We start from the raw sequence: 113398 nt of genomic DNA on the forward strand, positions 1-113398 counted from the left end.
TCGCGCAACCGCTCGGTGCTCGTGCCGGGGAGCAGGTAGACCACGCGCTGGCTGATCGCGTCGCGCCAGCGGATGGCGGCCTGGCTGTCGCGGGGCACCCGGTGCTCGGCGCGGATCTTGAGCTCGACCTCGGCTCTGCCGTCCCGGACCCTGATCGAGCCGACCTGGCCGACGGGCGCACCGGCGATCTTCACCTTGTCGCCTTCGAGCAGCCCCGTCACGTCGTCGAACACGGCGGTCACCTCGTACGTCTCGCTGAAGTCCAGCCGGGCGATCTGCGAGGCGATGAGAGAGGTGAGGGTCCCGGTGAGAGCGAGGAACGCGACGAGCTGGAGGAGCGCGGAGCGGCGGCCGCGGGTCCGGGCGTCGGAGGAACGTCCTGAGGCCATGTCAGCTTCCTCCCCTGGAGACATCGCCCATGGGGCAGACGCCGAGGAACATCTGGCAGGGGTCGCCGGGCAGCACGATGTTCACCGCGAGCATGCGCTTCTTCTCGCCGATGGGAGCGAAGCCCAGCGCCCGGTAGATCGGCAGCAGGTCGATGATCGTCCGGACGGAGGGGCCCGCGATTCCGAGCTGTCCGCTGATCAGCGAGACGGCCCGTTCGGCGGAGCGCACGCCCTGCGTCAGCCCGCCGTCGTACTTGGTGAAGCCGCTCTCGACGGTGTCGGTGGCCTCCGAGACCCCGAGGGCCAGGTTCTTCACCCGGTCCTGGCCGGAGTTCAGGGTGCTCAGGGTGGCATCGCCGGCGGTGATGACCGTCCCGAGGTCGTCGCCCATCCCGCGCAGCCGCGCCAGCCTGGCGAGGTCCTCGATGAACTTCCGGGCGTCCTTCCGGTGGTCGTGGGCGACCTCCACCAGGGTCTCGGTGTTGTCGACCAGTCCGCGCACATCGGCGCCCTGCCCGGCGAGCGCGGTGCTGAGCGTGTCGAAGATGATCGCGACGTCCGCGGGGTCGACGGCCGCGAGGGCCTTCTCGGCGTCCACGAGAAGGTCGCCGAGGTCTCCGCTCTCGGAGGTGCGGGCGATGTCCCGGCCGTCGGCCAGGTAAGGACCGGTCCCCTCGTGGTCGCCGGGGAGGAGGTTGACGAATTTCGGCCCGAAGACCGACTCGGGCTCCACCGAGGCCGTCGCCGAGTCGGGCACCCGGACACCGGGGTCCAGGCGCAGCGTCAGCTTCGCTCCGCTCGTCCCTGCCAGCTCGATCCTCTCGATCCGGCCGACCGTGACACCGCGCAGCTTGACGGGTGAGCTGGTGTTCAGCCCCTGGCCGGCGGCGCCGACGTGGGCGGACAGCGCGATGCCCTTGTTCTCGAACGGCTTGGTGACCACCAGGTGGACCGAGACGGCCAGGGCGGCGGCGGTGACGGCGGTGATGAGGACCCTGGGTCCTTTCGACAGCTGGTCCAGGTTCATCCGGCGAGCCTCACCGATCCGCCCTGGCCCCAGAACACGTAGGACAGCAGCAGGTTGAGCGTCACGATCGTCACGATCGACATCCGGATCGCGCTCCCGGCCGCCCGGCCGACCCCGACCGGCCCGCCGCTGGCGTAGTAGCCGTGGTAACAGTGGATGGTGATGACCGCGAAGGAGAAGATCGCCACCTTCACGGTGCTGAAGATGAGGTCCTCCATGGGCAGGTACAGGTAGAAGTAGTAGTCGTAGACGCCCGGCGCCAGGCTGAAGAACTGGGTGCTGATGAACCGGGTGGCGAAGAAGCTGGCGAACAGCGCGATGAGGTAGAGCGGCACCAGAGCGACGAGCGCCGCGACGACCCGGGTGCACACCAGGTAGACGAACGAGTTGATGCCCATCACCTCGAGGGCGTCGATCTCCTCGGCGATGCGCATCGCGCCGAGTTCGGCGGTGAAGGCCGAGCCGCACTGGGCGGCCAAGGCCACCGCCGCGATCACGGGGGTGATCTCGCGGACGTTGACGAACGCGCCCACCAGGCCCATGAACGACTCGGCGCCGATGACCTGGAGCCCGGTGTAGACCTGCAGGCCGACCTCCGTGCCCAGGAACAGCGACATGATGAAGATGACGAACACCATGCCGCCGCCGACGACGGTCGCGCCGACGCCGATGACGATGTCGCTGACCTGGAGGGCGACGGTCTTGGCGTACTTGAGCCGCAAGACGATGTCGCGGATCGAGTAGAAGACCACCTTCGCCAGGAACAGCGGCCAGGTGGCCAGGTCCGCCGCCCGGTCGACGGTGCCGGTGGAGAACCTGGTGATGCCGGTTACAGCCTTGCGCGGAAGGTGGATGTACATCAGGCCACCGGGGGGTAGGCGAGGAAGTAGATGGTCGTGATGATGTAGTTGAAGGCGAAGACCAACATGAAGGCCAGGACCGTCGACTGGTTGACCGCCCGGCCGACGCCCACCGGGCTCAGCTCGCAGTTCATGCCCTTGTGGCAGGCGACCAGCGCGGAGATCATGCCGAACAGCCAGGCCTTGAACAGGGTGACGAACAGGTCGGACACCCGCAGCAGCCCCATCGCGCCGTCGACGTAGGCGCCGGGGGTGACGCCTTGGAGCAGGACGTTGAAGACGAATCCGCCGACGGCTCCGGACATGATGACCAGGGAGGCCAGCATGGTGGAGACCACGCTGGCCGCCCACATGCGCGGGGTGACGAGGCGGTGGACGGGGTTGACGCCCATGACCTCCATGGCGGCCAGTTCGTCGCGGATGTTGCGGGCGCCCATGTCGGAGGTGATGGCGGAGCCGCCCGCGCCCGCGATGATGAGCGCGGCGGCGATGGGCGCGACCTCGCGGACCAGCCCGACGATGACCGCGCCGCCGGTGGCGGACTGGGCGCCGAGCTGGCCCGCCAGGTCGCCGACCTGGAGGGCCACGGTGGCGCCCAGCGGCAGCGCCACGAGGATGACGGGCAGAGTGGTGACGCGGGCGAGGAAGACGCACTGCTCGACGAACTCCCAGAACCAGGTCCGGAGGTCCCAGGTGCGGCGCAGTCCCTCGAACCCGATCGCGAACATCTCACCCAGGGACAGCAGCCCCTGGTGAACCCGTGCGGCGGGTTGAAACGTGACCATGACCGGCCCTTTCTCCCGAGGGGTGGGGGAGACAGGAGGAGGAGAGTGGGAGATATTGTATATAATCAACAATATTGCCAGCTCTGGTCACCGTAGCCTGCGTCACATCACGCCAGCAACCCCTTTCACTTACCGAAAAGGGCCTCTTCCCCGAACATGGGCACGAACATGGAGGAGTAGTCGGGTCCCCGGCGCAGGTGGTGGCCGCCGTCCACGTTGATGACCTGGCCGGTGATCCAGGAGGACTCCGGGCCGGCCAGGAAACGCACGGCCTCGGCGATGTCCTCGGGCTCGCCCACCCTGGCCAGCGGCATGCAGGCCATGTAGTCGTCCAGGATCGGGCCGGTGTCGGCGATCCCGGCGACCAGCTCGGTGCGCACGATGCCGGGCCTGATCCCGTTGACCCGGACGCCGAAGCAGCCCAGTTCGTCGGCGGCCAGCTTGACCAGATGGTCCACCGCGGCCTTGGAGACGCCGTAGGCGCCGAACCAGCGGTGGGTGTTGGAGGCGGCGATCGAGGAGATCACCACGATCGAGCCGCCGCCCGCCGCGGCCAGCGCCTGGGAACCATGCTTGATGGTCAGCATCGTGCCGGTGGCGTTGAGCTCCATCGTCGCCCGCCAGGCCTCGACGTCCAGCGAGCCGATCGGACCGATCGAGGTCGATCCGCCCGCGTTCGCCACGATGGCGCGCAGCGGGCCGCGCTCCGCCGCGTGGGCGACGGCCGCCGCGATCTGCTCCTCGTCGGTGATGTCGGCGACGACGTAATCCACGTCCCCGCCCCCGCCGAGCTTCTCGACGGCGTCGCGCAGCCGGTCCTCGCCGCGTCCGCAGATCGTGACGGTCGCGCCGTCGGCCAGGAGCCGGGCCGCCGAGCCCAGGCCGATGCCGCTGCCGCCGCCGGTGACCAGAGCCGACGTTCCCTTGAGTGAGCTCACTTTTTCCTGCCTTCTTCTGATGTGGGTTATCCGGCGTCAGCGTTTCAGGTTTCAGCGGTCGACGGCAGTGGCTCCGCCGTCGACGGTGAGATGGGTGCCGGTGATGAAGGAGGCCTCGTCGCTCAGGAGGAAGCGCACAGCCCCCGCGACCTCCTCGGGACCGCCCATCCGGCCGAACGGGGATTTGGCGGCGAACTCCGCGCGCATCTCCTCGGGGGCGACGGAAAGGAAGGGGGTGTCGATGTATCCGGGGCACACCGCGTTCACCCGGACGCCGTCGAAGGCCAACTGGTGGGCCAGCGCCTTGGTGAGCCCGAGGAGTCCGGCCTTGGAGGCGCAGTAGGAGGGGATGAACATCTGACCGACGAACGCCTCGATGGAGGAGACGCCGACCACCGCGGAGCCGGGGTTGGCGCTCAGGTCGGGAAGCAGCGCCTGCACCAGCAGCGCGTGGGCCCGGAGGTTGACGTTCTGGACCGCATCCCACGTCGCCTCGTCCAGGTCGCCGACGGCGGCGGGGACGGAGACTCCGGCGGCGTGGACGAGCCCGCCGATCGTGCCGAGGGCCTCGCGGCTGCGGGCCACGGCTTCGGGGAAGTCGGCGGCGCGGGTCACGTCCACCCGCATTCCGACGGCGGCCACCGAGGTCTCGGCGGCGATCTCCGCGGCGAGGGCCGCGGGCTCGGCCAGGTCCCACAGGGCGACCGGGCGTCCCGCCGAGGCCAGGGCCCGGGCGCAGGCGGCGCCGATCCCCGACGCCGCCCCGGTCACGATCACGCCGGTCGCGGGGCTGCCAGCTCTGGACTTCATAAAATTCCTTATACTTGATACTTGATGGCATGTCGTCGCTCACATTAGCGTGCGGGGGAGTTCTCTTAGAGAGTTCGAAAACGAGGGGCCTCGGACGGGAGACGTCATGCACGAGCTGAACGGCCGGGTGGCCGTCGTCACCGGCGCGGGAAGCGGCATCGGCCGGGCCCTGGCTCTGCGGCTGGCGGACGAGGGCATGGACCTCGCCCTCGGCGACGTACAGCGGGAGGCCCTGGCGGAGACCGGGGAACTGGCCGGGACGCGCGGCGTCCGGGTCGTCTCCCGGGTCGTGGACGTGGGGGAGGAGCACGAGGTGGAGGCGTTCGCCGAGCAGGTGTACGCCGACCTCGGCGCGGTGCACCTGCTGTGCAACAACGCGGGCGTCTTCATGGGCGGCCGGGTGTGGACCAGGCCTGCGGCCGACTTCGAGTGGGCGCTGCGGGTGAACCTCTGGGGCCTCCTGCACGGCGCGCGGGCGTTCGTGCCCCGCATGCTCGACCAGGGACACGAGGGCCACATCGTCAACACCTGCTCGGTGGCAGGGCTCTTCGTCGGCCCCGGCTCCGCCCCCTACACCGTCTCCAAGTGGGCGGCCTTCGCCGCGACGCTCAGCCTGGCCCAGGAACTCGCCATGCAGAACGCGAAGATCCGGGTCTCGGCGTTGTGTCCCGGCGGGGTGACCACCCGCATCCACGAGTCCGAGCGCGTCAGGCCGGCCGGCCTGCGCAGCGAGCCCGGCGACGACTCGATCTTCATGAACGAGATGATCAGGGCCACGGTGGAGAACGGGATCCCGCCGGAGGAGGTGGCCGGGCAGGTCGTGGACGCCGTCAGGGCCGGCCGGTTCCTGGTCCTCACCCACCCCGCGTACGCTGGGGGGCTCCCCGAGCAGGCCGAGGCCCTCGTCGCGGGAAGACTGCCCGGCATGCCCGACTTCGAATGGCGAGGATGAACGTCCCATGAGCGCACAGGCGTCCGCACCGCGCGGCTTCGACTCTCCGATGGTCCCGCGGATCCTGCGGGTGATGTCCCAGGCCAACGTCTTCGTCTACCGGAAGACCGGCGGCCGGATCGGCGGCAAGTGGCGGATCGGCAGCGCCTTCCCGCGCGGCGTCCCGGTCTGCCTCGTCACGACCACCGGGCGCAAGACGGGGCGTGCGCGCACGCTGCCGCTGCTCTTCCTGCCCGACGGCGACCGCGTCATCCTCGTCGCCTCCCAGGGCGGCCTGCCGAAGAATCCGCTGTGGTACCTCAACATCAAGGCGAACCCCGACGTCCTCGTCCAGGTGGGGCGGAACGAGCGAAGGATGCGCGCCCGGACCGCCTCTCCGCAGGAGCGGGCCGAGCTGTGGCCCAGGCTGGTGGCGATGTACGCCGACTTCGACTCCTACCAGGCCCGCACCGAGCGGGAGATCCCCGTCGTCATCTGCGAGCCCGCACCCGACGGCGCGCGCTGAACGCGACCGCGAGGAGGGGCCCTCGCCGGAGCGGGGCCCTTCTCCTGCGAGGGATCAGCGTAGACGCCAGTCGATTCTCTTGCCGGACTTGAAGACCCGCTGCCCTTCCGACAACTCGTCCTCGTCGATGGCCAGCTGCACCATGGCGTCGCCCGCGGCCATCGCCTGGCGGTAGCCCATCTCGCGGGTGTACCAGATCGAGCGGACGGTCGCCTGCAGCGCCAGCGGCGGCTGCGAGGCCATGGTCTGCGCGACGCGCAGCGCCGTCTCCTGAAGCTCCTCGGCGGGCACGACCTCCTGGACGAGGCCGATCTGGTGGGCCCGCTGCGCGCTCATCCGCTCGTAGGAGCCCATCAGCGACAGGCGCATGATCTCGCCCAGCGGCATGCGCTGCGCCATCATCATCGACTCGTACACCGTGGCCATGCCGTAGGTGGTGTGCGGGTCGAAGAAGGTGGCGTGCTCGGCGGCGATGATGAACTCGACCTCGCCCAGCATGTAGAAGGCGCCGCCGCAGGCCATGCCGTTGACCGCGGCGATGATCGGTTTCCACAGCTTCCCGGAGCTCTTGGGCATCAGCCAGTCGCCCGGTTCGTTCTGGTGCATCGGGGTGCCGCCCCGCCGCCCGATGTCGGGGATGCGGTCGTCTTCGCCGACGGCGGCGGCGACGCGGTCGAGGCCGGTGGAGAACGCCTTGTCGCCGGTGCCCGTCAGCACGATCACCCGGATGTCGTCGTTGTCGCGCAGTTCCCGCCAGCAGGCGTACACCTCCCGCATCATCTGCACGTCGAAGGCGTTGTGCACGTCCGGACGGTGGAGGGTGACCCGGGCGACCGGTCCGAACTCCTCGTACTTCAGGGTCTCGTAGCGGGACATGGTTCCCCTCTCGGGTCGGGTCTCAGATGAGGTCGAGGGTGCCGAGCTCGCGGATCATGGCGCAGGACCTGCGCGCCATGGTGAGGAACATCCGGTCGCCCCGGTCGGTCGGGGTCCCGTAGGCGCAGCCCAGAACGGTGATCAGCGGCCCCTGGACGGCGGCGAACCGGTAGTCGTCGAAGCACTCCTGAAGGCCGTAGTCATCGACCCCGTAGCCCGTCAGCGCCGTGTGGTAGCGCGAGACGAGGTCGCGTTCGCAGGCGGCCCGGTCCTCGGGACGCAGCCCGGTGCCGAGGAAGAAGGACAGGTCGCGGACGGGATGGCCGAGGCTGAGCGTCTGCCAGTCCACGGCGATGACCTCGGAGCCGCCGTCCGGAGGGAAGAGCAGGTTGTCCGGCCGGTAGTCCCCGTGGACGGGGCCGAACCGCTCGGAGCGGGCCAACACCCAGGCCGCGACCCGGTCGGCGGTGTCGCGGAGGGTGCGCGCGTCGGTGTCGGAGAGCCTTCCCGCGAACCGCTCGACGAAGGTCTCGACGGCGGGCGCGAAGATCTCGCCCAGGGACCTCGCGTCCTCCTCGCCGACGGCGCCCAGCCACGGCAGGTCCAGCAAGGTCGGATCACACCACCGGGGACCGTGCAGCCCGGCCAGGTTGACCACGGCCGCGGCGGCCTGGGCGGGAGAGCAGCCGGCGAGCTGGTCGCCCTGCACGGCGGGGGAGGCGTCCTCCAGCAGCAGGGTGAAGGCCGTGCCGTCCTCGGAGATCGCGCCGTGGTGGCAGACCGGGACGCGCGCCTCCACGGTGTGTGCGAGGTCCCGGTAGAACGACACCTCGGTGCGGTAGGCGGGGCTGAGGAAGGCCCGGCTGGCCTCGTCCCGCGCGGGGAGCTTGGCGACGAGGCTGCGCGGCGTGCCGGGCGCGCCGGTGAGCTCCAGCCGGTAGCAGGCTCCGATCTGGCCGGAGCCGACCGGTCGGCACACCACCTGCGAGACCTCGGTGCCCAGCACCTCGCTCAGCCATGGCGCGGTCAGCCCCTCGGGCGTGTCCACCACGCTCACCGGGGACTCCGTCCAGGGTTGAGGTCGGCGCGGGCGCCGAAGTCCGCCGGACGCGCCTTGCGGTAGGCGGCGAGGACCGGCTCCAGCTCGGCGGGGGTGGCGCCGTGCAGGATCACCCCGTCGGCCCCGGCCTTGAACTGGTCGAGCACCCGCTGGGCGCAGCGCTCCGGCGAACCCGTCGCGGACGCCTCCAGCCACTGTGCGGGGATCAGCTCGTTGAGTCGTTCGAACTGCTCGGTCGTGCCGATCGCGTCGAAGGCGCCGGGGAAGCCGGAGACCAGCTCGTCGGCGCGGAACCGGGCCAGGGCGGCGGGGTCCCAGCCGTTCAGCCGGACGAGCAGGTCGCCGTACCCCTGCAGGTAGGTGGCCAGCCGCCCGGTCAGCTTGCGCAGCCGCAGCTCCGGCTCGATGTGGTCGCCGACGGTGGCCAGCACCGACCACACCCGGACCGAGGACGGGTCGCGTCCGGCCCGCTCGGCGCCGCGCCGTACCGCCTCGACCGAACGGGAGAGGGTCTCGTCGGAGAAGAAGGTGTGCAGGACGACCCCGTCGGTGACACGCCCGGCGAACTCCAGGGTGCGTTCGCCCATGGCCGTCAGCATGATCGGGATGTCCTCGTCGAACGAGGGGTCCTGCATCAGGTACGGGAACCTCCCGGCGGGGCCGTCGTGCCCGGCGACGGGCTCGCCCCGCCACAGCGTGCGCAGGATGCCGATGACGTCCTCGAGCTGGGCCTGGGTGACGCGGGGCAGCCCCATCACGTCGAAGAGCATGTCGAAGCCGCGGCCCAGCCCCAGCGCGAACCTGCCCCCGGTCAGCCGGTGCATCGTGGTGGCGAACGTCGCGGTGAGCAGGGGGTGGCGCGTGTTGTGGTTGGTCGCCGCGGTGGCGATGCCCAGCCGTTCGGTGACAGCGCCGGCGGCGCCGGACAGCGTCGCCGCCTCCTTGACGTTGAACCGTTCGGAGAGGAACGCCGCGCCGATTCCGAGGCGTTCGGCGGCGCGCACCTCCTCGAGGAGGTCTCTCGGGTCGTCCGAGTGCCCGGCCAGGCCGTAGCACCCCAGTTCCCACAGGTCTTCCATGGTGGCCTCCGGGTCAGCCGGCGAGCTTGGGGACGGGGGTGAAGCGGACTTTGAGGCTCTCGTAGCCGGACACGAAGTTCGCCGGGCGGTGGGAGGGCTCCGCGTCGTCGACCGGCTCGATGTCGGGCAGACGCTCCAGGAGCCGCTCGAACATCACCTTCAGCTCCAGCCGGGCCAGGCTGTTGCCCAGGCAGAAGTGCGGCCCGTTGCCGAAGGCGAGGTGGTCGTTGGGGGTGCGCGTCACGTCGAACCGGTCGGGGTCGGTGAAGACCTCCTCGTCCCGGTTGGCCGACGGGTAGAGGAGCAGGACCTTGTCCCCCTCCTTGATCGTCTGGCCGCGCAGCTCGAAGTCGCGGGTCGCGGTGCGGTTCATGTTCTTGATGGGGGAGACCCAGCGCAGCATCTCCTCCACTGCCGTCGGGATGAGGCCCGGGTCGTCGAGGAGCAGCCGCCGCTGGCCGGGGTGCAGGCACAGCTGGTACATGCCGCCGGAGATGACGTGCCGGGTGGTCTCGTCGCCGCCGATGAGGATGAGCAGGGACTCCTGGAGGAGGGAGTCGTGGTCCAGGCGGTCGCCGTCGACCTCGGCGTGGACGAGGACGCTCAGCAGGTCGTCCATCGGGCATGTGCGGCGTTCCTCGATGGCCTTGCCCGCGTACTCGTTGAAACCGCCGAAGGCCTCGGCGGCCTTGACCATCAGCTCGGGGTTATCGCCGCCGGTGAGGGCCCTGAGCATGTCGTCGGACCACTCCAGCAGCATTCCGCGGTCCTCGGGACGGAAGCCGAGAGCGTCGCCGATGACGATGAGGGGGAGCATCGCGGCGACGTCGGAGACGAAGTCGCACTCCCCGCGCTCGCAGACCTCGTCGATGATCTCGTCGCAGATCCGGCGCAGGTAGTGCTCCTGGTCGGCGACCCGGCGCGGGGTGAAGCCGCTGCTGATCAGCTTGCGGCGCATCTTGTGCTCGGGATCGTCCATGTCGATCATCATCGGCATCGCGGGGTTGTCCGCGCGGATGCCCTGGGCGCTGGAGAACACCTCGGGGGTGCGGGAGACCAGCCGCAGGTCGGCGTGCTTGGAGATTCCCCAGACCCCGCCGTGCGGATCCCAGTAAACCGGGGCGTTCTGTCGCATCCAGCGGAACTCGTCATGCGGGTTCCGTCCCCAGAATTCTCCGCTGACCAGGTTGATGGCGTCGTTGACGGGCTGCTCGGCCATGGTCCTCCTCAGGAGCCGTCGCGCTGGATCGTCAGCGGCAGCTTCGCCAGGCCGCGGACGTTGCTGGAGTAGTGCCGCTCCACCCCGGTCCCGTCGACGGTGAAGTCGGGGAAGCGCTTGAGCAGCTCCTCGAACGCCACCCGGGTCTCCAGCCGGGCCAGGGAGGCGCCCAGGCACAGGTGCCGGCCGAAGCCGAAGCTGACGTGCCGGTCGATGTCGCGGTGGATGTCGAAGGTCTCGGGGTCGGGGTACTTGCGTTCGTCGTGCACGGCCGAGCCGGTGATGAGGATGACCCGCTGGTCCGCCGGGATCACGGTGCCGCGGACCTCGACTTCCCGGGTGGTCCACCGGCCCTGGTAGTGCGACGGCGGGTCCCAGCGCAGCATCTCCTCGACCGCGTTGGGGATCAGGCCGGGGTCGGCGACGAGCTCGCGGCGCTGGTCGGGGTACCAGGCCAGCGCGATGACGCCGTTGGGGATGAGCTTGGCGACGGTCTCGTGCCCGGCGAAGGCCAGTTCCAGGAACCGGGAGGCCAGTTCGGCGTCGTCGAGGGAGCGCAGGTTGCCCTCCTCGTCCTCCACCTCGGTGTTCATCAGCAAGGTGATGACGTCGTCGCCGGGGTGCTTGCGCCGTTCCTTGACCAGTTCGGCCAGCAACGCCCACAGCTCGGCACTGGCCTCGTAGACGTCCGGCGGGGTGCTCATGTCCTCGTTGCGGGCCGCGACGCGGTCGCTGAGGTGGTGGATGCGCTCGCGCTCGGCGACGGGGATGCCGATGAGCTCGCTGATGACGTCCAGGGGCAGGCGGAAGGAGAACTCCTCCACCAGGTCGAACCTGTCGGCGCCCGAGACCTTGTCCAGCAGGTCGGCGGCGGTGCGGCGGATGAACGGCTCCAGCTCGGCGATCCGGCGGGGGGTGAACAGCCGCGCCACGATCTTGCGGTGGAAGGTGTGCTCCGGCGGGTCCTTGACGATGAGGAACGGTGCGCCCTGGTCGACACCCTCGATGGTGACGCCGTGCGCGCTGGAGAAGACGTCGGTGTCCAGATGGGCGGCGATGACGTCCTCGTAGCGCGAGAGCGCCCAGAACCCGATCTCCTCGTTGTGGTAGACGGGGGCCTCGTCGCGGAGCCTCCTGTAGACGGGGAAGGGGTTGTGGACCGTCTCGCGGTTGAACGGGCTGTACTCGACCATCAGGGCTCCTTGGTGGGCCGGGCGGGGAGGAGGGGCCGGCCTGAGGCGTCCACCACCGGGGACGGGGAGCGCAGGGTGAGGTTCTCCATGCACACTCCGGGCCTGCCTGCTCCGGCGGCGACGACTCCGAGGAGGACGTCCGCCACGTCCTGCGGGCTCATGAACTGCTCCTGGGCGAGACCGCGGGAGATCCAGTCGTTCAGCATCCGGCCGAGCAGGCCGGGCTCGAAGTCGTTGCCGAAGTCGGTGGGGACGGTGGCGCCGATGGTCACGGTCGTGAAGCGCAGCCCGGGGTGCTCGATCCGCCAGCCCTCGATCATGCGCTCCAGCGCCGCCTTGCTGGTGGAGTAGGCGCCGATCCCCGGCCTGGGCTGCCCCACGCTCTCCGAGGAGAGCGCCACCACCATGGCGCTCGGCTCCAGGAGCGGAAGGCAGCGGCGCAGGAGCCTGCCGACGCTCAGCACGTTGGTCTCGAAGATCCGCCGCCAGTCGTCGTCGCCGGTGTCGGAGATCAGCCGCATGGGGGCGGCTCCGATGCAGGAGACGAGCAGGTCGAGGCCGCCGAGCCGGTCGCGGACGGCTTCCGCGAGCAGGTCGCAGTCCTCCTCCCGGGTGAGGTCGGCGGCGACGGGCTCGCCGCCGCCCGCCTCGTCCCGCAGCTTCTCCAGCTGCTCCAGCCGCCGCGCGGCCAGGACGACCCGCGCGCCCGCCTTGACGGCGCCCACGGAGAACGCGCGGCCGATGCCGGCGGACGCGCCGGCGACCAGGATCCTGGCCCCGGACAGGGAGGAGAGATCGGTGTTGGAAAGGTGTGACACGTTCCGCACGTCCCGTCAGCAGGCCTCGGCGATGGTCTTGATCTCCAGGTACTCCTCGAAGCCCGCGACTCCGCTCTCCCTGCCGACACCGCTCTGCTTGTAGCCGCCGAACGGCGCGTCGGCCCCGTAGAAGAGGCCGCCGTTGACCGAGATGGTGCCGGTCCTGACCCGGTTGGCGACCGCGCGGGCCCGCTCCTGCGAGGCGCTGATGACCATGCCGGACAGGCCGTACCTGGAGTTGTTGGCGATCTCGACCGCGTGGTCGTCGCCGTCGTGGGCCAGGACCGCGATGACCGGGCCGAAGATCTCCTCCTGGGCCACCGTCGCGTCGGGGTCGACGTCGGCCAGCACCGTCGGCTCGACGTAGTAGCCGCGGGGGAGGTGCTCGGGCCTGCCGCCGCCGAGCGCGACCCGCGCGCCCTCGGCCACGCCCTTCTCGATGAGGCCCAGCACCCGGTCACGCTGCCGTTCGCTGATGAGCGGGCCCATGAGCGTGCCCGGGTCGGTCGGATCGCCGCAGGGCCAGTCGCGCAGCGTCTCCACCAGCTTTTCGACGCCCTCGTCGTAGCGGCTGCGCGGCAGCACCAGCCGGGTGAGGATGGCGCAGCCCTGCCCGGCGTGCGTGGTGATCTGGAAGGCGGCGTTGCCGACGACGGCGTTCATGTTCGCGTCGTCCAGCGCCAGCAGGGCGGACTTGCCGCCCAGCTCCAGGAAGACCTTCTTGATGTTCTCCGCGCCCGCGCGCATGACCTTGCGGCCGGTGTCCGTCGATCCGGTGAAGGAGACCATGTCGACCCGGGGGTCCTCCGACAGCCGCTGCCCGAGTTCGTGGCTCGAGCCGGCGACGACGTTGAGCACGCCGGGGGGCAGGTCGGTCTCCTGGGCGGCGATGCGGCCCAGGAGGGTGGCGTTCCAGGGGGTGTCGGGGGCGGGCTTGAGCACGACGGTGCAGCCCGCCGCCAGCGCCGGGCCGATCTTGGCGAGGATGATCTGGACGGGGAAGTTCCACGGGGTGATCGCCCCGACCACGCCGATCGGCTCACGGCGCTGGACGCGTCGGGAACGGATGCCGTAGGGGGAGGCGACGCCCAGGTCGGTCTCCCACGCGTAGTTCTCGGCGAGGTCGGCGATCCAGTCCAGGCCTTCGACGGGGGTGTCGAACTGGGCTCCGTGGGTGAGGGTCACCGGGCAGCCGACCTCGGCGACGATCGCGGCCCGCAGTTCGTCGGCGTTCTTGGTCAGCGCCTCGCGAAGTTGGCGCAGGCAGCGCACCCGGAAGGCGTGGTCGGTGGACCAGGACGTCTCGTCGAACGCCCGCCGGGCCGCGGCGATCGCCCGGTCCAGGTCGGCGGCCGTGGCGTCGGCGGTGTGGCCGATCACCTCTTCGGTGGCGGGATCGACGTTGGGGAAGGTCCCCCCGTCCGAGGCGGGGACGAGCTCGCCGTCGATCAGGAGGAGCTGTTCACGTCCGGTGCCCGATGTCATGGAGCCTCCGAGGGGGTGGGCCGCGGACGGGGGCGTCCTCGACCACGCGGATCAGTTTTTGAAAACTTGATGATGTATATTATAGCCAAATTGGGTGCCGGTCGACGCCCCCGGAAGCGGCGGCACCCACCGAGATCCCCACGAGGAGGGCGCGGATGCGCTTCGCGGACAAGGTCGCCATCGTCACCGGCGCGGGCCAGGGCATCGGAGAGACCTACGCCAAGTCCCTCGCCGAAGAGGGGGCGAGAGTCGTCGTCGCCGACCTGAACGAGGAGCAGGCGGTCAGGGTCGCCAAGGAGATCGAGGCCGCGGGAGGCGCCGCGCTGGCCGTCAAGGTCGACGTCTCCGATCCCGGGAGCGCGCTGGCCATGGCCGCCGCGACCGAGGAGGCCTACGGCGGTGTCGACTTCCTGGTCAACAACGCGGCCATCTACGGCGGCATGAAGATCGAGTCCCTGATGAAGGTGGACCTCGGCTACTACGAGAAGTTCATGTCCGTGAACATGAACGGCGCCCTGCACTGCACCCGGGCGGTCTACAAGAGCATGCGCGGGCGCGGGGGAGGCGTGGTGGTCAACCAGTCCTCCACCGCCGCGTGGATGGCGGGCGGCTTCTACTCCATCGCCAAGGCCGCGATCAACAGCCTGACCGTCAACCTCGCCTCCGAACTCGGCTGGATGAACATCCGCGTCAACGCCATCGCCCCCGGCCCGACCGACACCGCCGCCACCCGCTCCGTCGTGGGGGAGATGGTCGACCCGCTGGTGCAAGGCCTGATGATCAAACGCATGGGCACCCCGCAGGACCACGTGGGGTTGCTGCACTTCCTGCTGTCGGACGAGGCCTCCTGGGTGACGGCCCAGATCATCGCCGTCGACGGAGGCCACATCGTCCGGCAGTGAACCGGGCCCGCACGGTGAGAGCCCGTATCGGGGAGCGGTTCCGCTCCTCCGATCCGGGCTCTTCCTCATTTCTCGGACTGTACAGACCCGCCTTCTCCCGGGGAAGACCCGAGGCGAGACCGGAGTCTCACGGCCCGGCGTTCGAGAAGACCGGACGTACCCTCAGCGACCGGAGCCGGGGAATTCGGGGTTCGTCCACGGCACCGAGCCGAGGAGGATGGCGCCATGACGGACATCGTGTACTCCGGGGAATTGACGGTCCTCAGCGACGAGACGCTGCAAGACGTCCTGACGAATTGGGTGCGGGCTCCGCTGTTCCCCTCCGCCCGTTTCCGGCGGGGGGAGCGAGAGCACGAGGGCGAGGACCTTTCGCTCCACCTCCGCCTGGAGGAGAGCCCCGGTACCCTGAGCCGCGAGCAGCGCTGGTCGGGCGCGGTCAGGTATCTCCTGTCGGGCGCCGTCAAGGCCTCTGTGTCCGAGGCCGAGGAACGTCTGCGGGCCCTGGGCGCCGCCTGCTCCGAGGTCGCCATCGTCTGCCGTCTGGAGTACAGGACCCCCGGGGAGACCGACGCCCGTGAGATACCCGTCCCCCGTCCGAAGATCGCCTACTCCGTGCGCATAAGGACGAGGCAAGGCCGCTCTTACTACAGCAACGTCTACGCGTACTCCCTGGAAGAGGCGTACGCACGCCACGGTACGAGCGGTTTCGAGGGCGCCGAGATCGACATCGTCCAAGCCAGGGCCGACGACCTGGAACGGGCCGAGCGGGGCCTGAGCTACCCCTGACGGCCCGGCCGCCGTGGAAGGCGTAGCCGTCCTCTCAGCCGACCTCGATCCTTATTTGGAGCTCGCCGTTCGTGCCACCAAGATGAGGACGTTGGAGATCATGGGTCGTCGAGAGGCCTCGACGTGAACGGGACAGCCCAGGCCGTTGAAACACTACTCCGGGTCGACGGTGTCTACCGCCTGCACGCCGGGCATCGACTTCAACCATTGCCTCACCGCGTCGACCTTCTCCATGCGCTGCTGTTGTGAGTAGGGAGGGCTGCACGTGGAGAACGTCTTGCGTAGCCGTCCCCGAGCCGATGTCCTCTTCGGTCTTCGCGGTGTATCCGAGGGGAGCACCCAGTTCTCAAGCTGCGCGCTGGTTGGTTTGGTAAGGGTTGTCCGCGGTCTCGGTCAGCGTATGGCCGACGAATACGGCGGCCGCGATGAGGTCTCGGCTTGCCATTCGGGTTCGGGCGGCAGGGCCAGCAACTGCTGAAGCCGGTCGCTGTCAGCCGCTCGGCGGGTTCCTTGCGCAGCAACCCGCTGATGACGGGCGCGAGAGGGCCCGAGTGGACGGCGGGAGCGGGCTCCTCGGTGGCGACGGCGACGAGGACCGCCCCAGACTGGGCCCGCTGAACGGTGGCCACACGGACCCCCGGTCGCCGTTCTCGTGCGACTGCGCGGGCGGCTGCTCTTCGACCCAAGCCGACTTGATGCTCAACGAGCGGAGAGGTGGCAGAGGCTTGGTGCAGGCTGGAGATCACCTGTTGGGCCAGAATCTCGATCCACCTCAGCGCAGGGAAAAGGCAAATATTGCCGGTTGTGGACTTTTCGTCGGATCTTGTTCCCCTCGGGTTTGGAAGGAGCGGAAGATTGCGCGGTGTCCATACGGCGTCGGATCGTCATCATTCTGTCGGTGGCGGCCATAGGACTGTCGGTGGCCGGGTTTGGCGCGCTGGTCGTCTACTTGGGCCTGGAAACGGCGGACCAGCTCGGCAGCGTGGTTGGTGCTTTCATGGGAACGGCCGGGCTGGTCGTAGCGGCGGTTGGCCTGTCGCAGGCACAGCGTTCTCAGCGGGAGATCGCCGGTGTCAGGGGCGAACAACTGCTCGGACTGGCTCAGGCGGCGCAGACCGCCTCCGCCATCCCTGTGCGGGTACGGCATGGCCTGCCCGCCGACCTCGCGGACTTCGTCGACCGGGAAGAGGAACTGGCGCGGATAGAAATCCGGACACGGCATACAAGGCCAGGGCCACCCACCATCTGCACGATCAGCGGAATGGCAGGGGTCGGCAAAACCGCGCTCGCGGTGCGGGCCGCACACCGGATCGCGGGTGCCCACCCGGACGGCAGGTATTTTCTCAACCTGCATGCCTATAGCTCGGATCGGCCACCGGTGACAGTGGAACGGGCGCTGGAGGCACTGCTGGGCGCGCTGGGCATCCCGGCTCGGCAGATCCCCGAGACCTTGGAGGAACGGGCTTCGTTGTGGCGCTCGGAGACCTCGGATTCCCGGATCCTGCTTCTTCTCGACAACGCCGCCGACGCCGATCAGGTGCTGGCCCTCCTTCCCTCCGGCCCGAGCGCGGTGATCGTCACAAGCCGCCGCCGCATGGCCGTGGACGGAGGCTGCACCATAATGCTGGGCACTTTCGACGATCGTGACGCCATCAGGCTCCTAACCCGGTCCGTGGACCGGGAACGAGTGGCGGGCGCCGCGAACGAACTGCAGGACATCGCCTCTCGTTGCGGTCACCTGCCTTTGGCCCTACGGCTCGTCGCTAGGCAGTTCGTCCTTCATCCCACCTGGAGCGTCCGAGATCTGCTCGCGGAGCTGACCGCTGACCGATCTGGGCGTGAAATGGTGCTTATGGGGCATGAAGTGCTGATGTCAGCTTTCGACCTCTCATATGAATCGCTAGATCAGGAGCAGAGACGTTTCCTGCGCAGGCTGGTGCTTCACCCCGACCATGACTTCGGAGTTCACGCCGCCGCCGCGCTCGACGGTGCGACGGTCGTCGACGTCACAGAGCGACTGGATGCCCTTGTCGGCCAGAACCTGCTCGAAGAACCCATGTACCGGCGCTACCAGCTGCACGACCTCGTACGCGAGTACGCGAGGCACCGCGCGAGTGAGGACGCACCCGGCGAGGTCGCCGCTGCCAGGAACCGGCTCATCGACTACTACACGGTGATGACGATCCGAGTCGACAGGATCATCAACCTCCTCGGATTCCGGGACATGGAGGGTGCCGTCGATATGAGCCCGGCGGTCCTGCCGTCGTTCTCCGACCATGCGGAGGCCGTTGCATGGTTGGAGAACGAGCGGCCCACCGTGCACGCCTGCGTGGAGCTCGCGGTGAACACCGGCGAAGTAGCGCGCGCCGCACGCCTGGCCCGCGCCATGGCCTATTTCCTGCGTCTCAAGGGATACTGGACCGACGCGGCGGAACTGTGCCACAGGGCGGCGCGATGGTGCGACGAGCTGGGAGACCACGCCTGCGGAGCCGACATGAGGTTTCTCGAGGGCGATATTGCCCGGCTCACCTGTGACCACGAGAAGGCGCTGACGCTCTACCGGCAGGCGTTGAACATCTACAGGGAACTCAACGACGCGCACCACGAGGCGAGAGCTCTGCACTCCATCGGCGATCTAGAACGCATGCAGCTGCGCTATGACGCCGCTATAGGCATCTACGAGCAGGCACTCGCCTCCTACCGGGACGCGGGCAATCGCCTCGCAGAGGCACGCGCCAAGCACAGTATCGCGGACGCGCACCGTCTTGCCGGCCGCGGCCCGGAAGCCATGGACCACTACCAGGCCATCCTCCCGGTCTACCGGGAGTTGGGTGACGCGGTGGGTGAAGCACGCGTGCTGCACGGCATCGCGGACGTCCAGGTCATGTCCGGTCTCGGAGCTCGAACTTTGGAGGATCTGCAAGGGATCCTCCTCACCTACCGTGAGCTGGGAGACCGACTGGGGGAGGCCGACGCGCTATACAGCCTGGGAGCCGTGTACGTCGAGACCGGCCAGGAGCCCGAGGCGCTCTCTCATCTGGAGAACTGTCTGGACGTGTACAGAACGCTCGGAGACAAACGTAAGGAAGCCGACACCGAAAGAGCCCTGGGAGACCTCTCCCTCGCACTCGGCCGACGGGAGGAAGGGGTCCGCCATCTGCGGCGCGCCTTCGCCCTGCTAGAGGATGTCTCATCGCCCCTAGCCGCAGAAGTGCGCTCGCAGATCGACCAAGCTGAAGGACCGTCTTGATCGGGCGCCGTCCAGGCGAGACCCCAGTCGGCCACTCGGCGTCGATCTCTGCTTCTCGGCCGCCGACAGCCCAGCCCGATTCGCCGCCAGGTCGGAAGCTGCCAGCAGCCCCAGCACTTCTTGAGGGCGTCGTCCACGCCGGCGAACGCCTCGTCGAGCGCGACCAGGCGGGGCACGTGCGGGTGCGCCGAATGGTACTGGGGGAGGCCGCCGCGAACAGCGGGAGCGACACCGTCAGGACCTGCTCGCCTCCGACCGGGATCCGCCGTCCTGCCTGAGAGCCTCGGCTATGTCCTCGGGTCGGAGATGGACGATGAAGCGGCGCTTGGCGAACGCGGAGACGCGCATCACCCGCTGGTACAGCTGGTTGTTCGGCGCGTCTACGTGTGCGAACGGCCGCGTTTGCGGTGGCTGAGACACGACTTTCGTAAGCTAACTCAATTCACCTATGCAAATGGTCGCTTTGTTTGGGCCGAGAATCTCACATGAGTATGGTCTCGTCGTCCGACTGACGAGCCAGGACCGGATGCAATCCCTGAACCGCGGAGGCACCCCGATGACTCTGGTTTGAGAGGAGCCGTGCCAGCGCGTCCGCGACCTGGCGGAGTTCACCGCACCCGTTGGTTCCCCCGCCACACCGCGTCCGCCGGTCAGTGCCCTCGAACCGCATGTGACCCGGTTCCCGGCTGAGCCGTCATCGGCCCCCGGCCGGTTCTCGTGCCGGGGGCCGTATGGGTCAGTTCTGGTTCCAGGCGACGAGGTCGGCGGGCTTGTTGGTGATGATGCCGTCGACGCCGGCGGCTTCGAGGGAGGTCCACTGGGTGGGGGAGTCGGAGGTCCAGGCCATGACGGCGATGTCGGCGTTGTGGAGGGCGGTGATGGCGGAGGGGCGGGCGAGGAGGGCGGAGGCGCTGGGGTTGTAGGCGGTCAGGCCGAGGTCGGCGGCGACGGCGGCGGGGTCGGCGTCGAGGGTGCTGCGCAGCAGGCCGAGGGGGAGTTCGGGGGCGAGTTCGCGGACGTACCGCAGGGAGGCGGTGTCGAAGCTCTGGACGAAGACGTGGGGGGTCATCTGCTGGGCGCGGATCACTTCGATGATCTTGGCGACCTGGGCCTTGGTGTGGGAGCCCTTGATCTCCAGCAGGAGCCTGCCGCCGCGGGCGCGCAGGTCGGCGAGCTGCTCGGCGAGGGTCGGCATTCTCTCTCCCGCGTACTGGGGGGAGAACCAGGAGCCGGCGTCCAGGGTCTTGAGGTAGGCGGAGGTGCGGTTGCGGATGGCGCCGGTGCCGTCGGTGGTGCGGTCGACGGTGCTGTCGTGCAGGACGAACGGGACGCCGTCGGAGCTGGGCTGCACGTCGTTCTCGATGAGGTCGGCGCCGGCGCGCAGGGCGAGGTCCTGGGCTGCGAGGGTGTTCTCGGGGGCCGCCGCCGACGCGCCGCGGTGGGCGATGACGGTGACGGGGGCGCCGGAGGAGCGCAGGTGGGCGTTCCGCGGCAGTTCGGTGATCTTGATGTTGTCGAAGGAGACGGTCGCGCCGTTGACGAACAGGGCCTGCCCGCCGTTCGCCGACCGCACGAGGCTGCTGGTGCGCATCACCTCGGTGCCGTCGAAGCTCCAGCGGGCCTGGGTGCCGTGCACCTCGATGGACACCTTGACGTTCCGTCCGGTGCCCGCGGCATAGGGCGCGGCGGCGGTGTCGGTGACGTTCCAGGTGTTGGCGGTGGTGCGCTGGGCGAACTCCAGCCCGTTGGACGCGGTGCTCCCGCTGCGCATGGTCGCGATCCACCAGGGGGTGGCTCCGCTCGCGGGGACGTCCAGGCCGAGGGCCGCCCAACGGCTCGTGCTGACGACGCTGTCGAACCGGACGTCGGCCTCGAACCGGAAGTCGTTCAGCTTGCGCCCGAAGGTGATCTTGTTGTTGGCGCCGTTGGCGGCCGTCCCGACCAGTCGCCCGTTCTGCACCGACCAGGTGCCGTCGACCGCGTTCCAGCCGGACGGCAGGGTTCCGCCGGAGAAGGTCTCGGAGACGATCACGTCGCCGGGTGCGGCCGAGGCCGGAGCCGAGGTGGTGACGGCGGTCAGGGTCCCGCCCGCGAACGCCAGCGCCGCGATTCCTGTCAGGATTTTTCTGAGGTCCATGAGCGCGGACGTTAAATACCAACATAAAACGTCCGAAGGCCTCTGAATGATTGCCGCTGGAATAGCAGGTATTCAACAGGATTTCTGTCGAATAAATGTCCACGGGGTCAATGCCCCGTGAATGTCTTGCTAATTAATATATTTCTTCTTGAAATTATGGTTTTTCTGTTCTCGCTCGGCGAGGGCCTCGAGTTCGGCCACCGCTTTGTCGGTGGCCGTTTCGGCGGCGATCTCGGCGGCCATGCGCTGGGCTTCACGCCGGTGGGAAGGGTCGTTGAGGACGCGGTCGACCGCGCGTGCGATCGTGCGGGGTGGGGCGCTCTTGCTCACGGTGACTCCCGCGCCGGTGCGCTCGACGTGCCGTGCCACCTCGCCCTGGTCGCGTCCCTGTGGGATGCAGACCAGCGGCACGCCGGCGGCCAGGGATTTGACGGCCGTCCCGTGGCCTGCGTGGGTGATCGTCACGGCGGCGTGGCGCAGCACGGCGCTGTGCGGTGCCGCCGCGGTGACCAGGACGTTGCCCGGTGCGCGGATCGTCGCCGGGTCCACCGCGGGGCCGGTCGTCAGCAGAGCGCGCACCGGCAGCGTGCCGAGGGCCTCGGCGATACGTTCAAGCGGCCGGTGCTGGTTCATGAACGACGAGCTCAGGCTGACCAGTACCAGTGGCGCGTCGCCCGACGGCAGTTCCGGCTCCTGTTTCCCGGCCCAGGCGGGGTCGTCGAGTCGTGCTCCGACGTGGTGCACGTGGGCGGGGAAGGGGCGTCTGGGGTGGTCCAGCGCGCGAGGGGAGAGGACGAGGCAGCGGTCGACGCGGTCGAACGCGTCGATGACCGCATCCACCGGCGGGAGGCCGTTCGCGGTGCGGGCGCCGTTGAGCGCCGGCAACCCCTTCGCCCACGGCCTGACGGTCATCCCTGTCAGGAGCCGGTCGCGCAGGCGCCCGAGCGGGCCGGTGGCGGGTTCGAGTCCCAGGCCGAACGGCGGGCCTCCTGGGGTGGGGAGCGGGTAGAGGGTCGTCACGAGTGAGGCGACCGGGACGCCGGCGGCCTCGCCGGCGGTGAGCGCGCCGAGCAGCACATATTCGGTGACCAGCACGTCAGCGGGATGGGCGCGCAGCTCCGCCAGGGTGTCCCGGGCGTAGTCGGCCGCGGGCCCGCAGACGATGCGGTCCCGCAGCCGCGCGAATTCGCCCAGCGGCGTGCGGGCCTCGAAGTCCTTGATGATGTCCTTGGCCGGATCGGAGGTGTCGCCCTGAGGCGCGGTCGTCCAGTCGACCGGCTCCACGCCGGCGGCGGCGACCTCGTCGTGCAGGGACCTGTCGGCCAGCACCCGGACGCCGTGGCCGCGTTCGCGCAGCGCACGGGCGACGGAGAGGGCGGGCGGCACGGCTCCGCCGCCTGCCCACAGCGCGAACAAGAAGTCCTTACTCATTGTTTCCCTTTCGCGGGTCGATCGAGTGCAGCAGGTCGCACATGGCGCGTTCGGCGGCCTGGCGTGACAGCCCGAGGTCTCGCCGCCACAACTTCCACAGGTAGAGGTCCGTGGCGGCGTAGTGCAGGGCCAGCGCGTGCTCGCGGGCGGGGCCCGGGGCCGGAAGGCGGTCGGCGAAGACCTGCTCCAGCCACGCCCGATGCTGGGCGCGCGCGTGGGCGGCGGCGCGGGCGGCCGCCGGGACGCGGTCGATCTGCGCGATCCACAACACGTTGGCGTCGCCGTGTTGTTCGTAGTCCTCGAACAGCACGGCCACGATCGCCTTGACGTCGCCGGTCGGCGCCTGCCGGAAGTCCGCCGTTTGGGACGCCACCAGGTCGGCGGCGGCGTCGGCGAGCCCGTCCTTGCCGCCGAAGTGGTTGACGATGGTCTGCACCGACACGTCCGCCTCATCGGCGATGTCCTGCAGCGTGACCTCGTCGTTCCATCGCCGCATCCACAGCCCGAGCGCGGCCTCCAGGATCCGCGCCCGCGTGGCCTCCACCGCCGCGGCCCGAGCACCCATGCGGTAGGAGCGCTTCCCCGCATTTTCCATGGAGTGGAAACTACATTCAATTGACTGTGGATTCAAGCTAAATTGGGTCGCTCACGCTCGGGCTTCCCGGTACCGACACCTCACCGGTCCGGAAGGAGGGACTGGCGGGCGATGACGACCTGCTGGACCTGGCTGGTGCCCTCGTAGATGCGGAACAGGCGAGCGTCCCGGTAGAAGCGTTCGACCGCGACGCCGCGCATGTATCCGGCGCCGCCGTGGACCTGGACGGCGCGGTCGGCGATGCGGCCGACGGCTTCGCTGGCGAAGTACTTGGCGCAGGAAGGACCCATCCGGGTGTCGGAGCCGTCGTCGAACGCGCGGGAGGCCTCCATCACCAGGGAACGCGCCGCGTACAGGTCGGTCTGGGAGTCGGCGATCAGGCCCTGGATGAGCTGGAACTCCGCGATCGGCCGCCCCGACTGCCTGCGCTCCAGCGCGTAGGAGACCGTCTCGTCCACCAGGCGCTGGGCCATCCCGACGCACAGGGCGGCGATGTGCAGGCGGCCGTGCGCCAGGCAGCGCATCGCCGTGATGTAGCCCTCGCCGCGGCCTTCCGGACCGCCGATCAGAGAGTCCTGCGGCACCCGGACGTTCTCCAGGTGCACCTCCGCCGTCCAGGCGCCGTGCTGGCCCATCTTGCGGTCCTTCGGGCCGACGGTCAGGCCGGGAGTGCCGGCGGGGACGAGGAAGACCGAGATGTCGCGGGACGCCTTCTCCTTCTCCCCGTGCCGGGCGAAGACCATGAAGACATCGGCGACCGGGGCGTTGGTGATGTACCGCTTGCTCCCGGACAGGACGTAGCCGCCGTCGACCTGGCGGGCGGAGGTTTTCAGGCCCGCGGGGTCCGAGCCGGCCTCGTCCTCGGTGAGGGCGAAGGAGGCGGTCCACTCGCCGGACGCCAGCCGGGGCAGGTGCGCCTTCTTCTGCTCCTCGGTGCCGCCTTCCATGAGGACGTGTCCTGCGATGCCGTTGTTGGTGCCGAACAGCGAGCGGAACGCGGGCGTCGTGTAGCCGAGTTCCATGACGAGCCGCGCCTCCTGCGCCATGGACAGGCCGAGCCCGCCGTACTCCTCGGGGACCGCGAAACCGTACAGGCCCATTCGGGTCGCGGCGTCCCGCAGTTCGGCGGGCAGCTCGTCGGTCTCGTCTATCTCGGCTTCACGGGGGACCACCCGCTCCCGCACCAGGATGCGCACCGCGTCGACGATCTCTTTGACGTCGTTGTCGTCCATGTGGCCCGACACCTCATTCTTCTCGGCTCTTGTCGCTGGATGCTGGACGTGTCGCGGGGCTCAGCCGCGGGGCACCTCGCGCCAGGGCCTGCCCTCCCACGGGTCGGGCTCCTTGGGCAGCCCGAGCACCCGCTCGGCGAGGATGTTCTTGTTGACCTCGCTGGTGCCGCCCTCGATGGTGTTGGCGCGGCTGCGGAGCATGCCCCGCACCTCCGGCGGCATGCTCTCGGCGTAGGCGGCGGGGTCCGTGCCGGCGCCCTCCCAGGCGGTGGCGCCCAGGCCGAGCATCCGCGCGGCGGCGGCCTGCATGCGCTGGTTGAGCTCCGATCCGTGGACCTTGCCGATGGAGCTCTCCGGGCCGGGAGGCAGCCCTGCCCTGAGGCCGGCGCGGACGCGCATGTTCGTCCAGCCGCGGATCTGCTCCTCGCACCACAGCCGGACGAGTTCGTGCCTGGTCCCCGCGTCGTCCCAGCCGTAAGGGAGCCCTCGTTCGGCGCGTTCGCGGGCGAGGTTGATCAGGCGGCGGCTGCCCGAGCCGCCGATCCTGTCGACGCCGCCGGAACCGGAGCCGGAGACCATCTGGCGTTCGCCGCTGAGCGTCGCCCGCGCCACGCGCCAGCCGTCGTCGACCTCTCCGATCCGCTGGGAGTCGGGAACGAAGGCGCCGTCGAGGAAGACCTCGTTGAAGTCGATCTCACCGCCGATGTGGGGGAGCGGGCGGACGTCCACGCCGGGCTGGCGCATGTCGATGAGGAAGTAGGTGATGCCCTTGCGCTTGGGGGCGTCGGGGTCGGTGCGGGCCAGCAGCACTCCGAAGTCCGCCAGGTGCGCCCAGGTCGTCCAGACCTTCTGGCCGGTGACGCGCCAGCCGTCGCCGTCGCGTTCGGCCCGGGTGGCCAGCGAGGCCAGGTCGCTGCCGGCGCCGGGCTCGCTGAAGAGCTGGCACCAGACCTCCTCGTTGGCGACGATCTTCGGCAGGAAGCGCAGCCGCTGCTCGTGGGTGCCGTGCGCGAACAGGGCCGCCGCCGTGAGGTTCAGCCCCAGCGGGTTGAGCCTCGGCAGGTGGTAGGGCGCCAGCATCCGTTCCGCGGTCTGCGCGAGCCTCCTCGACCAGCCCAGTCCTCCGTACTCCACCGGCCACTGCGGCACGACCAGCCCGCTGCGGGCGAACGCCGGGTACCACTGGCGGTACTGCTCCGGCGTCCGGACGGTGCGCACCAGGCTGGGCCCGCCCCGCTCGCCCGCCTCCCGCCAGGTCTCGGGCACCTCGCGGGCGATCCACCCGGCGACGGCCGCCCGTACCTCCTCGTCGTCGCGGCACTCGGCCAGGGAGGAAATCTCGCTCATCTCCTACTTCCTCTGTTCTTGAGGGAACGGGGCAGGACGCCGCTTCAGGCCCCGGGCCTCGCTCAGCCCGGTCTCCAGGGCCCGCCAGAGCGCCCGTTTGGTGGCGGCGACGGCTTCGGGGTCGTTGCCCGCGATGTGTTCGGCCAGCCGCTGGGCGGCGGGGCGCAGCTCCTCCGGGGCGACGACCTCGCTCACCCAGCCCAGGCGGAGGGCCTCGGCGGCGGTGACGCGTTCGTGCGCCCCGGTTAGGGCCATACGCGCGACGGGGCCGAAGGACGCCCGGCGGGCCAGGGCGATGGTCTCGAAGGCGCTGACCTGTCCGACCGAGACGTGGGGGTCGAGGAAGGAGGCCTTCTCCGAGGCGATGACGAGGTCGGAGTCGACGACGAAGTGGAGGCCGCCGCCGGCGCAGACGCCGTTGACGGCGGTGACCACGGGTTTGGCGACGCCCAGGTGCCAGGCGGTCAGCTGGAGTTCGGCGCGTTTCGTCCGGCGCGACATCTCGCGGAGCGCGGCGGGATCGCGGTTGAGCTGGACGACGTCCAGGCCCGTCTGGAAGGCCCTGCCCTCGCCGGTGACGACGATCGCGCGCACGTCCGGATCGGCGTCCAGCGCGCGCCAGGCCTCGGGGAGGGCGGCCATCATCTCGGCGTCCATGGCGTTGCCGACCCGGGGGCGGTTGAAGATCAGCCAGCCGACGGGCCCGTGCCGCTCGACCAGCAGGGTCTCGCTCATTCTCGACCGGCCTCCCTGTGCTTCACGCCGTTTCGCGCATAGTTTATATTTGATATCCCTATCATGGGAGAGGGCAGGGCCGTGAGCCGAGGAGACAGAGCTTGACGACTGGGAAGATCACCGACGAAGGGGTGGCGCGGCTGCGCTCCCGCATCGGCGTTCCGCAGCTTTACCCGGCTCCGCCGCACTACCGGCGCCCCGGCGAGGACGCCTTCCGGCACATCGCCTGGGCCTACGGCGACGACAACCCGCTGTGGTCGGACCCGGCCTACGCTGCGGGCACCCGATGGAAGGGCTCCATCGCCCCGCCCGCCCTGGTCGGCGGCGACAGCCTGATCGGCGAGGACACCCTCACCGAGGAGGAACTGGCCCGCCAGCCCGAGCTCAAGGGCGACCCGCTGCGCGGAGTGCACGCCTTCTACGCGGCCAGTGAACGCGAGTGGTGGGCCCCGCTGACCCCCGGCCACCGGGTCTTCCGGCGGACCGCCCTGGTCGGCGTGGTGGACAAGCCCAGCGAGTTCGGCGGCCGGGGCGTCCAGGAGTGGACGGCTCAGGCCTTCCAGGCCGACGACGGCACCCTTCTCGGCGCTCAGTACCGCATGATGTACCGCACCGAGCGGGAGAAGGCCCGCGCCCGCAAGAAGTACGACGACGTCGCCATCGAGCCCTGGACCGAGGAGCGCATCGCCGAACTCGACGCCCAGTACGAGGCGGAGAAGCCGCGGGGTGCCGAGCCGCGCTGGTGGGAGGACGTTGAGGAGGGCCAGAAGATCAGCCCCCTGGTGAAGGGGCCGCTGACCGTCACCGACATGGTCTGCTGGCACGTCGGCATGGGCATGGGCATGTACAACGTGGCCCCGCTGCGGCTGGCCCACCACAACCGCAAACGCGTCCCGCGCTTCTACCACCGCGACGAGTTGGGCGTCCCGGACGCGATGCAGCGCGTGCACTGGGACCCGGCGTTCGCCCGCAAGTCCGGCAACCCCACGACGTTCGACTACGGCCGGATGCGCGAGACCTGGCTGATCCACGCCTGCACCGATTGGATGGGCGACGACGCCTGGCTGTGGCGGCTCCGCGTGGAGTTCCGCAAGTTCAACTACGTCGGCGACGTCCAGTGGGTCGAGGGCGAGGTCGTCCGCAAGTACCTCGCCGAAGGCGACCGCCCCGCCGTGGACCTGGAGCTGCGCACCCGCAATCAGCGCGGCGAGGTCACCTCCCCGGCATCGGCGACCGTGCTGCTGCCCAGCCGGGAACACGGCCCGGTCCACCTGCCCGACCCGCCCGGCTCCGCCACCACCCTGGAGGCGGCGTTCGACGCGACCATCGACCGGTTCGCGCGGGAGCGCTGATGGACGAGAACGAACTGAGGCTGCTGCGCGAGTCCGTCCGCGAGGCGCTCACCGCCCTGTCGCCCTCCTCGGAGGTTCGCGCCCGGATGGCGAGCGAGGACGGCTGGGACCGTGCGACGTGGCTGCGGCTGTGCCGCGAGCTGGGCCTGGCCGGTTTCATGGTGCCCGAGGAGTACGGAGGCGGCGGGTTCTCCGCAGTGGAGCTCGGCGCGGTGTTCGAGGAGGCCGGACGCACCCTGCTGTGCGCTCCGTTGCTGGCCACCGCCGGACTGGCCGTCCCTCTGCTGCTCGCCCTCGGTGACGCCGAGGCGCACAAGCGCTACCTGCCCGGTTTGTGCGACGGCTCCCTCATCGTCACGGTGGCCACGACCGACACCTCCGGCCGTTCGCTGGTCGAAGTCGGTGCGGTGAAGATCGGGCACCGGGACGGTACGCCTGTTCTATCGGGAGCCGTCGGTTTCGTGGTGGACGGCGCGGCGGCCGATGTGGTCCTGGTGCCCGTCCGCACCGAAGAGGGCACGGCCGTCTACGCCGTGGCCGCGGACGCTCCGGGCGTCACCGTGACCCCGCTGACGACCCTCGACCAGACCCGCAGACAGGCCAGGATCTCCTTTCAGGACGCTCCCGCGACCCGGCTGGGTGAGGGCGACGCGACCGGAGCGATGAAGAAAGCCCTCGACATCGCCCGCGCCATGCTCGCCGCCGAACAGGCCGGCGGCGCGGCCGTCTGTCTGGAGATGGCCGTCGAGTACGGCAAGACCCGCGTGCAGTTCGGCCGCCCCATCGGCAGCTTCCAGGCCTTCAAGCAGAAGGCGGCGAGCCTGCTCATCCAGGTCGAGTCAGCACGAAGTGCAGCAGAAGCCGCGGCGCAGGCCGCCGCGGTCGCCCTCGACCCCCACGCCGCGGTCCGGCTGCCGGGACTGCCAGACCTGGCGGTGGTGGCGTCGGTGGCGCGGATCTCCTGCTCGGAGGCCTACGTCGCCGTCGCCGCCGAGAACATCCAGCTCCACGGCGGCATCGGCTTCACCTGGGAGCACGACGCCCACCTCTACTTCAAACGGGCCTGGACCAGCCGGGAACTCCTCGGCCGCCCCGAGGAGCACACCGAACGGCTCGCCGCGCTGCTCACCGAAAGGGGCCTGATGTGAACGGACCGGGGCGCGGCCCCGAGAACGGGGGCCTCGCGGCCTTCCTGCTGGACCACGACGATCCCGCCGACACCCCCGTCCTGCACTGGAAGGACGGTTCGCGCACCCGAGGCGAACTCGTCCAGGCGGTGAAGACACTGGCCGGGCATCTCGGACCGGTGGCCGGACTGCCCGTCGCCTGCCTGGTGGACGACGGGGTGCGCGCGATCACTGCGATGTTCGCGACCTGGCTGGCCGGAGGCGTCTACGTCCCCGTCAACGCCCGGCTCACCGACACCGAAGTGCGCGCCCAACTCCTCGCCCAGCGGCCGGCGCTGGTCGTCGCCGGACCGGAGCAGGCCGGTCGGGTGCCGGAGGGAATCGGCGTGCTGGCGGAGGAGACTCCCGGCCGCTGGACCGCCCTCCGCCCGGCCGCCGAGCCGCAGGAGCGCCGGTTCGGCGAGGACGAGGCGCTGATCATGCGGACGTCCGGCACCACCGGGGACTCCAAGCCCGTCGTGCTGAGCCACAAGGGCGTCCGCGACGGCATCGACACCGTCATCGCCAAGCTGCGCGGCGGCAAGGCGAAGGGCGACGGCCGACCGCCGATGCCCAACCTCATCCCCACCTCGCAGGCGCTGTGGGCGGGCTCCTGGAACGCGCTGTTCTCCTTCCGGCTCGGCGCGCCCGTGGTGCTCTTGGACCGCTTCGACCCGGTCGACTACGCCGAGCTGGTGCGGCGCTTCGAGCTCAGGTCCACGATCCTGGCGCCCGCGATGATGACGATGCTGCTGGAGGACCCCCGGGTGGAGGACCTGGGAAAGCTGAAGTTCGTCCGCTCGGTGACCGCGCCCCTCGTCCCCGACCAGGCACGGCGCTTCCGGGACCGGTTCGGCGTCGGCGTGCTGAACTCCTACGGCCAGACCGAGCTGGGCGGCGAGGTCGTCGGCTGGACCGCCTCGGACACCCGGGAGTTCGGCGAGAGCAAGCTGGGCGCGGTCGGCCGCGCCCATCCGGGCGTCGAGATCCGCGTCCTCGACTCCGAGCACCACGAGCCCCCGCCGGACGAGGTCGGTGAGATCTGGATCCGCTCGCCGTTCGCCAACGAGGCGGATCTTCCCGCCGACCGGGTCGTCGACGGCTTCCTGCGCACCGGAGACCTGGGCCGTCTGGACGCCGACGGCTTCCTGTGGATCGAAGGCCGGGTCTCGGACATGGTCAACCGGGGCGGACTCAAGATCGTCCCGCAGGAGGTGGAGGCCGCGCTGCGCCGCCACCCGGCGGTCGCCGACGCCTGCGTCGCCGGGGTGCCGGACGCCCGCCTGGGCGAGGTGCCCGTGGCCTGGGTGCGGGTCGCCGCAGGGAAGGAGCGGCCGGAAGAGGCGGCCTTGCTCGCCTTCCTCCGCGAGGACCTCGCGGGTTACAAGGTGCCGGTGGCGGTGCGCTTCGTGGCCGACTTCCCCCGCACGGAGATAGGCAAGGTGCTCCGACGCGCACTCGTCGCGAGCCTCGACGGATCCCCCGAAGAATCCAAGGAAACGGAGAGTCGATGAGCTACCAGACCCTGGAGGTCTCCCGCCGGGGCCGCGTCGGCTGGCTGGTGTTCAACCGGCCGGAGGTCCGCAACGCGATGAACAACGCGATGCGGGACGAACTCCGCCGGGCCTGGACGGAGCTGGCGCAGGACCCGGAGGTCCGGGTCATCGTCAACGCCGCCAACGGGAAGTCCTTCCAGACCGGCGCGGACGTGATGGAGCTGGCCACCGACGGCATCGGAATGGAGCGCTACCGCGAGTCGGTGGAGGCATGGGACCTGGGCTTCACCAGCTGGCAGCTCGGCATCGACAAACCGGTCATCGCCGCGGTGAACGGGGTGTGCGCCGGAGGCGGCCTGCACTTCGTGGCCGACGCCGACATCGTCCTGGCCGCCTCGGACGCGTCCTTCACCGACCCGCATGTCTCCGTCGGGCAGGTCAGCGCGATCGAGACCATCGCGCTGATGCGCAAGATGCCCGCCGAGGCCGTCTTCCGGATGGCGCTCGTCGGCAGGTACGAGCGGATGGGCGCGGCGCGGGCGCTGGAACTCGGCCTGGTCAGCGAGGTCGTCGACCCGCCGGAGCGGCTGCACGAGGCAGCGCAGGAACTCGCCGAGAAGATCGCCCGCAACTCGCCCGCCGCCCTCGCGGCGACCAAGCGCGCCCTGTGGGGTGCGCTGGAGCACGGCCTCACCGACGCGTGCCGGGCGGGCGCGGCGGAGCTGACCGGCCTGTGGGGCCACCCGGACCAGGCCGAGGGCCCCGCCGCCTTCGCCGAGAAGCGCGAACCGCGCTGGAAGACCGACTGACCGGACGCGTGAGCTCCTACAGCCCGCCGAACTCCGGCGCACGACGCTCCACGAAGGCCTTCATGCCCTCGCGGAAGTCGGGGCTGCGGGAGCTCAATTCCATCGCGTACGCCTCGTCGCCGAGGTGCCGGCGCAGATCGTGGTCCGGGGCCGAGGCCAGCAGGCTCTTGGTGAGGCCCAGCGCCACGGTCGGACCGGCCGCCAGCCCGGCCGCCAGCGCCTCGGCGGCTTCGGCCACCTCGTCGGAGGGGACGGCCTTGTACGCGATGCCCCACTCGGCGGCCTCGACGCCGTCGAACCTGCGGTCGAGCATGAGCAGCTCGCGGGCCCGTGCCGCGCCCACGACCCGGGGGAGCAGCCAGGTGCTGCCGGAGTCGGGGGTGAAGCCGCGGCGCAGGAACGGGTACCAGAAGACGGCGTCCTCGGCGGCGACGGTGAAGTCCGAGGCCAGCGCGAGCTGGGCCCCGATCCCGACGGCCCAGCCGCGCACCGCGCACACCACGGGCAGCTGGATCTCCAGCAGCAGCGGGATCAGCCGGTTGGCCTGGACGGGCATGCGCCGCTGGATGCTGCCGGTCCGGGGCCGTGCCGCGTCCTCGCCCCGCTTGTTGCGTCCGATGATGTCGAAGCCGCTGCAGAAGTCGTCGCCCGCCCCGGTGAGCAGGATCGCCCGCAGCCCGTCGTCGGTGGAGGCCGCCTCGAGGGTCCTGATCAGCCCTTCCATGGACGTGTCGTCGAGCGCGTTGCGCCGTCCCGGCCGGTTCAGGACGAGCCGGAGCACTCCGGTGTCGTCGGTCTCGACGTCCAGGCCTGGCACCGATGCGTGACGGGTCATGGGCTCTCCTCCAAGACTGTTCGTAGTTTTAATATAATAAATAATTTCTCTCCAGGAGGGCTCCCATGTCCCACGCCGAAGGAACCCGGCTGCTGTCCGGACTGCGCGTGGTCGAGTGCTCGATGCTCGGCCCCGGCGCGGTCTCCACCCCGCTCGCCGACCTCGGCGCCGACGTGATCAAGGTCGAGCCGCCGTCCGGCGACTACATCCGCTCGATGAGCTGGCCCATCATCCAGGGGAACTCGCTCCTGCACCTGCACATCAGCCGCGGAAAGCGCAGTATCGTCCTGGACCTGCGCACCGAGGCGGGCCAGGAGACCTTCCTGGAACTGGTCGCCAAAGCCGACGTCGTCGTCGAGGCGATGCGCCCCGGCGGCCTGGACCGCCGCGGCCTCGGCTACGCCAGGCTCCGCGAGGTCAACCCCGAGGTCGTCATGTTCACCATCTCCGGCTACGGCATGACCGGCCCCTACCGCGACCTGCCCAGCCACGGCATCGCCTACGACGCCTGGGCCGGCACCGTCGCGCCCGTCCCCGGACCCGGCGGCCTGCCCTCGATCCCCGACCACACGTCCATCGGCATCACCGCCGGCCCGCTCTTCGGCACCGCCGCCGTCCTCGCCGCCGTCCTGCGCGCCCGCGAGACCGGCCAGGGCTGCCACCTGGAAGTCGCCCAGTCCGACGCCGCCGCCGCCTTCGACTGGCTGCGCAGCGAGGGCCACCGCGCCTACACCCGCCCCGAGACCGAGGTGACGGGCAACCCCACCGACGGCTTCGAGCGCCGCCCGCCCGGCACCGGAGGAATGGACGAGGGCGTCCGCTACCAGTTCTACGCCTCCAAGGACGGCCACGTCATCTTCATGGCCTCCGAGCGCAAGTTCTGGCGGAACTTCTGTGAGGCCGTCGGCCGCGTGGATCTCTTCGAGGCCGCCCCGGGAGAGGAACTCGCGGACCACGCACGCGGCGATCTGGCGTTGCGCCACGAGCTGGCCGCCGTCTTCGCCACCCGCACCACCGCCGAATGGGTCGAGTTCGGTCTGGCCCATGACGTCCCCCTCGGCCCGGTCAACACCCCCGAGACCATCGCGGCCGACCCCCAGTTCGCCGACCGCATGCCCTGGCAGAGCGCCGACCGCCTCGTCGCCGACCAGCTCCCCTTCCCCGTCCGCGTCGTCGGCGAAGCACCTCCCGCGGCCCCTCGCCCCGCTCCCGCGGCCGGCGAGCACACCGAAGAGATCCTCCGCGACGTTCTCGGCTACGACGACTCCCAGGTGGCCGCCCTCCGCGTCTCCGGCGCCTTCGGCGCCTGACTCTATTGCGGATGCCCGGCCGTCGGCCATTTCGGCAGGAAAATGGTGCCGGCCCGGGTCATCGGATTTGTTCCGGTCGTTTCTGCCGGGAGATTTTCCGGCGGTTCTCCTGGTGTTCTGTGGTTTGGTCTTTGGGTTTTGCTCTCTGATTACCGGGGTGGATGATCGGCTGATCGGCCGATGGGTACCGACAGTTCGTCGAGCGAGTTTCATTGCTCCGAACAGGAATTTCCGGATATCGGACGTGTAATTCGACAAAGCGTCGGGTGCCATGTTCGCGGAATGCCCTTATCCGTGAAAGACGAGAATCACCGACATATCAGGAGAACGAATGCGGGTCTTTCGTCGCGGCGTCACTTCGGCCGCGGCCCTCGGCCTCGTCGTCACACTGACGGGGACCGCGGCTTCCGCCCGTCCCGACGGTGCGGGGGCGCCCCGCGAGGGAGTGTGCGCCGCGCCCAGTGCGGCGAGCCCAGCGGAGATCATCAAGCGGGCGGAGGCCTGCTCCCACGAGCCGGGGCGGCGGAAGGCCGTGCCGACGACCGAGAAGGCCGTCGCGATGGCCGTCAGGAACGCGATCCGCGCCGAGGCGCGGGTCTGCGGACCGCCCTATGTCCTGGGGGATTGGCGGCTGGGTCCCGCGCGTCTCCCGCGCAAGGGGTATTTCGGGTATCTGCTGCGTGGTTACAACCGCTATGGCAAACTTCCGCCCTCGCGTTTCCTGTACCAGTACTGGGACGAGAACAAGACCCCGTCTCCTGACTGGCGGTATCCGCCGGATGACGGATTCGCCCGTCAGCTCCGAGACATCAACAGCCGTCTGGCGCGATACAAGACGACGCTTCGCGTCGGCCAATATCTCGACCGTTTCGGTTCGGAGAACGGCAGGTTCCTCTCACCCGCAGGGGCGTCGTTCGGGTCCCGCGCGCTGCCGCCGAGCAACCTCAACACGCGCGACGACGACCGGGCTCACCTGTGCGGCTACCACCTGTACCGCGTCACCCGGAGCTTCTTCGTAGACGCTGGACCGGCCATACCGGCGTTCCAGCAGCCGGGCAAGGGGCTGCAGTACGTCCTCACACGCTCCTACATCTCCGACCCGACGGCGCCCGACCCGCTCACCACGAAGTGGCTCGCGGACAACGGGTATCTGGAGCGGGTCTACTGACAGGGTGGACCGTCACGACCTTGAGGCGGCGCTGACCCGCGCAGGCCTGCGAGAGTACGAGATCGAGGGCGTGCACGAGCTCGCCCGACGGCCCGGCGACCTCCTCTACCTCAGGAGAGAAGAGGGGAGCTGGGCCGTCGGGCTCCGCGAGCGCGGCGAGTACACCACGATGCGTCGCTTCACCGACGAGGGCGAGGCGTGCCGCTTCTTCTACGACCTCGTCACCTCCTCGGTGCCGCCCCCGCCGCCGGGCGAACACCCGGCCATCGAGGACCCCGGCCTGATCGAGCGGCTGGAGCAGTGGCAGCAGATCGCATGGGAGGAATACCGGAAGGCCCGTCGCGCCGATGGGACGGAAGACGGCGACCCTCCACCACCGACGCGTCGATGAACGAACGCGCACCGCCCATGCGCACTATTGAGCTTTCCGCTCCAGGTCTCCGGATTACTGTGCCCACAAGCGAAAGGGGTCCGGTGACCGAGGTGATTCTGCGGTGAACAGACGCTCCTGGCCGGTGATCATCATTGGTGGAGGGCCGGCGGCCACGCTTCAGGTGCAGCGTTTCCTGGCCGCGGGCGCCGCCCCCGAGGACCTGCTCGTCATCGGTGAGAACTGGGGGGCGCCGGGGATGGCGTTCCTCGGCAGTTCCCGGCTCCAGTCCTACGCGCACGAACTCGAACTGGAGGCCGGGGCGCTGCCGCCGCTCACGAGCCCCGGTTTCGTCCAGCCGACGGGGACCGAGTTCGATCAGTACGCGCAGAGCGTCCTGCGCAGATCGGGCGCCGTTCGCTGCCAAGGGACCGTGACGGACCTGCGCGAGGGGCCCGAGGGGTTCGACGTGTCGGTGCGCGGCTCCGTCGGAGTGCTGGACTTCCGGACGTCCTGCGTGATCCTCGCGACCGGTACCAGGCCCAGGCAGCCGCCGGAGTGGTTGCGGCGGGCGGGGGCGCGGACCTACGACCAGGCCTATGTCGACGTCCAGTCCGGAAGGACGGACGACTACCGGAACCGGCCGGTGTTCGTGGTCGGCAGCGGCAACTCCGCCATGCAGACGGCTTCGCTGCTCGCTTCCGTCAGCGGCTCCGTGACCGTGCTCGCCATCAGGTACCTCGGGATGTACCCGAGCGAGACCCTGGACAGGTTCGCGTGGCGGGCCCCCTCCCAGCTCACCTGTGAACTGGTGGTCAAGAGCAGTCACCGCGAGCGGGTCTGCGACGGCGGCCGGATGTGCGTGCGTTTCCTGGTCTACCGCGGCATCGAGCCGTTCGGGGACCGGATGAGGATCGATATCAGGTCGGCCGACAACGGGCACCAGATAGGCCGCCATTCCCGTCCGTCGCTGCACCCCCACGTTCCCGCGGTCGTCTCCGAGGACGGATGGCGCGAGGAATGGCCGCTGGAGTCCTCGACGGTCGTGTGGGCGACGGGATGCGAACCCGTGTACCCGGATTCCGAGCTGATCCGGTCCCTGCCCAAGGACGAGGACGGCTACCTGTGGACGGACGCCGACGGACAGACCGGCCACTCCGGGCTGTTCGTGACCGGGGCGTGCGCGGGACGCAGGGCCGTGAACGAGATGGTCCCCGCACAGATCGCGGTGCCCTGACGTGGGCGGCGTACAGCTCCTCGCCGATTCGCCTCTCCGCACGCACGCCGGACCGGCCATGGCCGCGCTCGCGGGCTACTGCGTGACGACGGCCGTCTCGGCGACCTGGGTCTCCTTCTCCTTCACGGGGATCAGCGGGCCCGCGCTGACCTTCGTCACGTTCGTCCTGGCCCAGGCCGTCTACACCGCCAGAGCCGGGAGAGGCGTCAAGACGGCGTGGCGGTTCGCGGTGGCGCACCGCGGGCAGGTGCTGCTGCTCAACGTTCTGACACTGGCCAGCTGGCTCTTCATGTTCATGGCGCTGCAGCGCATCGAGGCGTCCGTGGAGTCGGCGGTGTACCAGGGGTCCGTCGCCCTCGTCGGGTTCCTCGTCGCCGGTCTCGTGGCGGGTGAGCGGTTCAGCCTGGCCGTCCGCGTGGGCGCGCTCGCGGCGGGGGCCGCGCTGGTGCTGCTCATCGCCGTGCGCGTCGTGTCGACGGCGGACACTCCGTCGGCGAATCCCTCCGTCGGGACGGGCATCGTCCTCGCGCTCGTGGCAGGGACGACGGGCGGCTTCTACATCTTCTGCTCCTCGCGGCTCCACAGGGATACGGGGGTCTCGGCCAACACGGTCCTTTGTTCGCGCTTCCTGCTCCTCCTGGCGGTGACCGGAGCCTTCAGCGCGCATGAGGTCCTCGGCCTGCTCGCGTCCGACCCGGTGGTGATCGGGCGTCTCCTGGCGCTGTCGGTCGTCTTCGTGGTCCTGCCGACCTTCCTGCTCCAGTACGCGATAGCCCACCTGCCCTCGGTGCGGGTCTCGGCGGCGACACCGCTGGTCCCGGTCATCGCGCTCGGCGCCGAGTACGCGGTCCAGCCCTGGGGGAGCGCCGCCGCGCCGGCCATCGTGGTCGCGGCCTCCGCGGCTCTGATCTTCACCAACACGGCACTGGCGCGCGGTCCGCGCGCGACCACCTGAGAAGGGAACACCCATGCAGGACACCGCGATCGTCGACAAGATCAAGCAGATGGTGGAGGACTCGGGGATCAACGACAACGAGTTCTACCGCACCTTCAAGAAGGAGCCGCTGCCGCTCGAGACGGTGAAGGAGGTGTTCCAGCAGTACTACCTCTACATCCGGACCTTTCCCCAGATCCTGTCGGGGCTGGCCCCCCGGGTGGACGACGAGCTCATCCGGCTGAAGCTCTCCCGCACCGTGGTCTCGGAGCTGGGCGACGGCCGCGGCGACCCCCACTACGTGATGTTCGAGAAGGCGCTCGCGGGGATCGGCGTCGAGCTGGAGGACTACCGGACGGTCGAGCACGAGCCGGAGGCCGAGGCGCTGGTCGCGAGTCTGCGCCGCCTCTTCCTGGAGGAGTCGCCCAACTACGCGATCGGCGCGCACTACGTCATCGAGGAGTTCGGCTTCCCCATGATCGTGAACCTCTACGAGGGGTTCAGGCTCTACAGCGGGTGGGAGCACGAGGACTACAACTACTTCTACCTGCACATCCTCATCGAGGCCAACCACGTCGACTGGATCCAGGAGGCCCTGCTGGCCGCGGCGACGGACGACGCCTCCCGCGAGGAGCTCATCAAGGGCGCGTCCGAGGTGCTCGACGCCCTGAACGCGTTCTGGGCGGGGCTGAACCGCATCGCGACCCGGCAGCCCGTCGGCGCGCTCTGACCGGCCGGGAGGAAGGCGGCTGCCGCCGGTCGGCAGCCGCCGTGTTCGAAGGTGGAGGCCGGTGGCCATGCGCGCCGCGGACGTCATCCAGATCTACCAGTCGATGTCCGCGCTGGCCGGTGAGCTGGGCGCGGTCAACCTCGCCCAGGGCGTTCCCGAGCCGGTCCACGACGCCGAGTGGCGCTCGGCGATCGTCGCGGAATTGCCCGGAGCACATTTCCAGTACACCCAGACCAGGGGCATCCCGGTGCTGCGAGAAACGATCGCCTCGCTCTACCGGTGCGACGCCGAGGGCGTCTTCGTGACCTCGGGGTGCACCGAGTCGCTCGCGGCCGCGCTCCTCGGCCTCGCGGATCTGGGACGTGACGCGGTGGTCTGGCTGGAGCCGTTCTACTCCTACTATCCGGGGTTGGCCCGGATCGCCGGAATGGAGCAGTACGCCGTTCCGGTGGACCTCTCGGGGAAGACGGCACGGCTGGACCACGAACGGCTCCGGGAGGTCCTGGCGCCGCTGGGGGAGCGGGCGGTCCTGCTGCTCAACACCCCGCACAACCCGTCGGGCCTGACCTTGGACGAGGAGTCCTGGCAGGAGGTCATCGGCCTGGCCGAGGCGACGGGCTGCTTCCTGCTCCTCGACGACTCCTACCGGGACTTCCGGTACGGGGCGGCGCCGGCGCCCTATGCGCGGCTCCTCGGCACCGGACGGGCCGCGATCGCCGGCGCGGCCTCGAAGTCCTTCGCCGCGACGGGCATCCGCATCGGCTGGCTCCTCTCCCCGAAGGAGCTCGACCCCTACGCGGAGAGCGCCCACATGCACCTGTCGAACTGCGCCCCGGACCACGTCCAGCGCGCGGCGGCCAGGGTCCTTTCGACGGTCACCCGGGACCGGCTCGACCGCACCGCCGCCCGGTACCGGGAGAAACGCGACCTGCTGCTGGACGCCCTGTCCGCCGCCGGGCTGGACGCCGTGGTCCCGGACGGCGGCCATTTCGTCATGACGCGTCATCCCCGCGACGGCCGGACCGGCACCGACCTGGCACTGGAGCTCGCGCACTCCGCGGGCGTGGTGCCGCTTCCCCTCGACACCTTCTACACCACGGCGCCGGAGCGGCCCCGGCTGAGGTTCTCCTTCGCGGTGAGCGGGGACGACCTGGCCCTGGCCTGCCGCCGCCTGGCCGGACGGGAGCGAACCCGATGAAGACCACCACACTGGGACACAACGATTTCGTTTGCGAGCTCCTCGACGTCGACTGCGGTTCCACGACCCCCGCCGAGAGGGCGCGGATCAAGGAACTGCTGTTCGAGCACCGCGTCCTGGTGATCCGGGGGCAGAGCCTCTCACCGGAGGCCTACCTGGGGTTCATGAAGTCCATGGGTGCCCCCGTCCGTCATGTCCTGCAGGACCTCACCGTGCCGGGCTTCCCGGACGTCCTGAAGATCTCGGATCATGTGCTGCCGGACGGCACCCCGACCGGCGTCCTCGACGGCGGCGCCTACTGGCACAGCGACATGTCCTACCTGCCCGCCCTCGGCATCGCCACGTCGCTCTACGCGGTCCGCGCCTGCGAACGCTCGGGAGGCACCGGCTTCCTCGACCTGACCCGGGGCCTGCGCCTCATCGAAGAGGACGCCGAGCTCCTGCGGCTGCTCGGCTGCCGGAACCCGCGAGACGTCCTCGAAGTCGAGGTCGTGCACAGGTTCGGCAACCGGCACGCGCTGCGCGACGAATCCGCCCCGGACCAGAAGCTGTCGGACCGGCAGCACCGGACCCTGACCGGAAGCCGCCACCGGCTGGTGGAACGGCATCCGGTCACCGGGGCGGCGAGCCTCTTCGCCACCTCGGGAAGCGCCATGGAGATCGCGGGCATCGACGAGGAACGCTCCACCCTGGCCCTGGACCTGCTGGAGAAGACGCTGCTGGCCGCGCTCGAGGTGTACACCCACCGCTACGAACCCGGAGATCTGGTGATCTGGGACAACATGAGCACCCTGCACCAGGGGGTCGGAGTCAGTCCCACCATCGAGGTCGAGGAGAGCCGCCTGCTCCACCGGATCAACGTGAACTACACCGAGGAGAACCGATGAAGACAGGGCTCGTGCTCATCTCCCAGGCGTACCTGGGATTCGCGACCGAGCGGACGCTCGAGCGGGCCGCCTCCCAGGCCCGCCTCTCGATCGTCCTCCACGCGGACGAGGCCCTCCACCCGAAGCTCGCCCCGTACGTCTCCGAGGTCCACCGCCTCACCGGAAGGACGCTCCGCAACCTCCAGCCCGCCTTCGACGTGGACGAGCTGACGGAGGTCGTCGGGTACGAGATCGCCGCGGCGGGCGGCGACCCCGCGCGGGTCGCGCTCCTGTGCCAGCAGGAGGACAACGTGCTGCCCACCGCGCACGTCCGCCGGCGCACGGGGATCGTCGGGGACGGTCCGGAGCTCGTCGAGCGGTTCCGCGACAAGGTGCTCATGAAGCGGGCGCTCGCCGAGCGGATGCCCTGGGCCCTGCCCCGGTACCGGGGCTTCTCGACCGCCCGGGCCGTCGCCGACCCCGAGGGCTACCACAGGGAGCTGACGGCCGAGCTCGGCGCGGACACACTGATCGTCAAGCCGACCGCGGCCGCGGGAAGCCTCAACGTCGCGGTCGTCTCCGACGCCCGCGACCTCGCCGAGGCCGCGGAGCGGATCCGGTCCGACGAGCGCGAGTTCGAGTACGAGGTGGACGAGCTGATCGAAGGGACGATGTACCAGTGCGACTCCTTCGTCCGCGACGGCAGGGTCGTCTTCTCGGGGATCCTCGAACTGGGCTGCTCGAATTTCGACTTCGTGCAGGGCAGGCCGCTGTCGGTCTACCCGGTGACCGACGAGGAGCTCTACCGGCGGCTCTTCGAGTTCAACCAGGACGTGGTCTCCGCACTGGGATTCCGTGACGGCTCCACCCACCACGAGCTCTTCGTCCGCCGCGACGGCGAAGGAGAACTCAGGCTGACGTTCCTGGAGATAGCGGCACGGGTCCCGGGCGGGCTCGGAGTGCCCTTCCACGAGCGCAACAGCGGAATCAACCTGATCGACGCGAACATCCTGCTGACTCTGGGCGACCCGCTGGCCGACACGGTCCGAGGGGAAAGGCGGAACAACGTGGTCTCCGCCCTCCTGCCCGTCGGGCGCGGAAGGATCGTCTCGCTGAACCAGCCGGACATCACGAGCGGCTACTCGATCGACTGGCGGGTCGGCGTGGGCGACGTCGTCGACTCCCGGTCGCTCATCGACAACGCGGGGATCCTGACGTTCGCCAACGACGACCCCGTGGTGCTGCGCGAGGACTTCGAGAAGCTGCAGAGCTACGTGCCGGTCGTCTGCGAGTGACCGCGGGCCGGGACGGCCGCCACGGCCGGCCCGAGCAGGACCGAGGCGAGGGCGAAGAGGCCGCCGAGGGCGAGCCAGCCGACGGTCCCCTGCCCGATGACGCCGACGGTGACGACCGCGGGGCCGATCATGTACTGGGCGCTCGTGCCGAGGCTGAAGGTCGAAAGGTACTCGGCGCGGGAGTCCTCCGGGGCGAGCGTGTAGGAGAGCGACCAGCCCCCGACCGCCTGGAACAGCTCGCCCACGGTCAGCAGGACGACCGCGCCGACCAGGAGCACGACGGCCATGGCGCGGCCGGGCAGGGCCGCGAGGGCGTAGAGCCCGCAACTGGCGGCGAGCGCGGCCCCGGCGCGGCGCAGCGCGCGCAGCCCGCCCTCCACGGACTCGGTGTCGGCGGTGAACCTCACCTGGAGCAGGACCACCAGGACGGTGTTGACGATCAGCAGCGGCCCGGAGACCGACCGCGGCGCGTCGGTGTGCTCGATGGCCCACAGCGGCGTCGCGATGAACAGGACGGACATGTGCAGGGACACGACCCCGTTGAGCGCCGCGACCCTCAGGTAGGCGAGGTCCCGCAGCGAGGCCAGCCTCGTTCCGCTCAGCCTGCCGGGCGCGCCCGCGGGGTCGGCCGCGTCCATGCCCCTGAGCATGAGCGAGGCGAGGACGAACGTCAGGGCGTTGCCCAGGAAGATCGCGATGAACGCCTCACGTGAGCCGACGGCGAGCGCCACGGTCGCCAGGCCGGCGCCTACGGTGTACCCGACGTTGTACATGACCCGGAGCTTGGCCATCAGCCGCACCCGTCGGCCGGGGCCGACGACCCGCTCCACCACGGCCTGGTAGAGCGGGTTGCAGGTCTGGTCGCCCACGGCCAGCAGCGCGGAGATGACGACGAACTCCCACAGGCTGTCGGTGAACGCGTAGGCGCAGAAACCCGCGGCCCGCGTGAGATTCATGATCATCAAGGTGCGGCGGGGGCCGACGCGGTCGGCGATCCAGCCGACTCTGGCCAGGGACAGGAATCCGACGAGACCCGCCAGGGAAAGGCCGAGTCCCACCTGGCCGGTGCCGAGCCCGGCGAATTTGGTGAAGTAAAGGATTCCGCCCGCCAGATACAGGCCGGAGCCGACCGAATCGATCAGGCTGACCGCCTGGAGACGCCATTCGGTACCGCCCGGGGCCTTGATGTGATCATCGGTCTTCACCAGGTCAAGCTAAGTCGCGGCTCTCCCTCGGAGATGCTCAGAAATGAGCATCTTTGTGGAATTCGGCTCTCTACTCTGACGTTCGCCCGAAACCGCGTGAGTATCGAGGGAGCCCGCATGGAAGCGCTGGTCCAGGCACAGGGCGTCGCCAAGACCCTGCTGGAGGACGCGGCCCTCGTCGACCACCAGGCGTGCTTTCCCGTCCGCGGCCTGGAGGCGCTCAGGGAGAGCGAACTCATGGGCCTCCTGGTCCCCGAGCGGTACGGAGGGCTCGGCCTCGGGCTCGCGGAGTTCGCGGCCGTCGCGCGGGAACTGTCGGGGGCCTGCCTGTCCACGGGCCTGATCTGGGCGATGCACCAGCAGCAGGTCACCGCGATTTCGAGCGCCGGCGAGGAGTCCCTGAAGGACCGGCTACTGCCGAGGGTAGCGGCGGGCGGCGTCTATCTGGCCTCGGTCACCTCGGAGCGGGGCAAGGGCGGCCACCTGCTGAGCGCCCGGCAGGCGGTCGTCCAGGACGAGCGCGGGCTCCTGGTGGAGCGGGACGCGCCCGTCGTCACCGGGGTGTCCGCCGCCGACGGTTTCCTGATCACCATGCGCTCGGGGCCGGACGCCCCCGAGTCGTCGGTCAGCCTGGTCTACGTGGACCGCGCCCAGGCGGAGATCGAGATCACGGGGACCTGGGATCCGATGGGAATGAGGGCGACCGACAGCAGGGCGGCCGTGATCCGGGCCGTGGTCCCGTCCGACCAGGTCGTCGGAGGCCCCGGCGGATTCCGGGAGATCGCCCTCCACCCGTTCGTCACGGCGGGGCACATCGGCTGGGCGGCCTGCTGGCTCGGCGCCGCCCACGCTCTGTTCCGCAGGTTCGTCGCCATGCTGAGGTCCCCCAAGCACCGCAAGGGGTTCGCTCTCGGAGAGGACCTGTTCGGGGTGCGCCTGGCCCGGGTGCGGCTGCTCCTCGACACCGTCTCCGCCTACCTGGCGAGGGTCCTGCAGGAGGCCGAGGAACTCGACAGGACGGGCCGTGACCCGGAGGACCCCGCGTTCCAGCTGCACGTCAACGGGCTGAAGGTCATCGCGTCCGAGCAGCTGCACGAGGCGGTGGACCAGCTGATGACCCTCGTCGGCCTGCGCCACGGCTACCTGCGGAACCCGGATTTCCCGCTGGAGCGGGTGTTCCGCGACCTGCGCTCGGCCTCGATGAACTACGCCAACGACCGGCTCCTCGTCGCCAACGGCTGGCTCGCGGCGCTGGACCGCGAAGTCGTCCTCCTCTGACGGGAACCGAGCAGTTCAGGAGATCAGCATGAGCGGTATGACCACGACCGACCGGGCTCTCGAAGTGGTGTTGCGCCAGTTCGGACAGGAACTCAAGCTGGCCGCGGACGATCCGGCGCTCACCCCGGAGGAGCCCCTGGTGTCCGGACGGCTCGGATTCTCCTCCTTCTCCTTCGTCCGGGCGGTCATCGCCATCGAGGACGAGGTGGAGGTCGAGCTCGCCGACGAGGTCTTCGACACCGTGCACAGGTGCGGGACCATAGGCGACGTCATCGGCGTGGTGGCCCGGGCGCTCGGCGGAGGCGAGCGATGAGCGTTCCGGACAGCTGGTACAACCTCCTCGCCGACTTCCCGCTCGAACTCCCGGACGACCTTCCCTCCCCGCACGCCGCGGGAGGGCTGCGGCCGCAGCTGCCGGCCGCGCTGATCCGGCAGGAGATGTCGCGCGCCCGCGAGATCTCGATTCCGGGCGAGGTCATGGACCGCTACCTGCGGTGGAGGCCGACGCCGCTGAGACGGGCGAGCGCGTTGGAGGCCGCCCTCGACACCCCGGCCCGGATCTACTTCAAGTACGAGGGCGACAACCTTTCCGGAAGCCACAAGCTCAACACCGCGATCCCTCAGGCCTTCTACTACGCCAAGGCGGGCGCGAAGCGGTTGTCGACCGGCACCGGCGCCGGACAGTGGGGGACGGCCCTCGCGCTGGCGGGCGGCATGTTCGGGCTGGAGACCGTCGCGTTCATGACCCGCAGCAGTTACGACTCCAAGCCCTACCGCCGGGTCATCATGGAGATGCTCGGCTGCCGGGTCGAGCCGGTGGAGGGCAATCTCGCCGACGCGCTCGCCGCGGCCCTGGGGGAGACCAGGAACGCCGAGGGCACGCGGTTCGCCACCGGCAGCGGCGAAGGCTACTCGCTGCTGCACCAGACGGTGATCGGGCAGGAGGCGGCGAGCCAGCTCTCGGACCTGGGGGAGAGGCCCGACGTGGTCATCGCCTCGCTCGGGGCGGGCAGCAACTTCGGTGGCATCGCCTTTCCGTTCCTCGGCGCCGCGCGCCGCTCCGGCGGCGGAGTGCGGGCCGTCGCGGTGGAGCCCGCCGCCTGCCCCAAACTCACCCGGGGCCGGTACCGCTACGACTTCACCGACGCCTCCCGGGCCACGCCGCTGCAGAAGATGTTCACGCTCGGATCGGGGTTCGCGACCCCGCCGATCCACGCCGGAGGGCTGCGCTACCACGCCACCGCGAAGATCATCAGTGCGCTCCGCGCGGAGGGCGCCATCGAGGCGGCCGCCTACACGCAGAAGGAGGTCTTCGGGAGCGCGGTGGAGTTCGCGCGGCTCGAGGGCGTCCTGCCCGCGCCCGAGGCCGCCCACGCCGTGCACGGCGCGATCCGCGAGGCGATCGCCTGCCGGGAGGAGGGGGTGGGCCGGACCATCCTCTTCTGTCTCAGCGGACACGGCATGTACGACCTGGCCGCCTATGACGAGTTCCAGTCCGGCCGGCTGGACGACGTGGTCCCCTCGGACGAGGAGATCGAACGGTCGCTGGCGCTCCTCCCCGAGGTGGTCGCGTGAGGACCGTCCTGATCGAAGGGTCGGGCAGGGCCCTGGTGCGGGCGCTCGCACGGGAGCACCGGGCCGCCGGAGCGCGCGTCCTGCCGGAGTGGCCGGAGGAAGGGGCCCCGGACGGGCCCGACGAGGTGTGGTTCGTTCCACTCGGTCCCCAGGTGACCGATCCCGGCCGGGTCCTGCGCGAGGACAGAGAGCACATGGAACTCCTGCTCGAACGGTGTGCCGGGCATGGCTCCCGGTTCGTCTACGTCGCTCCCGATCCGGGAGGCGACGGCGTCCGTGAGACCGAGGCCCGCCTGCGTGAGCGCCTCACCCGCGCGGGCGTGGATCTGACGGTCCTGCGGGCGGGGCCGGTGCTGTCCTGCGACGGGCCGCCCGCTGGTCTCGCGCTCCTCGACGACGCGGTGCGCTGGATCTGCTCCTACGTGAGGGAACGGGCCGAGGACCATCTGAAGACCTGGCCGCTCAGGGTGCTCGGGTCGCCCGACGCCGTGTACGAGGTCGCCTGGGCCGACGAGACGGCACGTCGGCTGGTGTCCGCCCAGCAGGGCGACGGAACGGCCCGGGTCCTTCCCCTGCCGACCGTCCTGTCCCTGCTGGGCAAGGCGCTGGACTGCCGGATCGTGCTCACCCGGGATCCCGCGGACCTCACCGCGATCGACCGGTTGCTGGCCTCGCGCCTCGGCGCGTCACTGCCTACGGCCGGGCCTTCCCGGCCCTCCGCGCCCGCCGATGAGGAGCGCCTCTACCGCCATTTCCGCTCTCCGCGAGCGGCACGGCCACCCGCGGAGTCGGTCGCCGATGGAACGCCCGTGGTCATCGTGAACGCGCTGGGCCAGGGGCCGGGCTACTGGTCGAGGCTGCGGTCGCTGCTCGGCCGGCGGCGCCGGACCGTTCTGTTCTCGCCGCGCGGGGCCGGTCTGGAGGAGCACCTGGCCGAGCTGGAGGATTTCCTCGACGCGGAGGGGATCGGTGCCGCGCACCTGGTCGGCTGGTGCACCGGCGCGAAGACCGTCCTCGCCCACCGGGCCCGCCGGCCCGGCTCCGTCCGGTCGATCACGCTGCTCAACCCGGCGTTCCGGCATCCCGGGCGCCCCGCCGAGCTCGACAGCCCTTACGAACAGCGGCTCGACTCGGTGGCCGACCTGCTGGCACGCGACCCCCGCCGCGCGGGACGCGTGCTCAGGATCCTGGCGGGCGGGCTGTTCGAGGAACGCACCGAGGACGATGAGCACAGGGCCGCCGAACGGGTCCTGGCCACCCCGCACCCCGGGCTCGAGCCGGAGCGCAGGCTTCCCTTCGCCGACGAGGACGCCCTCCTCCTCTACGCCGCGCAGCTCAAGGAGTTCTGGACGCATGACGCCCTCGGCCCGTCCGGAGGGACCGAGGCGCCGATGCTGGTGATCGCCGGCACCCTGGACGAGATCGTGACCCTCGGGGGCATCCGGGAGGCGGCCGGAAGCCTTCCCGGCGCGCGGCTCGTCGAGCTGGAGTCCGCGACCCACTACGCCATGTTCGAACGGGCGGAGGAGGTCGCGGCTCTCATCGAAGAGCTGACGACGACGCCTGGAGCGCCTGCCACAGGCGACCGGGAGTGCTGAGGGCCTCGGCGGTGAGCCTGCTGTCGGGGATCTGCACGCCGAACTCGTCCTCGAGGTCCACCACCAGCGAGACCGCGGCCATCGAGTCCAGGCCGTAGTCGCGCAGCGGCGAGTCGGGGCCGAGCCGCACGTCGGCCGGAAGGAATCTGAGGTGTCCTCGCACGATGGCCAGGAACGTCTCGTTCATTCGGGGTCACCCCGCTCTTCAGATGGGCTGGCGTGCCCGGGTGGACAGAAAGGCGCGCAGGTGGGCCTGCCGGAGGACCAGGTAGGAGTCCCGCGAGACGTGGATCAGCCCCTCTTGCTGGAACTGCTTGAGGAACAGGCCGATCCTGGACCGGGTGGTGCCGACCATCTGGGCGAGTTCCTCGTGGGTGAAGCGGTTGGTGATGATGGTGCGGTCGCCGCGCCTGATGCCGAGCCGCTCCGCCAGCATCAGCAGGATCGCCGCGAGCCTCTGCATGCTGTCGACGGTGATGAGCAGCGTGATCGTCTCCTGCTGCTCCTGCAGCCGCTTGACCTGGTAGCAGGACCAGTCGGCGGAGATCTCAGGGCTGGACACGATCTCCATGAACCGGGAGCGGGGGATCCGCTTGAGCAGGACGTCCGTCATGGCCGTCGCCGTCTCCCTGCGGTACGGACCGATCAGGCACGAGTCGCCGAAGATCTCGTCATGTGAATAAATGCCGAGTATGCAGGACTTGCCTCCTTCGGAAAAGGTATGTGCTTTGACCGTTCCATGTTCGATCAAATAGACGTGTGAGTCTTTTTGGCCGAGTGTGTAGATGCAGGACTTCGCGGCTATCTCCCGGGTCTCCGCCTCGCTCCGGAGTCGCTCGCGGAGGAGGAAGGCGAGTCGTGTCGAGACCTCGCGAGCGGAAGCGGGTGCGTGCACAACCCTCACTGTGGTGACTGCCTTTCGGATCGCACTGAAAAGCGGCTCCAGTGGAACTTCCCTGGCAACTCAAGAATCAGGCGACTGGTCATCCGGTGTGGAATCGGCCCTTGGTGCGCCTTGTGTACTAAGGCGTAATGTAATTCTCGAAATTAAGGGAAATGGGCCCGTCATGTTACGCCGTCGTTAAAATAAACACACTGGTCAAGTGTCGGAGAAATCTCTGTTGATAGCGACTTCGGAGAGGGAAACGACGGACCCGGCGTCCAGTACGAGCTCTTTCGGAGCCGGATGGCCGAGAAAAGCGAGCAAACCGGCGGTGAGCCCGTACGCTCCCACGTTGGGCACCGCGACCAGGTCCCCCGGCCGCAGCTCGGGCAGGGTCACCCCCTGGCACCAGGTGTCCAGGGGAGTGCACAGCGGTCCGGCCACGGTGCAGTCGGCGACCTCGCCGCCGCGGTGCTCCACGGGAAGCAGATCGGGGACGATCCGCGGTATCCGTCGCAGCCCGGACATGCCGCCGAGGTGGTTGATACCGGAGTCGAGGACCACGAAGGTGCGGCCTTTGGACTCCTTGACGTCCAGGACGCGGTTGACGAGGCGGCCGCAGCCGCCGGCCAGATACCGTCCGGACTCGAAGGAGACCAGCGGATCGCCGGCCTGCCAGCCGGGTACCGCGTGGTCGAGGACCTTCTCCAGCCTCGGCCGCAGCCCGGTGAAGTCCGGCCGCTCTCCGGACCTGGCGTAGGGCATGCCGAAACCACCGCCCAGATCGAGCTCGGCCAACGGCACGCCGAGGGCGGAGCCGACCAGCCCGGCCAGCCTGAGGCTCGTCTCGAACTGGCGGAAGAGCACCTCGCCGTCCTCGATGTTGGTGCCCATGTACAGGTGCAGGCCGCGCACGACCGCCGCACCGCTGCGCCGGAAGAGCTCGGGCCGGGCCAGGACCCATGAGGCGTCCGCGCCGAACACCGAGGCGGTACCGGTCATGGAGAGCCCCATGCCCGGCACGGGCTCGTCGGCGTTCACCCTGAGCAGGCAGTCGGCCTCCACGCCCGCCCGCGCCGCGTGGGCGCCGATCCGCGCGAGGTCCGTCGGGGAGTCGACGGAGAACCGGCGAACCCCGTTCCCGAACGCCTTCCTGAGGTCTTCGGGGCTCTTGCCAGGACCGGTCATCAGGACACGGTCGGCGGGGAAACCGGCGGCGAGGGCCGCTCCGACCTCTCCCGCCGAGGCGATCTCGGCGTGGCAGCCGGCCTCGGCGAGGACCGACGCCACATGCGGGTGCGGGTTGGCCTTGACCGAGAAGTAGATCCGGCTGGGATCGGGGAGGGCCGAGCGCAGATCGGAGTGGGCCCTGCGCAGGTCGTCGCGGTCGTACACGTAGAGCGGAGTCCCGTGTTCCCGGGCGAGGCGGGCGAGGTCCATCAGGCCTCCCCTCCCAGCGCGGCGACCGCCCGGCGGTCCAGCTTGCCGTTGGCGCCCAGCGGCAGCTCGGGAACCACCCGGCACCGCCGGGGGACCTTGAAGTCCTCGAGCCGGGAGGACAGCTCCCGGAGGACCTCGTCGGCGGAGAGGTCCGCGCTCACCACCAGGACGGAACCCGCGCCGTCCCGGGGCGGCAGCACCGCGGCCTGCCGCACTCCGGCGACGTCCAGCGCCGCGGCCTCCACCTCGGTGGCGCTCACCCGGAAGCCGTTCTCCTTGTACAGGTCGTCGTCGCGTCCCACGAAGTACAGGTGTCCGTCCTCGTCGAGACGGCATTTGTCGCCGGTGAACAGCAGCGGCTGGCCGAACGCGTCGCGGCGGAACCTCCGCGCGGTCAGCTCGGGGGCGTTCCAGTACCCCGCCATCACGTGGCCGCCCCGGACGACCAGCTCCCCGGTCTCGCCGACCGGCACGGGCTCGCCCCGGTCGTCCAGGATCAGGACCTCGGTGCCGCGAAGAGGGCGGCCCATGGTGCCCGGCCGGGAGACGTCGGCGTCGGGCTCGCTGATCGAGACCCGCTTGCACTCGGTCAGCCCGAACATCGAGACCACGCCGAGTCCCGGCATGGCGTCCCGGAGCCGCTGCGCCACCCCGCCGGAGAGAGCGGCCCCGGAACTCGTGATCATCCGCAGGCCCTCGGGAGCCCGCCGCCCACGCCGGATGAGGGTCAGGAGCGTGCCCGCCAGCGACGGCACCAGCGGCAGGACCGTCGGGCTCTCCTCCTCGAGCCTGCGCAGCAGCGCGGGACCGGCGTCCTCGGGAGTGGCGAGGATCAGCTCCGCTCCGCCGAGGCAGCTCAGGAAGACCTGGTAGAGGCCGTAGTCGAAGGAGAGCGGCAAGCACGAGAAGATCACGTCGTCGTCCCGGTAGCGGAGCCGGTCCTGGATCGCGTCGGCCGCGAAGAGCACCTGGGCGTGCGTCGAGACCACGGCCTTGGGCTCCGACGTGCTGCCCGAGGTGTAGATGAGGCCGACCGGGTCGATCGAGGGGAACTCGACGGCCGCGAGTTCCTCGGCCGCCGGTCCCTCCGCCTCGGCGGGCAGTTTCTCGAGCCGTTCCCAGGGCAGTCCCGCCCGCGGCCCGTCCCGCGCGGTGAGCAGGAGCTTCGGGGTGCAGTCGGCGACGACCCGCTCGAACCGGGCTTCCGGCAGGCGGTCGCTGACGACCGCGTACAGGGCGCCGAGACGGGAGACGGCGAACACCGCGGCCACCGTCTCGGGCGCGTGGGGGGCGTCGATCAGGACGCGGTCGCCCCGGCCGACCCCCAGGGCGCGCAGCCTCTCCGCGATGGCGAGGCTGCGCCGGCCGAGCTCGCCGTAGGACCAGGAGACGCCCGCGGACCGGAGCGCCGGGCGTTCGGGGGAGCGCAGGACCCGGACGTCGAGCATGTCGTGCACATGAAGATGGGGCGCGCTTTCGATCACGACGGGACGATAAGATCACGAGCCGCCCGCCTACCGCTCAAGAGTGCGCATCGCTCAAAACAGTGCATCCTCCCGGAGGGGCCGCAGGGTACCGTCCCGGCCCGTGACCGCACTCGCAGCCCGGTCCGCCCGGGAACTCGTCCTCGCCGGCGTCGGCGGCGACGCGCACTCGGTGGGCCTGATCACGCTGGCCAGGAGCCTGGCCGGGGCCGGATACCGCGTCCGCTACCTGGCGACGCAGAACGCCCTGGCCGAGCTGTGCTCCGGAGCCGTGGGCGCCGACGCCGTGCTCGTGTCGAACATGGACGGGCACGCCCGCTACTACCTGGCGGACCTTCCCCATTTCCAGGACCTGTACGGGGTGGCCGGGCTGCCGTGGTTCCTCGGCGGGAACCCGATGATCACCGCGGACGAGGAGGGCGTCGAGGAGCTGCGCCGGCTCGGCTTCCGCAGGGTGTTCCCCGGCTACGTCGATCCGGCCGAGGTCGTGGCGATGCTGGACGCCGAGCTGGCGGCGGGCCCCGGCGGCGGGCCGGGAGAGCTGACCCGTCCGGCCCGCCGCGGCGGTGGTGCCGGCGTGCCCCGCGCCGACCCGCTGGCGGAGCGGCAGCTCGTGCTGAGCCGATGGGCCACGGGCGCCGAGGCCGCGGACCTCGACGGCAACGCCAGGTCCCTGCTGGGCTCGACCTGGCTGAGCGACGTGCAGGCGCAGGCCGCCGCCGAAGGGCGCGTCCTGATCCACCCGCGCACGGGCGTGGCCGGGGTCGGCGAGCAGCTCGAGCTCTTCCACGGGCTCCGGGAAGCCGGGGCCGACGTGCTGTCGTTGCAGATCGACTCCCTGACCCGCAACAACGCCTACGAGGAGGCCGAGGCGGCGATCAAGGAGTGGTCCGCCCGGGGGGAGGGCGGAGGGCTGAACGGCTACCCCGCCGTGAACCACGGCGTGGTGGCCCTCCGCGGCTTCTCCGGAGAGCTCGAGGGCACGCCGCTGCAGGTGCGGCACTCGACCAGGGACCCCCGGCTGCTCGCGGAGATCTCCTTCGCCGGCGGCGTGGCCGCGTTCGAGGGCGGGCCCATCACCTACAACCTGCCCTACTACCGGGACTACGACCCGCGCGAGGCGCTGAGCCGGTGGAGGTACGTCGACGCGCTGGCCGGGACCTACCGGGAAAGGTTCGGGATCGTCATCGACCGCGAGTTCTTCGGGGTGCTGACCGCGAGCCTCGTCCCGCCCTGCCTCGCGCTCGCCGCCGACGTCCTCGAGGCCCTGCTCGCGGCCGCGGAGGGCGTGCGGTCGGTCTCCCTGGGCTATGCCGAGCAGGGGAACCGGGTCCAGGACGTGGCGGCGGTCCGGGCGCTGCGCCGCACGGCTGAGAGGTACCTTGCCGAGCACTTCGGCGAGGAGGTCGCAGTACACACGGTTTTTCACCAGTACATGGGTGCCTTCCCCCTGTCGGAGGAGAAGTCCCGTGAGCTGATCGAAGGGTCGGCCGTCACCGCGCTCCTCAGCGGCGCGACGCGGCTGATGCTGAAGACCCATGTCGAGGCGGTGCGCATCCCGACCCTTGACGACAACATCGCGAGTCTTCGGCTGGTCGAGCGGGCCCTGGCCGGCCCGGCGGGTCAGGAGCCGTCCTGGGACGCGGTCGCGGCCGAGGAGGAGCTGATCGTCAGGGAGACCGTCGCGATCGTGGACGCCGTACTCGCCGCGGGAGGCGGCCGGGTCGCGGAGGGGGTCGTCCGCGCCGTCGAGGACGGCCTGCTGGACATCCCGTTCTCGCCCAGCCTGTGGAACAGGGGGCAGGCACTTTGCGCGCGCGACGAGAACGGCGCGGTCCGCTTCGCCGACGCGGGCCGCATCCCGTTGCCGCCAGATGTGCTCGCACACCACCGCTCCCTCGTCGAGGCGAGAAGGCGCCGCGGCCGGCGGAGCGTGGAGGAGCTGGTCCTCGAGGACGTGCTGAGCGTCGCCCGCGGGCGGTTCGACACCTGGCCGCTGGGCTGAGGCGTCGCGTCCCTCGTCGCGGGGTCTCGGGGGACGGCGGCCACCCGTCGGCGCCGTGCGGCGTCGGCCGCGACCTCTAGGCGGGGTCGCCCTGGACGACCAGGCTCTGCTCGGCCTCGGCCGCGCGCTCCAGGCACTCGGCGTGGTCCGCGCCGGTGACCACCGCGACCGCCAGGCGGGACAGAAAGCCCCTGGGCGGCAGCCGGAGGACCTCACCCGGCTTGGCGAGCACCGCGAAGCGGTCCAGGCCCGGCACCGGAGGCAGCTCGACCGAGCGCACCCGGATGTCCTCTTTCGGGTAGAACAGGCGGACGGCGGCCGCGCCGGCCGTGGGCTCCGCCGCCGCGGTTCCCGGAACGGCGGCTCCCAGCGCCACGTCCGCCGCCGCGCCGGCCGCGTCGACGCCCAGCGCCAGTCGGCCGAGGTAGGGGATGAGGTCACCGCCGAGCCTGGCGTTGATCTCCACGATCCGGGGTCCGGAAGAGGTGAGGCGCACCTCGGTGTGGGTGGTCATCGAGTCCAGCCCGAGCGCCGCGTGGGCCTTCTTCACCAGGGCGACCGCGTCGTCCAGGCCGGGGGCCGGGCGGGCGGGGACGATGTGCCCGGTCTCCTCGAAGTACGGGGGGAACCCGATCATCTTCTCCGCGACCACCAGTACCCGGGTCTCGCCCCCGGTGGTGACCGCGTCGACGCTGTACTCGGGGCCGTCGAGGAACTCCTCGACCAGGACGCCCGGGTGGGCCACGGCGGACAGGCCGGTCCGCGCCCCCAGGACCGCGTCGAAGACGCGGCGGAGGGCGTCGGGAGAGTCGACGCGGACGACGCCGATGCTGCCCGAGAGCGCGCGTGGTTTCAGCACGACCGGATAGCCGATCCGTTCCGCCGTCACGAGCGCGGTCTCCAAGTCGTCCGCGGTTGCGAACCCGACGGGGGACAGCCCGGTCTCGGCCAAGGCCCGGCGCATGGCGCTCTTGTCCTTGCACAGTGCCACGGCCCGGGCGCCCGGCCCCGGCAGCCCGAGCTCCTGCGCGGCTCGCGCGGTGCTCTCGACCAGCCGCTCGTCATAGGTGATCATCCCGCGGGGCGAGAGCTTCCCGGCCTCCGAGACGAGGTGCTCCGGCGACTCGAGGTCGACGGACGCGTGCGCCGTCACATAGGGCTTCTCCCACGTCGGCCGCCGGTAGGCGAACAGGGCGAGCGGGGCCCGCTCGCTCATGGCGGCGAGCGCGTACTCCCGGAGCGTCCGGTCCCCGCTGCCGACGACGATCAACGGTCCCTCGTTCATGGTCGGCACCATAACCGGCCCCCACACGCGCGGCCTGCGCATTATTGAGCACCGGCCGGGCGGCGGGGCCGACCGGCTCCCTCTCACCCCGGCCGCCCGTCGTCTCAGGCGGTGACGTCGTTCCAGTGGTCCCAGACGATGTCGACATGGGTATAGGCCGCGTCGAAGGTGAGGACGAAGCCCTCCCGGCGCCAGACGGTCGTGCCGAGGCCGTCCCCGCGTCCGGCAGGTCAGTCCGCCACGCGGGCCGTGGCGGTCATCGCGGTCTGGCCGTCGTTGCGGACCAGCTTCAGGTCGTACACGTTCTTCTCCGCGGACGGGGCGCCGACGATGGTGAAGGGGAGGCCGACGAAGAGAGGAGCGGTCGCGCGGAAGGAGAACTCGGTGAGCTCGCGGCCGGTGCGGGCGCGCACGGACTCGGCGAGGGTCATCGCGGACAGGGGGCCGTGGACGACGAGGGCGGGGTAGCCCTCCTCCGCGGTGGCGTAGGCGTGGTCGTAGTGGATGCGGTGGGAGTTGAAGGTGACGGCGGAGAAGCGGAACAGGTCGACGGGGGTGCGCAGGAGGTCCTCGGCCCAGCCGTTCTCCGGCGCGGGTTCGCGGTGGGTGCCCTGCGGGGCCGGGACGGGGGCGCCCTGGGCCCGGTAGACCAGGTCTTGTTCCTCGATCAGGAGTGTCCGCCCGTCGTGGGTGAGGCGGTGTTCGACCGTGACGACCAGGAGGTCGCCGGAGCGGGCCTGTTTGCGGTCGGCGCGCAGGACGGAGGAGACACGGGTGGGCCGGGTGCCCAGTCGCAGGTCGCCGAGGACGCGGACGCGGCCGCCCGCCCACATGCGGCGGGGGAGGCCCTCGGTGGGGCCGCCCGGGGGGATCTCGGGGTGGCCGTCGGGGCCCAGCGCGCGGGTGGGGGCGGTAGGGGTGCCGAAGGCCCAGTGCCACAGGACGGGGAGGGAACCGCCGTCCTGGAGTTCCGAGCGGTTGTCGAGCACGGCCGCGACCTTGCGGGCGTGGTCGGTGTGGAGCGGGAGCTCGGTGACCTCCGGGATGCCGAAATCAGCCGGTTCGAGGTCCATCGTGTCGTGCTCCTTCAGGTGCCGAGGCGGGCGCGCAGGTCGTTCTTCAGGACCTTGCCGGCCGCGTTCACCGGCAGTGCGTCCACTACGTGCACCTGGCGGGGCACCTTGTAGTTGGCCATGTTCTGCCGGGCCCAGGCGATCAGCTCGTCCGCGTCCAGGGTGGCACCCCGCCTCGCGACGACGAACGCCGCCCCCACCTCGCCCATGCGTTCGTCGGGGACGCCGACGACGGCGCTCTGCGCGACGGACGGGTGGGAGTCCAGGAGCTTCTCGATCTCGGCGGGGTAGGCGTTGAAGCCGCCGACGATGAACATGTCCTTGATGCGGTCGGTGATGCGGATCCGGCCGTTCTCGTCGATCACGCCGATGTCGCCGGTACGGAGTCGGCCGTCGGCGTCGACGGTGGAGGCCGTCTCCTCCTCCTCGCCGAAGTAGCCCTTCATCACGGTGTAGCCGCGCACCAGGATCTCGCCTTCGACGCCTGCGGGAGTGGGCAGGCCCTTGGCGTCGACGGTGACGACCTCCAAGCCGGGCAGGGGGCGGCCGGCCGTGGAGGCGATGATCTCCGGCGGGTCGTCGTAGCGGCACATGGAGACGATCGCGCAGGATTCGGTGAGGCCGTAGCCGGTGACGATGTGGGAGAAGCCGAGCTCCTCCTTGATGCGCCGGAGGATCGCGGGCGGGACGTTCGCCGCGCCCGTCACGGCCAGCCGCAACCCGGAGACGCCGTCCGAGCTGAAGTCGGGGTGCTCCAGCATCGTCTGGTACAGCGTCGGAGTGCCGGGCAGGACCGTCACCCGCTCTTCGCGCACCACCTTCAAGACGTGCGGGACGTCCAGGGTGCGCTCCGGCAGTATCGTCGCGCCGACGATGAGCGAGGCCAGCCAGCCGGCCTTGTAGCCGAACCCGTGGAAGAACGGGTTCACGACGAGGTAGCGGTCGCCTTCCCGCAGCCCTACGACCGCGGCCCACACCGCGTAGGCGCGCAGCGTCTGGGCGTGGGTGCACATAGCGCCCTTGGGATTGCCGGTCGTACCCGAGGTGAACAGCATGTCTGACAGGTCGTCGGGGCTGATCTCGGCGGCCCGTGCGTGCACTCGCTCCGCGGTGACGGACGATCCGGAAGCCACGAAATCGTCCCAGGAGGTGTGCCGACCGGCCCGTCCGGAGAGAACGACGACCTTCTCCAGGTCGGGCAGCGCCGCGTAGGGGCGGCCGTCTCCCGTGCCGCCGATGGCGTCCTCGAGCGAGGCGGGGTAGTCGCGTCCGAGGAACTCGTCGATGACGCACAGGATCCTGGCCCGGCTCTTGCTCAGGATGAAGGCGGCCTCCTTGCCCTGGAACCGGGTGTTGAGCGGCACGAGCACGCCTCCTGCGCGCTGGAGGCCGAGCGCGGCGACGATCCAGCGGGCGGTGTTGGGCGACCAGACCGCCACCCGGTCGCCCCGTTCCAGTCCAGCCGCGAGGAAAGCGGCGGCGGCCTCGGCCACGGCGGCGTCGAGCCCGGCGTAGGTGATCCGGACGTCGCCGTCGACGATCGCCTCGGCGTCGCCGAGGCGGGCCGCGGCTTCGGTGAGCAGGCCACCGGTGGTGCCCCAGCGCAGGTCTCCGCGCGGGTCGACGAAGTCGTCCTGGTCTGCCGTGGGGGTGGTGGTCACCTTGTTCCTCCGGGAAACGGGGCCGCGAGGGCGGAGTGGGGGGAGACACGGAGCGGTATGTTCAATAACATATACATTCTGCAATGGGGGCATGGTGCGTTCAAGGCCGTCGCCCCGACCGTAATGACGTCAGCCCAGGGAGGCGGGATCGTGGCCCGATTGCTCGAGGACAAGATCGCCATCGTGACGGGAGCCGCGCACGGCATCGGCCGCGGGCACGCACTGGAACTGGCGAAGCACGGGGCCAAGGTGGTCGTCGCCGACCTCGGCACCAGCGTGCAGGGCGAGGGCAGAGGCGACGACGCGGACGAGGTCGTCGAGCTGATCGCCAAGCGCGGCGGCACCGCCATCGCGGACTTCGCGGACGTCGCAGATACCGAGCAGGCGAAGGCGCTGGTCGAGCGGACCGTCACGGAGTTCGGACGGATCGACATCGTGGTGAACAACGCGGGCATAGCTCGCGACAAGGTCATCTGGAACATGACGCCGGAGGACTTCGACGCCGTCATGCGCGTCCACGTGCGCGGCACCTGGCTGATGACGCACCTGGCCTCACGGCACTGGCGGTCCCGTTACCAGGCCGGGGAGCGTTTCACCGGGCGGGTGATCAACACGACCTCGGGCGCGGGCCTGGCCGGCAACTTCGGCCAGTCGAACTACGCGACGGCCAAGGCCGCGATCGTCGGGCTGACCCTCACCACCAGCCTGGAGCTGGCCCGGTTCGGCGTCACCGTCAACGCCGTCGGACCCGGCGGCATGACCCGGCTGACCGCCACCATGGGCAAGGACCTCAAGGCGTTCGAGCCCGACGAGCTCGCCGAGGACGAGTACCACCCGATGGACCCGGCGGGCAGCTCCCCACTGGTCGCCTGGCTCGCCAGCGACGAGGCCCAGCACGTCAGCGGCCAGGTCCTCCGCGCCATCCACGACAAGATCTACCTGATGGGCGGCTGGACCGAGGACGCCGTGATCTCCAGCGACGAGAAGAAATGGCATGCCACCACGCTCGGGGCGCGTCTGGCCACCGACGTCTTCCGCACCCGGGCACCCGGGCTGCGCTGACCGGCCGACCGTCGAAGGAGAACAAGTGGAGTTGCAGGACACTCCCGAGCCGGCGGCCTTCCGCGCGGAGGCCCGCGCCTGGTTGGGCGAGCACGCGCCCGCCTTCTCGGGCAGGGTGAAGCACCGGCTGCACTTCGAGTCCGCCGAGTCCGCCTCCGCCTACGAAGAGGCCGAACGCGCCAGCCTGGAGGCCGCCAAGGACTGGCAGGCCACGCTGCGGGCCGGGGGCTGGGCGGCGATCTCCTGGCCCGAGGCGTTCGGCGGGCGGGGCGGGACCCCCGGTCAGGAAGCCGTCTTCGCCGAGGAGTGCGAACGGTTCGACGTCTCCGTCGGGCCGCTGATGATCGGCCTGAAGATGGTCGGGCCGACGCTGATGCGGCACGGCACCCGAGCGCAGTGCGCCGAGCACCTGCCGCCGCTGCTGAACGGAGAGCGCGTCTGGTGCCAGCTCTACAGCGAGCCCTGCGCCGGCTCGGACCTGGCGGCTTTGCGTACACGGGCTGTGCTCGATGAAACCACCGGCGACTGGATCGTCACCGGCCAGAAGGTGTGGACGTCGTCGGCGCGGGTCGCCGACTGGGCGATCCTGCTGGCCCGCACCAACGTCGACGTGCCCAAGCACCAGGGCATCACCTACTTCCTCGTCGACATGCGCACCCCCGGCATCGAGGTGCGGCCGCTGCGCCAGATGAACGGCTCCTACCACTTCAACGAGGTGTTCCTCGACGAGGTGAGGGTTCCGGCGGGCAACGTCGTCGGCGAGGTCGACGCGGGCTGGAAGGTCGTGCACACCACGCTCGCCGCCGAACGCGCCATGATCGGTGGAGGCGGCGGCGAACGGGCGAGGGCTCTGGTGGAACTCGCCCGCGCCTGCGACCGGATCGACGACCCGGTGATCCGGCAGCGCATCGCCGAGGTCTACACCCTGGACGAGATCCTGCGCTTCCTGGGCCTGCGCATGCGAGCCGCGATCACCAGGGGAACGCCCCCGGGACCCGAGGGCTCGATCATGAAGCTGCTGGTCGCCAGGCGCGCCCACCTCGCGGGCGAGGCGGCCCTGGCCATCGAGGGCGCCCGCGGCCTGCTCGTCGGAGAGGACACCCCCGGCGGAGGCGCCGGACAGCAGCAGCTGCTCAGCGCGCAGGGCCTGCGGATCGGCGGAGGCACCGACTTCATCCAGCTCAACGCCATCGCCGAACGCATCCTCGGCCTTCCCCGGCAGCGGCACCCCGACAAGGATGTGCCGTTCAGGATGACGACCGCCCAGCGAGACGGGAGCTGACGATGCCCCTTTCCCCCGACCAGCCCATCATCGACACGATGATCGGATTCCCGATGCGGGACCCGAAGGCGACCTACGGGTTCATCACGAAGCAGACCAAGGACGCCGAGTCCGGGAAGCTGAAGATGCCCGCGGGCTACATGTTCAAGGACGTGCCCGACCAGGCCGAGGAGCAGGAGCAGATCGATCCGGTCGCCGTGACGCTCGGCCAGATGGACGCCCACGGCATCTCCGTCGGCCTCGTCGGCGTCCGCGGCGAGGACGGCAAACGGGCGGTCACCGAATTCCCCGACCGGTTCGCCGGCTGCCTCTCGGTGGACCCGAACAAGGGCATGGACGCCATCCGGGAGATCGTCTCGGCGCATTCCGAACTCGGCATCAAGGCCGTCGACGTCTTCCCCGCCGGAACGAACCCCCAGGTCGCCATCAACGATAAGAAGATGTATCCCGTCTACGCCAAATGCGTGGAGCTCGGCCTTCCCATCTTCGTCTGCGCCGGAATCCCCGGTCCGCGGGTCCCTTTCGAGCCGCAGAAGGTCGAATACATCGACGAGGTGATGTTCGACTTCCCGGAACTGGTGATGGTCACCCGCCACGGCTGTGAACCCTGGGTCGACCTGGCCGTGAAACTCATGCTCAGGTGGCCCAACCTGTACTACTCCACCAGCGCCTTCGCGCCGAAGTACTACCCCCGGGAGATCATCGACTACGCCAACTCCCGGGGCGCGGAAAAGGTCATCTACGCCGGTTACTACCCGATGGGCCTGACCCTCGACCGCATCATGAAGGAACTGCCGAACGTCCCCCTCAAGGACGACGTGCGGCCGAAGTTCCTCCACGACAACGCCAAGCGCGTCCTGAATCTCGAATGACAGGGATCTGTTTCTCCCACCCCCGGAGGATCTCGTGACCGACACCGTCCCGGGCCGTTCGGCCTCTTCCGTCACCCTGCGCTGGACCGCCGACCAGTCGTTGAGCGAGGACATGCGGAGCCTGCTGTGCGGCCCGGGCGGCCCGTTCGAGCGGGTCACCGAAGAAGTCCTCGGTTCTCCCGTCGAGGTCTTCGTCCAGCGCGCCCCGCACCTTCCGGCCGTGCTCGCCGGGGCGGCCGAACGCAACCCCGGCACCGGGTACTGCGTCTTCGACGGCCCCGAACCCGAGACCCTCACCTACGGCGAGGCGCTCTCCCTGGCCGCCGCCTACGCCGAGGTCCTGGCCGGCACGTACGGCATCGGCAAGGGGGATCGGGTCGCGGTCGCCGCGCCCAACGGCAAGGAGTACCTCCTGACGTTCTGGGCGACGCTCTCGCTCGGCGCCGTCATGGTCGGCCTCAACGGCTGGTGGGCCCCCGCCGAACTCGACCACGGCATCACCCTGACCGAACCCAAGGCGGTCTTCGGCCTCGGCCGCCCGCTGGAACGCCTGGGGCGGACGGAGTTCGCCGCGAAGGGCGGCCTCCCCGTCTCGCTGCGGGACCTGCACGAGGCCGCGCTCTCCGTCCACGATCCGGGACGAGGCCTGCCGGACGTCGCGATCGCCGAGGACGACCCGGCCGCCATCCTGTTCACCAGCGGGACCACGAGCCTGCCCAAGGGCGCGACGCTCTCACACCGCAACTTCGTGCATTTCGGTCTGTTCGGCGGCCTCGGCGGCGCCGTCGTGGTCGTGAACGGCGGCGGTAGGTACCGTCAGATCCCGCCGGACGTGCAGCGGACGTCGATCTGCTCCAACCCGTTCTTCCACGTCTCCGGGGTGGGCCCCGCCCTGGTCATAGCGCCGTCGTTCGGCTCCAGGCTGGTCTTCCCCGAGCCGGGACGCTGGGACGCCGAACGCGCCCTGAAACTGACCGACAAGTACGAACTCACCCAGTGGCACGGCGTCCCGACGCACTTCTGGCGCATGCTCACCCACCCCGACTTCGAGAAATACAGCACCGAGCAGGTCGCCGTCATCGGCAGCGGCGGCTCGACCTTCGCCCCCGAACTGCTGCGCCTGTTCGAGGAGAAGATGCCCGGCGTCCAGATCACCAACGGCTACGGCATGACCGAGACGACCGGCGGCGGCACCTTCCTCAACGGCCCCGAGATGGACGGCCACCCCGCGTCCGTCGGAGCCCCCGCCCCCACCATGGAGATCCAGGTCCGAGACTCCGAGGGCGACCCTTTGGGCGAGAACGAGGTCGGCGAGGTCACCATCCGCGGCGCCGGTGTCTTCCTCGGCTACTGGAACAATCCCGAGGCCACCGCCAAGGCCTTCGCCGAGGACCGCTGGTACCGCACCGGCGACTACGGCCGCATCGTCGACGGCGTCCTCTACCTCGAGAGCCGCATGCGCGACCTCATCATCCGAGGCGGCGAGAACATCTACCCCATCGAGATCGAATACCGCCTCGTCGAACACTCCTCGGTCGCCGACGCCGCCGTCATCGGTGTCCCCGACCAGGTCCTCGGCCAGCAGGTCAAGGCCTTCGTCGTCCTCGAGCCCGGCGCCGAGCCCCCCTCCGAGGAGGAGCTCTGCTCCTGGGTCGCCGAGAAACTCGCCGCCTTCAAGGTCCCCGCCTTCGTCGAGTTCCGCGACGCCCTCCCCTACAACGAGACCGGCAAGGTCCTCAAACGCCGTCTCGAGGAGGACGAGCCGCCCACCTGACCCTCGCGGCAACGAAAGAATTTTTCGGGCATGATGGGCCGGTGCGTGAAGAGTCGACGTTGCGGCTGCAGGGCTCCTGGGGGCACGCCGAACCGCCCGATCCCACGAAGGTCGAGGCCGCGCTCGCGCCGTTCGGCGTGGAGCTGGCCGGGGCGGTGGAGGCAGGGCCGGGCGAGCTTCGGATTCCGTTGCTGATCCCCATGACGGTGGATCACCTGGACGTCGCCGACGCGGTGGTGGACGCGCTGGAGCTGCCGTCACCGCGGATCCGCTTCGAACACGGGTCCGGCGTCCGGGGGATTGCGGGGTCCGGCTACCACTGCTCCTGCGGCGGGGTGGACGGCGACCACGTCGACGGGTGCCCGGGGGCGGACGCGTGAGCTGGAAGCCGCCCATGCCGCTGGGCTACGTGGAGAGCATCCAGGCCGTCGGCGGGTTCGCGGCCCCGCTCCTGGCCGGCGGCAGTTTCACGATGGCGGTGCTGGCCCTGCAATCGTCCGCGTCGCCGTCCGCGGCGGTCAGCCGATGGCCCGACGCCGCACTGGCGCTGTTCGTCGCCGCGGGGCTGATGCAGATCGGCACCGTCCAGGCGACGGCGTGGACGCGGCGGTACATGTGCACGCCGGGCGACCTGCTCCAGTGGTTCCCCGGCGAGCAGACGGACGGCGAGCCGAGCCCGTTCCTGCGCGGCATGCAGGAGAGCCACATGCGGCAGGCGCACCGCTGGGCGAACATCGCGCGGGGCTTCTACCACGCGGGGGTCCTCGCCCTGCTCACCGGTCTGCTGGTCGCCTGTGTGCCGCCGGGCGCGCTCAGCGGCCCGCGCTGGGCGGTCCTCGCGGTGTGCGGCGCGGGAGTGGCGGGTGAGCTCGCCTGGCTGGTCAGGGCGGTCTTCCTCGAGCGGAGACTGCGCCGGGACGCGTGGTCCGATCTGGCGATCCTGCTCGCGGTGCTCACGGCGATGATCGTTCCAGGCGTCTGGGACGGCTGGCCCGCACGCCTCTGGAGCGCCGCCGCGCTGGTGCTCTGCCTGCTGCCCGTCGCGCTGCGCAGATCCGTCACCCCCGCCGTCAGCCTCCTGGCCGGAGCGGTCGGCCTGCTGCTCCAAGCCCCCCGGCCCGTCGTCGCGGCGGTGCTGGCGCCCGCCCTGGTGCTCGCGCTCTTCGCGCTCACCGACCTCCTCCGCCGCCAGCGTGCCTTGGGCACCTGACCACCAGGGAGTGAACGATGGACCTCCGGTCTTTGCAGAAGCTCATGGACGCCGTCGACCGGGTCCACGAGTCCGGGGACCTGAACCACGTCGTCGAGGACGGGTTCACGGAGATCCTCACCCAGGCCTTGCGCGACTGGGACGGCGAGGACACCGAGCAGGGCCTTGTGCTGGGCGTCTTCTGCTTCTACCGCTACCTCGTGACGAAGGAGCGGACCGACATGCTGCTCGCCGTCATGACGCTCACGCCCTGCCTTCTGTACGACGACATGGCGCTGCCGCCCGACATGCTTCCCTTCCTCGCCGACTACTCCGTCTGCGAGGCGGAGGAGCTGCGCCGGGAAGCCCGTGATTCGCCGGATCCGGCACTGGCCGAGCGGGCGGTGTCCGCCTGGAGGCGGATCGTCTCCGCCACCCCGGAGGACCACCCCCGGTACACGGACCGTCAGCGTTCCTTCATCAGAGCGTTCCGGCTGCTCTTCGCCCGGCGAGGGGACACCGCCGAACTCGACCGTGCCGTGGCCGACGCACAGCGGGAACTGGCCCGGCAAGGCCATCCGGATCGGCTCGTCACCCTGTGGAAGCTCCACGAGGCCTTCGAGGAACGCTACGAGGCCACCGGGAACAAGGCCGACCACGAAGCCGCGCTGGCGTGCGCCGAGGAGATGGCGGCCTGGGCCGTCAACGGTGATGCCACGGGCGCCCAGCTGGCGTTCCTGTACGGAGAGAAGCTCTACCGGAGGTTCCTCCGGGACCCCGGCGCCTCGGATCTGCGCAAGGCCATCGCCTTGGTGAACCAGGCGTCGCAGGTTCCCTGTCCCGAACAGCCGGCCCGGCTGCTCGTCCTCGCCCAGGCCCTGCGGATCGAGTCCGCCGCGGCAAGGGATCCCCGGCTCCTGGACGCGGCGATCGGGCTCCTCGAGCAGGCGAACGGGCTGGTCCGGCGGGATCACGAGGACTACCCGCGGATCCAGTCCACTCTGGCCGGGCTCTACTTCCTGCGCTGGGGCAAGAGCGGGTCCGACGATCTCGACCGGGCGCAGGCGGCCGTCACGGAGGCCGCCATGTGCCTTCCGAGAGACGCCTCCCTGAGCCACCTCTCGTCGGCGATCTGGTTCGCCCGATACGAGCACACGGGCGATGGCGAGTTCCTCTACAACGCCTTGGTGACCGGTGAGCGCGCCGCGAGGAGACGTGCGGGCGACGCGGACGTCCTGTCGCATCTCAGCCGGGTCCAGGCGAGCTGGTACGCGCGGACGGGATCCGTGGGCGACCTGGACCGCGCGATCGCGAACGGCCATGCCGCCGTCGACCTGCTCGCACCCGACGACCCGCGCAGACCCGCTCATCTCTCGGAGCTGGCGTTCACCCACTTCAGGCGTTTCAGCTCCCGCGGCGAGCCGGAGGCCCTGCCCAGGGCGATCGACCTGTGGCGCGAGGCCGCCGCCCTGGCACCCGATGACCACGTCCGGGCGGCGAACCTCGCCTACGGACTGCGGCACGGCTACGAGGCGACGCACGACGCCGGCCGGCTGGACGAGGCGATCATCGAGGGAGAGCGCGCGCTGAAGCTCGCCCCCGCGGGCGGCCCCGCCCGGCCGAAGATCCTGCTGGCCCTCGGTGCCGCCCTCCGGTTGCGCGCCGGGCGCACCGGGGACGCCGGAGACCTCCGGCGTGCCGCGGACGCCGTCGACGAGGCGCTCGGCCGTCCCGGGCTCGCCCCTGTGACCGAGATGGCGCTCAGGCTGGAACAAGCCGAGCTCGCCTCCGCGGCCGGCGCCCCGGCGGAGGCGTTGCGGGCCTTCGAGGCGGCCGTCGGGCTGCTCCCCGGGATCGCGCTGCGCAGCCGCCACCACGAGGACCGCGAGTTCGAGCTGGCCGTCCACAGTGGCCTGGGCGCCAAGGCCGCCGCCACCGCGGTGGCGGCCGGTCGTCCCGATCGTGCACTCGAGCTGCTGGAACAAGCACGAGGCGTTCTCGCCGACACCCTGCGCGGCGCCTCCGCGCCGGCCGCGTCCGACCTGTGCCGCGCCGCCGCCCGCGGCCCCGTCGTCACGGTCAGCGCGACGGAGACGAGCGGGCTGGCCCTGCTCGTCACGCCACGGGGCGTCCACGCCGTCCCGCTGCCCGACCTGACCACCGCCGAGGCCATGACCAGGCACAAGGACCTCAAGGCGGCCCTCGGCCTCGTCCAGGACCCCGCGACGGACGGGACACGGCGGGCACGGGCGTGTGACGACATCCAGGAGGTCCTGGCCTGGCTCTGGCGCGTCATAGTCGGCCCGGTACTGGACGCGCTGGGCGCGATCGGCTGGACCGGCGACCGGCTGTGGTGGTGTCCGGCGGGTGTGCTCGCGCTGCTCCCTCTGCACGCGGCGGGAGACGGGAACGGCTCGGCCATGGAGCGAGTCGTGTCCTCCTATGTCCCGACCGTCCGGGCGCTGGGCGCCGTACTCCCGGGCACCGCGCCGCGCGGGGGAGCGCTGGCCGTCGCGATGAGCAGGACCCCGGGCCAGGCCCCGCTGCCGAACGCGGCGTCCGAGGCGCACAGCCTCAGAAGCCTGCTCGGCGCGACGGTCCTGCGCAACGAGCAGGCGACCCGCGACGCCGTCCTCTCCGCCCTGCCCGGCAACCGGATCGTGCACTTCGCCTGCCACGCGGACGCCGACACGCACGACCCCACCCGCGGCCGCCTGCTCCTTCACGACCGGCCGCTCACCCCGCGCGAGATCCTCCCTCTCCGGCTGGACGCGGACCTGGCCTACCTCTCGGCCTGCGCCACCAGCGACGTCCTCTCCATCACCGCCGATGAGGCCCTGCACATCACGGCGGCCTTCCACCTGGCCGGCTTCCGCCACGTGATCGGCACGCTCTGGCCCATCGACGACGAGGCGGCCGCCGGCATCACCCATGCCTTCTACACCCGTATCGCGGCCCAAGGCCCCGACCAGGCCCCGCGTGCCCTCCACGCGGCCGTTCTCGAACTCCGCCATGCGCATCCGGACAGACCGGAGCTCTGGGCGTCCCACCTCCACGTCGGCCCTTGACCAGCGGGGGCTGACCGGGATGCCCCCGGCTCGGATGTCGGCCCGCAGCCCTGAGGCACAGCTCGTCGCGGTGGCATCCGTACCGGACGGCGTCGCCCGCTCAGCCTCGGCCGAAGGGGGAGACGGCCTCCTGGGCTTCGAACAGCTCGTCGCCGTGCTCGGCGATCCACCGGGCCAACGCGGTCATGGGGCCGTCCACGAGACTCCGCCCGAGATCGGTGAGCCGGTAGTCGACCCGGGGCGGCGCCTGCGCGTACCCGCGCCGCTCCACGAGCCCGTTCGCGACCAGCCGTCGCAGCGCCTCGGTGAGCACCTTGTCGCTCATCCCCCCGATCGCCGAACGCAGCTCGTGCCTGCGGCGCTGGCCCTGCTGGAGTGCGGCCAGCACGACGGGGTCCCAGGTGTGCGCGAACAGCTCCGCCGCAGCCCGCAACCGGCAGTCCGCTATCAGCTCGTGACATTCGCTCACAGGCACCATGCTCGCACCCCGCCGCGTACCGATCGGTGCGTATCGCCCTGTCTACCGTGCTCCCATGAACATCGGAATCCTGGGAACCGGGAATCTGGCCGAGGGCCTCGGCGCCGCCTGGACGCGCGCCGGACACGAAGTGGTGATCGCGGGACGGTCGCCCGACAAGGCGAAGGAACTCGCCGACCGCCTGGGCGGGGGTGTGCACGCCGCCACACCCCGCGAAGCCGTCACCGGACGGGACGCGGTCCTGCTCGCCGTGACCTGGACGGGCGCCGCGGACATCCTGCACAGTGCCGGAGCGTCCGAGGGCCTGCTCGAAGGGACGCCGCTCATCGATCCCACGAACGCCGTGGAGCACGGCGTGGGCGTCCTGCTGACGGGGACCGACTCGATGGCCGAGCGGATCGCCGCACTCGCCCCCGGCGCGCACGTCGTCAAGGCCTTCCACCTTTTCCCCTCCACGCAATGGACGAATTCCCACGCCCCGGATCAGCCCCCGGTGACCGTCGCGATGTGCGGCGATGACCCGGCCGCGCTGAAGACCGTCGGCGACCTGGTCCGCGACCTCGGCGGCGTCCCCGCGGTGCTGGGCCCCCTGACCCGCGCCCGCCAACTGGAGGAGGTGGCGGGTTTCGTCATCGGCCTGGTCTTCTCCGGCGTCGACCCGAACTCCGCGTTCCCTCGAGTCGAATGACGCCACGGCCGTGAGCGGAATGCGGTCGTCGTGCCCCCCCCGACGGACAGACCGTCGATTCCGGCGCCGCTGCCGATGATCTGGTAGCGTCGTCATGCACGCGACCGACCCGAGGAGGTGAGACCCATTACCGCTGTATCAGGCTGGGTGCTCTCCTCCCTCACGGCTGCGCGGTCCATCTGACGTAGGTGGCCCTGGGAGCGCCCGCAGGCATCCCGAAAGGCAACGAACCTATGCGCTTCACTTCGGAGACGACCTCGAACGGCGTCTCGGAACAGCTCTTCGTCATCGACGACATCCCGGGCGTGCTCTGGTCGCCCGTCGGCGCCACCGGCGGCCGTCCTCTGGTGCTGCTGGGCCATGGCGGCGGCCAGCACAAGAAGGCCCCCGGTCTCGTGGCACGGGCCCACCACTACGTGAGTTCCCGCGGCTTCGCCGTGGCGGCCCTCGACGCGCCCGGACACGGCGACCGCCCGAGAACCGAGCAGGACGAACGGTTCGTCGCGGGCATCAGGGAAAGGGCGGCGGGCAAGCCGGTCGGCTCTCTCATCGCCGACTACAACGCCTCACTGGCAGAGCGTGCCGTTCCCGAGTGGCGCGCGGCCCTGGACTCCCTCCAAGAGCTCGACCACATCGGCACGGGCGGACCGATGGGTTTCTGGGGCGTGTCGATGGGCAGCGCGATCGGCGTGCCGCTCGCCGCCGCCGAACCGAGGATCGCCGCCGCCGTCTTCGGCCTCACGGGCCGCGAAGCCCTGGCCGAAGCGGCGGCCCGGGTCACCATCCCGGTCCAGTTCCTGCTGCAGTGGGACGACGAGCTGGTGCCGCGCGACTCCGGTCTCGCGCTCTTCGACGCCTTCGCCTCCCGCGAGAAGACGCTCCACGCCAACCCCGGCGGCCACGTGGGCGTACCCGCGTTCGAGCTGGAGAGCTCACAACACTTCTTCGCCCGCCACCTCCTCCAATCCGACGCTTCCGACACGGCGGGGTGACCGCCGACCTCCGGCTGGAGGAGGAATCCGGCCTCGTCTGAGAGCAAGGCGCGGGTGGACCTGTGCAAGATGGGCCCACCCGCGGGGGCTCTACCAGCGGCTCGTCCGGTCTCGACGGGATGGGCTCGGGGCGCGACCCCGGACGAGCGGGAGGAACACTTCGTCCACGATCTCGGTCAGTGCCGTGTCGGAGACCGAGGGGGTTCCCCGGAGCGTGTACTCGCCGCGCAGCAGGGTGACCGGCAGCGAGGCCACGCGTGGGTGGACGGCTTCTGGCGGTGCCTCGCCCCGCGCCACCGCGCGGCTGAGCAGGGTCAGCCAGGCCGTGTCCATGGCGCTGCCGCCGGCCTGCTCGCGCAGCAGGCCGAGGAGCCGCGGATCGTCGCCTGCGGCGGCGAGGAGTTCCCTCAGAACGGCGCCCTGCGGCGAGGACCAGGTCGCGTTCGCCTGCCGGAGCAGTGCCAGCGCGTCGCCGCGCAGGGTGCCTGTGTCCGGTACCGCGATCCGCGCCTCGGCCAGGTGGCGGTACGCGGCGACGCCGAGCGCCGCGCGGTGCGGCCAGCGGCGGTAGATCGTGTTCTTGTTGGTGGCGGCGCGCCGGGCGACCTTGTCCATGGTCATTCCCGCGTAGCCCGATTCCCGCAGCTCCTCCGCCGCGGCCTGGAGGATCGCCTGCTCCAGCGCCGGACCCCGTCGCCGCAGGGGAGTCTCCCCACCGCGCCGAACGCCTTCCTCGGCGGATGCCATGCCGTGCCCCTCACCCTCGGGAGTCCGCGAACTCCGACCGCCGCCCAGGGTACGCCCCGTACACCTGTACACCTTGAATCCAGGCTGACCCCATGCCATTTAGAGTACGTTGAGTACCTCATTGGCGATGGTCCACTCCGCCGCGACCCTGCTGGGAGGTCCTGATGCGCGCCTACGGTCTCACCTACGACACCGGCTTCCCGACCGCCGGAACCACCACCCACGAGCCCTACGACCCGGACGTGGTGCGCCGCGAGATGAAGGTCATCCGCGACGAGCTGTACTGCGACGCGGTCCGCGTCACAGGAGGGAACCCGGACCGCCTCGAGACGGCCGCACGCCACGCGGCCGACGTCGGCCTGGAGGTCTGGTACTGCCCGTTCACCAACGGCCTCACCCGGGACGAGCTACTGGCGTTCCTCTCGGACAGCGCCGAACGCGCCGAGCGTCTGCGCGGGAACGGAGCCGAGGTCGTCTTCCTCACCGGCTCCGAGATCAGCCTCTTCACCCACGGTTTCCTCCCTGGAGACAGCATCGAGGAACGGCTGGCGGTGCTGGCCGATCCCGAGCGCATGCGCGCCGCGCTTCCTCTGCTGCCCTCCCGCGTCAACGCCTTCCTGGCACAGGCGGTCTCCGCCGTACGCGCCCGCTTCGACGGCCCGGTCAGCTATGCCTCCCTGCCTTTCGAAGGTGTTGACTGGTCGGTGTTCGACATGGTCGCCACCGACGCCGGCTACCGCGACGCCACGACCCCGCCCGACTTCGGCGAACGCCTGCGAGAACAGACCTCGCAGGCCAAACCGTTCGCCGTCACCGAGTTCGGCTGCGTCACCCACCGCGGAGCCGCCGCCCTGGGCGGACGCGGCGACTCCATCATCGAATGGGACGAACACGCTCGCCCCGTCCGCCTGACCACCTCCGTCATCCGAGACGAGCAGGAACAGGCCACCTACATACGCGAACTCCTCGGCCTTTACGACGAAGCGGGCGTGGACACGGCCTTCGTCAACACCTTCGCCCGCCGCGACCTGCCCACCTCCGCCATCCCCGAGCGCGACTTCGACACCGCCAGCTTCGGCATCGTCAAAACCCTGGAGCCCGGCGACACGGGAACGACCCACCCGGGCCTGCCCTGGGAGCCCAAAGCCGCCTTCCACGCCCTGGCCGACTACGGACGTGCGAGGGCGGCCATCCGCAATGGGGAAAGCGGTGGGCTTCGGTGATGACACGCTTGGTGGTGAGGCCGCGCCGCCCCTGATCGCACGGCGGGGCGGCGCGTCCACGCGAGGTCTACCAGCGGCTCGGTTTCCGGTAGGTGAGGCCGAGCTTTTCGGCGCCGTTCCTGGTGCCGCCGATCATCTCCGCGAAGGACTTCGGATCGTTGGTCCGCAACGATTCGACGACCTCCACGGCCACATCCTGCGGAGCCCGATCCCCTACGTCGATCACGAGACCGAACTGGACCGAGGGATCCTCGAAGGAGTCCGTGCGTGCCGGGTGGCGGAACGTCAGGCGCGCGATGTCGAAGTCCACCGGCCAGGCCGTGCACCAGCCGGGGGCGCAGTCCCACCGGCCCAGGACGTCGGGCTCGGCGCGGAGCCGTTCGACCAGCAGCCGGGCCACGGTCCTGGCGGGCCACTCCCAGCCGTGGTCCCGCTCGGCCCGGGCGACCTCCCGGTCGTAGGCCGCCGCGTCGAACCGGACCTCCTGCGGCGGGCCGCCCGGTGCCGAGGAACGCCAGTCCCGCCAGACCACCTCCGCACCCTCACGGACGATCGTGACGTACAGGCCGCCGCAGCATCCCTCGGTGCAGTACGCCTCGGCGAGCCTGATCTCCTTCGGCTCGCTCGTGGCCCTGAGCCGCCCGCTGTAGATCAGGTCCTCGGGGCTCTCGGCGGGTCCCTTGTCGAACGCGGCCACCACGACCGGCATCCCGTCGATCACGACCCTGGCCTCCACCTGGGAAAAGCCGACGGGACGCGGATCGGGCACCACGACCCGGACGGCGAACCTCTCGGCGAAGACACCGCTCCTGCCCCTCTCTTCGAGGACCCATGCGGCTCGTCTGGCCTCGACGGGGTCACTGGAACGAGCGCTGCGGTCCAGCACCGCGGTCCACGTTCGGGAGACCAGGACATTCCCGATCAGTTCGACGAGCTCCTGACGGAGCGTGCCCGCCACCAAGGCGGCCGGTCCCGTGCGCAGGTCCTCGGCGACCGAGACCAGAAGAGCGGACCGCTCCAGCGTCGCCGGTCGCCGGTCCGCGAGATCGACCCAGCGCCGATAGACGGTCAACGCGTCCAGGTACTCGCTGATCTCGGACCGGTAGTTACGGGTACAGTTCATAGCGATCAGCAGATTCCCGACCTGGTCCCAGAGCGCGTCGTCCACGTCCGCCCGGTCGAGCAGCCGGGCCAGATCGCAGAGCTCGGCGATCCGCCGCGCGAGTTCGCTGGAGAGCAGTTCTCTCGGCGTCGACAGCACCCAGGCACGGACGACCGGGTCCGTATGCCAGGCCAACGCCTCCACCGCGGCGATCCGTGCGGGGACCTCTGACCGTTCGGCGAGCCAGAGGAGGTCGCGCGCCGCGGTCGGAATCCGCGCCAACGCCTTCACCACGGGCCGGGCGGCGAAGGGCAGCAGCCCGATCATCCTGATCGACGGGACGTCGCGTTGTTCGGCGTTGCCGCAGAGCAGCCCCAACCCGACGAGAACGGCTCGCCGGTCGGTCCCGTTCGCGATGAGCCACCGGGCCGCCTCGAGGAGCCGTCGCGGAGGTTCGGGCGTGAGGTCCTGGAGGACACGTTCCGCGTCCTCGGCTTTGAACGGCAGCCGACTGCACCTGTCGTGCAGATCCTGAGCCGACGACGTCCGCCCGTCGAGGAACTCCTGCAGTACGCCCGCCAAGGCGGACCTGCGTTCTGAAACCGGGACATACGGCCGGTTGCCGCAGTCGGGAAGGGAAAGGCCTTCATCGGGAAGCGGGCCATCAGGGTTCAGCCGATGCAGCCGCCGCGCGTGTTCGAGCAGAGGGACGGGGGAATCGAGCGCACCGCGCTCGTCTTCCACACTCACCGGCCTCGGTAAGCCTCGATTCTCTTCATCATGCGGAAAGAGTACATGCTTTCGCGATCTGAGGGAGATCGGTCCTTGAGGAATTAGGAGAAGGCGGTGTCCTCCATCAGGGCCTTCGCCGAGGATCGCCGGTGCCGCCTTGTCACGCTCCGCAAGGAGGGTCGTAGGGCAGGTCGGGGATGTACTGCGACCATTCCGTTCGGGTGATCGCCATGCCGGATGCGCTGCAGACGTACTTTTTCGCGGTCTCCACGTCCATGCTCCACAACTGCGCTGTGGCATCACCGGACGCGCTGCCGAGTACTTTTCCGTCCGGGCTGAACTCGGTGTCGCTCACCCATTCCGGGCTGATGAGGGTGGCCCAGAGTTCCGGCTGGGCGGGGTTCGAGATCTTCCAGATCCGCACGGTTGAGTCCGCGGATCCCGTGGCGAGGGTCCGGCCGTCGGGACTGAACGCCACCCCGTCGACAGAATCGGAGTGTCCGCGCAGAATTGAGATGCGTTTGGTGTGGCTTGGGTGGGAAACGTCCCACAGCTGTGCGGTCCCATCGTTGGCTGAGGTGGCCAGCAAAGCTCCATCCGGGCTGAACCGAACATCGGAGACAGAGTTGGTATGACCCTTGAGAACGGCCGGAGGCGTAGGCCGCGCGGGATCGGACACATCCCAGAGAGCCACGGTGGAGGCTCCCGACCCGACGGCCACGATCCGGCCATCCGGGCTGAACGCGGCCGCGTTGGCCCAGTTGTCGGGGACGCCGAGCATGGACAGCCGCTTGGGCCGACGGGGCTGGGATACATCCCACACCAGGGTCGCTCCGTCGCGCCCGGTGGTCACGACCACACGGCCGCCGGGGCTGAACGCCGCCGAATGCACGATATTGATGTGTCCCTTGAGTTGCGCCAGAGGCACCGGACGCGTAGGTGTCGACACATCCCACAACCGCCCGGTCTGGTCACCTGACACCGTGACGACGATGCGGTCGTCCGGACCGAACACCACTCCTCGGACGGAGTCGGAGTGGCCCTTCATCGTGGACAGCGCTTTGGCACGCGCCGGATCGGAGAGGTCCCAGAGCTTGACGGTCCTGTCGGATGACGCGGTGGCCAGAAGACTCCCATGATGAGAGATCGCCGTATCCAGGACGGCGTCGGTGTGCCCGGCGAGGTTGGCCCGGACGGAGACACGGGCGGGATCAGAGATGTTCCACATTCGTGCGGTGCCGTCGGCGGACGAGGTCGCCAGGACGCGTGCGTTCGGGCTGAACGCCACTCCGGTCACCGTATTGGTGAAACCGGTCAAGGTCGTCAGTTGCCGCGGGCGTGCCGGATCGGCGATGTCCCACAGCCGTGCGGTCCGATCCGTGGAGGCACTCGCCAGGGTACGGCCGTTCGGGCTGAAGGCGACGTCGTAGATGAAGTCCTCGTGGCCCCTGGCCGTGCCGAGATACCTGGCCCGGGTCGGATGGGACACCTCCCACAGGCGCAGCGTCGCGTCAGCGGACGCGGTGGCCAGGAGACGGCCGTTCGGGGCGAACGCCACGCTGATCACACCGTCCTGGTGCCCCTTCAACGTGGCGACGTTCTTGGGATTCCGGGGATCGGACAGGTTCACGAGCCGGGCCACTCCGTTGTAGGAGGCGATCGCGATCATCCGGCCGTCCGGGCTGAAGGCCACCTTGGGAAGGCCGTCGTCGTGGCGGACGATGCCGACCTGCTGAGGGGCGCGAACATCGGAGATGTCCCACAGCCGTACGGTGCGGTCGTGGGAGGCGGTGGCCAGCGTATTGCCGTCCGGGCTGAACACCACCGACTTGACATCGCTGGTGTGGCCCCTGAGCGTGGCCAGTTCCCGAGGCCGGCTCAGATCGGACACGTCCCAGAGCCGGGCCGTGGTGTCCACCGCCGAGGTCGCCAGGAGACGTCCATCAGGACTGAACGCCGCCGACACCACGCTCGCCGTGTGTCCTCTGGCGACGCCGGCGCTCCGAGGGCGGGCAGGATCGGACACGTCCCAGAGCCGGGCCGTGGTGTCGCTGGCGACAGTGGCCAGGGCACGGCCGTCGGAGCGGTAGGTGATCCAGTCGAGGGCGCCGGAATGCCCGAGCAGCCGCGCTCCCACGGGATGGGTGAGGTTGGCCAGCAACGCTCCGCGGGCCTCCGGCGTGGGAGCGATCCGGTAGGCGCTCAGGCTCAGCTGGGCGGCCAGCGAGGAGTCGTCCACCCGCGTCGCGGCCTCGGCGGCCTGGCGGGAGAGGGCCTCGTTGCGCTGCTGGGTGACCTTCTTGTTCTGCAGCAGGGCGAACACACCGGTCACGGCGGCGACCAGGAACAGTGCCGTCAGCGTCGCGATCACCTGGTGCGCCCGCCGGGCGCGGCGGCGGCTCCGGCGCACGGAGGCGGCGAGGAACCCGCGTTCGGTGGGCGTCAGGGCGGCCTTCTGCGGACCGCTCTCCAGGGACTGCGCCGCGGCCAAGCGGCTGTCGGCGTAGAGATAGGCGTCGTCCTCGCCGTGGTGGCGCCAGGCGGCGGCGTCCTCGGCGAGCTGCTGGCGCACCAGCAGGGAGGAGCGGTCGGCCTCGATCCAGGAGCGCAGCCGCGGCCAGCCCCGGATCAGGGCCTCGTGGGTGATCTCTATGGTGTCCTGCTGCTGGGTGAGCAGCCGTTCCCGGGTGAAGGCATCGATCACCGCCATGGCCGTCCGCCGGTCGACGCCGCTCTCCAGCATCTCGACCCGGGACAGGCGCCGTCGGGTGTCCTCGGTTCCGTCGCCGATCGTGACCAGGCGCAGGAACAACAGCCGGGCCATGTCCTTCTCGGCGTCGTCGAGACCGGTGAAGACCCGTTCGGCGGTGGTGGCGATGGCGCGCTCGATGCCGCCGGTGCTCTGGTAGCCCTGCACGGTGAGGGTGCTGCCGTGTCGTTGCTGCCAGCTGCGTTGCAGCGCGTAGGCCAGCAGGGGGAGCCGTCCGGCCTCGTAACCGGCGGCCTTGCCCTCACCGGTGGCGCTCGCGGTTCCGAGGTCGCGGAGGAGTATCTCGGTGAGCCCTTCCTCGATGTCCAGCCCGACGGCCTGGGCCGGGTAGACGATCGCCTCGCGCAGCTGCTCCTGCGACATGCCCGTGACGACCAAGGGGTCCTGCAGGGCGGGGCGGAGCTGCGGGTAGTCGGTGCAGGCGGCGTAGAAGTCCGCCCTGATCCCTATCACGACCAGGGCCAGGGGACTCCGCCGGGCAAAAGCGCCGGTCGGCGCCTCGGCCAGCCGGATGAGGAGATCGATGAAGGCCCGTCGCTGCGCGTCGTCGGGGCACAGGGTGAACAGTTCCTCGAACTGGTCCACCACGATCACCAGGAGTCTTTCGGCGTCGGTCCCGTCGGCCGTCGCCAATACCCGGTCGAGCATCTCCACGCACCGGGGCGGGTCGGCGGCCAGCAGGTCGGCGACCTGCGACGGGGAGGCGTCGGTGGGCTCGGCGAGCAACGGGGCCAACCGGTCGGCCAGCGCCCGCAGGGGAGCGGCGGCGGGGGTGAACACCACCTGGGGCCAGCGGGCCGAACCGGGCAGGAGGCCCTGTTCGAGGCCGGGCAGGAGGCCGGCGCGCAGCACGGAGGACTTCCCGGCCCCGGACGGGCCGATGACCATCTGCAGGCCGCCGGTGCGCAGACGACGGCCGAGGTCGTCGATCAGGTCGGCGACCAGCTCGTCCCTGCCGAAGAACCAGTGGGCCTGTTCACGGCCGAACGCGGTGAGACCGGGATAGGGGCACTCGTCCACCACAGTGCCCGCCACGGCACGACGTCGCTCACGGAGTCCGTCGCGGTAGTGGATGTGCTGGTCGCGGCCTGCCTGGTAGACGCGTGCCTCATCAGAGGCGTGAGCCTCAAGACGCCAGGTCCGGCCCTCTTCGCCCTGCGAGGGAGCGTCGCCGGGCGGTCCGTCGCGATGCTGTTCTGACGGATCCATAGATCCATCACTCCTTGGCCTTGCTGCGAAGTGTCCCGGAGAATGTCCAGGATCTTGTTACTGGCCGGTGATGTGTTGATCGCGACCGGCCTGGAAGATCCTGCTCTGGTCACTCGACTTCGCCCGCATCGTGGTGGAGGTGACCCGGGCGGGCTCGGCCGCCCGCAGCGCGGGGACGAGTTCCTCGTCCAGAATGCGCTTCAGCTCTTTTGCCAGGGAAGGGTCCTCGCGCAGCAGTCGTTCCAGCCACGCCTGCCAGGAAAGGACCAAGTCCTGCTCGGCCTCCGAGTCGCCGCTTTGACGGGCATCCAAAACATCCTCGTGCAAATGATCCAGGCTCTTTTCGGCGGCCTCGGGCCGATCGGGATGGGCTCGGTGCCACAGTTCGGTCATCGCGGCGCGGACCTGCTGCCAGGCGTCGGTGGCCATGGCCGAGACCAAGGCCACCGACGCCTGCAATATCAGTGCTTCCATGCTCCGTCCCCCTTGCGTCACCGAGCCGGGACCACGGTGCCCCGCCTCCCGTCAGAAGCGGCGCGGATCGCGAGCGTTCATGGGAAACGCCTTTCCCTCAGTGTCACGGCGCCGACGGCGTTTTCACAGAAAAGCAAATCTAAGAACCTATAAGAAGGCCAAAAGTCGTGCCGGAGTCGAGTGGGCGGCCCGAGGCACGGTGGAAATGTTGAATCTTCTCTCAGGACTCCGAACCCCGTCGAACACTCCGCGGCAGGGCGGAGGACGGTCTTCAGCCCTTGAGGAGTTCGGAGAAGGCGGCGTCTTCGCGGGCCCGGGCGGCGAGGACGGCGTCGCGGTGGGCCTCGGTGATGACGCGCTTGGTGGCGAGGAGGGAGGGGAGGGGCTTGGTGGCGAGTTCGCGGGCGAGTTCCAGGGTTTCCGCCAGGACCTTTTCGCGGGGGCAGGTGCGCAGGGCCAGGCCGGCTTCCACGGCTTCCTCCGCGGTGAGGGGGTGGCCCCACAGCAGCACCAGGTTGGCTTTCTGGGGACCCAGGTAGCGGGGGAGAAGGTAGCTGCTGGCGGCTTCGGGCGCCACGCCCATGGTGGTGAAGGGGGCGCTGAGTTTGGCGCCTTCGGCGATGAGGACGAGGTCGCAGTGGGGGAGGATCGTCAGGCCCAGGCCTATGCCGGGGCCGTTCACCGCCGCCAGGAGGGGTTTGGGGAAGTTCACCACCGCGTCCATGAGGATCTGGAAACCCTTGCCGGTGTCGGGGGTGGCGTCGCCCGAGGCCACGGCCTGGGCGATGGCTGCCATCTCCTTGAGGTCGGTGCCGGCGGAGAAGACCTTGCCCTCGCCGGTGAGGACGACGACCGAGACGCCGTCGTCTGCGGCGGCGGCGTCCAGGGCCGCCGCGGTGGCGCGGTAGAGCTCCTCGCTGAAGGAGTTGGCGGCCTCCGGGCGGCGGAAGGTCAGGGTGCGGACCTTGTCCTCGTCGTGTACTCCGAGCACCATGTCGTCAGGCTCCTGTCAGCTGGGCGTCGAGACGGCGGACCAGCGAGTCGCGGTGATGATCGCTGTCGCCGAAGAGCAATTGTGAGCTCTTCGCCCTGCGGAAGTACAGATGCGCGGGATGTTCCCAGGTGACGCCTATGCCGCCGAAGAGCTGGATGGCCTCGGTGGCCACGCGCATGGCGGCGTCGGTGCAGCAGGATTTGGCCAGGGACGCCGCCAGGGGTAGCTCGGGGGAGTCCGCGGCGGCTGACCACAGGGCGTGGTGGGCGGCGGCGCGGGCCGACTCGACCTCCACGTACATGTGCGCGCAGGCGTGCTGGACGGCCTGGAACGCGCCGATCGGCCGGCCGAACTGGACGCGGTCCTTCACGTGGACGACGACCATCTCCAGGAGGTGCTGGGCGACCCCGACGGACTCCGCGGCGAGGACGGCGGAAGCGTGGTCCAGTGCCCGGGAGAGGACTCGGGTTGCCGCGTCGGCGGGGCCGACGGGGTGCGCCGGGGTTCCGGCGAACTCCAGGCGGGCGAGTTTGCGGGTGGGGTCGAGGGCACGTGACGGGGTTCGGGTGAGGCCCGCCGCGTCCCCGCTGACGGCGTAGAGGCCGACGCCCTCATCTCCGCGTGCTGTGACGAGGATGAGGTCGGCGTGGGCGCCGTCGAGCACAAGGTCCTTCGCGCCGTCGAGCAGCCACCGGCCGTCGGAGCGGCGCACCCTGGTGAGTTCGGCGGGCGCGTCCCAGGGGCGCCCCGGTTCGCTGAACGCGACCGTCGCGACGGTGACGCCGCAGGCGATGCCCGGCAGCAGTTCGCGGGAGCAGCCAGGGTCGTCGGCGGCGAGGATCGCCCGGGTCGCCAGCACGCACGTCGACAGGAACGGTGCGCCGAACAACGCCCGTCCCATCTCCTCGGCGACGATTCCGACCTCCAACGCCCCCGCGCCCGCCCCGCCGAGGTCCTCGGGGACCGCGAGCCCCTGCAGGCCGAGCTGGTCGCTCATCTTCGTCCACACCGCGGCGTCGTATCCGCTCGGCGTCTCCATGAGCCGGCGGACCTCCTCCTCGGGGGAGACGTCGCGCAGGAACGCCCGGACGACGCCGCGCAGCTCCTCCTGCTCGTCGCTGAAGGTCATGTCCATGTGCGTCTTCCTCGGAAGGTCAGTTCTGCTTGAGCAGCGGTGAGCGGGTGTTGGACGGCCACTGCGGGCGGTGGTAGCCGCGGAAGTGCAGGTTCCCGTCGCGCAGCTCGCGGATCGTCAGGAAGTCGCCCTTGTAGCCGCGGTGGTCGTACTCGGCGAAGGTGATGTAGCAGCCGGGACCGCCGTTGGTGCAGGGCATCCACTTGATCTTCTCCAGGCCGAGCTTCACCTCCTTGGGGGTGGCGATGCGGGCTCCTGCGATGCCGTGGATCGCGGCGCGGGCGCTGTCGTAGGACAGGGCGACGACGACGTTGCGGCTGGTGCGTCCGAAGCGGGCTTCGAACCGCTCCATCATCGCCTCGTAGTTGGGGTTGGCGCCGTCCTCGCCGAGCTGGTCGACGCCGTGCCACCCTTCGAGACCTTCGGCCCACGCGTTGGAGTTGGAGTAGAACATGAACGCCGTGCCCATGAAGCGGGGCGGATCCCAGTCCAGGGCCTTGAAGGCCTTGGCGAAGTGGAAGGTGGAGTAGCCGTAGCCCATGTAGACGATGCTCTGGGCGCCCTGGTCGCGCATGGTCTCCAGGTGCCGCTGGAAGCCGCGCGGGTTCGGGCCGAGGCAGACCTCCTTGATGATCTCCAGGTCGTACCGGCGCGCGTAGTCGCGGAAGAAGTCGGAGTACAGGTCGCCCGAGGAGCCCTGCTCCCAGAAGAAGCCGACCTTCTCGTAGCCGTTGCGGAAGCACCAGTCGGCGGCCATCGCGCCCTCGGTGGGGATGTCGCCGTTGGCGACGGTGAAGCAGTACTCGCCGGCGAACCGGGTGGTGCCGGTCCAGCCGATGCACGCCACCCCGGTGGCGTTGACCTTGTCGCAGAGGTTCACGGAGTTGTCGGAGATGAACGGCCCGATCACCACGACGCAGCCCGCGTCGACGAGCTTCTGGTATCCGTGGTGGACTTTCAGGTAGTTCTCGCGCGGCAGGCCTCGTGCGTCCACGGTGATGATCTCCACGGGCCGGTCGTAGACGCCTTCGTTCAGCGCGTCCTCGATCGCCAGGATGATGGGGTCGATGGTGTCGGACAGCAGCTGCCCGAGGTCCATGTCGATGAGCAGGCCGATCTTGACGGGTTCGAACGGGTCGCCCTGGCCGACCACGCCGCGGGTGGGCGGGTAGACGACGATCGACTCGACGGCCTTCTCGCCGATGCGCCCGCTGCCCTGGTACCACAGCTCGTTCTCATGCGCGCCGGTCTCGGTGTCCGTGCCCGACCGCACCGTGGCCGCGGCACGGTCCTCCCGGGCGATCCCGTGGTCCACCGGGGCGGGGAACAGGCGCTCTGCGTAGCGCGGGGCATCCTGGTCGGACATCGGGACCTCCTTCGAGCCGCCGGGGGCGGCGGATCACTGGGACACGCGATCCCAACTTATATATAAAATCTATTTTACGACAAGCAGGGGCGGACGAAGATCCGCCGTGAACCGGAAAGGCATGACCCATGGACACGCAGGGCGGAAAGGCACGGAACGACGTGGCGGACGAGCTGGAGATCCGCAACGTCCTGGCCAGGATCGCGCAGGGCTCCGACGCCGGCGACCTAGCCGAGTACGGCGAGCTGTTCACCGAGGACGCCCGATGGGAGATGCCCGGCGTCCCGGTGAAGAACAGCCGCGAGGAGATCGTCGCCTCCGGAGCCGCCCGCCGTGCCGAGGGCGTCACCGGCCCCGGCTCCCGAAGCCGCCACCTCATCAGCACCGTCGCGGTCTCCGTCCAGGGGGACAGGGCGGTCGCGGAGTCCTACTGGCAGTTCTTCACCGACACCACGACCACCCCGACCCTGCGCTCCATGGGCGCCTACCGCGACGCCTTCCGCCGCACCGAACACGGCTGGAAGCTCGCCGAACGCCTCATCACCCCGGGCTGACCGTCACATGTGGCGGCCGCCGGTGACCTCCAGGACGGTGCCGGTCATATAGCTCGACAGGTCGCTGGCCAGGAACAGGGCGACCCTGCCGACCTCCTCGGGTTCGGCGGCCCGGCCCATCGGGACGCCGGCCAGCTTCTCGGCCCAGATGTCCGGGCGCAGCGCCTCGGTCATCGCGGTGCGCACCAGGCCCGGCTGGATCGCGTTGACGCGCACGCCCAGGTGCGCCAGCTCCTTGGCCCCGGCCTTGGTCATGCCGACGATCCCGGCCTTGGCCGCGCTGTAGTTCGTCTGGCCCACCAGGCCGACCTTGCCGGAGATCGACGAGATGTTCACGATCGAGCCGCCGCCCTGCTCGCGCATCTTCAGCGAGGCGTACTTCATGCCCAGCCAGGTGCCGAACAGGTGCACGTCCATGACCTGGCGGAACTGCTCGGCCGTCATCTTCCGCAGGGTCGCGTCCCGGGTGATCCCCGCGTTGTTCACCAGGACGTCCACCGAGCCGAACTCGGTGGCGCAGGCCTGCACCATCGCCTCGACGTCGTCCTCGTGCGTGACGTCGCAGCGGACGGCCAGCGCCGTGGCACCCGACGCGGCCAGTTCCTTGACGGCCTCCGCCGCCGCCTTCTCGTCGATGTCGGCGACGACCAGGCGCGCTCCCGCCCCGGCGAAGACCTTGGCGATGGCCAGGCCGATGCCCTGGGCCGCGCCGGTGATGATCGCGGAACGTCCTTCCAGCAGGTCCATCCGGCCTTCCTTTCCCTCGAACGGTCCGTGTGGGCGCGGGGTCAATCCGCGAGGCGCTCGAAGACGGCGGTGAGGCCCTGGCCGCCGCCGATGCACATGGTCTCCAGGCCGTAGCGGCCCTGCCTTCGGTCGAGTTCGCGCAGCAGGGTGGCCAGGATCCGCCCGCCGGTCGCGCCGACCGGATGGCCGAGGGAGATGCCCGAGCCGTGCACGTTGGTGCGCTCCCAGTCGGCGTCGCCGAACTCCCACTCCTTGGCGCAGGCCAGCACCTGGGCGGCGAACGCCTCGTTGAGCTCGATCAGGTCGATGTCGGAGAGCTTCAGCCCGGCCCGCTCCAGCGCCAGCGCGGTGGAGGGCACCGGTCCGATGCCCATCGTCCGGGGCGGCACCCCGGCGACGGCCCAGGAGACCAGCCGGGCCAGCGGGCGGAGCCCGAGGCGTTCGGCGTTCTCCCGATGGGTGACGACGCACGCCGACGCGCCGTCGTTCTGGCCGCTGGCGTTGCCGGCCGTCACCGTGGCCTGCGGGTCCCGGCTGCCCAGGACGGGCTTCAGCCGCGCGAGCGCCTCCAGCGAGATGTCCGGGCGGGGGTGCTCGTCGGCGTCGACCGTCACCTCGCCCTTGCGGGTCTTCACGGTGACGGGGACGATCTCCTGGGCGAACACGCCGGCCTGCTGGGCGGCGACGGCGCGCCGGTGCGAGCGCAGCGCCAGCTCGTCCTGCTCCTGACGGGGGATCCCGTACTCGGCGCGCAGGTTCTCCGCGGTCTCGAGCATGCCGCCGGGCACCGGGTGGAACCTCCCGCCCGCCGTGACACGGCCCCGTGCGAGCCCGTCGTGCAGTTCCAGCGCCGGGCCGCGCACGCCCCAGCGCATGTCGGTGGTGTAGAAGGCGGCGGAGCTCATGCTCTCCGCGCCGCCCGCCACGATCAGTTCACTCACGCCGGTCTGCACCTGCATGGCGGCGTTGAGGACCGCCTGCAGGCCCGAGCCGCAGCGCCGGTCGAGCTGAAGGCCGGTGACGGACACGTCCAGGCCTGCGTCCAGCGCGGCGACCCGGCCGATCGCGGGGGCGTCGGAGTTGGGGTAGCACTGGCCGAGGAACACCTCGTCGATGTCGGCGGAGGTCAGGCCGGTGCGGTCGATCAGGCCGCGCAGCACCGCGGCGGCGAGGTCGACGGCGGGGACGTCCTTGAACGATCCGCCGTAACGGCCCACGGAGGTGCGTACGGGCTCACAGATGACGGCTTCGCGCATGTCGTCGTCTCCTTCGAGGGCTTCAGAGGACGTAACGCAACAGCATGGAGGCGACGCACGCGGGTTTGGAAGCCCCTTCGACCTCCCAAGTGAAGCGGAGCCTGACGAGCAGCCCGCCGCTCGCGTCCTCCACGTCCTCGATTTCGGCGCCGACCCGGACCTTGGAGTCGACGGGCACGGGGGAGGGGAACCGGATGCGGTCGTAGCCGTAGTTGACGCCCATCTTCATGCCCTCGATCCGGTAGATCTCCCGGACGAGCCTCGGGCCGAGGGACAGGGTCAGCAGGCCGTGGGCGATGGTGCGTCCGTAGGGGCCCTGGGCGGCCCGCTCGGCGTCCACGTGGATCCACTGGTCGTCGCCGGTCAGTTCGGCGAAGGTGTCGATGTCCTTCTGCGTGACCGTGCGGTATCCGCTGTAGCCGAGGTGATGGCCGACGGCCGCCCGGATCTCGTCGACACCGTTGAGCACCCGCATGGCGCCTCCTCTAATCAATATTTAAGATACTGTATCAAAATAGATTCTTCTTGAGATCACGAGAGCCGGAGGACCGGATGGACGCAGCGAAGAAAGTGGCAGTGATCGTCGGCGGCGGCTCCGGGATGGGCAGGGCCACCGCGGAACTGCTCGCGGCGCAGGGGGCCGCGGTCGCGATCGTGGACCTCCCGAACGGCCGGGGCCCCGAGGCGGCCGCCGCCCTGGACGCGACCTTCCACCCCTGCGACGTCACCGACGAGGAAGGCACCGAGGCCGCCATCGACGCGGTCCTCGAAGCCCACGGCGCCCTCCACATCGCCGTCAACACCGCCGGCGGCGGCACCAGCAAACGCACCATCGGAAGGAACGGCCCGCTCCCGCTCGCGGAGTTCCGCCGGATCATCGAGCTCAACCTCATCGCCACGTTCAACCTCAACCGCCTCCAGGCCTGGCACATGAGCAAGAACGAGCCCGACGCGAACGGCGAGCGCGGCGTCATCATCAACACCGCCTCGATCGCCGCGTTCGAGGGTCAGATCGGCCAGGTCTCCTACACCGCCGCCAAGGCGGGCATCGCCGGCATGAGCCTGACCATGGCCCGCGACCTGGGCAGCCTGGGCATCCGCGTCATGGCCATAGCCCCCAGCCTCTTCGCCACCGGTCTCCTGGAGGGCGCCCCCGAGGAGATCGTCGCCGAGCTCACCAAGGACGCGGCCTTCCCCCGCCGCCCCGGACAGCCCGTCGAGTTCGCCTGGCTCGCCGAGTCCATCATCAAGAACCCCATGCTCAACGGCCAGACCATCCGCCTCGACGGCGGCCAGCGCTTCGCCCCCAAGTGAGGTGGGGCCGGTTCCCCGTGGCAAGTCCACTCCGCCCGGCTCTCCGGGCCGGCAACGAGAAGGAGCTCTGATGAGTGAAGCGGTGATCGTCGCCGTGGCCAGGACGCCGATCGCACGGTCCCACAAGGGATCGCTGGTGGACGTGGACGCGTTCCGGCTGGCGCGGACCGCGGTGACCGCGGCGATCGGGCGGTCCGGGGTGCCGGCGGAGGACTTCGACGACCTGGTGCTCGCCGAGTCGCTGCAGGGCGGCGGCGTCATCGGGCGTTATGTGGCGGTGGAGGCGGGGTTGGAGCACCTTCCCGGCCTCGCCGACAACCGGCACTGCGCGGCCGGGCTGAGCGCGGTGCAGATCGCGGCCGGTTCCATCATGGCGGGCATGGACAAAGTGGTCGTGGCGGGAGGGACCGAGAGCCTGAGCTCGATGCCGTGGACGCTCAAGTCCATCCCGGCCTCGGCGCGCGACCACCAGAGGTGGATGTCGCCGAGCCACCCGGCCACCCCGCAGGCCCCGCCGTGGGACATGCCGCTGACGGTGGGGGAGAACACCGCGCGGCTGGCCGGGGTGAGCAGGGAGCAGGCCGACGCCTGGGCGGTGAGCTCCCATCTGCGGGCGGCGGCGTCCGTCGCCGAGGGCCGGTTCGCCGACGAGATCGTGCCGGTCACGCTGCCGGACGGCTCTCTCTTCACCACCGACGAGCACCCGCGCGCCGACACCACGCAGGAGCGGCTGGCCGGGCTTCCGGTGCTGCACCCCGAACTGGACGGGGCGGTCGTCACGGCGGGCAACTCCGCCGGGCTCAACGACGCCGCCGCGGCGCTCGTGGTCGTCTCCGGCGACTACGCCCGCGCGCACGGGCTCAGCCCGCTGGCACGGATCGTCTCGTGGGGGTCGGTGGGCGTCGCGCCCGAGCGCACCGGCCTCGCGCCCACACTGGCGGTGCCCAAGGCGGTGGAACGGGGCGGGTTGAAGCTCTCCGACATCGACCTGTTCGAGATCAACGAGGCGTTCGCGACCGTCGCCGTGGCGTGCAGCCGCGAACTCGGCCTCGACCATGACATCGTCAATGTGAACGGCAGCGGCTGCGGCCTGGGCCATCCGATCGCCGCGACCGGCGCCCGCATGGTCGTCACGATGATCGGCGAACTGCGCCGCCGGGGCGCCGCCCTGGGCTGCGTCTCCATGTGCGCGGGCGGCGGAATGGGCTCCGCCCTGGTCCTGGAAGCCCTCTGAGCGGACGAGGTGAGAGGCGGACCGGCGGGCTCAGTGCTCCGCCGGGTCCGCCTCGTCGGCGGCCCGGCCGGTGAACAGGCCGCGGCTCTTGAACAGGTCGGCGACCAGGTCGCCCTGGCGCTGGAGCATGTCGGCGTAGGCCGAGGCCGCGGCCTTGCCGTCACCGGCGGCGATCGCCTCCAGGACTGTCCTGCTGCCCGCGCGCTCCACCTCGACGGCACCGGGCACGAGGGCGAAGAAGTTGCCGGGCACGATGCCGACCATGGCCCGCAGCACCGCCCGCAGCCGGGGCGAGCTGGCCGTCTTCATGATGAGCCCGTCGAACTCGCGGTTCAGGCGCGCCACCACCGCGGGGTCGTCCTCGCCGTCGAGCCGGTCGCACACCGCGCCGAGCCGGTCGGCCGTCTCGGGGGTGCGGCGCTCGGCGGCACGCTGCGCGGCGAAACCGTAGACGAGGCCGTAGAGCGCGTAGTGGTCGCGTACGGCGGCCTCGTCCAGGGAGCCGATGAACGCCCCCCGGTGCGGCCGGATGGTCACCCAGCCCTCCCGCTCCAACGAGAGCAGCGCCTCGCGCACCGGGATCCGGCTGACGCCCAGCGTGCGGGCGATCTCGTCCTGGGGGACGCGGTCGCCCTGGCGGAGCCGCCCGTCGAAGATGAGCCTGCGGATGTAGAGCGCGGCCTGCTCTCCGCTGCTGCGGCGGACCATGGCCTCCCCAGGGGGAGGCAGGGAGGCGCCGGTGGCGGCCGCTGCGTCTGCGGACACGGAAACCCCTTAATCATCTGAAGTATGCGTTGTTCTGGTGAGGGTCAGTCGTCCTTCACCCGGCGCTTCGCCAGGCCGCGCCGGATCGCGCGGACGGTCTCGCTGAACTCCGGCTGCTCGACGGACCACTCCTGCGCGGCGAGTTCCAGCTTCGCCGCTTCTTCGGGGGAGGCCAGGGAGAGGCTCTCCAGCAGTGTCCGCTTCGTACGGCGCACCAGCGGTGCGGAACGTCCGGCGGCCCGCCGGGCCAGGGCCAGCGCGGTCGGCTTCAGTTCGTCCTCCGGCACGCAGCGCCAGGCCAGGCCCTTGGCCGCGGCCTCCTCTCCGGTGAGGAGGTCCCCGCACAGGACGAGCGCCGCCGCGCCCTGCGCGCCCACCCGCTCCGCCAGCCGCCACAGGTGGCCGCCGCCGGGATGGATGCCGACGTCCAGGAACCGGGGGTCGAACCGGGCGTCGGGTGAGGCGACGATGACGTCGCAGGCCAGGGGAAGGTTGACGCCCGCCCCGATGGCGGGGCCGGCGACCGCCGCGATGGTGGGCACGGGGGCCGAGGCGAGGCGTTCCATGCCCGCGTACATCTCCGAGAGCGGCACCGTCCGGTCGAGCAGCCCGTCGAGGGAGCCGCCGGCGCAGAAGACAGGAGGCTCGGCGGTGAGCACCAGTGCCCGCGCACCGCCCTCCAGAGCGGTGTCCACCGCCCGCGCCAGATCGTCGCTCACCTTCTTGGACAGGGCGTTGCGGTGGCGCGGATCGTCCAGCACCAGCACGCCCACCCCGTCGTCGACGGTGACGCGCACCAGGGTCTCCGGAGATCCGCTCATGATCTCTCCTTACTCGACATCAAGATGCTATTTTATACATAATCAAATCGCTTTGCTGGGGTGATCGATGCAGCCGCTGGCCGGAGTCCTCGTCGTCGCGGTGGAGCAGGCCGTCGCGGCCCCCGTCTGCACACGCCACCTGGGCGACCTCGGGGCCAGGGTCATCAAGGTGGAGAACCGCGGCGGCGGCGACTTCGCCCGCGGCTACGACGACGTCGTGCACGGCATGGCCGCGCACTTCGTGTGGGCCAACCGCAACAAGGAGTCCCTCGCCCTCGACCTCAAGCGGCCCGAGGGCCGGGAGATCCTGGCCAGACTGCTGGCGAAGGCCGACGTCCTGGTGCAGAACCTCGCCCCCGGCGCCGCCGCGAGGCTCGGGCTGGACTCCGCCGAACTGCGGGAACGCCACCCGAGGCTGATCACCGTGGACATCTCCGGCTACGGCCGCGGCGGTCCGTACGCCCTCGCCCGCGCCTACGACCTGCTCGTCCAGGCCGAGGCCGGCTCCTGCGCCATCACCGGAACCCCGGAGGACCCCGCCAAGCCGGGCATCCCGATCGCCGACATCGGCGCCGGCATGTACGCGCTGACGAGCGTCCTCACCGCCCTGTACGTCCGCGAGCGCACAGGGAAGGGCGCTTCGGTCTCGGTCGGCCTCTTCGACGCGGTCGCCGAATGGATGGGCTTCGCGCTCAACCAGGCCCGCTACGGCGGTTTCGACGTGCGGCCCAACGGGCTGAGCTCCCCGATGGTCTCCCCGTACGGCGCCTACCCGACCGCCGACGGCCAGACCCTGGTCCTGGGCACCACCAACGACCGCGAGTGGCAGCGCCTGGCCGCCCGGGTCCTGGGCCGTCCCGACCTCGCGGAGGACCCCCGCTACGCCACGAACAGCGACCGGGTGGCCCGCCGCGCCGAACTCGACGAGGTCATCACGTCCTGGGCCTCGGGCGTCACGCTCGCCGAGGCGCGCTGTCTCGCCGAGGAGGCGGGCCTCGGGCACGCCAGGCTCAACACGCCCACCGAGGTGGTGGCGCACCCGCAGTTGTCGGAGCGGAACCGCTGGCGTGAGGTCGACAGCCCGGAGGGCCCGGTGACCGTGCTGCTGCCGCCCCCCGAATGCGACGACTGGGACTGGCGGCTGGACGCGGTCCCCGCTCTGGGCGAGCACTCCGAGCCGATCCTGCGCGAACTGGGCTACGGCTCGGACGAGCTGGAGCGCCTGCGAGTGGAGGGCGTCATCGGGGAAAAGGCCTGAGTCCGGCCCTGGTGACGCCCGCCACCCGCTGCTATCTTCCGATTGAAGAGAACTTTTAAAGAGTTCTCTCTAAACCCGCTCCGTCACGGGAGGACGACATGTCCCGGTTCCCCTTCCCGATCCCCAACGGCTGGTTCGCCGTGGCCCGGTCCGACGAGGTCGCGGCCGGGAAAGTGATCCCGGCCCACTACTTCGGCCGCGACCTGGCCGTCTTCCGCACCGTCGACGGCGAGGCCCGCGTGGTCGACGCCTACTGCGTGCACCTGGGCGCCAACCTCGCCAAGGGAGGCCGGGTCGCCGGACAACTCCTGGAGTGCCCCTTCCACGCCTGGCGCTACGACGGCGTCTCCGGCCGCTGCGTGGAGGTGCCCTACACCGACGCCGAGCCGTCGCCCAAGGCCCGCGTCCGCGCCTACCCCGTGGTCGAGCGCTTCGGCCTGATCTTCGCCTGGCACCAGCTCGGCGGCGCCGCCCCCTACATCCCGATGCCGGAGATGGAGGAGTTCGACGACGAGGACTGGTCCGAGCCGGTCTTCCACGAGTTCCACTTCGCCACCTGCTGTCAGGAGATGGCCGAGAACAACGCCGACTACGTGCACTTCAAGTACGTGCACGGCATGGAGTCGGTGCCCAGCGGCGAGGTCGAGTACGACGGCTTCGTCAAGACCGTCACCGAGCGGCAGGAGTTCAAGAACAAGGAGGGCAAGGTCTACCCGCTGGACTTCGTCCGCAAGTCCTATGGCCTGGGCCTGGGCGCGCTGCGGCTGAAGGGCGTCATGTCCTTCGTCTCCTCGGTGTCCCCGGTGGACGAGGAGAACGTGCACATCCGCTGGGTGTTCACCTTCCCCAGGTCCATGCAGAAGTTCTCCGAGCGGATGATCAACACCTTCGTGGAGGCGATCGCCGAGGACGTGCCGATCTGGGAGAACAAGGTCTACGTCGAGAAACCGCTGCTGATCAAGGGCGACGGGCCGATCATCGAGTTCCGGCACTGGGCCGGGCAGTTCTATGGTGAGGAGGTTCCGGAGCGTCCCTGGACGCCCAACCGCGTCAAACGACTGGAAGGCACCGGTGTCTGAACGAGCGGAGAGCGGGCGCGGTGGCCGCGGCGCCGGGACCAGGCAGCGGATCCTCGACGCCGCGGAGCGGCTCATGGCCGAGCGGGGCATCGAGGGGGTGTCCCTCAACGAGATCAACAGCGCCGCCGGCCAGCGCAGCACCGCCTCGCTGCACTACCACTTCGGGGGCAGGGACGGCCTGGTCCAGGCGATCATGCAGCGGCACGGGCCGTGGCTGCGGGCCCGGCACGAGGAGCTGTACGCCGGGTTGGTGGGGGACGGGCGCCAGGAGGACGTCCGGGCGCTGACCGAGGTGATCGTCCTGCCGCTCGCCGAGTACCTGGCGCTGGGGCCCAGTCCCCGCGCCGCGATCCGGATCTGGGCGTCGGCGCTGAACCGGCCGCGGCTGACCGTCGAAGAGGTCCAGTACCTGGTCGATCCGGCCCTGACCGGGGCGTCGCGGCGGCTCATCGCGCTGATGAGCGCGGTGATGCCCCGCGAACTGGCCGTCGAGCGGCTCTTCCTGGCCTCGCAGTCGGTCCTGCACGTCCTGGCGGACCGGGCCGCGCTGGAGGACGCCCCGGACAATCGGCGCAGTCTGCTGCCGCTGCCGCTGATGACGGCGAACCTCGTGGACATGACCGTGGCCGCGCTGACGGCCCCGGTCGGCGCGGAGACCGCGCGGATCGCGGCGGCGCTCTTCGATCCGGCGTCCGCCTGACGTCGTCTTCCCCGGGCTCGCCCGGAAGGTTTTTGTCGCATACTCTGTATATAGAATCCAATATCAAGGAGGGTCTCGTGACGGAGCAGGTCATCCGTCCGGACGTGCTCGAGGACCGTCTGGCCAAGATCCCCCGGCTCGTCGACGTGGACGCCCACGTCGTCGAGCCGCCGAACCTGTGGAGCTCCAGGCTCCCCGCCCGGCTCCGTGACAGCGGGCCCCGCATCGTCCACGCCCCGGCCGGCGACGTGAAGCTCGTCGACGGCAGGTACGTGGAGACGCCCGGCACCGAAGGCCCCGACGTGGCCTGGTGGAACTACGAAGGCGTCATGACCCAGATCAAGAGGTACATCGCCGCCGCGGGCGTGCCCGCCGACGAGGTCACCAACGAAGGCATCACCTACGACGACATGCGGCCCGGCTGCTGGATCCCCTCCGAGCGCCTGGCGGACATGGACCTCAACGGAGTCGAAGCCCAGATGTGCTTCCCCAACTACCCGCGCTTCTGCGGCCAGATCTTCCTGTGGGGCAAGGACCGCGAGCTGGCGAGGCTCTCGGTCGAGGCCTACAACGACTGGATGGTCGAGGAGTGGTGCGGCTCCGGCGGCGGCAGGCTCATCCCGCTGTGCGTCGTCCCGCTGTGGGACGTGGACCTGGCCGTCGCCGAGGTCCGCCGCAACGCCGCCCGGGGCGTGCGCGCCGTGGCCTTCAGTGAACTGCCCGCCTACCTGGGCCTGCCCAGCCTCCACTCGCGCTACTGGGATCCGTTCTTCGCCGCCTGCGCCGAGACCGGGACCGTCCTGTCGATGCACATCGGCTCGGGCACCAGGACCCCGCAGACCTCCCCGGACGCCCCGGGCGCGGTCGGCGCGACGATCATCTTCGGCAACAGCGTCGCCAGCATGACCGACTTCCTGTTCTCCGGCGTGCTGCACCGATTCCCCGACCTGAAGCTGCTGTACGCCGAGGCCCAGATCGGCTGGATCCCCTACCTGCTGGAGCGGATCGACGACGTCTGGGAGACGCACCGCGGCTGGGCCAGGGGCCAGGAGAACTGCCCCGAGCCGCCGTCGACCTACTACTACCGGCAGATCACCAGTTGCTTCTTCAAGGACGCGGTCGGCGTCGAACTGCTGGACAAGGTGGGTCTGGACAACGTCACGTTCGAGACCGACTACCCGCACCAGGACGGGACCTGGCCGCGTTCGCGGGAGGAGGCGGCCCTGCAGTACGGGCACCTGGACCAGCGGTCCATCAACAAGATCGCCCGGGGGAACGCCATCCGGCTGCTCGGGCTCGACCTGCCCGAGGAGTGAGAGGTCACAGCCGTGGCGGGTCCGGAGTGATCGGCTCCGGGCCCGCCAGACTGATATCTTATGTTTGAGACGGGTGACAGGGGGTCACCCCCTGAACCGGGGACGTGAACGAGATGGTGCGCCGTCAGGAAGCGGTAACGGCCGAGGCCCTGCCCGGGCACGAGGGGCCGGGAGCGCTGCCCGGCGGGAACCTGGCCCGGATGAGCAGCGGGGAACAGGTCCGGCTCTACGTCCGCAAGCTGATCTTCGACGGGGTGCTCAAGCAGGGCCAGCGGGTCCCGCAGGACGCCATCGCCCAGGCTCTCGGCGTCTCCCGCATCCCGGTCCGCGAGGCCCTCATCGCGCTGGAGCGCGAGGGCTGGACCACGATCATCCCGCACCGCGGCGCCTTCGTGAACGCGCTCGACGAGCTGTCGGTCCGCGACCACTACGAGCTGTACGGGCTGTTCTACGGGTTCGGCGTCCGCCGCGCGGTCGAGCGCAGGGGCCCCGAGCTCGCCAAGCCGCTGAAGGCCCTGCAGCAGCAGATCGCCGCGGCCGAGGACCCCGAGACCCTGCACCGGCTCACCCTGGACTTCCACCGCACGGTGATCGACGCCGCCCAGTCGCCCCGGCTGCGCACCATGCTGCGCCAGATGACCGACATCGTGCCCGGTAACTTCTTCGCGCTGGTCCCCGGCACGGACGTGGTCGAGCGGGAGGGCGTGGCCGCCATCGTCACCGCGATCGAACGCGGCTACCCCGAGCTGGCCGAGCGCGAGTACGCCACCATGCTGCGCCGGCAGGGCGACCTCGTGGTCGAGCTGTTCCGCGGCCGCGGCATGTTCGACGACGAGGACTCAGGCGAGAAGGCCGCCTCCGCCGGGTGACCTGTGAGCGGGGCCACCCGGCGTGCCCCGGTCAGGCGGTGGCCTGCTCGGCGAGCTTGCCCATCTCGATGCCGACGGACTTGGTGAACCGGCCCTTGTCGCGGGAGCGGATGCTCACGTCGTGGTCGCCGGCCTCGGCGCGCAGCGCGCCGACGGTGGCCGTCTGTCTGGTGCGGCCGTTCACGAACGGGTCGAAGGAGTACCAGCGCATCGCGTTCTCATAGGTGATCTTGTTGAGTTCGTCGGCGGGTACGCCTGCGGCGACCGCGGCGAGTTCCTCGGGGGCGTGGGGCCAGGAGGAGTCCGAGTGCGGGTAGTCGCATTCCCAGGCGATGTTGTCGATGCCGATCATGTGCCGCAGCTGGACGCCGACGGGGTCGGAGATGAAGCAGGTCAGGAAGTGCTCGCGGAAGACCTCGCTGGGGAGCCTGTCGCCGAAGTCCTGGCCGGTCCACAGGTGGTGCATGTCGTAGGTGCGGTCGATGCGGTCCAGGAAGTAGGGGATCCAGCCGGTGCCGCCCTCGGACAGCGCGAAGCGGATGTCCGGGAAGGTCTTCAGCACCCGTGACCACAGCAGGTCGGCGGCGGCCTGGCAGATGTTCATCGGCTGCAGGGTGATCATGACGTCGATCGGGGCGTCGGGGGCGGTCACCGACAGCCGGCCGGAGGAGCCGAGGTGGATGGAGACGACGACGCCCTCGTCGGAGACGGCCTTCCACAGCGGGTCCCAGTAGGCGTTGTGGAAACTGGGGTAGCCCAGGGTGGCGGGGTTCTCGGTGAAGGTCAGCGAGCGGCAGCCCTTCTTGGCGACCCGCCGCACCTCGCGGGCGCATTCCTCGGCGTCCCACAGGACGGGCAGCGCCATCGGGATGATGCGGCCGGGGTAGGTGCCGGCCCATTCGTCGATGTGCCAGTCGTTGTAGGCGCGCAGCACCGCGAGGGCGAGTTCCTTGTCCTCGGCCGCGGCGAAGAGCCTGCCGCTGAAGCCGGGGAAGGACGGGAAGTTCATCGAGGCGAGGATGCCGCCGGCGTTCATGTCCTTGATGCGCTCGTGGATGTCGTAGGTGCCGGGCCGGATCTCGTCGAAGGCGGTCGGCTCGATGCCGTACTCCTCCTTGGGGCGCCCGGCGACCGCGTTGAGCCCGATGTTGGGGATGGTCGACCCGTTGAACGTCCAGACGTCCGAGCCGTCCCTCTTCGTGATGACCTTGGGGGCGCTGTCCTTGTACTTGGCCGGGATGTGGCCGTCGAAGAGGTTCGGCGGCTCCACCACGTGGTCGTCCACGCTGATCATGATCAGGTCTTCGGCGTTCACGGTGCTCCTCGGGGCAGGGAGGGAGGGGCGATCGAGCTCTGAACCCTTGTCTCAAAAAAGTGAACCGTAGTTCAGTCGAGAGGACAAGGGGTATGAGCGGCCTTGTCTCAAAAAGTAGATTAGATAATATATTCAGGCCACCTACCCTGAAGGAGGGCGGAATGTCCGACTGGGTGAACGTCGAGCAGAGCACCCTGCTCGAACTGCTGGACCGCCGCCTCGACCGGGACCCGGACGGACCGTTCCTGGACTGCTGCGGCACCCCCTACACCGCGGCGGAGATGGACCGGGAGGCCAACCGGGTCGCCAACGCGCTCGCCTCACTGGGCGTCCGGCACGGCTCCACGGTCGCCACCATGCTGGAGAACGGCCCCGCCGCCGTGGTGTCCTGGTTCGCCATCCACAAGCTCGGCGCGATCTCCGTTCCGGTGAACACCGCGCTCAAGGGCCCGATGCTGCGCCACCAGCTGTCCGACGCGACGGCCTCCGTCGTCATCGTCTCCGGCGACCTGGCAGAGCGCCCGCTGGAACTGCTCGGCTCCCTCGAGACCGTGGAGCACGTGGTCGTCGTGGGAGGACGGGACGCGGTGGCCGAGACCGGAGGGCGCTGGTCCCTGCACGCGTGGGAGGACCTGCTGGGGGCCGACGACTCCCGTCCGGACGTCACGGTCCGCCCCTCGGACCTGGGCACCATCGTCTACACCGGCGGCACCACCGGCCCGTCCAAGGGCTGCGCGCTCAGCCACAACTACCACCTGTCCATCGCCGGGCAGATCATCTCCTCCTGGGGCCGCACCCCCGAGGACGTCGTGTGGAGCCCGCTGCCCCTCTTCCACTTCAACGCCATCTCGTGCATGCTCACCGGCACGATGATCAGCGGAGGCCGGGCCGCGCTCTCCCGCAGGTTCTCCGTCTCGGGGTTCTGGCCGGAGATCAACCGCACCGGCGCCACCATCGCCTCGCTGCTGGGCTCGCTGGCCGTCCTCGTCGCCAAGGCCGCCGACCACCCGGAGGCGAAAAGGCCCGGCACGACGGGCGGCCGCGGGGCCAACACCACGCTGCGGCTGCTGACCGGCGCGCCCATGCCCCCGGAGATCGACGAGATCTACCGCGAGAGGTTCGGGATCACCACGTTCAGCAACGCCTACGGCACCACCGAGGCCTCGCTGATCTCTTGGCTGCCGCCGGGCGAGCCGGGTAAGCCGGGTTCGGCGGGCATCGTCAACTCCGACGGGTTCATCGTCAAGATCTTCGACGACGACGACCACGAGATGCCCGCGGGAGAGGCGGGCGAGATCGTCTGCCGGCCCCGGATGCCGCACGTGATGTTCGAGGGCTACTGGCAGCGCCCCGAGGCCACCGTCGAGGCCTGGCGCAACCTGTGGTTCCACACCGGCGACATCGGCAGGGTCGACGAGGACGGCTACCTGTTCTTCGTCGACCGCAAGGCCGACTACATGCGCCGCCGGGGGGAGAACATCTCCAGCTGGGAACTGGAGAAGGTGTTCCACGAACACCCCGGTGTCAAGGACGTGTGCGTGCACGCGGTGGCGAGCGAGGTCAGTGAGGACGACGTCAAGGCGACCGTCGTCCTCAAGGACGGCGTCGCCCTCACCGAGGAGGCGTTGTGCCGCTGGTCGATCGACCGGCTGCCCTACTACGCGGTGCCCCGCTACTTCGAGTTCCGCGCCGGGCTGCCGATGAGCCAGACCGGGCGCACCACCAAGAACCTGCTCAAGGACGAGGGCGTCACCCCCGCCACCTGGGACCGCGAAGCCGCCGGCGTGACCTTCGAGCGCCGCTGATGGGAGCCGGAACGATGAACCCCGAACCGACGGGCCTCAAAGGCGACGACCTGGGCACCCCCTACCTGCGCTTCGAACGCGAGGGGCCGCTGGCCTGGTGCGTGGTGGACCGTCCCGACGCGCGCAACGCGCTGACCAGCGCCATGTACTTCGGCGTCCGGCGCGCGGTCGACCTGCTCAACAAGGACCCCGGGCTCGCCGCGCTGATCATCACCGGGACCGGCGACATGTTCATGCCCGGCGGTGAACTGCGCGGCAGAGAGCCGGACCGCTGGCTGGACTTCCCCGATCTGCTGGGCATCGACTCCACCCCCTTCGAGGCGATCAGGCGCTCCCCGAAACCGGTCGTCTCCGCGGTGAACGGCGTCGCGCAGGGCGGCGGCCTGCTCATCGCGATGCTCTCGGACGTCGCGGTGGCGGGGGAGAGCGTCACGGTGCGGGCTCCGGAGCTGTTCCGCGGCATCGCCGACACCGGGTACGCGGCCTACCTGCCCGCCCAGATCGGCATCGCCCGCGCCAGGGACATGCTGCTCACCGGCAGGGTGGTGACCGCCAGGGAGGCCGAGGAGTGGGGCATGTTCACCCGGGTCGTGCCCGACGACCAAGTGCGCGCCGTGGCCGAAGAGGTCGCGGTCCAGATCGCCAGGACCGCGCCGCAGGCCAGGCTGCACATCAAGCGGATCATCAACGACAACTACGACCGCGTCGACCGCATGACGTTCGACGCGCTGCTCTACAACGAGGAGATGAGGGAGGGCGGAAAGGCCTTCGCCGAGCGGCGCGACCCGTCCTGGGTGCCCCCGGAGTTCCGCACCGGCGGCAGGCTCTGAGACGACCGGCCTCAGGGCTCTGCGGTCACGAAGGCGGCCTCGACCGTCTCCAGCAGCGTCGACAGGGGGAGGGGACCGGTCTGCGGCTCCTCCCGCGTCAGCTCGCTGGCCTGGAAGGCGCTGACCAGCCCGGAGAACATCCGTGCCAGCAGGTGCGGGTCGCCGTCCTTGAGCAGTCCTTCCCGCTGGCCGCGCCGGAACAGGTCGGCCTGCATCTCCTGGGCCCGCCGGAAATTGGCGAGGATCTCGGCGTCGGAGGGGGCCCCGGTCAGCGCGGAGGCGATGGCGCCGCTGCGCAGCACCAGCCGTCCGTACTCCGGATGGCGGCGGAAGAACTCCACCTGCCACTCGGCCAGCTCCAGCAGCTGCCGGTGCGGCGGCCGGGGGGAGGAGACGACCTCCTTCATACCGGACATGAACACCACGGCCCGGCGCAGGAAGATCTCCCGGTACAGCTCGTCCTTGCCGCTGAAGAAGCCGTAGACCGCGCCGACGGAGTACTCGGCGAGCTCGGCGATCTCCCGCAGGGACGCCTCGTGGAACCCCTTGCGCGCGAAGACCTCCTCGGCCACTTCCAGGATCTGGTCGCGGCCGAGCTCGCGGCGGCGTTCCCGGCGCTGCTCCCGCAGGCTTCGCTCGCTCATCGAAGTGCGATCCCCCTTTTCACGGCAGGAAACATCGTATAGGCCTGGTACCTCCCGGCCCCGACCCGCGCGACCGCCCTCGCAGAAGGAGCACCCATGGATTCCGCCCCGTCCCCGAACGATCTCGTCCATCCCGTGCTGGAGGGGAGAAAGGACGTGTCGGCGGAGCTGGCCGACGCCGTGCGCCGGCTGATCGGGCTGACCACCGCCACCACCGCCCCCGCCGACGTCACTTCGGCCGCAGTGCGGGATCTGAACGCGATCGCGGACGTCCTGGAGAGCCATGTCCCCGACATTCCGCTGCCCAACACGGTGGTGCACCAGCCGGAGCCCGAAGGGCTGCCCGATCTGGCCGAGCGGATGCCGTTCGACGTGGTGATCGGCAGGCACAATCCGCTGGCGCTCCCGATGGAGATCGCCCTCGAGCCGCCGAAGGCCGTGATGAGGGGCGCGTTCACCCGGCCCTACGAGGGGCCTCCCGGCTGTGTGCACGGAGCGATGATCGCCGCGGCGTTCGACACCCTCCTCGCCGCCGCCAACGTCGTCGAGGGCCTGGCCGGGCCGACGGCCCGGCTGGAGATCCGGTACCGGCGGCCGACCCTGCTGAACACGCCCAGCGTGCTGGAGGGGTGGGTGGAGCACCGCGAGGAGCGCTCGGTGCGCACGGTCGGCCGGCTGACGCAGAACGGTCGCGTCACCGCGGAGGCGGTGGGCGAGTTCGCGCTGCTCGACCGGGAGCAGATCGCGCGGATGGCGGCTCGGGTGTCGGCCGGAAAGGCCGGCTGAGCGGCGGCGCTCAGAAGATCACCTTCCCGGCGCGCAGCTCGGCCAGCTCGGCCGGGCCGAGTCCCAGCTCGCGCTCCAGGACCGGGTCGGTGTGCTCGCCCAGCCACGGCGGGCGCCCGTCCCGGGCCGGGGCCGCGTCGCTCAGCCGGACGGGGTTGCCGGGGATGAGGACGGGCTGCTCCACCCCGTCGGTGCGGGGGAGTTCCACCAGCATGTTCCTGGCCCGGACATGGGGGTCGGCGACGACCTCGGCGTCGCTGAGGCACGGGCCCGCGGCGATGCCCGCCCTGCCCAGCAGGTCGCAGGCCTCGACCTTGCCGAGACCGGCGGCCCAGCCTTCGACGGCGGGGCGCAGGACGGTCTCCAGGTGCTCGACCCAGCCCTGCCGGGTGGCCAGGCGCGGGTCGTCCTTCCACTCGGGACGGCCGATCAGGTCGGCGAGCTCGGCGAAGTGCCGCTCGCGGGCGACCTGGAGCACGAACCAGCCGTCCTTGGCGCGGAAGCCGTGCATGATGAGCGGTCCGACGTCGCCGTTGCGCAGGCCCATGGACCAGAAGTTGGTGACGATGTCGGTCATCGCGATCATCGTGTCGAACATGGCGATGTCGACGTACTGGCCGCGGCCGGTGGCCTCGCGCTGGCGCAGCGCGGCGAGGATGCCGATGGCGGCGAAGAGGGCGGCGCCGATGTCGCCGAGCGCGCCGACGGGGGAGACGCGGGGCGGCTCGTCGCCGGTGCGCTTCATCTCGTAGACGCCGGACATGGCCTCGACGATGGGAGCGAAGGCGGGCCAGTCCTGGTAGGGGGTGGGCACGGTGTTGCCGAAGCCGGAGACCGAGACATAGATGCCCGCCGGGTGGACGGCCGCGAGGTCGGAGTAGCCGAGGCCGAGGCGCGCCATCGCGCCCGCCTTGGAGTTCTCGGCGATGACGTCGAACCTCGGGGCCATCTCCAGGACGAGTTCCCGGCCGCGCGGGTTCTTGAGGTCGACGCAGACGCTGCTCTTGCCGAGGTTGTTGCGCAGGAAGGTGGCGCCGACGCGTCTGCCTTCGGGGTCGGTCATCGCCGGCAGCGAGCCGCGCCCGGAGTCGCCGGCCGGGGGTTCGATCTTGACGACCTCGGCGCCCAGCCGGGCCAGCAGCTGGGTCGCATACGGGAGCGCCTGCATCTGTTCCAGCGCCAGGACGCGGATGCCGTCCAGGGGCCGGGTTTCACCCTGAGTCATAGGAGGAGTCTAATTGCAGATTAGATCTTTTATGCAATCTACGAGTAGGGTGCCGGTATGCGCGGAATCCTGTCCTGGGGCGGCTACCTGCCCCACCGGAGACTCGACCGTCAGGCCATCAAGGCGGTGGCGGGCACAGGAGGAGGCCGGGGCACCCGGACCGTCGCCTCCTATGACGAGGATGCGATCACCCTCGGCGTCGCGGCGGCCCGGTCCGCCCTGCACGGTGCCCCGGCCGAGCCGAGGACCCTCTGGTTCGCCACCACCGAACCCCCTTACCTCGACCGCACGAACGCCACGACCCTCCACGCGGCTTTGCGCCTGGGCAGGGACGTGCCCGCCTACGACGCCGTCGGCTCCGTCCGTTCCGCTCTCGGCGCGCTGCGTGCCGCCTGCGACGCCACCGGCCCGGTGCTCATGGTCGCCGCGGACCTGCGCGGCGGACTGCCCGGCGGGCCCGACGAGGCGGCCGGAGGCGACGGCGCGGCGGCCCTGCTCGTCGGCTCCGACTCCGACGGTCCGGTCGTCGCCGAGCTCCTCGGCCGCGCCTCGGTGACGGAGGAGTTCCTCGACCGCTGGCGGGTGCCCGGCGAGGTGGCCTCCCGGCTGTGGGAGGAGCGCTTCGGCGAGACCCACTACACCGCGCTCGGTGCCGAGGCGCTGAAACTCGCCCTCGGCGAGGCCGGGATCGACGCCGCAGACGTGGACACCCTCATCGTCGCGGGTCTGCACGGCCGGGCGGCCAAGGCTGTCGCGGGCCGCTCGGGCGTCCCGGCCGAACACGTGGCCGACCGGCTGGACGGCACCGTCGGCAACGTCGGAGCCGCCCAGCCCGCACTGCTGCTGGCCGCCGCGCTCGAAGCCGACCCCGCCGAAGGACGCGTCGTCGTCCTGCTGTCCCTGTCCGACGGCGCGGACGCCTTCGTCCTCCGCACCACCGCCGCGCTGGCGGAGCACCGGGTGGAACGCCCGGTGAAGACTCAGATCGCCTCCGGTGCGCCGGTCGCCTACGGCACCTATCTCGCCTGGCGCGGGCTGCTGCCGGTCGAGCCGCCGCGCAGGCCCGAACCCGCCCGCCCGTCTTCCTCCGCGGCCAACCGCAACCGGGACTGGAAGTTCGGCTTCGTCGGCTCTCGGGGCAAAGAGGGCATGGTGCGCATGCCTCCGTCCCCGTTGGACGAGAAGGCCGCACCGATGGCCGCGACGGCGGGCACGATCGTCACCTTCACCGTCGATCGGCTGGCCTATTCGCCGAGCCCGCCGGTGGTGTTCGCGGTCGTCGACTTCGACGGCGGCGGGCGGCTGCCCATCGAGCTCACCGATGTGGACGAGGACGAAGTCGAGATCGGAGGGCGGGTGGAGCCGACCTTCCGCAGGCTGTTCACCTCCGACGGGATCCACAACTACTTCTGGAAGGCCCGGCCGCTGCGCGGCTCCGCGCCTGTACCGGAGAAGGAGGGCTGAGATGGGCTCGCACGGCATCAAGGACCGGGTGGCCATCGTCGGCATGGGCTGCACCCGCTTCACCGAGCACTGGGACAAGGGCGTCGACGAACTGCTGCTGGCGTCCACCGGAGAGGCGTTCGCCTCGGCCGGGATCGACAAGGAGCAGATCGACGCCTACTGGCTGGGCACCGCCCAGTCGGGCATGAGCGGCCTGACGCTCTCCAAGCCGCTGCGGCTGAAGGACAAGCCCGTCACCCGCGTGGAGAACTACTGCGCGACCGGCTCGGAGGCGCTGCGTCAAGCCGCCTACGCGGTGGCCAGCGGGGCCTACGACGTGACGATGGCCGTCGGCGTGGAGAAGGTGAAGGATTCCGGCTACCAGGGGCTCAACGCCTTCCCCATCCCGAACGACGGCACCCAGCGCACGCTGACGGCCGCGGCGATGTTCTCGATGGTCGCCCCCGCCTATGCCCGCCGTTACGGGGTCGATCCCGGCGAGATGCGGACGGTCCTGGCCCGCATCGCCTCCAAGAACCACGCCAACGGGGCCCGCAACCCCCGCGCGCAGTTCCGCAAGGAGATGTCCGTCGAGAAACTGTGCTCGATGCCGGCGGTGGCCGGGGGACTGTCGGTCTTCGACTGCGCGGGCGTGGCCGACGGCTCGGCGGCGGCGGTCGTCGTCCGCGCCGAGGACGCCCACCGGTACACGGACAAGCCGCTGTTCATCAAGGCCCTGTCGTTCGTGGTGGGAGACGGCTCGGGTCTGATGGATCCCGCCTACGATTACACGACCTTCCCGGAAGTCGCCGCCTCCGCCCGGGACGCCTATGCCCAGGCCGGTGTCACCTCACCCGCCGAGGAACTGGCGATGGCCGAGGTGCATGACTGCTTCACCCCGACCGAGCTGGTGCTCCTGGAGGACCTGGGGCTGGCCGAGCGCGGCACGGCCTGGAAGCGGATCCTGGACGGGGCGTTCGACCTGGACGGCGAGCTGCCGGTCAACCCGGACGGCGGACTCAAGTCATTCGGGCACCCGGTGGGGGCGTCCGGGCTGCGCATGATGTTCGAGGCATGGCTGCAACTGCGCGGTGAGGCTCCGGATGACCGTCGCATCTCCACCTACGGTTCCCGCTCCCTGGCGCTGACCCACAACCTGGGCGGCTACCCGGGGGAGATGGTGAGCTTCGTGTCGATCCTCGGCACGGACTGAGACGGGTATGGGCGGCGGCGCAGGTGAGGGATCGCCGCCGCCCGTACTCCCGGCGCGATGCCAGGGTGCCTCTCCGGGCGGGACCTGGTCAGTCCGTCCAGTCGGTGCGGTCGTCTCGGGAGGGCTGGCGGCCGGTGCGGAACGGCGACAGCGGGGCGTCGACGAGGAGGAGCCGCTCCCGTTCGCGGATGAGATCGGAGGCTTTGGAGGGCAGGATGCCCTCGCCGTGGATCTGGTCCTTCTCCGCCGCTCCCCATTTCTCCCAGGTGGGGATGCTCCACAACAGCAGGCACTCGTCGAGGTTGTGCATCGCCGTGGCGAAGGCGCCGGCCAGCTTCCAGCCGGTACGGTCCTCGGCGGCCTCGGCTCCCTCCATCACGGCGTCGAGGAAGCGCCACGCCGAGCCGGGCTCCACCCTGACGAGCTCGTGGGCGTAGACCTCGCCGCCGGCCCCGGCCGCGCACAGCTGCTCGATGGTGAGGGTCTCCGGGTGCGGGACGACGATCCGGTCGAATCCGCCCGAGCGCAGGTCGGCGGCGGCGGCCCACCACTTCTCCAGCGCGGGGTCCTGCAGGATCCTGTTGCCGAACTCCAGCCGGAAGGACGAGGCGAGCCCGTCGAAGCCGTCCTCCTCCCACATGTTCACCGTCTGGGGCCAGGGACCGGTGCTGCCGACGACGCCCCACACGCCGTAGCAGAGCTGGTGCCGCTGCTCCTGGGCGATCGGGCTCCAGTTGGCCGTCATGTGGTGCATGTAGCGGGCGCGGTTCTGCTTGGTGATGTGGATGAACTCGTGGATGTAGACCTTGTCGTTCACGCGCTCCCCAGACTTCCCGGATCGATGATGTTTTATATAATTTATACTTACCTACCCAGGGAAGGCGGCACCCCATGGCGACGCAGGCGGCACAGGCCGAAGGACCACCGGAACCCGAACTCCTGTGGGAGGCCGGAGAGGACGGCGTCGCGAAGCTGACGCTCAACCGGCCCCGCGCGGGCAACGCCATCACCGGGTCCCAACGCGAGGAGCTCATCGCCCGGCTGGCCGGGGCGAGCGCGGACCCCCGGGTACGGGCGGTCGTGCTCACCGGCGCGGGGAGCCGCCACTTCTGCACCGGAGCCGACCTCGCCGCCTCGGTCGCGCCCGCCGAGCCCCCGCCGCCGGACCTGCCCGACCGTCCGGCCGGTTCGGTGGCGAGGGCCGTCGCGGGCGGCGCGCAGCGGCTGGTCTCGGCGGTCCTCGACTGCGAGAAGCCCGTCATCGCGGCGGTGAACGGCACGGCGGCCGGCATCGGCTGCCATCTCGCCTACGCCTGCGACCTGGTGCTGGCCGCCGACAACGCCAAGTTCATCGAGGTCTTCGTGCGGCGCGGCCTGGTCGTCGACGGGGGAGGGGCCTACCTCCTCACCCGGCTCGTCGGCCCGCAGCGCGCCAAGGAACTCGTCTTCTTCGGCGACGACCTGCCCGCCGCCGACGCCGAGCGCATCGGCCTGGTCAATCGTGTCGTCCCCGCCGGCGAGCTGGCCGAGACCGCCGCGGCGTGGGCGTCCCGTCTCGCGGCCGGGCCCACCGTCGCGCTCGGCCTGGGCAAACGCCTGATCAACCGGGCGCTGGACGGCGACCGCGCCACAGTCCTGGCCGAGGAGGCCATGGCCGCCGAGATCAACATGACCAGCGAGGACGGGCAGGAGGGCCTGCGCGCCTTCCTGGAGCGCCGCTCCCCCCGGTTCCGCGGCTGGTGACGGTCTCCGCCCCTCAATAGATTGTCGGCATCGCGCATGCCCCTGCACAGGAGCTCCTCTTGGATCTGCGTCTGACCCCCTCGGAGGTCGCCTTCCGGGACCGTCTGCGGTCCTGGCTGGCCGACGTCCTGCCCGCCCTCCCCGGCAAGCCCGACCGCGACGACTGGCCCGCTCGCCGCGTCTATGACACCGCCTGGCAGAAGACGCTGTTCGACGCCGGATACGCGGGCGTGGACTGGCCCGCCGAACACGGCGGCCTCGGCGCCAGCCCCACCGAGCAGCTGATCTTCCTGGAGGAGACGGCCCGGGCCCGCGCCCCTTATGTCGGGGCGAACTTCGTCGGCCTCCTGCACGCGGGCCCCACCCTGATCGTGGAGGGCACGGAGGAGCAGCGCGCCCGGCACCTGCCGCGCATCCTGCGCGGAGAGGAGGTGTGGTGCCAGGGCTTCTCCGAGCCCGACGCGGGCTCGGACCTGGCGTCCCTGCGCACGACGGCCGTCCGCGACGGCGACCACTATGTCGTCAACGGCCGCAAGGTGTGGACATCGCACGCCGAGGTCGCCGACCACTGCGAACTCCTCGTCCGCACCGACCCGGACGCCCCCAAGCACAAGGGCATCACCTGGCTGATCCTGCCGATGGACACCCCCGGCGTGCAGGTCCGGCCGCTGCGCACCGTGGTGGGCAGCAGCGAGTTCAGCGAGCTGATCCTGGACGACGTGCGCGTGCCCGTCGCCAACCGGGTCGGCGCGGAGAACGACGGCTGGCGGGTCGCCATGGTCACCTTCTCCTTCGAGCGCGGCACCGCCTTCATCTCGGATGTGATCGAGTCCCGCAACCTGCTGGAGGAGACCGTCGCCATCGCCAGGAAGACGCCCGCACCCGGCGGCGGCACCCTGTGGGACGACGCCGCGCTGCGCCGCGACGTCGGAAGGCTGGCCGCCGAGGTCGGCGGGCTGTGGTCGCTGATCCGCAAGAACGTCTCCGAAGCCCAGGCCGGCATGATCCCCGTCCAGGGCGCGTCGGTGTTCAAACTGAAGTTCACCGAGAGCCGCCAGCGCATCGGCGATCTGGCCTCGCACGTGCTGGGCCGGGCCGCGCTGGCGATGAGCGGCCTGCCGGGCGCCCACATGGTGGAGGACCGCGTCAACACCCTGTCCTTCACCATCGCGGCGGGCACCTCCCAGATCCAGAAGAACATCCTCGCCGAGCGGGTGCTCGGCCTGCCCAAGGAGCCCCGGTGGACCTGACGCTCAACACCGACCAGAAGGACCTGCGGGCGGCGCTGCGGGAGTATCTGGCCGACGCCTGGAGCCCCGAGCGGCTGCGCGCCGCCTCCGACGGGGTTCCCTTCGACCGTCAGGCGTGGAAGGCCCTGGCCGAGATGGGCGTCTTCTCGGTGACACTGCCCGAGGAGCGGGGCGGCATGGGCCTGGGCCTGGCCGACGCCGTCATCCTCTTCGAGGAGCTCGGCCGCGCCCTGGTGCCCGGACCGCTGACCGGCACCCTCCTGGCCGCCGGGCCGGTGCCCGGGGCCGCCGAGGGAGACGCCGCCGTCACGCTGCTCGACACCGGTGCCGCCTTGGGAGAAGGCACCGCGTACGTGATCGAACACCCTCAGGCCGCCACCCATCTGGTGGCCATCGACGACGACGGCCTGTTCCTGCTGCCGGTTCCGCAGGACGAGCTCGCCGCGCTGCCGCTGGACCCGCTCACACCCGTCGCGCGGGTGTCCGTCCGACCGCAGGACGGCGAGCGTATCGGCACCGCCGAGGACGCGGCCCGCTGGCGCTCGCTGGGCGCGGTGCTCACCGCCTCCCTCCAGGTCGGCGTCGCCCAGGGCGCGCTCGACCTGGCCGTCCGGTACGCCAAGGAGCGCGTGCAGTTCGACCGGGTGATCGGTTCCTTCCAGGCGGTCAAGCACCTGCTCGCCGAGTCCCTCGTCAGGACCGACCTGGCCCGTGCCGCCGTGCTCGTGGCGGCGCTGGTGGCCGACGACCCCCAGGCCGGCGATCTCGGGGAGGCCGCCTCGACCGCCAAGCTGCTGGCCGACGAGGCGGCGGCGGGCAGCGGCCGCACCGGCGTCCAGGTGCACGGCGGCATGGGCTTCACCTGGGAGGTCCTCGCCCACCTCTACCTCAAGCGCGCCTGGGTCCAGGAGACGGTCTTCGGCACTGCGGGGGACCACGCCGAACTCCTCGCCGCGGCCTTCTGAGACGCTGGCCCCATCCTTAGGAGGAGTGCATGAAACGTCTGGCACGCACCGAGGGCCTCACCGAGGTCCAGCAGGAGATCCTCGCCGCGGTGGCGGAGTTCGCCGAGAAGGAGATCCTGCCCGTCGCGACCGAGCTGGAGCACGGCGACACCTACCCGGCGGAGATCGTCGAGGGGCTCAAGAAGCTCGGGGTGTTCGGGTTGATGATCCCAGAGGAGTACGGGGGGCTGGGCGAGTCCCTCCTGACGTACGCCTTGGCGGTCGAGGAGCTGGCCCGCGGCTGGATGAGCGTCTCGGGCGTCATCAACACCCACTTCATCGTCGCTCACATGGTGATGAAGCACGGCACCGAGGAGCAGAAGGCGAACCTGCTGCCGCGCATGGCCGCCGGTGAGCTGCGGGGCGCGTTCTCGATGTCGGAGCCGGACTGCGGCTCGGACGTCTCGGCGATCAAGACCAAGGCGATCCGCGACGGCGATGACTACGTCGTCAACGGCCAGAAGTACTGGTTGACCAACGGCGGCACGTCCAGCCTGGTCGCGGTGCTGTGCGTCACCGACGAGGGCTCGGACTCGGTCTACAAGAACATGACGACGTTCCTCATCGAGAAGACCCCCGGCTTCGGCGAGGTCGCCCCCGGACTGACGATCCCCGGCAAGATCGAGAAGATGGGCTACAAGGGCGTCGACACCACCGAGATGCTCTTCGACGGCTTCCGCATCGGCGCCGAGCACGTGCTGGGCGGCGTCCCCGGCAGGGGCTTCGCCCAGATGATGGACGGCGTCGAGGTCGGCCGCGTCAACGTCGCCGCCCGCTCCTGCGGTATGGCCCGCCGCGCCTTCGAACTCGCCATCGCCTACGCCCAGCAGCGCGAGACGTTCGGCAAGCCCATCGCCCAGCACCAGGCCGTCCAGTTCCGCCTTGCCGAGATGGCCACCAAGGTCGAGGCCGCCCACCAGATGATGGTCATGGCCGCCCGCCGCAAGGACTCCGGCGAACGCAACGACCTCGAGGCCGGCATGGCCAAATACCTGGCCGGGGAGTACTGCAAGGAGGTCGTCGAGGACTCCTTCCGCATCCACGGCGGCTACGGCTACTCCAAGGAGACCGAGATCGAACGCCTCTACCGTGAGGCTCCGATGCTCCTGATCGGCGAGGGCACCGCCGACATCCAAAAGATGATCATCGGCCGCCGCCTCCTGGAGGACTACCGGATCTGACATCCCGAACCGACGAGGCGACCCCCGGCCTGCGGAAGGCGGGGGTCGCGCGGAAGAGGCGGTCGGGGATCAGTTCCTCCACTGCTCGGCGGGGGCCACGCCCGGGAGCGGCTTGCCGATGAGGGCGAGGGGGAGGAAGAAGCAGATCTGGCCGATCGCCATGATGAGCGTGGCGAGTGCCTTGTCGTCGTAGTGCTCGGACGCCTGGGCGTACAGCTCGTCGGGGACGCGTTCGCCGTGCGGGGCGGGGGTGAGGACGGCCTCCACCAGGGTCAGAGCGGCCCGCTCGGCGCCGGTGAAGTACGGCGCGTCACGCCAGGACGCCACGGCGGTGATGCGCTCCTCGGTCTCTCCGGCCTTGCGCAGGTTGCCGGTGTGCAGGACGGTCAGGTAGGTGCTCGCGGCGATCTGCCCGGCGCGCAGCTGCACCAGGCTGATGGTGGTCTGCGGGATCGAGCCGTTCCCGGTGGCCTTGAACAGGGCTCCGGCGACCTCCCCCAGTTCGGGGACGAGCACGGCGGGGTTGGGCAGCCGGGACTGAAGGGTCTTCTGAGCGGTCATGGTGAGGTCTTCCTTTCGTGGTTCCGGATGGCGTTTCACTGGTATGACGGGTCGTGCGGGACGGATGTGACCGCTTCCCGCGAGCGATTCACGGGCGCTTGACCGGCGTCCGTGAGGAGGAACGCGGCAAGGAGCGCGGCCAGGTAGAACGCGGCGGCGCCGAGCAGGCCGGTGGTGTAGCCGCTGGTGAGGGCGTCCCGCAGCGCCGTGCCCGCGGGTCGGCCGGCGGTGGTGGTGGCGGCGACGGTGGCCAGGGCCGCCAGGCCCAGCGCGCCGCCGATCTGCTGGCTGGTGTTGATGAGCCCGGAGGCGACGCCCGAGTCCTCGGGAGCGACTCCCTGCACGCCGCCGATCGTCGCCGCGACGAAGCCGATGCCCAGGCCGACGCCCGCGACCAGCTGGGCCGGGAGCAGGGCGAACAGGGCGTTCTGGTCGGGGGTGAGCAGGCTGAACCAGACCATCGCCGCCGCGGCCACCGCCATGCCGGTCGCGAGGACGTTCCGGGAGGAGGTGCGGGCCTGCAGGGCGGGACCGGCCAGTCCGGAGCCGAGACCGATGCCGATCGCGAACGGCAGGTACGCCAGGCCCGTGATCATGGGTGAGTAGTGCTCGACCGACTGCATGTAGAGGGTGAGGAAGTAGAAGGTGGCCAGCTGGCCCGCGCCCATGAGCAGCATGACCAGGTTGGCGCCGAGCCTGCCGCGGTCGGCCAGGACGCCGGTCGGCAACATCGGGTCGCTGACGCCGCGCTGGATGGCGGCGAAGACGGCGGCCAGCACGAGAGCGGCCGCGCCGAAGGCGAGGGTGAGGCCGTCGCCGAGCCCGTCGGACCCGGCCCGGTTGATCGCGTAGACCAGGGAGCCGAGGGCGAGGGTGACGGTGACCGCGCCGGGCAGGTCGACGCCGCCGCGTCTGCGGGTACCGGGGACGAGGACGAGCGTGCCCGCGAGCGCCAGAAGGGCGAAGGGGATGTTGACGAACATGATCCACCGCCAGCCCAGGTACTCGGTGAGCGCGCCGCCCAGGAGCAGGCCGACGACCGAGCCGAGACCGCCCATCGCGCCGTACACGCCGAGCGCCTTGTTGCGGGCGGGCCCGGCGGGGAAGGTGTCGGCGAGCAGGGACAGCGCGGCAGGGGCGACGATCGCGCCGCCCACGCCCTGGAGCACACGCGCGGCGATCAGCATGCCGCCGTTCTGCGCCGCGCCGCCCAGCAGGGAGGCGAGCAGGAACACCACCAGCCCGATCCGGAACAGCCTGCGGCGGCCGAACACGTCGCCGACGCGGCCCCCGGCCAGCAGCATCCCGCCGAACGCCAGCGCGTAGGAGGTGAGCACCCAGTCCAGGTCGGCTTCGGCGATGCCCAGGCTGGAACCTATGACGGGCAGCCCGACGGTCACGATGGTGCCGTCCATGACGAGCAGCAGTTGCGCGGCGGCGATGACCAGCAGCGCCAGGCCGCTTTTCTCGCCGCTTCGGGTGTGCGAGGTCATCCGGGCCTCCTCAGGCGTCCGTGGCGGCGCGGTGGACGGAGGCGGCCAGCCGGTCGTGCTCGGGATACGACCAGTTGAAGGAGAAGCGGCGGCGGGTGTAGCCGAATGGGACGTCGTTCTCTTTCATCGTCTGCTGCTCCGATCATCGTTCGGTCGATGTGTTCGGAGGCATGACGCATGGATTTCGAGGAGTGTGACCGGATCCGTGGGTCACATCGCGGGAGTTCCGTTCGTCATGGGTGTGGAGACCTACCAAAGGATTGATCATGGACGAACGTGATTTCCTGGCCCGGCGGTTCGAAGAACACCGCACGCGTTTGAAGGCGGTGGCCTACCGGATGCTCGGCTCTCTGGCCGAGGCCGACGACGTGGTTCAGGAGGCGTGGCTGAGGCTCGCGCGCTCGGAGGCCGATGAGATCGACAACCTCGGCGGCTGGCTGACGACGGTCGTCGGGCGGGTCTGCCTGGACATGTTGCGCTCCCGCCGGTCGCGGGGCGAGGAACCGCTGGAGTCCCGCCTGCCGGACCCGATCGTCGTGGAGGAGGGCTCCGATCCCGAGCGGCAGGCGCTGATCGCCGACTCGGTGGGTCTCGCGCTGCTGGTGGTGCTGGAGGCGTTGAACCCGGCGGAGCGGCTCGCCTTCGTCCTGCACGACATGTTCGGCATGTCGTTCGAGGAGATCGCGCCGATCGTCGACCGAACCCCGGCCGCGGCGAGGAAGCTCGCCAGCCGGGCCCGGCGGCGGGTGCGGGGCGAGGCCCCCGAGCCGGAGCCGGATCCGGTCGCGCAGCGGCGCGTCGTCGACGCCTTCCTCGCCGCGGCGCGCGGCGGCGACTTCGCTGCGTTGGTGGCGGTCCTCGACCCCGACGTGGTGCTGCGCGCCGACGGCGGAAAGGCGCTGCCCGGCGGCATGAAGGTCCTGCGCGGCGTCGAGGCGGTGGCCGGGCAGGCCGCCACCTTCCAGCGCATGGCGACGCTCTCGACCGTCCGGCCCGCGCTGGTCAACGGGACGGCAGGGCTGGTCAACACCATCGATGGCGAACTCTTCTCGATCATGAGCTTCACCGTCGCCGGCGAGCGGATCACCGCGATCGACATCCTGTCCGACCCCGAACGGCTGGCCCGCCTCGACCTTGCGGACCTGTCGCCCTGACCGCTCACGTCCGCCGGGGAACGCCGCTCACGATCCGGGCCGCCTCTTCGCGCAGCCGGGTGACATCCACCTTGAAGGTGGCGTTCACCGGCAGGTCCCCGACGAACACCACCTCGTCGGGCACCTTGTAGTCGGCGATGCGGTCACGGCACCAGGACCTCAGGTCCTCGGCCGTGACCGCTTCGGGTTTCCGGAGTACGACGAAGGCGACGCCGACCTCGCCGATGACGGGGGCGGGGGTGCCGACGACGGCCACGCGGGCGACCTCCGGATGAGCGGCCAGCGCCGCTTCGACCTCGGAGGGGTGGACGTTGTAACCACCGCGCAGGTAGGCGTCGTCGGTGCGGCCCACGATCGTCAGATTGCCTTCGGCGTCCAGGGAACCCAGGTCACTGGAGGCGAGCCAGCCGTCCGGTCCGATCGTCTCGGCGGTGCGTTCGGGGTCGTCCCAGTAGCCGCGCATCGCCGCCCGCGAGCGCAGGTGGACCCGGCCGACGGCTCCGGCGGGCAGCGCCTCGCCGAGCGGGGAGCGGATCTGCACCTCCGCGCCGCCCAGGGGGCGGCCCACGGTGGCCGCGACGACTTCGGCGGGGTCGTCCACGCTGGTGCCGAACGCCAGGGGGACCTCGGTGCTGGCGTACCTGACGACGACCTGGCAGCCGATCCGCTCGCGCAGCCGCGTGACGAGGGCGGGCGGCACCCGGCTCGCCCCGGTCGCGATCAGGCGCAGCGACGACAAGTCCGCCTTGTCGAGCTCGTCCAGCATGACGAGTTTCTCCCATTGGGTCGGCACGCCCTGGCCGAGCGTCACCCGTTCCCGTTCGAGTACCTCCAGCATGTGCTCCGCGCTCCAGACGGGCGGGGTGAGGACCAGCGCGGAGCGGTGCGCGACCTGCTCGTAGACGCGGGTGACGTAACCGGAGTGCGCGAACGGCACCGGCATGAGCTTACGGTCGTAGGGAGCGCTCAGCGGGCCGAGGTTGCCGCCGATGAACCGCAGGGCGCCGTGGTCGAACCAGGCGCCCTTGGGCAGCCCCGTGGTGCCGGTCGTCCAGACGATCACGGCGGGGTCGCCGGTCCCGGCGGTGAACGCCCCGGCGAGCGAGGGCGTGTCCCGGGGGAGGGACTCGCGGACGTCCACCACGACGCCGGCCGGGACGCGTCCGGGAGTGTCGGTGACGGTCAGGACGGGCCGGGACCGGCCCAGGATGTGCGCGACCTCGGTGGGGCCGAGGCGGGGGTTGACGGCCGAGACGACCGCGCCCAGCCGTAGCACCGCCAGGTACCAGACGGCGAACGCCCGGCCGGAGGGCAGCAGCAGCGTCACGATGTCCGAGGGCCGCACGCCCCGTTCGGTCAGCAGGCTCGCGGCGGCCGCGGACTCCCGCCACCAGCCGCCGTAGGTGAGCACGTCGCCGTCCTGGACGAGCGAGGGCAGGTGGGGTTCGGTGTCCAGGACGGCCTCGAAGAGCGCACCGAGAGGCGCTCCGGCCGCGTGCGGCCCCGGGGTGGACGGATCGGGAAGGGGTGCGTTCATCGGCGGTCCCTGGGGAGAGGGGGAGGACTCGGCGGGGTGTGCCGAGCCGGCACGGGAGGGCCCGGGCCGGGGGACCGCGACGCGTCAGTCGTTCGAGGCCGCCGCCAGAAGGACCGAGATCTCGGCCCAGTCCTCGCCGCGGCGCACCGCGATGCCGGCCAGGACGGTGTGGATCTGCTCGGTGAAGGGCATCGGCTCCAGCGCGCCGGGGGTGGCCGCGAGCAGCTCCAGGTGAGGGAGGTCCCGGTCGCCGCGCGCCACGACCCGGCGCAGCTCCGGCTCGAACGGCAGGTCCCGTTCGCGCAGCCAGGTGATCGCCGCGCCCAGGGCGCACTCCGAGACCAGGTCGTAGGCCCGCTGCGCCTCGCCGGGCGTGAAGCCCTGCCGGAGGCACACGCCGAGCGCGGTGTTCACCGGCTCGGCCATCACCTCGAAGCCGATCGCCCCGTTGACGTACTGGGCGAACAGGCCGGGGTCGCGGACGAACGCCTCCTTGATGTACAGGGCCCATTCCTGGAACCAGACGGCCCAGTGCTGGCCGCCGTCCACGGGCAGGGTCAGCCGGGTCACCGACTGCTCGGCCGCCAGTCGCAGCAGGTCGTCCCGTCCCCGCACGTAGTGGTAGAGGCTGGGCACGCTCACCCCGAGCCGCTCGGCGACCCGCCGCAGGGTGAGGTCGCTCAGCGGGATCTCGCCCGCCGCGCGGGCGATCGCCGCGCGGTCGATCTTCGGCGGGCGGCCGGGGCCCCTGCCCGCGCGGGCGGTCCTCGCCGGGGGGTTGTTGCTCTCGCTCACGACGCTCCTGACGGCGGCGCGGTGTCCGGTACCGCCGCGCCTTCTCAGGAAAGGATCCCACGGGCCGGTCACCTTCTTCCCGGAGTTTTTGGAAGGTAGTTTAAAAATTGCATCCGGGAGCGGTCCGGTCAAGGGCCCGGGGCCGGGCGGCGCGTTTCCCGGCCCCGGACGTCTCACCCGAACCCGGGCTGGAGTTCCGAGCTCACAAGCCACATCGCGAAGTACTGGGCCGCGCCCCCGTAGGCGTGGCCCAGGGCCACCTTCGCGCCCTCCACCTGGTGCTCCCCGGCGGTTCCGCGCACCTGGCGGGCCGCCTCCAGGCAGCGCACCAGCCCCGACGCCCCGATCGGATTGGACGAGAGCACCCCGCCGGAGGGGTTGACCGGGAAAGAGCCGCCCAGTTCCGTCGCCCCGCTGTCGGTCAGCTTCCATCCCTCTCCGGGGGCGGCCAGCAGATGCCCTTCCAGCCACATCGGCTCGTACCAGGAGAACGGCACGTACAGCTCGGCGCAGTCGATCTGCCGGAGCGGGTCGGTGACGCCTGCCCGGCGGTAGAGCGCCTCGGCGCACTCCACCCCGGCCCGGGGACGCACCGGGTCCCTGCCGGGGAAGGAGGCGTACTCGCTGCGCTTGGCGTGCGCGATCACCCAGGCGGGCTCGGCGGGGCCCTTGCGCGCCAGATCCTCCGAGGCGAGCACGACGGCCGCCGCGCCATCGGAGGACGGGCAGGACTCCAGGAAGTGCAGCGGCTCCCAGAGCATCGGCGACTGCTTGACCTTCTCCACGGAGATGTCGGGGATGCGCAGGTGAGCGTGCGGGTTGCGCAGCGCGTTCTTCCGGTCCTTGACCGCCACCTGCCAGCCGATGTGCTCAGGAGCCCCGGAGCGCCTGATGTAACTGCGGATCCACGGCGCGAAGGTGCCGCCCGCGCCCTGCCCGCCGGACTTGCCGCCCGACAGCGCCCAGGTGGCGTTGCCCTCGGACTGCTTCTCGTAGCAGACGACCAGGACCCGGTCGTAGCGTCCGGACTCGACCATCGTCACGCCGCTGATGGCGGTGGCCGCGCCGACCGAGCCGGCGGTGTGGACCCGGTGGATCGGCTTGCCGACCGCGCCCAGCGCGTCGGCCAGCGACAGCTCCGGCATCATGACGCCTTCGAGCAGGTCGGGCGCCTTGCCGATGACGATGGCGTCGATGTCGGCGAAGGTCAGCCCGGCGTCGGAGAGGGCTTCCAGAGCGGCCCAGCGCACCAGACCCTCCAGGCTCACCTCCAGACGCCGCCGGTAGTCGGTCTGGCCGATGCCGACCACGGCGCAGGGACGGGCCATCAGCGGTCTCCTTCCAGGACGGCGACGAGGTTCTGCTGGAGGCACGGCCCGCTGGAGGCGTGCGCCAGCCCCCGCCGGGCCTCTCCGGCGGCGATGCGCCGCGCCACCTCCACGACCCGGGCCAGGCCGGTGGCCATGACGGGGTTGCCGGCGAGCGGTCCACCGGAGGGGTTGACGGACGTCGTCTCGTCCAGCCCGAGCGCGGCGCGCAGGATCGTCTCCTCGGGGCTGTGCACGACCATCAGCTCGGCGACGTCGATCGGGCCGTCGTGGGCGCCCGCGCCCTTGGCCGCCAGTTCGGTGGACGGGGAGGCGGTGAGGTCCCGCAGGCCCAGGTGGTGGGACTCGATCCGGTGG

At 70.5% G+C, this 113398-nt stretch carries 103 protein-coding genes (2 of these 103 running past the window's edge); 51 read left to right on the forward strand and 52 right to left on the reverse strand.

Annotation, left to right across the window (positions count from 1 at the left end):
- From ABGB12_RS10055 to ABGB12_RS10080, 6 genes are all read right to left on the reverse strand, one after another.
- Positions 1–389: the beginning of an MlaD family protein gene (locus tag ABGB12_RS10055; protein ID WP_347676270.1), read on the reverse strand. It extends 679 nt beyond the left edge of the window; the window shows 389 of its 1068 coding nt (coding positions 1–389); the start codon lies at positions 387–389; its stop codon lies off the left edge, out of view.
- A 1-nt stretch (position 390) separates the two neighbouring features.
- On the reverse strand, positions 391–1416 hold the full coding sequence (locus ABGB12_RS10060) for an MlaD family protein (RefSeq protein WP_347676272.1): 1026 nt from the start codon (positions 1414–1416) through the stop codon (positions 391–393).
- Positions 1413–2276: an ABC transporter permease gene (locus tag ABGB12_RS10065; protein WP_347676274.1), complete on the reverse strand. Its 864-nt coding sequence runs from the start codon at positions 2274–2276 to the stop codon at positions 1413–1415. The genes ABGB12_RS10060 and ABGB12_RS10065 overlap by 4 nt, the downstream gene beginning before the upstream one ends.
- Positions 2276–3061, reverse strand: a complete 786-nt coding sequence (locus ABGB12_RS10070; RefSeq protein ID WP_347676276.1) for an ABC transporter permease — start codon at positions 3059–3061, stop codon at positions 2276–2278. The genes ABGB12_RS10065 and ABGB12_RS10070 overlap by 1 nt, the downstream gene beginning before the upstream one ends.
- Positions 3062–3186: 125 nt before the next feature.
- On the reverse strand, positions 3187–3999 hold the full coding sequence (locus tag ABGB12_RS10075) for an SDR family oxidoreductase (RefSeq protein WP_347676278.1): 813 nt from the start codon (positions 3997–3999) through the stop codon (positions 3187–3189).
- Between the two features lie 51 nt (positions 4000–4050).
- Complete coding sequence (locus ABGB12_RS10080) at positions 4051–4809, reverse strand: SDR family oxidoreductase (RefSeq protein WP_347676280.1); 759 nt, start codon at positions 4807–4809, stop codon at positions 4051–4053.
- 106 nt (positions 4810–4915) lie between these two features.
- On the opposite strand from ABGB12_RS10080, the gene ABGB12_RS10085 reads away from it, so the two are divergent.
- Together ABGB12_RS10085 and ABGB12_RS10090 are read left to right on the forward strand one after the other, a co-directional pair.
- On the forward strand, positions 4916–5761 hold the full coding sequence (locus ABGB12_RS10085) for an SDR family NAD(P)-dependent oxidoreductase (RefSeq protein ID WP_347676282.1): 846 nt from the start codon (positions 4916–4918) through the stop codon (positions 5759–5761).
- Between the two features lie 7 nt (positions 5762–5768).
- The gene (locus ABGB12_RS10090; RefSeq protein WP_347676284.1) at positions 5769–6266 is read left to right on the forward strand and encodes a nitroreductase family deazaflavin-dependent oxidoreductase; all 498 of its coding nucleotides are present in this window, start codon (positions 5769–5771) and stop codon (positions 6264–6266) included.
- A 54-nt stretch (positions 6267–6320) separates the two neighbouring features.
- Here ABGB12_RS10090 and ABGB12_RS10095 read toward each other — a convergent pair whose 3' ends face one another.
- From ABGB12_RS10095 to ABGB12_RS10125, 7 genes are read right to left on the reverse strand one after another with little or no spacing between them, the layout of a single operon-like run.
- Positions 6321–7142 (reverse strand): enoyl-CoA hydratase/isomerase family protein, encoded by an 822-nt coding sequence (locus tag ABGB12_RS10095; protein ID WP_347676286.1) that lies wholly within the window; start codon positions 7140–7142, stop codon positions 6321–6323.
- Between the two features lie 22 nt (positions 7143–7164).
- Positions 7165–8199, reverse strand: a complete 1035-nt coding sequence (locus tag ABGB12_RS10100) for an aminoglycoside phosphotransferase family protein (protein WP_347676288.1) — start codon at positions 8197–8199, stop codon at positions 7165–7167.
- The gene (locus tag ABGB12_RS10105) at positions 8196–9281 is read right to left on the reverse strand and encodes a TIGR03857 family LLM class F420-dependent oxidoreductase (protein ID WP_347676290.1); all 1086 of its coding nucleotides are present in this window, start codon (positions 9279–9281) and stop codon (positions 8196–8198) included. The genes ABGB12_RS10100 and ABGB12_RS10105 overlap by 4 nt, the downstream gene beginning before the upstream one ends.
- Before the next feature lie 13 nt (positions 9282–9294).
- Positions 9295–10500, reverse strand: coding sequence for a cytochrome P450 (locus ABGB12_RS10110; protein ID WP_347676292.1), 1206 nt, complete (start codon positions 10498–10500; stop codon positions 9295–9297).
- Between the two features lie 8 nt (positions 10501–10508).
- The gene (locus tag ABGB12_RS10115) at positions 10509–11693 is read right to left on the reverse strand and encodes a cytochrome P450 (RefSeq protein WP_347676294.1); all 1185 of its coding nucleotides are present in this window, start codon (positions 11691–11693) and stop codon (positions 10509–10511) included.
- Positions 11693–12511 (reverse strand): SDR family oxidoreductase, encoded by an 819-nt coding sequence (locus ABGB12_RS10120; protein ID WP_347676296.1) that lies wholly within the window; start codon positions 12509–12511, stop codon positions 11693–11695. Before ABGB12_RS10120 ends, ABGB12_RS10115 begins: the two co-directional genes overlap by 1 nt.
- Before the next feature lie 15 nt (positions 12512–12526).
- Entirely contained in the window at positions 12527–13996 is a 1470-nt protein-coding gene (locus ABGB12_RS10125) for an aldehyde dehydrogenase (protein ID WP_347676298.1), read from the reverse strand.
- A 155-nt stretch (positions 13997–14151) separates the two neighbouring features.
- On the opposite strand from ABGB12_RS10125, the gene ABGB12_RS10130 reads away from it, so the two are divergent.
- The 3 genes from ABGB12_RS10130 to ABGB12_RS10140 all read left to right on the forward strand — a co-directional run bounded on the left by ABGB12_RS10130 (position 14152) and on the right by ABGB12_RS10140 (position 18934).
- Positions 14152–14898, forward strand: coding sequence for an SDR family oxidoreductase (locus tag ABGB12_RS10130; protein ID WP_347676300.1), 747 nt, complete (start codon positions 14152–14154; stop codon positions 14896–14898).
- 225 nt (positions 14899–15123) lie between these two features.
- A complete protein-coding gene (locus ABGB12_RS10135) occupies positions 15124–15684 on the forward strand; it encodes a hypothetical protein (protein ID WP_347676302.1) in 561 nt (186 codons plus the stop codon).
- Between the two features lie 862 nt (positions 15685–16546).
- Entirely contained in the window at positions 16547–18934 is a 2388-nt protein-coding gene (locus ABGB12_RS10140; protein WP_347676304.1) for a tetratricopeptide repeat protein, read from the forward strand.
- A 234-nt stretch (positions 18935–19168) separates the two neighbouring features.
- Here ABGB12_RS10140 and ABGB12_RS10145 read toward each other — a convergent pair whose 3' ends face one another.
- From ABGB12_RS10145 to ABGB12_RS10175, 7 genes are all read right to left on the reverse strand, one after another.
- Positions 19169–19354, reverse strand: a complete 186-nt coding sequence (locus ABGB12_RS10145; RefSeq protein ID WP_347676306.1) for a DUF2397 family protein — start codon at positions 19352–19354, stop codon at positions 19169–19171.
- Between the two features lie 316 nt (positions 19355–19670).
- On the reverse strand, positions 19671–21071 hold the full coding sequence (locus ABGB12_RS10150) for a glycerophosphodiester phosphodiesterase family protein (protein ID WP_347676308.1): 1401 nt from the start codon (positions 21069–21071) through the stop codon (positions 19671–19673).
- 129 nt (positions 21072–21200) lie between these two features.
- Positions 21201–22502: a glycosyltransferase gene (locus ABGB12_RS10155; protein WP_347676310.1), complete on the reverse strand. Its 1302-nt coding sequence runs from the start codon at positions 22500–22502 to the stop codon at positions 21201–21203.
- Positions 22495–23097, reverse strand: coding sequence for a TetR/AcrR family transcriptional regulator (locus tag ABGB12_RS10160; RefSeq protein ID WP_347676312.1), 603 nt, complete (start codon positions 23095–23097; stop codon positions 22495–22497). Before ABGB12_RS10160 ends, ABGB12_RS10155 begins: the two co-directional genes overlap by 8 nt.
- Positions 23098–23177: 80 nt before the next feature.
- Entirely contained in the window at positions 23178–24329 is a 1152-nt protein-coding gene (locus ABGB12_RS10165; protein WP_347676314.1) for an acyl-CoA dehydrogenase family protein, read from the reverse strand.
- Between the two features lie 60 nt (positions 24330–24389).
- Positions 24390–25676, reverse strand: a complete 1287-nt coding sequence (locus tag ABGB12_RS10170) for an acyl-CoA dehydrogenase family protein (RefSeq protein ID WP_347676316.1) — start codon at positions 25674–25676, stop codon at positions 24390–24392.
- 3 nt (positions 25677–25679) lie between these two features.
- Entirely contained in the window at positions 25680–26411 is a 732-nt protein-coding gene (locus ABGB12_RS10175; protein WP_347676318.1) for an enoyl-CoA hydratase/isomerase family protein, read from the reverse strand.
- A gap of 101 nt (positions 26412–26512) precedes the next feature.
- Between ABGB12_RS10175 and ABGB12_RS10180 the strand changes: the two genes are divergently transcribed.
- Genes ABGB12_RS10180 through ABGB12_RS10195 form a run of 4 tightly spaced genes read left to right on the forward strand, consistent with a single transcriptional unit; the run spans position 26513 to position 31234 of the window.
- On the forward strand, positions 26513–27763 hold the full coding sequence (locus tag ABGB12_RS10180; RefSeq protein ID WP_347676320.1) for a MaoC family dehydratase N-terminal domain-containing protein: 1251 nt from the start codon (positions 26513–26515) through the stop codon (positions 27761–27763).
- A complete protein-coding gene (locus tag ABGB12_RS10185; protein ID WP_347676322.1) occupies positions 27763–28911 on the forward strand; it encodes an acyl-CoA dehydrogenase family protein in 1149 nt (382 codons plus the stop codon). The genes ABGB12_RS10180 and ABGB12_RS10185 overlap by 1 nt, the downstream gene beginning before the upstream one ends.
- On the forward strand, positions 28908–30443 hold the full coding sequence (locus ABGB12_RS10190) for a class I adenylate-forming enzyme family protein (protein ID WP_347676324.1): 1536 nt from the start codon (positions 28908–28910) through the stop codon (positions 30441–30443). The genes ABGB12_RS10185 and ABGB12_RS10190 overlap by 4 nt, the downstream gene beginning before the upstream one ends.
- A complete protein-coding gene (locus tag ABGB12_RS10195) occupies positions 30440–31234 on the forward strand; it encodes an enoyl-CoA hydratase/isomerase family protein (RefSeq protein WP_347676326.1) in 795 nt (264 codons plus the stop codon). Before ABGB12_RS10190 ends, ABGB12_RS10195 begins: the two co-directional genes overlap by 4 nt.
- A gap of 16 nt (positions 31235–31250) precedes the next feature.
- Here the strand turns inward: ABGB12_RS10195 and ABGB12_RS10200 are convergent, their stop codons facing one another.
- Positions 31251–32069 (reverse strand): enoyl-CoA hydratase-related protein, encoded by an 819-nt coding sequence (locus tag ABGB12_RS10200; protein ID WP_347676328.1) that lies wholly within the window; start codon positions 32067–32069, stop codon positions 31251–31253.
- A gap of 65 nt (positions 32070–32134) precedes the next feature.
- Between ABGB12_RS10200 and ABGB12_RS10205 the strand changes: the two genes are divergently transcribed.
- From ABGB12_RS10205 to ABGB12_RS10245, 9 genes are all read left to right on the forward strand, one after another.
- Positions 32135–33379: a CoA transferase gene (locus tag ABGB12_RS10205; protein ID WP_347676330.1), complete on the forward strand. Its 1245-nt coding sequence runs from the start codon at positions 32135–32137 to the stop codon at positions 33377–33379.
- Between the two features lie 331 nt (positions 33380–33710).
- Entirely contained in the window at positions 33711–34547 is an 837-nt protein-coding gene (locus ABGB12_RS10210; RefSeq protein WP_347676332.1) for a TNT domain-containing protein, read from the forward strand.
- A gap of 4 nt (positions 34548–34551) precedes the next feature.
- A complete protein-coding gene (locus ABGB12_RS10215; protein ID WP_347676334.1) occupies positions 34552–34938 on the forward strand; it encodes a hypothetical protein in 387 nt (128 codons plus the stop codon).
- Positions 34939–35041: 103 nt separating this feature from the next.
- Complete coding sequence (locus tag ABGB12_RS10220; RefSeq protein ID WP_347676336.1) at positions 35042–36154, forward strand: FAD-dependent oxidoreductase; 1113 nt, start codon at positions 35042–35044, stop codon at positions 36152–36154.
- Between the two features lies 1 nt (position 36155).
- Positions 36156–37109, forward strand: coding sequence for a hypothetical protein (locus ABGB12_RS10225; RefSeq protein WP_347676338.1), 954 nt, complete (start codon positions 36156–36158; stop codon positions 37107–37109).
- A gap of 13 nt (positions 37110–37122) precedes the next feature.
- Positions 37123–37818 (forward strand): iron-containing redox enzyme family protein, encoded by a 696-nt coding sequence (locus ABGB12_RS10230; protein WP_347676340.1) that lies wholly within the window; start codon positions 37123–37125, stop codon positions 37816–37818.
- Between the two features lie 67 nt (positions 37819–37885).
- Positions 37886–39016, forward strand: coding sequence for a pyridoxal phosphate-dependent aminotransferase (locus tag ABGB12_RS10235; protein WP_347677695.1), 1131 nt, complete (start codon positions 37886–37888; stop codon positions 39014–39016).
- Positions 39013–39903 carry a TauD/TfdA family dioxygenase gene (locus tag ABGB12_RS10240; protein ID WP_347676342.1) on the forward strand — a complete coding sequence of 297 codons (891 nt, stop codon included), beginning with the start codon at positions 39013–39015 and terminating at the stop codon, positions 39901–39903. The genes ABGB12_RS10235 and ABGB12_RS10240 overlap by 4 nt, the downstream gene beginning before the upstream one ends.
- The gene (locus tag ABGB12_RS10245; protein ID WP_347676343.1) at positions 39900–41177 is read left to right on the forward strand and encodes an ATP-grasp domain-containing protein; all 1278 of its coding nucleotides are present in this window, start codon (positions 39900–39902) and stop codon (positions 41175–41177) included. The genes ABGB12_RS10240 and ABGB12_RS10245 overlap by 4 nt, the downstream gene beginning before the upstream one ends.
- Here the strand turns inward: ABGB12_RS10245 and ABGB12_RS10250 are convergent.
- Positions 41153–42382 (reverse strand): MFS transporter, encoded by a 1230-nt coding sequence (locus ABGB12_RS10250; RefSeq protein ID WP_347676345.1) that lies wholly within the window; start codon positions 42380–42382, stop codon positions 41153–41155. The two genes, ABGB12_RS10245 and ABGB12_RS10250, sit on opposite strands and share 25 nt — an antisense overlap.
- Positions 42383–42499: 117 nt before the next feature.
- Between ABGB12_RS10250 and ABGB12_RS10255 the strand changes: the two genes are divergently transcribed.
- The 4 genes from ABGB12_RS10255 to ABGB12_RS10270 are packed head-to-tail and all read left to right on the forward strand — an operon-like array spanning position 42500 to position 46833.
- Positions 42500–43660, forward strand: a complete 1161-nt coding sequence (locus tag ABGB12_RS10255; RefSeq protein ID WP_347676347.1) for an acyl-CoA dehydrogenase family protein — start codon at positions 42500–42502, stop codon at positions 43658–43660.
- A 28-nt stretch (positions 43661–43688) separates the two neighbouring features.
- Positions 43689–43973, forward strand: coding sequence for an acyl carrier protein (locus ABGB12_RS10260; RefSeq protein ID WP_347676349.1), 285 nt, complete (start codon positions 43689–43691; stop codon positions 43971–43973).
- Complete coding sequence (locus ABGB12_RS10265; protein ID WP_347676351.1) at positions 43970–45235, forward strand: TrpB-like pyridoxal phosphate-dependent enzyme; 1266 nt, start codon at positions 43970–43972, stop codon at positions 45233–45235. The genes ABGB12_RS10260 and ABGB12_RS10265 overlap by 4 nt, the downstream gene beginning before the upstream one ends.
- Positions 45232–46833, forward strand: a complete 1602-nt coding sequence (locus ABGB12_RS10270) for an alpha/beta hydrolase (protein WP_347676353.1) — start codon at positions 45232–45234, stop codon at positions 46831–46833. The genes ABGB12_RS10265 and ABGB12_RS10270 overlap by 4 nt, the downstream gene beginning before the upstream one ends.
- Here the strand turns inward: ABGB12_RS10270 and ABGB12_RS10275 are convergent.
- The 4 genes from ABGB12_RS10275 to ABGB12_RS10290 all read right to left on the reverse strand — a co-directional run bounded on the left by ABGB12_RS10275 (position 46775) and on the right by ABGB12_RS10290 (position 50640).
- Positions 46775–47020: an acyl carrier protein gene (locus tag ABGB12_RS10275; RefSeq protein ID WP_347676355.1), complete on the reverse strand. Its 246-nt coding sequence runs from the start codon at positions 47018–47020 to the stop codon at positions 46775–46777. The two genes, ABGB12_RS10270 and ABGB12_RS10275, sit on opposite strands and share 59 nt — an antisense overlap.
- 18 nt (positions 47021–47038) lie before the next feature.
- The gene (locus tag ABGB12_RS10280) at positions 47039–47737 is read right to left on the reverse strand and encodes a Crp/Fnr family transcriptional regulator (RefSeq protein ID WP_347676357.1); all 699 of its coding nucleotides are present in this window, start codon (positions 47735–47737) and stop codon (positions 47039–47041) included.
- Positions 47738–47932: 195 nt separating this feature from the next.
- A complete protein-coding gene (locus tag ABGB12_RS10285; protein WP_347676359.1) occupies positions 47933–49156 on the reverse strand; it encodes a type III PLP-dependent enzyme in 1224 nt (407 codons plus the stop codon).
- On the reverse strand, positions 49156–50640 hold the full coding sequence (locus tag ABGB12_RS10290; RefSeq protein ID WP_347676361.1) for a class I adenylate-forming enzyme family protein: 1485 nt from the start codon (positions 50638–50640) through the stop codon (positions 49156–49158). The genes ABGB12_RS10285 and ABGB12_RS10290 overlap by 1 nt, the downstream gene beginning before the upstream one ends.
- A 103-nt stretch (positions 50641–50743) precedes the next feature.
- Here ABGB12_RS10290 and ABGB12_RS10295 point away from each other — a divergent pair, with 103 nt between their 5' ends.
- Positions 50744–52645: a methylaspartate mutase subunit E gene (locus ABGB12_RS10295; protein WP_347676363.1), complete on the forward strand. Its 1902-nt coding sequence runs from the start codon at positions 50744–50746 to the stop codon at positions 52643–52645.
- Positions 52646–52721: 76 nt separating this feature from the next.
- Here ABGB12_RS10295 and ABGB12_RS10300 read toward each other — a convergent pair whose 3' ends face one another.
- The 3 genes from ABGB12_RS10300 to ABGB12_RS10310 all read right to left on the reverse strand — a co-directional run bounded on the left by ABGB12_RS10300 (position 52722) and on the right by ABGB12_RS10310 (position 56664).
- The gene (locus ABGB12_RS10300) at positions 52722–53930 is read right to left on the reverse strand and encodes an ATP-grasp domain-containing protein (RefSeq protein WP_347676365.1); all 1209 of its coding nucleotides are present in this window, start codon (positions 53928–53930) and stop codon (positions 52722–52724) included.
- A gap of 230 nt (positions 53931–54160) precedes the next feature.
- Positions 54161–55003 (reverse strand): hypothetical protein, encoded by an 843-nt coding sequence (locus ABGB12_RS10305; RefSeq protein WP_347676367.1) that lies wholly within the window; start codon positions 55001–55003, stop codon positions 54161–54163.
- Between the two features lie 14 nt (positions 55004–55017).
- Positions 55018–56664: a FadD3 family acyl-CoA ligase gene (locus ABGB12_RS10310; protein ID WP_347676369.1), complete on the reverse strand. Its 1647-nt coding sequence runs from the start codon at positions 56662–56664 to the stop codon at positions 55018–55020.
- Positions 56665–56814: 150 nt separating this feature from the next.
- On the opposite strand from ABGB12_RS10310, the gene ABGB12_RS10315 reads away from it, so the two are divergent.
- The 7 genes from ABGB12_RS10315 to ABGB12_RS10345 are packed head-to-tail and all read left to right on the forward strand — an operon-like array spanning position 56815 to position 65911.
- Entirely contained in the window at positions 56815–57726 is a 912-nt protein-coding gene (locus ABGB12_RS10315; RefSeq protein ID WP_347676371.1) for an SDR family NAD(P)-dependent oxidoreductase, read from the forward strand.
- 25 nt (positions 57727–57751) lie between these two features.
- The gene (locus tag ABGB12_RS10320) at positions 57752–59008 is read left to right on the forward strand and encodes an acyl-CoA dehydrogenase family protein (protein ID WP_347676373.1); all 1257 of its coding nucleotides are present in this window, start codon (positions 57752–57754) and stop codon (positions 59006–59008) included.
- A 2-nt stretch (positions 59009–59010) separates the two neighbouring features.
- Positions 59011–59880 (forward strand): amidohydrolase family protein, encoded by an 870-nt coding sequence (locus tag ABGB12_RS10325; protein WP_347676375.1) that lies wholly within the window; start codon positions 59011–59013, stop codon positions 59878–59880.
- 34 nt (positions 59881–59914) lie between these two features.
- Positions 59915–61654, forward strand: coding sequence for a class I adenylate-forming enzyme family protein (locus ABGB12_RS10330; RefSeq protein ID WP_347676377.1), 1740 nt, complete (start codon positions 59915–59917; stop codon positions 61652–61654).
- A gap of 41 nt (positions 61655–61695) precedes the next feature.
- A complete protein-coding gene (locus ABGB12_RS10335; protein ID WP_347676379.1) occupies positions 61696–62034 on the forward strand; it encodes a hypothetical protein in 339 nt (112 codons plus the stop codon).
- Complete coding sequence (locus ABGB12_RS10340; protein ID WP_347676380.1) at positions 62031–62864, forward strand: hypothetical protein; 834 nt, start codon at positions 62031–62033, stop codon at positions 62862–62864. The genes ABGB12_RS10335 and ABGB12_RS10340 overlap by 4 nt, the downstream gene beginning before the upstream one ends.
- 17 nt (positions 62865–62881) lie before the next feature.
- Positions 62882–65911, forward strand: coding sequence for a CHAT domain-containing protein (locus ABGB12_RS10345; RefSeq protein ID WP_347676382.1), 3030 nt, complete (start codon positions 62882–62884; stop codon positions 65909–65911).
- Positions 65912–66011: 100 nt separating this feature from the next.
- On the opposite strand, the gene ABGB12_RS10350 is transcribed toward ABGB12_RS10345, so the two are convergent.
- Complete coding sequence (locus ABGB12_RS10350; RefSeq protein ID WP_347676384.1) at positions 66012–66380, reverse strand: helix-turn-helix domain-containing protein; 369 nt, start codon at positions 66378–66380, stop codon at positions 66012–66014.
- A gap of 64 nt (positions 66381–66444) precedes the next feature.
- Here ABGB12_RS10350 and ABGB12_RS10355 point away from each other — a divergent pair, with 64 nt between their 5' ends.
- Together ABGB12_RS10355 and ABGB12_RS10360 are read left to right on the forward strand one after the other, a co-directional pair.
- On the forward strand, positions 66445–67077 hold the full coding sequence (locus ABGB12_RS10355; RefSeq protein WP_347676386.1) for an NAD(P)-binding domain-containing protein: 633 nt from the start codon (positions 66445–66447) through the stop codon (positions 67075–67077).
- 233 nt (positions 67078–67310) lie between these two features.
- On the forward strand, positions 67311–68069 hold the full coding sequence (locus ABGB12_RS10360) for an alpha/beta hydrolase (protein ID WP_347676388.1): 759 nt from the start codon (positions 67311–67313) through the stop codon (positions 68067–68069).
- 90 nt (positions 68070–68159) lie between these two features.
- Here ABGB12_RS10360 and ABGB12_RS10365 read toward each other — a convergent pair whose 3' ends face one another.
- Entirely contained in the window at positions 68160–68816 is a 657-nt protein-coding gene (locus tag ABGB12_RS10365; RefSeq protein ID WP_347676389.1) for a TetR/AcrR family transcriptional regulator, read from the reverse strand.
- 164 nt (positions 68817–68980) lie between these two features.
- Here ABGB12_RS10365 and ABGB12_RS10370 point away from each other — a divergent pair, with 164 nt between their 5' ends.
- Positions 68981–70039 carry a hypothetical protein gene (locus tag ABGB12_RS10370; protein ID WP_347676390.1) on the forward strand — a complete coding sequence of 353 codons (1059 nt, stop codon included), beginning with the start codon at positions 68981–68983 and terminating at the stop codon, positions 70037–70039.
- Positions 70040–70106: 67 nt separating this feature from the next.
- On the opposite strand, the gene ABGB12_RS10375 is transcribed toward ABGB12_RS10370, so the two are convergent.
- The 6 genes from ABGB12_RS10375 to ABGB12_RS10400 form a co-directional block, all read right to left on the reverse strand.
- Positions 70107–71723: a hypothetical protein gene (locus ABGB12_RS10375; protein ID WP_347676391.1), complete on the reverse strand. Its 1617-nt coding sequence runs from the start codon at positions 71721–71723 to the stop codon at positions 70107–70109.
- Positions 71724–72033: 310 nt separating this feature from the next.
- A complete protein-coding gene (locus ABGB12_RS10380; RefSeq protein ID WP_347676392.1) occupies positions 72034–75852 on the reverse strand; it encodes an AAA family ATPase in 3819 nt (1272 codons plus the stop codon).
- Between the two features lie 57 nt (positions 75853–75909).
- Positions 75910–76326: a hypothetical protein gene (locus ABGB12_RS10385; RefSeq protein WP_347676393.1), complete on the reverse strand. Its 417-nt coding sequence runs from the start codon at positions 76324–76326 to the stop codon at positions 75910–75912.
- Between the two features lie 271 nt (positions 76327–76597).
- Positions 76598–77320 carry an enoyl-CoA hydratase-related protein gene (locus tag ABGB12_RS10390; RefSeq protein WP_347676394.1) on the reverse strand — a complete coding sequence of 241 codons (723 nt, stop codon included), beginning with the start codon at positions 77318–77320 and terminating at the stop codon, positions 76598–76600.
- A gap of 4 nt (positions 77321–77324) precedes the next feature.
- Entirely contained in the window at positions 77325–78455 is a 1131-nt protein-coding gene (locus ABGB12_RS10395) for an acyl-CoA dehydrogenase family protein (protein WP_347676395.1), read from the reverse strand.
- 19 nt (positions 78456–78474) lie between these two features.
- Entirely contained in the window at positions 78475–79821 is a 1347-nt protein-coding gene (locus ABGB12_RS10400; RefSeq protein ID WP_347676396.1) for an ABC transporter substrate-binding protein, read from the reverse strand.
- A gap of 128 nt (positions 79822–79949) precedes the next feature.
- Here ABGB12_RS10400 and ABGB12_RS10405 point away from each other — a divergent pair, with 128 nt between their 5' ends.
- A complete protein-coding gene (locus ABGB12_RS10405; RefSeq protein WP_347676398.1) occupies positions 79950–80375 on the forward strand; it encodes a nuclear transport factor 2 family protein in 426 nt (141 codons plus the stop codon).
- A 3-nt stretch (positions 80376–80378) separates the two neighbouring features.
- Here the strand turns inward: ABGB12_RS10405 and fabG are convergent, their stop codons facing one another.
- Genes fabG through ABGB12_RS10420 form a run of 3 tightly spaced genes read right to left on the reverse strand, consistent with a single transcriptional unit; the run spans position 80379 to position 82853 of the window.
- Positions 80379–81122: a 3-oxoacyl-ACP reductase FabG gene (gene fabG / locus ABGB12_RS10410; protein ID WP_347676400.1), complete on the reverse strand. Its 744-nt coding sequence runs from the start codon at positions 81120–81122 to the stop codon at positions 80379–80381.
- 41 nt (positions 81123–81163) lie between these two features.
- Positions 81164–82378: an acetyl-CoA C-acetyltransferase gene (locus tag ABGB12_RS10415; protein WP_347676402.1), complete on the reverse strand. Its 1215-nt coding sequence runs from the start codon at positions 82376–82378 to the stop codon at positions 81164–81166.
- A gap of 22 nt (positions 82379–82400) precedes the next feature.
- Positions 82401–82853 carry a MaoC family dehydratase gene (locus tag ABGB12_RS10420; protein ID WP_347676404.1) on the reverse strand — a complete coding sequence of 151 codons (453 nt, stop codon included), beginning with the start codon at positions 82851–82853 and terminating at the stop codon, positions 82401–82403.
- 77 nt (positions 82854–82930) lie between these two features.
- Here ABGB12_RS10420 and ABGB12_RS10425 point away from each other — a divergent pair, with 77 nt between their 5' ends.
- Complete coding sequence (locus tag ABGB12_RS10425) at positions 82931–83692, forward strand: SDR family NAD(P)-dependent oxidoreductase (protein WP_347676406.1); 762 nt, start codon at positions 82931–82933, stop codon at positions 83690–83692.
- A 70-nt stretch (positions 83693–83762) separates the two neighbouring features.
- Complete coding sequence (locus tag ABGB12_RS10430; protein ID WP_347676408.1) at positions 83763–84926, forward strand: thiolase family protein; 1164 nt, start codon at positions 83763–83765, stop codon at positions 84924–84926.
- 30 nt (positions 84927–84956) lie between these two features.
- Here the strand turns inward: ABGB12_RS10430 and ABGB12_RS10435 are convergent, their stop codons facing one another.
- On the reverse strand, positions 84957–85691 hold the full coding sequence (locus ABGB12_RS10435; RefSeq protein ID WP_347676410.1) for a GntR family transcriptional regulator: 735 nt from the start codon (positions 85689–85691) through the stop codon (positions 84957–84959).
- 44 nt (positions 85692–85735) lie between these two features.
- A complete protein-coding gene (locus tag ABGB12_RS10440) occupies positions 85736–86512 on the reverse strand; it encodes an enoyl-CoA hydratase-related protein (protein ID WP_347676412.1) in 777 nt (258 codons plus the stop codon).
- Positions 86513–86579: 67 nt separating this feature from the next.
- Between ABGB12_RS10440 and ABGB12_RS10445 the strand changes: the two genes are divergently transcribed.
- The 5 genes from ABGB12_RS10445 to ABGB12_RS10465 all read left to right on the forward strand — a co-directional run bounded on the left by ABGB12_RS10445 (position 86580) and on the right by ABGB12_RS10465 (position 91734).
- On the forward strand, positions 86580–87770 hold the full coding sequence (locus ABGB12_RS10445) for a CaiB/BaiF CoA-transferase family protein (protein ID WP_347676414.1): 1191 nt from the start codon (positions 86580–86582) through the stop codon (positions 87768–87770).
- Between the two features lie 98 nt (positions 87771–87868).
- On the forward strand, positions 87869–88849 hold the full coding sequence (locus ABGB12_RS10450) for a Rieske 2Fe-2S domain-containing protein (protein WP_347676416.1): 981 nt from the start codon (positions 87869–87871) through the stop codon (positions 88847–88849).
- Positions 88842–89549: a helix-turn-helix domain-containing protein gene (locus tag ABGB12_RS10455; protein WP_347676418.1), complete on the forward strand. Its 708-nt coding sequence runs from the start codon at positions 88842–88844 to the stop codon at positions 89547–89549. Before ABGB12_RS10450 ends, ABGB12_RS10455 begins: the two co-directional genes overlap by 8 nt.
- A 77-nt stretch (positions 89550–89626) precedes the next feature.
- Positions 89627–90865, forward strand: a complete 1239-nt coding sequence (locus tag ABGB12_RS10460) for an amidohydrolase family protein (RefSeq protein ID WP_347676420.1) — start codon at positions 89627–89629, stop codon at positions 90863–90865.
- A 113-nt stretch (positions 90866–90978) separates the two neighbouring features.
- Complete coding sequence (locus tag ABGB12_RS10465; RefSeq protein ID WP_347677697.1) at positions 90979–91734, forward strand: GntR family transcriptional regulator; 756 nt, start codon at positions 90979–90981, stop codon at positions 91732–91734.
- Between the two features lie 31 nt (positions 91735–91765).
- Here ABGB12_RS10465 and ABGB12_RS10470 read toward each other — a convergent pair whose 3' ends face one another.
- Positions 91766–93049 carry an amidohydrolase family protein gene (locus ABGB12_RS10470; protein WP_347676422.1) on the reverse strand — a complete coding sequence of 428 codons (1284 nt, stop codon included), beginning with the start codon at positions 93047–93049 and terminating at the stop codon, positions 91766–91768.
- Between the two features lie 161 nt (positions 93050–93210).
- On the opposite strand from ABGB12_RS10470, the gene ABGB12_RS10475 reads away from it, so the two are divergent.
- Together ABGB12_RS10475 and ABGB12_RS10480 are read left to right on the forward strand one after the other, a co-directional pair.
- Positions 93211–94854: an AMP-binding protein gene (locus ABGB12_RS10475; RefSeq protein ID WP_347676424.1), complete on the forward strand. Its 1644-nt coding sequence runs from the start codon at positions 93211–93213 to the stop codon at positions 94852–94854.
- Between the two features lie 14 nt (positions 94855–94868).
- On the forward strand, positions 94869–95684 hold the full coding sequence (locus ABGB12_RS10480; RefSeq protein ID WP_347676426.1) for an enoyl-CoA hydratase/isomerase family protein: 816 nt from the start codon (positions 94869–94871) through the stop codon (positions 95682–95684).
- An 11-nt stretch (positions 95685–95695) separates the two neighbouring features.
- Here the strand turns inward: ABGB12_RS10480 and ABGB12_RS10485 are convergent, their stop codons facing one another.
- The gene (locus tag ABGB12_RS10485; RefSeq protein ID WP_347676428.1) at positions 95696–96328 is read right to left on the reverse strand and encodes a TetR/AcrR family transcriptional regulator; all 633 of its coding nucleotides are present in this window, start codon (positions 96326–96328) and stop codon (positions 95696–95698) included.
- A 96-nt stretch (positions 96329–96424) separates the two neighbouring features.
- On the opposite strand from ABGB12_RS10485, the gene ABGB12_RS10490 reads away from it, so the two are divergent.
- A complete protein-coding gene (locus tag ABGB12_RS10490; protein ID WP_347676430.1) occupies positions 96425–97114 on the forward strand; it encodes a PaaI family thioesterase in 690 nt (229 codons plus the stop codon).
- Positions 97115–97124: 10 nt separating this feature from the next.
- Here ABGB12_RS10490 and ABGB12_RS10495 read toward each other — a convergent pair whose 3' ends face one another.
- Complete coding sequence (locus ABGB12_RS10495) at positions 97125–98339, reverse strand: CoA transferase (protein WP_347676432.1); 1215 nt, start codon at positions 98337–98339, stop codon at positions 97125–97127.
- Positions 98340–98396: 57 nt separating this feature from the next.
- Between ABGB12_RS10495 and ABGB12_RS10500 the strand changes: the two genes are divergently transcribed.
- Both ABGB12_RS10500 and ABGB12_RS10505 read left to right on the forward strand, forming a co-directional pair.
- Complete coding sequence (locus ABGB12_RS10500) at positions 98397–99803, forward strand: OB-fold domain-containing protein (RefSeq protein ID WP_347676434.1); 1407 nt, start codon at positions 98397–98399, stop codon at positions 99801–99803.
- Position 99804: 1 nt separating this feature from the next.
- On the forward strand, positions 99805–100995 hold the full coding sequence (locus ABGB12_RS10505; protein ID WP_347676436.1) for an acetyl-CoA acetyltransferase: 1191 nt from the start codon (positions 99805–99807) through the stop codon (positions 100993–100995).
- An 88-nt stretch (positions 100996–101083) separates the two neighbouring features.
- Here ABGB12_RS10505 and ABGB12_RS10510 read toward each other — a convergent pair whose 3' ends face one another.
- Positions 101084–101812: a hypothetical protein gene (locus ABGB12_RS10510; protein ID WP_347676438.1), complete on the reverse strand. Its 729-nt coding sequence runs from the start codon at positions 101810–101812 to the stop codon at positions 101084–101086.
- Positions 101813–101886: 74 nt separating this feature from the next.
- Here ABGB12_RS10510 and ABGB12_RS10515 point away from each other — a divergent pair, with 74 nt between their 5' ends.
- From ABGB12_RS10515 to ABGB12_RS10530, 4 genes are read left to right on the forward strand one after another with little or no spacing between them, the layout of a single operon-like run.
- Complete coding sequence (locus ABGB12_RS10515) at positions 101887–102738, forward strand: enoyl-CoA hydratase-related protein (protein ID WP_347676440.1); 852 nt, start codon at positions 101887–101889, stop codon at positions 102736–102738.
- Positions 102739–102797: 59 nt separating this feature from the next.
- Positions 102798–103988 carry an acyl-CoA dehydrogenase family protein gene (locus ABGB12_RS10520; protein ID WP_347676442.1) on the forward strand — a complete coding sequence of 397 codons (1191 nt, stop codon included), beginning with the start codon at positions 102798–102800 and terminating at the stop codon, positions 103986–103988.
- A complete protein-coding gene (locus ABGB12_RS10525) occupies positions 103979–104953 on the forward strand; it encodes an acyl-CoA dehydrogenase family protein (RefSeq protein ID WP_347676444.1) in 975 nt (324 codons plus the stop codon). Before ABGB12_RS10520 ends, ABGB12_RS10525 begins: the two co-directional genes overlap by 10 nt.
- A gap of 29 nt (positions 104954–104982) precedes the next feature.
- Positions 104983–106173: an acyl-CoA dehydrogenase family protein gene (locus tag ABGB12_RS10530; RefSeq protein WP_347676446.1), complete on the forward strand. Its 1191-nt coding sequence runs from the start codon at positions 104983–104985 to the stop codon at positions 106171–106173.
- Positions 106174–106242: 69 nt separating this feature from the next.
- Here the strand turns inward: ABGB12_RS10530 and ABGB12_RS10535 are convergent, their stop codons facing one another.
- Together ABGB12_RS10535 and ABGB12_RS10540 are read right to left on the reverse strand one after the other, a co-directional pair.
- Positions 106243–106734, reverse strand: coding sequence for a carboxymuconolactone decarboxylase family protein (locus tag ABGB12_RS10535; RefSeq protein WP_347676448.1), 492 nt, complete (start codon positions 106732–106734; stop codon positions 106243–106245).
- A 35-nt stretch (positions 106735–106769) separates the two neighbouring features.
- Positions 106770–108227 carry an MFS transporter gene (locus tag ABGB12_RS10540; RefSeq protein ID WP_347676450.1) on the reverse strand — a complete coding sequence of 486 codons (1458 nt, stop codon included), beginning with the start codon at positions 108225–108227 and terminating at the stop codon, positions 106770–106772.
- 266 nt (positions 108228–108493) lie between these two features.
- On the opposite strand from ABGB12_RS10540, the gene sigJ reads away from it, so the two are divergent.
- Entirely contained in the window at positions 108494–109381 is an 888-nt protein-coding gene (gene sigJ / locus ABGB12_RS10545) for an RNA polymerase sigma factor SigJ (RefSeq protein ID WP_347676452.1), read from the forward strand.
- Positions 109382–109385: 4 nt separating this feature from the next.
- On the opposite strand, the gene ABGB12_RS10550 is transcribed toward sigJ, so the two are convergent.
- The 4 genes from ABGB12_RS10550 to ABGB12_RS10565 all read right to left on the reverse strand — a co-directional run.
- Positions 109386–110918: an AMP-binding protein gene (locus ABGB12_RS10550; RefSeq protein WP_347676454.1), complete on the reverse strand. Its 1533-nt coding sequence runs from the start codon at positions 110916–110918 to the stop codon at positions 109386–109388.
- Positions 110919–111002: 84 nt separating this feature from the next.
- The gene (locus tag ABGB12_RS10555; RefSeq protein ID WP_347676456.1) at positions 111003–111713 is read right to left on the reverse strand and encodes a helix-turn-helix domain-containing protein; all 711 of its coding nucleotides are present in this window, start codon (positions 111711–111713) and stop codon (positions 111003–111005) included.
- Positions 111714–111886: 173 nt separating this feature from the next.
- On the reverse strand, positions 111887–113041 hold the full coding sequence (locus ABGB12_RS10560; RefSeq protein ID WP_347676458.1) for a thiolase domain-containing protein: 1155 nt from the start codon (positions 113039–113041) through the stop codon (positions 111887–111889).
- Positions 113041–113398 carry the 3' portion of a lipid-transfer protein gene (locus ABGB12_RS10565; protein ID WP_347676460.1) on the reverse strand. The gene runs 674 nt beyond the window's last position, so only the last 358 of its 1032 coding nucleotides appear in the window; the start codon falls outside the window, past its right edge — the gene reads right to left on this strand; its stop codon occupies positions 113041–113043. Before ABGB12_RS10565 ends, ABGB12_RS10560 begins: the two co-directional genes overlap by 1 nt.

The sequence above is a fragment of the Actinocorallia sp. B10E7 genome, from assembly GCF_039871655.1.
GTDB lineage: Bacteria > Actinomycetota > Actinomycetes > Streptosporangiales > Streptosporangiaceae > Actinocorallia.

What these genes read in the sequence shown, in the direction of transcription:
- ABGB12_RS10060 (WP_347676272.1), bottom strand. Translation starts at nt 1,416, where the DNA reads ATGAACCTGGACCAGCTGTCGAAAGGACCCAGGGTCCTCATCACCGCC.
- ABGB12_RS10065 (WP_347676274.1), bottom strand. Translation starts at nt 2,276, where the DNA reads ATGTACATCCACCTTCCGCGCAAGGCTGTAACCGGCATCACCAGGTTC.
- ABGB12_RS10070 (WP_347676276.1), bottom strand. Translation starts at nt 3,061, where the DNA reads ATGGTCACGTTTCAACCCGCCGCACGGGTTCACCAGGGGCTGCTGTCC.
- ABGB12_RS10080 (WP_347676280.1), bottom strand. Translation starts at nt 4,809, where the DNA reads ATGAAGTCCAGAGCTGGCAGCCCCGCGACCGGCGTGATCGTGACCGGG.
- ABGB12_RS10085 (WP_347676282.1), top strand. Translation starts at nt 4,916, where the DNA reads ATGCACGAGCTGAACGGCCGGGTGGCCGTCGTCACCGGCGCGGGAAGC.
- ABGB12_RS10090 (WP_347676284.1), top strand. Translation starts at nt 5,769, where the DNA reads ATGAGCGCACAGGCGTCCGCACCGCGCGGCTTCGACTCTCCGATGGTC.
- ABGB12_RS10095 (WP_347676286.1), bottom strand. Translation starts at nt 7,142, where the DNA reads ATGTCCCGCTACGAGACCCTGAAGTACGAGGAGTTCGGACCGGTCGCC.
- ABGB12_RS10105 (WP_347676290.1), bottom strand. Translation starts at nt 9,281, where the DNA reads ATGGAAGACCTGTGGGAACTGGGGTGCTACGGCCTGGCCGGGCACTCG.
- ABGB12_RS10110 (WP_347676292.1), bottom strand. Translation starts at nt 10,500, where the DNA reads ATGGCCGAGCAGCCCGTCAACGACGCCATCAACCTGGTCAGCGGAGAA.
- ABGB12_RS10115 (WP_347676294.1), bottom strand. Translation starts at nt 11,693, where the DNA reads ATGGTCGAGTACAGCCCGTTCAACCGCGAGACGGTCCACAACCCCTTC.
- ABGB12_RS10125 (WP_347676298.1), bottom strand. Translation starts at nt 13,996, where the DNA reads ATGACATCGGGCACCGGACGTGAACAGCTCCTCCTGATCGACGGCGAG.
- ABGB12_RS10130 (WP_347676300.1), top strand. Translation starts at nt 14,152, where the DNA reads ATGCGCTTCGCGGACAAGGTCGCCATCGTCACCGGCGCGGGCCAGGGC.
- ABGB12_RS10135 (WP_347676302.1), top strand. Translation starts at nt 15,124, where the DNA reads ATGACGGACATCGTGTACTCCGGGGAATTGACGGTCCTCAGCGACGAG.
- ABGB12_RS10150 (WP_347676308.1), bottom strand. Translation starts at nt 21,071, where the DNA reads ATGGACCTCAGAAAAATCCTGACAGGAATCGCGGCGCTGGCGTTCGCG.
- ABGB12_RS10155 (WP_347676310.1), bottom strand. Translation starts at nt 22,502, where the DNA reads ATGAGTAAGGACTTCTTGTTCGCGCTGTGGGCAGGCGGCGGAGCCGTG.
- ABGB12_RS10160 (WP_347676312.1), bottom strand. Translation starts at nt 23,097, where the DNA reads ATGGAAAATGCGGGGAAGCGCTCCTACCGCATGGGTGCTCGGGCCGCG.
- ABGB12_RS10165 (WP_347676314.1), bottom strand. Translation starts at nt 24,329, where the DNA reads ATGGACGACAACGACGTCAAAGAGATCGTCGACGCGGTGCGCATCCTG.
- ABGB12_RS10170 (WP_347676316.1), bottom strand. Translation starts at nt 25,676, where the DNA reads ATGAGCGAGATTTCCTCCCTGGCCGAGTGCCGCGACGACGAGGAGGTA.
- ABGB12_RS10175 (WP_347676318.1), bottom strand. Translation starts at nt 26,411, where the DNA reads ATGAGCGAGACCCTGCTGGTCGAGCGGCACGGGCCCGTCGGCTGGCTG.
- ABGB12_RS10185 (WP_347676322.1), top strand. Translation starts at nt 27,763, where the DNA reads ATGGACGAGAACGAACTGAGGCTGCTGCGCGAGTCCGTCCGCGAGGCG.
- ABGB12_RS10195 (WP_347676326.1), top strand. Translation starts at nt 30,440, where the DNA reads ATGAGCTACCAGACCCTGGAGGTCTCCCGCCGGGGCCGCGTCGGCTGG.
- ABGB12_RS10200 (WP_347676328.1), bottom strand. Translation starts at nt 32,069, where the DNA reads ATGACCCGTCACGCATCGGTGCCAGGCCTGGACGTCGAGACCGACGAC.
- ABGB12_RS10205 (WP_347676330.1), top strand. Translation starts at nt 32,135, where the DNA reads ATGTCCCACGCCGAAGGAACCCGGCTGCTGTCCGGACTGCGCGTGGTC.
- ABGB12_RS10210 (WP_347676332.1), top strand. Translation starts at nt 33,711, where the DNA reads ATGCGGGTCTTTCGTCGCGGCGTCACTTCGGCCGCGGCCCTCGGCCTC.
- ABGB12_RS10230 (WP_347676340.1), top strand. Translation starts at nt 37,123, where the DNA reads ATGCAGGACACCGCGATCGTCGACAAGATCAAGCAGATGGTGGAGGAC.
- ABGB12_RS10235 (WP_347677695.1), top strand. Translation starts at nt 37,886, where the DNA reads ATGCGCGCCGCGGACGTCATCCAGATCTACCAGTCGATGTCCGCGCTG.
- ABGB12_RS10240 (WP_347676342.1), top strand. Translation starts at nt 39,013, where the DNA reads ATGAAGACCACCACACTGGGACACAACGATTTCGTTTGCGAGCTCCTC.
- ABGB12_RS10245 (WP_347676343.1), top strand. Translation starts at nt 39,900, where the DNA reads ATGAAGACAGGGCTCGTGCTCATCTCCCAGGCGTACCTGGGATTCGCG.
- ABGB12_RS10255 (WP_347676347.1), top strand. Translation starts at nt 42,500, where the DNA reads ATGGAAGCGCTGGTCCAGGCACAGGGCGTCGCCAAGACCCTGCTGGAG.
- ABGB12_RS10260 (WP_347676349.1), top strand. Translation starts at nt 43,689, where the DNA reads ATGAGCGGTATGACCACGACCGACCGGGCTCTCGAAGTGGTGTTGCGC.
- ABGB12_RS10265 (WP_347676351.1), top strand. Translation starts at nt 43,970, where the DNA reads ATGAGCGTTCCGGACAGCTGGTACAACCTCCTCGCCGACTTCCCGCTC.
- ABGB12_RS10275 (WP_347676355.1), bottom strand. Translation starts at nt 47,020, where the DNA reads ATGAACGAGACGTTCCTGGCCATCGTGCGAGGACACCTCAGATTCCTT.
- ABGB12_RS10285 (WP_347676359.1), bottom strand. Translation starts at nt 49,156, where the DNA reads ATGGACCTCGCCCGCCTCGCCCGGGAACACGGGACTCCGCTCTACGTG.
- ABGB12_RS10300 (WP_347676365.1), bottom strand. Translation starts at nt 53,930, where the DNA reads ATGAACGAGGGACCGTTGATCGTCGTCGGCAGCGGGGACCGGACGCTC.
- ABGB12_RS10305 (WP_347676367.1), bottom strand. Translation starts at nt 55,003, where the DNA reads ATGGACCTCGAACCGGCTGATTTCGGCATCCCGGAGGTCACCGAGCTC.
- ABGB12_RS10325 (WP_347676375.1), top strand. Translation starts at nt 59,011, where the DNA reads ATGCCCCTTTCCCCCGACCAGCCCATCATCGACACGATGATCGGATTC.
- ABGB12_RS10345 (WP_347676382.1), top strand. Translation starts at nt 62,882, where the DNA reads ATGGACCTCCGGTCTTTGCAGAAGCTCATGGACGCCGTCGACCGGGTC.
- ABGB12_RS10355 (WP_347676386.1), top strand. Translation starts at nt 66,445, where the DNA reads ATGAACATCGGAATCCTGGGAACCGGGAATCTGGCCGAGGGCCTCGGC.
- ABGB12_RS10360 (WP_347676388.1), top strand. Translation starts at nt 67,311, where the DNA reads ATGCGCTTCACTTCGGAGACGACCTCGAACGGCGTCTCGGAACAGCTC.
- ABGB12_RS10365 (WP_347676389.1), bottom strand. Translation starts at nt 68,816, where the DNA reads ATGGCATCCGCCGAGGAAGGCGTTCGGCGCGGTGGGGAGACTCCCCTG.
- ABGB12_RS10370 (WP_347676390.1), top strand. Translation starts at nt 68,981, where the DNA reads ATGCGCGCCTACGGTCTCACCTACGACACCGGCTTCCCGACCGCCGGA.
- ABGB12_RS10380 (WP_347676392.1), bottom strand. Translation starts at nt 75,852, where the DNA reads ATGGATCCGTCAGAACAGCATCGCGACGGACCGCCCGGCGACGCTCCC.
- ABGB12_RS10385 (WP_347676393.1), bottom strand. Translation starts at nt 76,326, where the DNA reads ATGGAAGCACTGATATTGCAGGCGTCGGTGGCCTTGGTCTCGGCCATG.
- ABGB12_RS10390 (WP_347676394.1), bottom strand. Translation starts at nt 77,320, where the DNA reads ATGGTGCTCGGAGTACACGACGAGGACAAGGTCCGCACCCTGACCTTC.
- ABGB12_RS10395 (WP_347676395.1), bottom strand. Translation starts at nt 78,455, where the DNA reads ATGGACATGACCTTCAGCGACGAGCAGGAGGAGCTGCGCGGCGTCGTC.
- ABGB12_RS10400 (WP_347676396.1), bottom strand. Translation starts at nt 79,821, where the DNA reads ATGTCCGACCAGGATGCCCCGCGCTACGCAGAGCGCCTGTTCCCCGCC.
- ABGB12_RS10405 (WP_347676398.1), top strand. Translation starts at nt 79,950, where the DNA reads ATGGACACGCAGGGCGGAAAGGCACGGAACGACGTGGCGGACGAGCTG.
- fabG (WP_347676400.1), bottom strand. Translation starts at nt 81,122, where the DNA reads ATGGACCTGCTGGAAGGACGTTCCGCGATCATCACCGGCGCGGCCCAG.
- ABGB12_RS10415 (WP_347676402.1), bottom strand. Translation starts at nt 82,378, where the DNA reads ATGCGCGAAGCCGTCATCTGTGAGCCCGTACGCACCTCCGTGGGCCGT.
- ABGB12_RS10420 (WP_347676404.1), bottom strand. Translation starts at nt 82,853, where the DNA reads ATGCGGGTGCTCAACGGTGTCGACGAGATCCGGGCGGCCGTCGGCCAT.
- ABGB12_RS10425 (WP_347676406.1), top strand. Translation starts at nt 82,931, where the DNA reads ATGGACGCAGCGAAGAAAGTGGCAGTGATCGTCGGCGGCGGCTCCGGG.
- ABGB12_RS10430 (WP_347676408.1), top strand. Translation starts at nt 83,763, where the DNA reads ATGAGTGAAGCGGTGATCGTCGCCGTGGCCAGGACGCCGATCGCACGG.
- ABGB12_RS10440 (WP_347676412.1), bottom strand. Translation starts at nt 86,512, where the DNA reads ATGAGCGGATCTCCGGAGACCCTGGTGCGCGTCACCGTCGACGACGGG.
- ABGB12_RS10445 (WP_347676414.1), top strand. Translation starts at nt 86,580, where the DNA reads ATGCAGCCGCTGGCCGGAGTCCTCGTCGTCGCGGTGGAGCAGGCCGTC.
- ABGB12_RS10450 (WP_347676416.1), top strand. Translation starts at nt 87,869, where the DNA reads ATGTCCCGGTTCCCCTTCCCGATCCCCAACGGCTGGTTCGCCGTGGCC.
- ABGB12_RS10465 (WP_347677697.1), top strand. Translation starts at nt 90,979, where the DNA reads ATGGTGCGCCGTCAGGAAGCGGTAACGGCCGAGGCCCTGCCCGGGCAC.
- ABGB12_RS10475 (WP_347676424.1), top strand. Translation starts at nt 93,211, where the DNA reads ATGTCCGACTGGGTGAACGTCGAGCAGAGCACCCTGCTCGAACTGCTG.
- ABGB12_RS10480 (WP_347676426.1), top strand. Translation starts at nt 94,869, where the DNA reads ATGAACCCCGAACCGACGGGCCTCAAAGGCGACGACCTGGGCACCCCC.
- ABGB12_RS10485 (WP_347676428.1), bottom strand. Translation starts at nt 96,328, where the DNA reads ATGAGCGAGCGAAGCCTGCGGGAGCAGCGCCGGGAACGCCGCCGCGAG.
- ABGB12_RS10490 (WP_347676430.1), top strand. Translation starts at nt 96,425, where the DNA reads ATGGATTCCGCCCCGTCCCCGAACGATCTCGTCCATCCCGTGCTGGAG.
- ABGB12_RS10495 (WP_347676432.1), bottom strand. Translation starts at nt 98,339, where the DNA reads ATGACTCAGGGTGAAACCCGGCCCCTGGACGGCATCCGCGTCCTGGCG.
- ABGB12_RS10500 (WP_347676434.1), top strand. Translation starts at nt 98,397, where the DNA reads ATGCGCGGAATCCTGTCCTGGGGCGGCTACCTGCCCCACCGGAGACTC.
- ABGB12_RS10505 (WP_347676436.1), top strand. Translation starts at nt 99,805, where the DNA reads ATGGGCTCGCACGGCATCAAGGACCGGGTGGCCATCGTCGGCATGGGC.
- ABGB12_RS10515 (WP_347676440.1), top strand. Translation starts at nt 101,887, where the DNA reads ATGGCGACGCAGGCGGCACAGGCCGAAGGACCACCGGAACCCGAACTC.
- ABGB12_RS10530 (WP_347676446.1), top strand. Translation starts at nt 104,983, where the DNA reads ATGAAACGTCTGGCACGCACCGAGGGCCTCACCGAGGTCCAGCAGGAG.
- ABGB12_RS10535 (WP_347676448.1), bottom strand. Translation starts at nt 106,734, where the DNA reads ATGACCGCTCAGAAGACCCTTCAGTCCCGGCTGCCCAACCCCGCCGTG.
- ABGB12_RS10540 (WP_347676450.1), bottom strand. Translation starts at nt 108,227, where the DNA reads ATGACCTCGCACACCCGAAGCGGCGAGAAAAGCGGCCTGGCGCTGCTG.
- sigJ (WP_347676452.1), top strand. Translation starts at nt 108,494, where the DNA reads ATGGACGAACGTGATTTCCTGGCCCGGCGGTTCGAAGAACACCGCACG.
- ABGB12_RS10550 (WP_347676454.1), bottom strand. Translation starts at nt 110,918, where the DNA reads ATGAACGCACCCCTTCCCGATCCGTCCACCCCGGGGCCGCACGCGGCC.
- ABGB12_RS10560 (WP_347676458.1), bottom strand. Translation starts at nt 113,041, where the DNA reads ATGGCCCGTCCCTGCGCCGTGGTCGGCATCGGCCAGACCGACTACCGG.